A 100,290-nucleotide genomic window follows, 5' to 3' on the forward strand; every position below is an offset into this window, starting at 1 on the left:
GCCCACGGCGGAGGCCCGCGGGGCGCTGCTGAGCACGCTCTCGCGCCCGATCGGCGCGCGGCTCGTCGGGCACACCGCGCCCGTCGAGCGGGTGGTCTACCGCCCCGACGGCCGGGTGGCCGCGACCGCGTCCAGCGACCAGACCGCCCGGCTCTGGAACGTCGCCGACCCCCTCCGCCCGAAGGCTCTGGGCGTTGTGCAGGGCCACACGGGCGGCGTGGAGGCGGTGGCGTTCAGCACGGACGGGAAGATCCTCGCCACCGGGTCCGCCGACAAGACCGCCCGGCTGTGGGACGTCTCCGACACCGCCAGGCCCGGAGCCATGGCCACGCTCAAGGGGCACAAGGAGCGCGTGCTCTCCGTGGCGTTCAGCCCCAAGGGCAGCATCATGGCCACCGCGTCCGCCGACCGGACCGTCCTGCTGTGGGATCTCGCCGACCCGCGCAAGCCCAAGCGGGTCGCCGTGCTGCAGCAGAGCTCCGACATCTCCGAGGTGGCCTTCAGCCCCGACGGCAGCCTGATCGCCGTGACGTCGTCCACCGGCGGCGTCGCGCTGCTCGACGTGCGCACCCCCGCCAAGCCGACCAGCCTGGCGACCCTGCCCGCGCAGGACGGCGCGGTCAGGAGCGTGGCGTTCTCCTCCGACGGCGTCTACCTCGCCACCGGCTCCGACACCGGCAAGGTGCACGTGTGGAACGTCACCGCCACCAAGCTCGTCGGCACGGCGAGCGGGCACGGCTCGGCGGTCGGTGACGTGGCGTTCAGCCCCGACGGCAAGATCCTGGCCAGCTCCTCCACCGACGGCACCGCCCGCGTGTGGGATCTGTCCAGCCCGAGCTCGCCGCAGGCCGTCGCCACGCTGGCGGGCGCCGGCGGCACGGTCACCGGCGTGGCGTTCAGCCCGAACGGCCAGAACCTCGCCACCTCCGGCGTGGACGGCACGACCCGCCTGTGGAACGTCGCCAACGCCGCCCGTGTCTCGCCGCGCGCCAGGCTCACCGGCCACACGTCCACCGTGGGCGGGCTGGCCATGTCGAAGGACGGCGACACCCTCGCCACCGTCTCCGACGACGAGAGCGTGAAGTTGTGGAACGTCTCCGACCCCGCGGTGTCCACGCCGCTGTCGACGCTGTCGGGTCACACCGCCGCCGTCGTCGCGGCCTCGTTCGCCCCTGACGGCAAGCACCTGCTCACGGCCTCGCTCGACAGGACCGCGCGGTTGTGGGACGTCTCCGAGCCCGCCACGCCCAAGCTCGTGGCCACGCTCAAGGGGCACACGGACGGCGTGCGGTCGGCGGCGTACAGCCCTGACGGCAAGAAGGTCGTGACGGCGGGCAAGGACGGCAAGCTCTACCTGTGGGACGTGTCCACGCCCGCCGCCCCCAAGCGGGTGGCGGCGCCGGGCGTGGCCGACGAGATGCTCGACACGGTGGCGTTCCGGCCGGACAGCCGCGTCATCGCGACCGGCTCGCGCTCCTCCCACCTGCGGCTGTGGGACGTGTCCACGCCCGCCGAGCCGCGCCGGCTGGCCGACATCCCCGCCCACACCGGCGGCGTGCTCGACGTGCGGTTCAGCCCGGACGGCAAGACGCTCGCGACGACGGCCACCGACGGCACGACCCGTCTCTGGGACGTCGCCCAGCCTGAACGGCCGCGACGGTTGTCGATCCTGCCCGGGCACTCCGCCGACGTGACCGCCGCCGCGTTCGCCGCGAACGGCAAGACGCTCGCCACGGCGTCACGCGACGACACCATCCGGGTGTGGAACGTCGCCGACCGCGCCCGGCCGGTGTTGTGGGCGGTGCTCACGGGGTCGGGCTCGGTCAACGACGTCGAGTTCGGCCCGGAGGGCACGGTTCTGGCGGGCACCTCCGGCGTCGCGGCCCAGCTGTGGGGGCTGGACGTGGAGCAGGCGCGGGCGAACGTCTGCGAGACCTCGGGGATGACGATCACCAAGGCCGAGTGGGCCCACTACCTTCCCGGCATCCCGTACAAAGCGCCCTGCGCGGCCTGACCCGCTGCCGCTCACCCCTGAAGGGATCGTGGGAGTAGCCCACCCACCCTCCGGGCTCCTGCTCGGGCGGCTCCTGTCCTAGCCTCGAAGGTATGAACAGGGACAACCTGCTCGGCCAGTTCCTGCGAGCCCGCCGCGAGCTGCTCCAGCCGGAGGATCTGGGCCTGCCGCCGGGCACGCGCCGCCGGGTGGCGGGGCTGCGCCGCGACGAGGTGGCCCAGCTGGCGGGCGTGAGCACCGACTATTACGTACGGCTGGAGCAGGGCCGCGAGCGCCACCCGTCCGCGCAGGTGGTCGACGCGCTGGCCCGCGCCCTCGCCCTGGAGGAGGACGCGGCCGCCCACCTGCTCCGGCTGGCCGGTGCGTCCACCGGGCGGCGGCGGGCGGCTCCCGGACGCGAGCAGGTCAGCCCGTACCTGCTGCGCATGATGCGGGCCTGGCCGCACACGCCGGCGGTCGTGCTGGGCCCCCGCCTGACCGTGCTGGCGGGCAACGCCCTGGGCAAGGCCCTGTTCGCCGGCCACGCCCACAGCGACGACCTGGTGCGGCTGGTGTTCCTCGACGAGGACGCGCGGGACTTCTATCCCGACTGGGACCGGGTGGCCGTCAACACCGTCGCCGGGCTGCGCGCGGCGGCCGGCACCGACCCCGACGACCCGCGGCTGATCGAGGTGGTGGGCGAGCTGTCGCTCAGGAGCGAGGCCTTCCGCACGTTGTGGGCCCGCCACGACATCCGCCAGAAGACCCATGAGACCAAGCGGTTCCGGCACCCGCTGGTGGGCGAGCTGACGCTCCACTACGAGTCGCTGACCGTGAACAGCGCCCCCGGCCAGCAACTGGTCGTCTACCAGGCCGACCCGGGCAGCCCTTCCGAGGAGGCGCTGGCCCTGCTGGGCAGCCTGACGGCCGAGCAGGAGGTACGGCGCCCGGCGCACGCCGCCGAACGACCGCCCGCCACCGAGGACTGATCCCCCACACCAGCCACGCGCCCGCCCCGATGGCCGACGCGCTGATTTGTCATGCCAGAAAGCGCCCGACAACACCCACACCGACCACGCCCGCACACGACCGACAAGCACCGGCCACCGGCCAACGGTTACGACCACTCCCACTGACACGCCCGCTCACACGCACGACGACCACGCACGACGACCACCACGTGAACACGTGGAACACCACTCTGGAGTGACTCCTCGTATGACCACCAATGACACGCCCGTCTGGTTCATCACCGGCTGCTCCACCGGTCTCGGCCGGGCGCTGGCCGACGCCGTCCTGGCGGGCGGCGGGCGCGCGGCCGTCACCGCCCGCGACCCGGCGCAGGTCGCGGACCTGGCCGCGCGCCACGGAGACCGGGCCCTGGCCCTGCCGCTCGACGTCACCGACCAGGACCAGATCAAGGAGGCCGTCACCCGGGCGGAGTCCGTCTTCGGCCGCATCGACGTCCTGGTCAACAACGCCGGGTACGGCTATCTGGCCGCCGTCGAGGAGGGCGAGGACGACGAGGTCCGCGCGCTGTTCGACACGAACGTCTTCGGCCTGCTCGACGTCACCAAGGCCGTGCTCCCCGGCATGCGCGCCCGCCGCGCCGGCCACGTCGTGAACGTCTCCTCGCTCGGCGGTCTGGCGGCCTTCGGCGCGACCGGCTACTACCACGCCACCAAGTTCGCCGTGGAGGGAGTGTCGGAGTCGCTGGCCGCGGAGGTGGCTCCCCTGGGCATCAAGGTCACGATCGTGGAGCCCGGCGCCTTCCGTACCAACTGGTCCGGCCCTTCCATGCGCCAGTCCCCCGTGCGGATCGACGACTACGCGCAGACGGCGGGCGCGCGCCGCGCCACCACGCTGGCGACCTACGGCAAACAGCCCGGCGACCCCGAGCGGGCGGCTCAGGCGATCATCGCCGCGGTCGGAGCCGATGCGCCGCCGCTCCGCCTGTTGCTGGGCAGGGCGGCGTACGACGTCGCCTCGGCCCGGCTGGACACCCTCAGAACCGGCTTCGACACCTGGCGTGACCTCACGCTCAGCGCCGACTTCCCGGCGTAGGGCGGCAGCCCGGAACCAGCCGGCGTACCGAAACGAAGGAAACGATGAGATGACCACCACTGAGAAGATCGTCCTGATCACCGGTGCCAGCAGCGGCATCGGCCAGGCCACCGCGCTGCGGCTGGCAGCCGACGGGAACCACGTCGTCATCGGCGCCCGCCGCACGGACCGTCTCGATGAGCTCGCCGGCCGGATCGAGGAGGCCGGCGGCACGGTCGACGTGCGGCGCCTCGACGTGACCGACCGCGAGGACGTCGCCGCGTTCACCGACGCCGCCGCCGAACGGCACGGCCGGATCGACGTGATCGTGAACAACGCGGGCGTGATGCCGCTGTCCCGGCTCGACTCCCTGCTGGTGGAGGAGTGGAACCGGATGATCGACGTGAACGTGCGCGGCCTGCTGCACGGCATCGCCGCCGCGCTCCCGCACTTCCAGCGCCAGGGCGGCGGCCATTTCGTCACCGTCGCCTCCATCGGCGCCCACCAGGTGGTGCCGACGGGCGCGGTCTACTGCGCCACGAAGTACGCCGCCTGGGCGATCACCGAGGGCCTGCGCCTGGAGCTCGACCCGAGCATCCGCGTCACCACCGTCTCGCCGGGCGTGGTGGAGTCCGAGCTCGCGGACACCATCACCGAGGCCGGCGCCCGGGAGGCGATGCGCACCTACCGTGCGGACTCCATCCCGCCCTCCGCGATCGCCGACGCCATCGCGTACGCGGTCGGCCAGCCGCCGGAGGTGGACGTCAACGAGCTGATCATCCGCCCGGCACGGCAGCGCTGACCGGCAGGGGGGCGCGGCCCGCGTGGGAGGCTGGTGGATCGTGTTCACTTCCGAGGCGTCTGCGCACCAGCCCGCCGCCCGCCGCCTGGTCCTCGTCGCGGGGCAGGAGGGCGCGGGCAAGACCACGATCATCCGCGCGCTGCTGCCGCACACGCCGTACGGGGCTCGGGTCGACGGCGAGGACCTGGGCCAGGTCAATCCATGCCACTACGACGAGGCGTTCTGGCACCTGCTCCGGTCCAACGTCGCGGTCCTCGTCCGCAACTACTGGGCCGCCGGCTACGTGAACGTCATCGCGGGCAGCTTCTTCCGCACCCGCGATGACTACCTGCGCTTCCGCGACCTCGTCCCCGAGGCGGACGAGGTGTACATGGTCCAGTTGCTGGTCGAGCGGGACGAGCAGCAGCGCCGCAGGCTCACCCGCGCCAAGCAGACCACGCAGGAGTGGCGTGACCGGGTGGACCTGGCCGACACCGGAGACGCGACCATCGCCGCCGATCAGGACGGCTACCGTTACCTCGGAGTCGACAACACGGGGTTGACGCCCGAGCAGACGGTGGCGGTGATCAAGCGGGCGATCCCGGCGATCTACGGCTCGCCGCCGCCGGGGCTCTGATCGTTCCGGGCGGGCGGGCCGCCGTTGTGCGGTTGGGGGCGCGTACGCGATGCGGCGCCGTAAAGAAGACGCCGTAAGGAGACGCCGTAAAGGATCGGTCGGCGTGCAGGCGAGAACGCCTGGTCACCGCCGCGCCTTCGGGGGATTTCCGTCGTTCCGTGAGAAGTTCGTGCCAGGGGACGGAACGCCCAGAAGGAACTCAAATGCGACACGATCATGAGGGCCGGCGGGTCAGCCGGCGGCGGCTGATCGCCGGTGTCAGCTCGCTCGGGCTCGGCGGCCTGCTGTCGGCCTCCGGTGCCAGGGCCGGCACGGTCAACACGGATCTCTCCTCGCTGCTCGCCGACGCCGGCACGTGCACGCTGACGCCCAGCGCGACGCAGGGACCCTTCTACTTCGACGCCGGAAAGATCCGCAGCGACATCCGCGAGGGCAAGCCGGGCGTGCGGCTGCGGCTGGGCATCAGGATCCAGGACAGCGCGACGTGCCGGCCGGTGCGCGACGCCGTGGTGGAGATCTGGCACTGCGACGCCGCCGGTCTGTACTCGGGGGCCGAGCACGAGTCGAAGAGCGGCAGCCTCGGCATGCCGCTCATGACCGATATGACGCCCACGGACGACAAGCGTTACCTGCGGGGCGCCCAGGTCACCAACTCCGACGGCATCGTGCAGTTCACCACGATCTGGCCGGGCTGGTACCCCGGCCGCACCGTGCACATCCACGTCATGGTCCACGTCAGCGACCGGCGCGTTCTGTGCACGCAGCTGATGTTCGACGAGTCGCTCAACGCCGCGGTCCTGGCGAGGCCCCCGTACTCCGCGAACCCCGGGCGCGACACGGTCAACGAGAAGGACGAGGACTACCGCGACGGCATGCTCATGACGGTCGTGGAGGACGGCGACGGCTACCTGGGCGCGATCGCCCTGTCGGCCGACCCCGGCCGGGACGGCCGCTAGACCCGCCGGACGACGCGCAGCAGGTATTCCCTCCTGTTGAGCGGGTTGTGATCGGTGCGCGGGCGCTCGGGAACCGGCCCGCGTACGGGCTGGTAGCGGTCGAAGTCGCACTCCAGCACGCCCTCGCCCCGCGTCAGCCCCGGCAGCTGCTGCTCCAGGGCGTGCACCCCGGCCACCGGGATGTCGCCCGCCAGCATGCCGGGGAACTGGGCGCGCGGCACGGCGCCCAGCCGGGCCAGCACGGGCAGCACCTGACCGGCGGTGTCCGCGGGCAGGTCGATGCGGAAGCTCTGCATCGGCTCCTCCACCATGGTGCCGGCCTGCGCCAGCGCGCTCATCAGGACCAGCGGCGTCAGGTTGCGGAAGTCTCCCGCGGTGCTCGACATGCTCTTGTCGAACCCTCCTCCCATGTGGCTCTGCCTGGCCCAGTAGCCGGTGTGGGTCAGCGTGACCACGCAGTCGACGACCTGCCAGCCGTGCAGGCCCTCCCGGAGCGTCTCGTGCACGGTCTCCTCGATCGTCTTCATGAACGCGTACGGCAGCGAGCCCAGCTCCACCTCCAGCCGGAACTCCACCCCGCCGCCGCGCGGGCCCCGCTCGACGCGCAGCCCGACGGTGGCGAGGAACGGGTTGGGATCCTTGGCGATCACCTCGACCGCGGCTCCCGTGCCGATCGGCCGCTCGACGCAGATCGTGGTCGTCTCACGGAAGGCGACGTCGATGCCGTAGTCGTCGCGCAGCGTGGCCTCGATGACCTCCTTCTGCACCTCGCCGTAGAGGGAGACCGACACCTCCTGGCGCACGTCGTCCTGGCGCAGGGAGATCAGCGGGTCCTGCTCGGCGAGCTGGGCGAGGGCCACGTGGAGCGCGCCACGGTCGCCGGGCCGGACCGGCGTCACCACCGACTCCAGCGCCGGCGGCGGGAAATGGCCCTGCGCCTCGGCCTTGCGCGGCAGGCCGATCGTGTCGCCGATGCGGACGTCGGCCAGGCCCCACAACCGGGCGATGCGGCCCGCGCCCACCCCGGGGCCCGGCGCCGCGCCGCCCCGGTCGAAGACGCTGATCGCGGTGACCTTCCCCTCGCGGGGCGCGCCAGGCTCCCCCTCACGGGCGAAGCTCAGCCGGTCGCGGGTGCGGATCGTGCCGGAGAACATGCGCACGTAGGCGATCTTCTCCCCCGCCGGGCCGCGTTCGACCTTGAAGACCGTACCGGACAGCGGGCCCCCGGGATCGCCCTCGGCGGCCGGGAGCAGCTCCTCGATGCCGGCGATCAGCGCGTCGACGCCGGCGCCGGTGATCGCCGAGCCCGAGAACACCGGGTGCGCCAGCGCCTCCCCCGTCTGGGCGGCGAGCTCGGCGCGGAGCCTTGCGTACGAGACGGAGCTCTCGTCGTGCACGTACGCGGCCAGCAGCGCCTCGCTCTGGTCCGCGAGCACGTCGAGCAGACGGCCGGCGAAGGCGGGCTCGTCGCCGAACGGCGTGAAGGACGCGCGGGCCGTGCCGTGACCGGCGGCCGAACCCATGGAGACGACGGCCGGGCAGAGCTTCTCGGCGAGCTCGCCCAGCACCCGGCCGGAGTCCGCGCCCCGGCGGTCGATCTTGTTGATGAAGATCAGCGTGGGGATGCCCAGCCGGCGCAGCGTGCGCATGAGCACGCGGGTCTGCGGCTGCACGCCCTCCACGGCCGAGACGACCAGGACCGCGCCGTCGAGCACGCTCAGCACGCGCTCCACCTCGGCGATGAAGTCGGGGTGGCCGGGCGTGTCGATGAGGTTGACCGTGGTGTCTCCGACGACGAACGAGACCACCGCGGACTTGATCGTGATGCCGCGCTGCCGCTCCAGGGCCAGGGAGTCGGTCTGGGTGTTTCCGTCATCGACGCGGCCGGGCTCGTCGATGACGCCGGCGGCGTGCAGCAGCCGCTCGGTCAGGCTGGTCTTACCGGCGTCTACGTGCGCGAGGATCCCGAGATTGAGGATGGGCACCGAACGTCATGTCCTTCACTGAGATGGGGCTTCCTTCCTGGGTGGACATGACAGGTGCTCGCATGGTGGTGCTCCTTCTGATCGTTGGGCTGAGGTCAGCACACCAGAGCCGCGACCGGCTGGCAAACGAATTTTTCGTACGCTATGATTTGGGCACATGCCCAAGTCAAACGTCCAGAAAGCACGGAAGATGCCCCCAACCTCCGCGGTACGCGGCAGAGCCACCCGGCAGCGGCTGCTCGACGCGGCCGTCAGCCTCGTGCCCGAGGTGGGGTGGGGCGGCGTCACCACCCGGCTGGTCGCCGAGCGGGCCGGGGTGGCGCCCGGCGTCGTCCACTACCACTTCGCCTCCGTGACCGACCTGCTCGTCGAGGCCGGGATCGCCTTCACCGGAGGGCTGCTCGACAGCCTCGCCGACGAGCTCTGCGCCCGCCCCCGCATCGGCGAGGGCGTCGACTGGCTGCTGGGTGAGCTGTCGCGCTACGGCGGCACGGATCCCGCCTCCCTGCTGGTCGTGGAGATGTTCCTGGCCTCGACACGGCTGCCCGAGCTGCGCGGGCGGCTGGGCGGGCAGATAGCCGCGTTCCGCTCCCACGTCGCGGCGTGGCTGGCGGAGTCGGGCTACCAGGGCGACGCGACGACCGCGGCCGCGATGCTGGCCGCGGCGCTCGACGGCGTCGTCCTCCACCGTTCGCTCGACCCGGACCTCGACGTGGCGGCGATGGCAGTGCCGCTGCGGACCATGCTGGGCATCCCGCCCGGGGAGGAGACGACGTGAAAGCCCTCATCTGCGGGGCCGGCATCGCCGGGGTGACGCTGGCCTGGCACCTCGAACGCGTCGGCTGGGAGGTGGAGCTGGTCGAGCGCGCGGCGGCGTTCCGCGACGGCGGCTACATGATCGACTTCTACGGTCCCGGCCAGCAGGTCGCCCGGCGGATGGGGCTGATGCCCCGGCTGCTCGACGTCCGCCACCCGGTGCGCGAGATCCGCTACGTCGACCGGCACGGCCGCCGGACCAGCGGCCTGACGTTGCCCTCCGGCCTGGACGACGTGCTGAGCCTGCTCCGCGGCGACCTGGCGCGGGCGATCTCCGCCGAGGTGCGCGCACCCATCACGTACGGCACCAGCGTCGAGTCGTTCGACCAGCACGCCGACGGCGTGTCGGTGCGGCTGACGGACGGCACGTCACGTGCGGCCGACCTGCTCGTGGGGGCCGACGGCGCCCGTTCACGGGTGCGCGAGCTCGCCTTCGGCGACGTGGCGCCGCGTTTCCTCGGTCACCACGTGGCCGCCTTCACCCTCCGGGACGCGCGGCTCAGCGCGCAGATCGGCACGCGCTACCAGATGCTCACCGAGCCCGGTGTGATGGCCGGCGCGTACGCGCTGGGCGACGACCGGCTGTCCCTGCTGTTCCTGCGCCGCGACCCCGACCCGGCGCTGCCGGAGGACCCCGCGGCGGCGCTGCGCCGCGGTTTCGGTGAACGCGGCTGGATCCTGCCGGACGTGCTGGCCCGCTGTCCCGGCCCGCCCGAGCTCTACTACGACCTGGTGACGCAGGTCGAGATGGAGCGCTGGCACGAGGGGCGGGTCGTGCTCGTGGGCGACGCCTGCCAGGCGGTGTCGCTGTTCGCCGGGCAGGGGGCGTCGATGGCCATGGCCGGGGCGTGGGTCCTGGCCGACGAGCTCACCGCGGGCGGCGACCTGCCCGGCGCGCTCGGCCGCTACCAGGAGCGCATGGCGCCGGGCATCGCCGAGGTCCAGGACTCAGGGCGGCGGTTCATCGCGTGGATGGCCCCGTCGCACCGGTGGCGGATCGCCGTACGCGACCTGATGCTCCGGCTGGCCGCCCTGCCGGGAGCCGGTCGCCTGTTCGTCAACTCGCTCAGCCCGGGCGGCCACCGCCTGATCAGCGGCCGCTCGCACGTCCTCGAAAGCGTGCGTGAGGACTGACCCGTCCTCACGCACGACGTGCTTCTGCCGAGCGCGACGCCGGCCGCCGCGCTCGGGACACCTTCACGCCGCGGAGCCGGCCTCGTCCTCCTCGCCCCTGTCGCCGTGCCGCCGCCCGGCCCGGTCGAGTTCCTGCTTGGCGATCCTGAAGCGGGCGCAGCGCGCTTCCAGCTCGCGTTCGTCGTCTGCGTTCGGTTGGTCGATCATGTCGAACGACGTGATCACACCTCACCCGCGGAAGCGCCCGCCTTGGCGGAGTCTTGCGACTCCAGCGACTCGACCGTGCCCCGCTCGCCGTCGACCCTGATGCGGTCGCCGTCACGCAGCCGCATGGTGGCGTTGCCGGTGCCGACCACGGCCGGGATGCCGAGCTCGCGGGCGACGATCGAGGCGTGCGACAGCGGCGCCCCCAGGTCGGTCACCACGGCGGCGGCCCGCGGGAACATCGGCGTCCAGCCGACGTTCGTCAGCGTCGTGACGAGGATCTCGCCCGGCTTGAGCCGCTCGCCCTCCTCGGGACCCGAGAGCACGCGGGCGACGCCCTCGACCACGCCGGGCGCGCCGGGGAAGCCGGTCACGGTGTCGCTCACCGTGACGGAGGACCCGCGCGCGTCGTGGAGGTCGGCCCGGCGGCCGGGGTCGGCGGCCCAGCGCACCGGGTCGAAGTGGCCGACGATCAGCGCCGGGTAGGGCGGCAGCGCGGCGTACCGCTCGTAGGTGGCCCGCCGCACGGGCACCCGCTCCAGCGCCGCCGGGTCGCCGCGCAGCAGGGCGAGCAGCTCCTCCAGGTACAGGAAGAACACGTCGTCGCCGTGTCCGGTCAGCTCCCCCGCGCGTACGGCGAAGGCCCGCAGCACCCAGAAGGCCCTGATGTTCTCGGAACGGGTCGACTCGCGGTCGCGCACCACGGCGCTCCACTGCTGGACCCGGGCGCGCATCCCGGCCTCCTTGCGGGGATAACGCTCGGCGAACCGCGCCCACGCCTCCTCCCTGGCCCTGGCCTGCCGGGTGAGCAGCGCCTCCGTGTCGTGCCGCAGGTCGCCCAGTCCCGCGAGCTGGGCGTCGATCCAGCCGGGGTCCTCGCCGGGGCGCGGAATCGACACCTCGAACTCGTGGGCTCCGCGGTGGCCGTACGTGCGGGCGAACTCGGCTCTGGTGATCTCTCCTCTGGCCAGTCTGGACAGCCCCATCACCGGGCCCAGGCTGGCCAGCTCGCCGTCGCTGTTGACCCCGGTCAGCATGGCTTCCGCGTCGAGCTCGCCCATCAGCCGGCGCAGGCGGTCGCGGGTGAAGACCAGGGTCGTGCCGCCCTGGCGGCCGGCCGCCTCCAGCATGCTGCAGGCGGTGACCGTGTGCTCGCGGATCTCCGCCTCCCACAGGGCGGCCAGCTCGGCGGCGGAGCCGGTGGCGGCGATCCTCTCCCGCAGGTCCTCGCAGCGCTGCTGGGAGGTGGCCAGGAACGCGTGCATGCCCTTGAGGTTCTTCCGCACGCGGCGGCGGATGCGCACGGCCATGGGCAGCACGCGCTTGAGGATCTCCCACCGGGAGACCTTCACCAGCGGCACGTCGAGGCCGGGCGGGACCTTGCCGAAGACCTGCTCGACCGCGCTGAGCCGGCTCTTCATGCCGAGGGCCGTGGCGATGGAGTGGACGACGCTCAGGTTCATGTAGAAGCGGCCGCCGATGTTGCCGACCAGGTCGAAGCCGGGCAGGGTCGAGGCGGACATCGCCTCGGCGATGAACAGCCGCACGAACGACCACGTCAGCGGCGTCATCACGTCGGGGATGGCCTCGCCCAGGTTGCCGCCGGTCCACAGGTAGTCGCCCTTGAGGCTGTCGTTCCACTCCTCGACCTCGGGGGCGATGCCGGTGATCGGGCGGGCCTGCACGATGGCGAACGCGCCGTCGCGCGAGGCCCACTCGACGTCCATCGGCGTGCCGTAGAGCGCCTGGATCCGCACGCCGATCCCGGCCAGCTCCACGGCCCGCGCGTCGTCGAGCACGGCAGCGCCGCGCAGGTCTCCGGGCACGGGCCGCTCCTCGGTGCCCGTGGTGGTGCGGACGGTCATCACCGTCTTGTCGGCGGTGCGCGACTGGACGACCGCTCCGCCGGACACCACCACCGTGTCGGGGGTGACCTGCCCGCCGACGACCGCCTCGCCCAGCCCCCACGAGGCGTTGATCACGATCTCGTCGCGGGCGCCGGTGACCGGGTTGGCGGTGAACATGACGCCGGCCGCGTCCGCGTCGACCAGCTCCTGCACCACCACGGCCAGTGCCACGTCGTCGTGGGGGACGCCGTTCTGGTCGCGGTAGGCGATGGCTCGCGGGTTCCACAGCGAGGCCCAGCAGCGCTTGACCGCGTCGAGCAGGGCGTCGCCCCTGATGTTGAGGTAGGTGTCCTGCTGCCCGGCGAACGACATGCCGGGCAGGTCCTCGGCCGTGGCCGAGGAGCGTACGGCGACGGGCACGTCGCCGCCGAGCGCCGCGTACGCGTGGCGGATCTCCTCGGCGATCCCGGCGGGCATGTCGTGCTCGGCGAACATGCGGGCGATCACGGCGGGGTCGGCCGAGGACGCCCTGAGGATCTCGTCGCGGAAGTCCGCCACGAACGCGCGGTAGGCGTCGGTCGTGACGTGGAACCCGCCGGGGACGGGCAGCCCCGCCCTGGCCAGCCGGGCGAGTGAGGCGCCCTTGCCGCCCGCGGTCGCCAGGTCGGCGGCGGCGTCGTCGAGGGGGATCACGGCCTTCATCGCGCGCTCCCCGCGGTGCTGCCGTTCATCGAGACCGCCAGCTTCGCCTGCGCGATCTCCGTGACGGCGTCGAGGTAGTCGAGCGTGGCCCGGGCCACGGCGTCCGCGTCGCTTCCGGCAAGCGGGCGGCCGGTGCTCATCGTGCGCTCGATGGTGTCGGCCACGAGGTCGGCGACCTGGTCGTCGGAGGGCCGGGTGACCCCTCGCATGCCTTCCGGCATGAACAGGAACCCGTAAAGGATCGCGCCGGCCACCATGGCGTGGTCTCCCGGTTCCTCGCGTACGGCGCCGCGCTTGATCAGCTCGGCCAGGTAGGAGTCCAGGGCCGGGAACAGCTCCGGAGCGCTCGTGCCGCGCAGCTTACGGCGGGTCAGCTTGCCGAGCATCTCGGAGCCGTCGCCCAGCAGCGCGTGGAGCAGGGGCCGGCGCAGCAGCTCGCGGGCGAACGCGCCGTAGAGCGCGCTGAGCGTGGCGGGCCCGCCGCGGCGCACGCCGTCCAGCATGAGCACCCGCTCGCGGCGCAGCAGCGCCGTGAACAGCTCGTCGCGGGTCTTCCAGTGCAGGTAGATGGTGCCCTTGGCGACGCCGGCGTGCTTGGCCACGTCGTCGATCGTGGTCTTGTCGTAGCCCCACCGCAAAACCAGCTCGGTTGCGGCGTCGAGGATCCGGTGCGCCCGCTCGCGCTGGCGCGCCGGATCCTGTGGCGGTCGTCCTGGCTTGACCATGCATCTCACCCCGTTTGTTTGACTAGATGAGATTAAACGGTCATTAAATTATGCGCAAGCTCGTGCCGCAGTCAGCCGATCTTCGCGAGCAGCGCCTCGGCCTCGGTGGCGAACGACGCGTCGCCGGTGTCCACCGCCCTGCGCAACATCCGCCTGGCCTGCTCCAGGTCGCCCCGCTCGTACCGGATCTCGCCCAGCCGGCAGGCCGCCTCGGCCACCAGGTCCGGCTGCTCGGTCAGGCCCAGGGTCTGCTCGTAGTACCGCAGCGCCCCGTCGCGGTCCCCCAGCCAGTAGCAGAGCTCGCCGAGATGCGCGGCGGCCAGCCCCGACTCGGAGTCGCCCGCGTCGATGACCCGCTGGTACCAGGTGAGCGCCTCGCCGAAGTCCCGCTCGCGCTTGGCCAGCGCGCCCAGGTACATGGCCGCCACGGCGCCGTGGTGCCCGTCTCCGGCGTCGACGGCCCTGCGGTACCACTCGCGCGCCCGCGTCCCGTCCTCGTCGTGGTAGGTCCGCCCGATCCCGATCATGGCTCGCACGGCCCGGTCGGCGTCGCCGGCGTCGACCACCCGGCGGTAGACCTCGCGGCCCTCGTCGACCTCGCCCGCCTCGACCAGCGCCTGGGCGAACGTGGTGAGCACGGTCGGGTCTCCGCCCTCCGCCGCCTCCCGCAGCGTGTGCAGCGACTGCTCGGTGTCGCCCTGGTCGCTCTGCAGCATGCCGAGCAGGCTGGCGAACACGCCTCTCGCCGGGCTGTCGGCGTCGCCCGCCTGGCGCTCGGTCAGGTCGTAGAGGGCCTCGGAGTCGCCCTCCGCGTCGAGCAGCTCGAGCAGCCTGCCGCCGGCCACGAAGCGCACGTCGGGGTTGTCGTGCTCGTGCAACCGCTCGTAGATCGCGCGGGCCTCGTCCGTACACCCGAGCTCGGCCAGCCGCTCGGCCACCCGCAGGTCGGTGAAGGGCCCGGCGCCGTCCAGCTCGTAGTACCCGCGTACGGCCTCCGGGTCCTCGCAGCGGTCGCCCAGCCCGCGGGCCGCCTCGGCGGCGCTCTCCCCCATGAGCGCGAGCACCTGCATGGCCAGCGGGTGATCGCCGCTCCCGCAGGCCTGATGGGCGAGGGTTTCGAGGTTGTTCATGGCGGTCCCGGCCAGGTCGGTGCCGGTGCCCGCGGCCACCTCGAACGCCCGCGCGGCGGCGAGATCGTCGCCCTCCTCGTGCAGCCAGACGCCGAGCTGCACGCCGCCCCTGGCCATCGCGTCCGGGTCGCCGGACTCGACGGCCAGCCGGACCTCGCGGGCCGCCCCTTCCGCGTCGCCCAGCTCGCGCAGCGCCCTGGCCAGGTCCACCCGCATGCTCGACGTGGTGGCGGGGAAGCCGGCGTCGACGCCCATGCCGTAGGCGCGCGCCGCGGCCTCCATGTCGCCCCTGGCCTTGCAGGCGTCTCCGCGCGTCCAGTAGGCCATGGCGACGGTCTCCGGGTCGCCGGTGGCCACGGCCTGCTCGGCCTCCCGCTCCAGGGCGTCGTGGTCCTGCTCCTGGAGCAGATGGACGAGCAGGTGGCGGCGGCATTCGAGATCGCCTGCCGCCGCCCCCTCGGCCAGCGCCGCGCGCACGCCGCCGGCGTCGCCCTGCTCGCCCAGCAGGTCGGCCAGGACCAGGGCGGTGGCGGGCAGCGCGGCCCTGGCCGCCTCCACGGCTCCATCGAGGTCGCCGCGGCGCCGGCGTACGACCGCGATGTCGCGCCAGGCCGTCGCGGCCGTCTCCGCCCGCTCGGTGGCCGGCAGTAAGCTCAGCTCGGCCCGGCAGTGATGGCCCTCGTTCGCGAGGACGGCGCCGAGGTCGATCCTGGCCTCCGCCGCGAGCGCCGGCTCGCCCAGCTCGGCCACCAGCTCGTAGAACGGGCCCGCCACGCCGTCGTCCATGCCCCGCGCGCTGGACATGACCTCCCGCAGGGCCTCCTGCAGGCCGGCCGGGTCCGTGCCGGCCAGCAGGTCGCGGACGCCGGGCAGGTCCTCGGCGTCGAGCGCGAGCAGCAACCCGGCCGCCGGCTCCGAGCCGGTCTGCTCCGCCAGCGCCGCCAGCGCGCCCTGCCGGTCGCCCTCCGCCGCCAGCACCCAGGGCAGCTCCTCGGGGGTGGCCCGGCCGAGGAGGTGGCGGGAGACGGCGGCGGCGTACGCGTCGTCCTCCTGTGCGGCGGCCCGCTCCAGGGCGAAGCGCGCGGACTCGCTGTCACCGGCCGCCATGAGGCAGCGGCCCGCCTCCAGCATGGTCCGCGGCTCCGAGGCCGGGTCCATGGCCGCCGCCCGCTCGAACGCCGCCCGCGCGGACTCCAGGTCGCCGGTTTTGGCCAGCAGCGTGCCGCGCAGCCGTTCCGACTCCCCGGTCACCTCGGGCGGCGCGGCCGTCATGGCCGCGAGCGCGCCCTCCGCGTCGCCGTGGTCGAGCAGGAACCGGGCGAGGCGCAGCGACGCGTCCCCGCCCAGCGCCGCGGCCAGCCGCTCGCCGGCCTCGTCCACGCGCCCGCAGGCCACCAGCGCCTCGCCGAGCCCCAGGGCCACCGGGGCCCGCAGGCCCTCGTCGCCGGTCTCCGGCACCCCGGCGAAGGCCTCGGCGGCCTCGGCGTGCTCGCCGAGCTCCATCAGCGTCCGTCCCGCGGAGTGCAGCGCCACCGCGGTCAGGTGGTCGTCGCCGCCGGCGGCGGCCTGCCGCCACGCGTCGACGGCGCCGCGCTTGTCACCGGAGTCGCCACGCAGGGCGCCCAGGTAGCAGCCGGCCCGCTGCCGCAGGTCCGGATCCCCCGCCGCGACCAGCAGGGAGAGCGCCCGGTCGGCGGCGCCGGCCTGGCGGGTGCGCTGCCAGGCGTGCGCGCACTCCATCGCGAGCGCGCCGGCCATCCCCTGCGCGTCTCCCGAGGGGAACGCCGCCGCGGCGGCCTCGAAGTCCTGGCCGAGCAGCGCGTGCCCGAACCTGCTGACCTCGTCGGAGCCCAGCGCGAAGGCCGCGCGGGCGGCGTCGAGGTCGTCGAGCCTGATCCTGGTGTACCCCAGCAGCAGCGCGCTGCGCTCCCCCTCCCCCTGGGCGATCAACCGCTCGTGCAGGCGGCAGGCGGCCAGCAGGTCGCCCTGCTTCTCGTACAGGCCCGCCAGGTCGGCGGCGGCCTCCAGGCGCAGGCCCCGGTGCTCCGCCGCCGTGGCCCGCTCGTACGCGGCCCGCGCCAGGAGCGGGTCGTCCCCGGCGACGAGCCCGCCCAGCGCGTACGCCACCCAGGCCGCCAGCGCGGGATGGCCGTCCGACCAGGCCCGGCGCAGCAGCGCGGCCGCCTCGTCCGTGTCCGGCAGCACGTCCTTGCTGATCAGGGCGGTGTACGACAACGCCAGCGGGTCGCCGGAGCCCACCGCCCGCTCGAACAGCTCGGCCGCGCGGGACAGGTCGAACCCGATGGAGACCAGCACCTGGGCGAACACGGCGGTCCCGATCGCGGCCACGGCGGGGTCCGGGTGGTCCATGGTCGCGCGGTAGCGGGCCAGCCCCTCCTCCCTGCCCAGCCGCTGGTGGTCGAGCATCGCCGCGAGCACGGGGTGCGGCTCCTCGCCCGGCTCCCTCAGCAGGTGCAGCAGGAACGTCGCGCTGAACCCCTGGAGCAGGTCATAGCTCTCGGCCACGTACGCCAGCAGCTCGTCGGCCTGCTCCCGGTCGCCCTCGCCCAGCTCCAGCTCGGCCAGCGCCACCATGGCCCGCAGCGACTGCGCCGGCGCCTCCGAGTCGGCGGCCCTGCGCAGCAGCCGTCTGGCCTCGGCCAGGTCGCCGTCGCGCAGCCGGGCGAGACCGTTGTCGGTGTCCTGCAGCGCCTGCTCCTCGACGGGGTCGGGCAGCGGCTGCTGCATGGCGTCGTGGTCGAGCAGCAGCCCGGCCTTGTACGCGGCGTCGGCGTCGGCGTGCCCGGCCGCGAACGCCGTCAGCTCCATGATCTCGTCGTGGGCGCCGGGGTGCTGTTCGAGCAGGATGCCGAGCAGGGTGACGCTGACCGATGCCCACTCGCTCTCGCCGGCCTCCAGCACCGCCCGCAGCGCGGCCAGCGCCTCGGGCACCTCACCCGCCTCGGTGTGCATCTGGGCCAGGCACGCCTGGGCCTCGACGGCGTGCTCGCGCTGGCCGCTGGCGATCACCCTGTGGAAGATCGCCTTGGTCTCGTCCTCGTCGCCGAGCTGCGCGGTCACCTTGGCCAGCTCGATCAGCGACGGCAACCGGATGTCGGGCCTGGGGTCCTCGGCGGCCACCCGGTAGGCGTCCGCGGAGTCGGCGTACTCGCCGAGGTCCACCAGGACGGCTCCGAGCAGCTTGTGCGCCATGGCCAGGTGGTCGGGGTGCCCGACGGCGATGGCGTGCTCGCACACCTCGCGGGCCGCGTCGAACTCCTCCGCCTCGGCGTACAGCTGGTAGAGCCGGAACGCCGACAGCGACACGATCTCGGGGTCGCCGCAGGTCAGCAGCGCCTGGTAGTCGTCCTCGCCGTCGGCCGCCTCGTACAGGTCGTGGGCCGAGGCGGGATCCTGCTCGAACTCCGGCAGTTCGAGCCGCGCGGCCAGCTCGGCCACGGCGGGGCTGTCACACCTGCGGGCACGTTCGAGCGCCTCCTGGGCGCCCTGGGCGTCGCCCAGCTGGGTGCACACCAGGACCATGGCCGTCTCGGCGAGCGCGGCCACCTCGAAGTCGGCGCCGTCGGAGGCGATCGTCAGCACGCGGTGGGCCGCCGGCCACTCCTTGGCGTTGACCAGCATCATGCCCATGGCCATGGCCGAGCGCTGCCCGAACACCGGATCCCCCGACTGGATCACCGATCGGTGCGCCGCCTCGGCGCCGTCCAGGTCTCCCTGCTCCTGCAGCACCCCCGCCAGCAGGTGGGACGCCTCCGGGTCACCCGTGGCCGCGACCTGCCTGAACAGCGCGGCGGCCTCGTCGAGATCTCCCGCCTCCCAGTGCTTCATGGCCGCGTCGAGCTGTTCTGACGCCATCGTCTCTCCAAGGTCATCCAATAATGTGAAAAAGCTACACATACGCCACGCTTGGTCACAGCCATTCCGGGATCTCGGAGCCGACGCACCGAGATGTGGAGCCGCACCGTAGCGTGGTGCCCATGGGCAACGCGTTCTGGATCGACCAGGAGTTCGACAGGGACCGTGACGGGCGCTATGCCGTACACGTGCGCAAGAACCTCGAGGAGTTCGAATGGGGTGACATCGCGCCCGTCAGGTTCGCGTGCGCGGCCTGGCGGCTGGCCACGCCGCCGTCGCTGACCCCCGGCTACGTACGGTGGGACCGCCGCGTCCTCGAGGCGACCTGCCACCGCAACACCTGGGACGGCACCCTCTACGCCCGCGTCAGGGTCGTCTCGCCGCTGCCGGAGGAGCTGACCCGGTCGCGGGCCTGGTGGCGCGACCGGGGATGGCTGGGCTGGCAGGAGACCTTCGGCCAGTACGTCGAGCCGACCCAGCAGGATCTCGCCAGGATCCCGTTCCTGCGGGCCACGCTGCTGGTCGAGGCGCCGGTGCCGCTCGACGACCTGCCGCCGGAGCCCGAGGGCCCGCACGACGAGGTCGAGCAGAGCGCCCACCGGGCGGTGGTGGTGCTGGTCCGCGAGCTCAACGCTCTGGTGTCGCCGGTGCTCGACCAGCTGGGCTGACGGGCGACCAGCCGCTCCGGCATGCCCGGCGTACGGACGGGTAGCAGGAGGCGCATGAGGTTCCCGTTCGCCGTGCCTGCGCTGGCCGCCCTCGCCGTCGCCGGCTGCTCCGTGGACACCGCCTCCCCCGCGCGGGCCGCGGAGCGTTTCCACGCCGCGATCGCCGGGCGGCAGGAGGCGAGCGCGTGCTCCATGCTCGCCCGCAGGACGGCCGAGAAGCTGCCCGGCCCCGGCCAGACCTGCGCCGACGCGCTGCGCGAGGTGCGGCTGGACCCCGGCGGCCGGCCCACCGCGGTGAGCGTGTGGGGCGAGGAGGCCCAGGTGCGCCTGACCGGCGACACGGTCTTCCTGCACCAGTTCAGCGACGGCTGGCGGGTGAGGGCCGCGGGCTGCCGGCCGGTTCGCGACCTTCCCTACGAGTGCGAGGTGGAGGACTGATGCGAGTGATGTTCGCGCTCACCACGCTCGTCATCGTCGCGGGGCTGGCGTGGTTCTTCGCGATCGGATGGTCGCGGCTGTGAGGCGGTTCAGGGACAACGCCCTCTCCGTGACCTTCCTCGTCCTGTTCGTGCTGGCGGTGTGCGGGCAGGCCGTGGCGGGGCTGCTCGACTACAACGACCGGCAGATGGCCGCGGGCGCGGAGCCGGTCTCGCTGCCGGACTACGTGGCCTCGTCGTCCTTCGCGGTCGACGTGGCCGAGAACTGGCAGTCGGAGTACCTGCAGTTCTTCCTGTTCATCGTGGTGACCGTCTGGCTCGTCCAGCGCGGCTCGCCCGAGTCGAAGGAGCCGGGCGAGGAGGGGGCGGAGTCCGACGAGCAGCAGCGGATCGGCCGCTACGCCGAGGCCGGCTCGCCCGCCTGGGCGCGGGCCAGAGGGCTGCGGTTGTGGCTGTTCAGCAACTCGCTGGGGCTGGTGATGGGCGCCGTCTTCCTGCTGTCGTGGCTGGCCCAGTCGGTGGCCGGGCAGGCGGCCTACAACGCCGACCGGCTGACCGACCTGCGCGATCCGGTCTCGTGGAGCGCGTACGTCACCTCGCCGGAGTTCTGGAACCGGAGCCTGCAGAACTGGCAGTCGGAACTGCTCGCCGTGCTGTCGATGGTGGTGCTCTCGATCTATCTGCGGCAGCGCGGCTCGCCCGAGTCGAAGCCGGTCGGGGCGCCGCACGCCTCGACCGGGGTGGAGGGCTGACCGGTGACCACGGCGACGACGCGGGTGCCGGGCTCGAAGGCGCCCTGGCGGGCGAGGTCGAAGATGCCGTAGAGCATTTTCGCCACGTAGATCCGTTCGACTCGATATTTCGTGATGAATCGCTCTAGGGCCGGGGTCGACTTGGCGTATCCGCCGAAGTGGTAGTCCAGGTTGATCTCCCAGTTCGGCCACGTACGGCCGTACGCCTCCCGCTGCAACCTGGCCACCTCGCCGGCGAGGAACCCCGCCCCCTTGAGCACCGCGAACCCGATCGCCCGCTTCCCCTCGGGCAGCCCCGCCGAGATCCCGGCCAGGGTGCCCCCGGTGCCGACCGGGCAGCAGATGACGTCGTAGTCGCCGGCGATCTCCCCCGGCAGCTCCGCGCACCCGCGCACGGCCGCGGCGTTGCTCCCGCCCTCCGGCAGGATCACCACGCCGTCACCCCACCGCTCCCGCAGCCGGGCCTGCACCTCGTCGGTGTGCTTGAGCCGGTAGGAGGCCCGGTCGAGGTAGGCGAGCGTCATGCCGCAGGCGGCGGCGTGCGCGAGTGCCGGGTTGAGCGGCCGGTGCTCCTCGCCCCTGATGACGCCGATCGTCTCGATCCCGTGCCGCCGGCCGGCCTCGGCGACGGCCCTGATGTGGTTGGAGTAGGGGCCGCCGAACGTCAGCAGCCGGGAGTGCCCCAGGTTGTACTTCAGCTTGCGCGGTTTGTTGTCGTCGTGCGCCAGGAACACCCGGACCTGGCCGAGCCCTGGGTCCAGGAGTTCCTCCATGGCGCTAGTCTACGGTCGGGCCTATGTTGAGGAGTGTTCGATAATGCGCGTTGTTGAAGCTTTTCGTGCCGCCTACGGCGCGTCCCCCGAAACCGTCTGGCACGCGCCCGGGCGGGTCAACCTGATCGGCGAGCACACCGACTACAACGACGGCTTCGTCCTGCCCTTCGCGGTGCCGTGGGGCGTCACCGCGGCGATCACACCGCGCGCCGACGCGACCATCCGCCTGCTGTCACTCCAGGCCGACGGCGGCCCCCTCACCCTGGCCGGCCACGAGGAGTCGACGGGCTGGACCCGCTACGTCGTGGGCGTCCTCGCCATGCTCGGCGACCGCGTCTCCGGCGCGGACATCGCGATCGACGGCGACGTCCCCCAGGGCGCGGGGCTGAGCTCCAGCGCCGCCCTCGAGGTGGCCGTCGCCTCCGCGCTCAACGACCTGCACGGCCTCGGCCTGACCCCCATGGAGATCGCCCTGCTCGGGCAGAAGGCCGAGAACGACTTCGTCGGCATGCCGTGCGGCATCATGGACCAGGCGGCCTCGGCGCTGTGCGAGGAGGGGCACGCGCTGTTCCTCGACTGCCGCTCCCTCGCCTCCAGGACCATCCCGCTCGACCTGGCCTCCCACGGCCTCGCCATGCTCATCATCGACACCCAGGTGCACCACGAGCACGCGGGCGGCGAATACGCCAAGCGCCGCGCCGAGTGCGAGTCGGCGGCCCGCAAGCTCGGCGTCCCCGCGCTGCGCGACGTCACCGACCTGCCCGCGGCGCTCGGGCTCCTCCAGGGTGACGAGCGCAGGCGCACGATGCACGTCGTCACGGAGAACCACCGCGTGGAGGCGCTGATCGGGCTGCTGCGCGCGGGCGCGGTCACGGAGATCGGCGCGCTGCTGAACGCCTCGCACCTCTCGCTCAGGGACCAGTACGAAGTGTCGTCACCCGAGCTGGACGTCGCCGTGGAGGCGGCGGTCAGGGGCGGGGCCAGGGGCGCGCGCATGACGGGCGGAGGCTTCGGCGGCTCGGCCATCGCCCTGGTGCCGGTCGATCGGCTCGACCGCGTCCAGGAGTCGGTGGCCGCCGCGTACGCCGAGCGCGGCTTCCAGGCCCCCCGGTTCCTGCCCGCCACCCCGGCCCGCGGCGCCCACCGCATCTGAGGGCCGCTGACCCGCGCGTGCCGTTCCGCCCGCTGGACCTGCCCCTGCGGTCCGCCCCCTGACCTGCCCGCGCCGGCAGCGGTCAGAGGGCGGGGAAGTCCGGCGCGCGGCGTTCGAGGAAACTGGCGACGCCCTCCGCGAAGTCCGGCCGCTCGAAGGAGGCCAGCATCTCCCGGACGGCCGTTTGCGCGGACTCCTCCAGCGTCGCCTCCCAGTCGTGCCAGAGCTGCCGTTTGATCACCGCCATCGACGCGGGCGAGCTGTGCGCCGCCAGCTCGAGCGCGTACGCCCGTGCCCGCGCCACCAGTTCCTCTCCCGGCACCGCCCGGTTGACCAGCCCCAGCTCGTACGCCTCCCGCCCCGTGAACACCCGGCCCGACAGCAGCAGGTCCATGGCCCGCTGCTGTCCCACGAGGCGCGGCAGCACCCAGGACAGCCCGTACTCGGCGATGAGCCCGCGCCGCGCGAAGGCCGTCGTCCACTTGGCCTCCTCGGCCGTCATGACGAGGTCGCAGACGAGCGCGTGGACCATGCCCAGCCCCGCGCACGCCCCGTTGACCGCGGCGATGATCGGCTTGCCGATGGTCGTGGGAAAGGTGTGGGGCCGGGGGTCGGGCCGCTCGTCGTAGGTGCCGGTCCTGAGCGCGTCGAGCGTCTTGAAGTCGGCGCCCGAGCAGAACCCCTTGCCCGCGCCGGTGACCACGACGGCCCGGACCGCGGGGTCCTTCTCCGCCTCCGCCAGCAGGTCGAAGTAGCGCCGCCCCATGGCGTCCGTCCACGCGTTGAGGGTGTCGGGACGGTTGAAGGTCAGGGTGAGCACGCCCTGGTCGACCGTTGAGAGCACGAGTTCCGCCATGACTCCAACCGAACCATGTTCTAGCCCCGGGTGGCAAGGCTAGCGGTGGTGGACGAAGGCCGGGGTGAGGACACGGGTGTCGTAGTAGCGGTGGAAGACGGGGGTGGCGGCGCCCGAGAGCGGTGGCACGATCCACGACCAGTCGGCCGGGCAGGCGCGCCCCGCCTTCTCCTCCTTCGACAGGTGCGTCAGGAAGCGGCGCGACTCCGTGTGGTGGTCGGTCATCGTGACTCCGGCCCGCTCGAACGAGTGCAGCACCGCCACGTTCAGCTCCACCAGCGCGTGGTCGCGCCACAGCGTCCGCTCGGTGGAGGTGTCCAGGCCGAGCCGCTCGGCGGTCATCCCGAGCAGGTCGTACCTGTCCTCGTCGGCCAGGTTTCGGGCGCCGATCTCGGTGCCCATGTACCAGCCGTTGAAGGGCGCGCACGGGTAGCAGATGCCGCCGATCTCCAGGCACATATCCGAAATAGCCGGAACGGCGTGCCAGCGCAGACCGAGGTCGGCGAACCACGGATATTCGGGGTGCGTCAGCGGCACCTCCAGAACGGCGTCCCCGGGCAGGTGGCACAGCAGCGCCTCGCCCAGGCCCGGCTGGACGATCAGCGGGAGCACGTCGAACCGGCCGGAGCCGCCACGCCACCCCATGGCCTGGGCCCGCTCGGTCAGGCCGGCGTTGCGCGGATCGCCGACGACGCCGCCGGGCGTGCGGTAGCCGGCGTACCGGATGAGCTGGTCGTTGAGCACGCGCGGCCCGCGCATCGCCGGGGTGTCGGGGGGCAGCACGGTGATCGTGGGCCTGATCTTGCCGTTGCCGGTCGCCTCGCGCAGGTGGGCGACGCATTCGAGGGCCACCCCCTCGGCCGTGGTCACCTGCCGGCGGTCGCGTACCCGCAGGGACCGCCAGTAGAGGCGGCCGATGCACCGGTTGCTGTTGCGCCAGGCCACCCGGGCGCCGAACTCGAGCTCCTCGTACGTGTGCGTGTAGGTCCCGGTGCGGGCCACCTCCCTGGTGACGTCCCGCAGCCGTGCGTTGAGTCCGCCCGCGGCGGGATTCTCAGCGTGGAAGAGCCTGAGGAAACGCTCCGCCGCGCGCAGGTCGGCGGTTCGCGCGAGCACGGCGTTCATGGCCTGCACGGCGGGCGTGTCGAAGGTGCGCAATGACTTGATCCAGGTGGGCACGCGGCAACCCGTTCCTCCGTCGTCGGATCGCCCCGCCGATTCCGGGTCGGCGGCACGTCCTGGTGGCGGGCGCCCTCTCCTCGCCCCCGGCATGATGTCCCGCGGCTCCGGTCCACCGGACCGGATGCACCATCTTTCCCCGCCGGGCCCCGCTTTGTCCGGCCAACCTGAAAATACGTAATGATCTCGCTACAAAGCGTGAAACAACACCGCAGCGAGCGGCTCGGGCCACATGAGGTGTGCCCGGCGGCAAGCGCTTCACGAACTGGATCTTGCGGGTAGTACAGTGTCCACCTGATGTGGGAGGTGATGGGTGACTCCCCGACGCGCCCCGGACGCCCTGCGAGGTCTCGGAGCAGCGGCAGCAGGGCCGGTCAGCGCTGCTGCCGGCCGGCTCTGCCGCTCACGCCCATACCGCGGCGAGTGGAGCAGACGTGACCGCACCCGACTTTGATGTCCTGGCCATCGACGCCGACGGCCGGCGCACCTCCGGACGAGAGTTCCAGGCACTGGCCGATCAGCACGAGCAACTGACGGCCGCACTGCGCGGCAGCCTGCGGGCCGGCAGCGGCCTGCCCTTCGAGGAGATCGAGGGCCCGTTCAACCAACTGGCCGAACACCTGCTGCACCACCACGTCGCGGCCGGCGACGGCCTGCGCGTCGCCGGGGACGGACAGATCGTCATGGCCGACCGGAATCTCGCCGTCGAGCAGCTCAACACCGCCAACGTCCAGGCCAGGCTGTGACCACCGTCACCGACGACCCCGCGGTCGCCGCCGACTTCGGCATCCTGGGCCTCCCTTCCATTCCCGACCCCTCCCCGGCCTACTGGCGAGCCGACACCCTGCGGGCCTTCGCGGACCACCACACCCGGCTCGCCGGCGACGGCGCCCTGGCCTCCCGCCGCGCCGCCCACAACCAGGGCCCCGCCGCGAACGCCGCGGACCAGCACATCAGCGGCCCCGGTGGCACCCTGCCCCAGACCAGCAGCCTCGCCGGTCACTTCAGCCTCGCCGCCGGCATCCACAACAGCGCCGCGCGGTTCGTCCAGCACGGGAAGGCCAGGATCGCGGCATACGCGGCCGCCGCCGCCGCGCTCGCCCTGGCCGTCCCCCAAGTCCGCGCCTGGGTCAGAGCCAGAGCCCAGCGCCTGTATCGACAGTTCCGCAGCATCCTGGCCAAGTTCGGAGAGATCTACCGCAAGCTCCTCACCAGGATCGCGTCGAGAACGAGCCGGGTCCCCAGTGGCGCCAACCCCGGGGTGGTTCGCGCCGGAACCGGGCGTACGACCGCGATCTCCGCTCGAGAGCGTCAGGCCGTCCACCGCCCGCAGCCGTCCGGGCCGCTCGAACGTGACATGCCGCTGCCCAGGCCCGCGGACCTGCGCTTCGAACGCAACGACGAAGGCCTCATCACCGCCGTGAACGGCAAACCGGCACGGGAATTCGTGGAGGACATGACGTCGGTCAGGTCATCGGAATATCTGGCCCGTCGCGAGCAGGCGACCGACCTCGCCTACTCCCGCGCCAAGGCCGGTCCGGTGTACACGCTGCTCATGGATCGGCGCACGGGCAAGTTGTACGAAGGCCTGAACGACATGTTGCGGCACGTGCCCGACGACCTGCACCCTCTCCTTCGCGAGCGTTACGAGAACTTCGCCCGCTGGGCCCGCGCCAACGGCCCTTTCAAGCATGACGAGGGCTGGCCGGCGGGCGGATTTCCGCACTGGAGCGAGCCGGGCACGCATTCGGAGGTCACCGCGACCAGCCGGGCCCTCTGGGATCGCACGCGCAACGGCGAGACGGTGACGCCCGAGACGCTGCGCGAACTCTATTTCGACAACCGGTTACTGTCCGACCATTATCAGGGCATCGCCGCCCGGCAACGCATACCGTGCTGCGCCAACTGCACGAACTTCTTGTACGACACGCCGAACTCCGCCGGTTACTTCACCCGATATCCCTCCCTGGGCGACAGCCCGCTGGCCGAGTTCACACCACCCTGGGCAATATGACGGTCGGGAACACCATGCGCATCACGATGAACGATCTGGAATACGACCTGGACCAGCGGGTCCGCCATCAAGGCACGCTCTACAGCGGCACCGCGTGCGAGTTCTACGCCGACGGCACGGTCATGACCGAGCAGACCTTCGAGCAGGGCATCCCGCACGGCATCTCGCGCGCCTTCTACCCGGACGGCAGCATCGAGTCGGAGTGGCGACTCGACCACGGCCGCCGGCACGGCTCGCATCTGCGGTGGCACCAGAACGGACAGCTGGCCGAGGATCAGAACTACGATCATGGCAAGCTCATCTCGAGCCAGGCCTGGCACCCGGACGGGACCCCGGACACCCTGTAGGGCCGGGCGATGAGCTCGCGCGCTGGATGCGGGCTCCGGTGGCACGCGGGTGGTGCCGCCTCCAGGGACGGCTCAAGTCCTCTGTCCTGATCCAGGAAGGGGGCCTGACGTGACTACCGAAGCTCCCGCGATTGGACTCGAACCAGACTCTCCCGGTGTCGATCAGTTCACGCTGATTCGGATGCTGGGTCCGGCCAGTGAACTGAGTTCGGACCCGTTCATACTGGTCCGCCGCGTGTGGCTCCCGACTTGGCTCCCCTTTAGACGCCCAGCCAATCACGCTCCTGGAAACGCCCCTCCTCAACCTTGCCCGGATTGTCCCCAGCGGTCACTGAAGGCTTGTGGACTTGTTGTCGCGGGCGCGTGCGGCATCCATTGACCGCGCGGGTGGCTGCAGGAACAATCTTGCTCGGACAGCTACCCGAGTCGACCGCATCGGGCGATCACGCTGAGGGACGGTATGTGGACGAGCAGCGGAAAACCAGGCAGGAACTTGTCCTGAGGGTGCTCGGCTGGGGCACTGTCGTCTACTTCTTGATCACCGGCTTCGCGCTGGATCAGCATGCGTTGTTCGAGTTGAACCCTCCGCCGTTAGCGGCCCGGCTGTATGAGAAGAAGATCGCCTATGCGGACGCTCTTGAAGGCAAGAGCCGTCAACTGGGTAAGACCGATACGGTCGAGGCCGCGAACCTCGCCATGCAGGCTGCCCAGGTCAGGGCCGAGGTCGACTCTGCCATCCGGGAAGAATCAGACAGCCGTGGCCGGGCTATCGCCCTGATCGCCGGCGGCGTGGCGTTCTCTGTCCTGTATCCCTTATTGATCGTGGTCACATACCGCCGAACTGACCCTGACGGCACCTTGGCGGCCGACGACCTTGTTCCGTTGAGGGTGGCTCTGCTATACGGCATTGTGATGAGCGTCGTGACGGCGGCAGCGGCGATTATGACAGCTTACGAGTGAACAGGCCGAATTCGCAGGGTGGCGCATGGGTAGGCATAGGCCGCGCCACTCGGTGTTGCACGCTCAGAACGCACTCTGAGCGCGCGTCGCGTCGGGTAATGACCTCTGTGGTGTGAAGCAGACATACCGATTTTGGCAGAGGGCGTTTGCCTGGTGGAGCCCATGTTCGTCACTCGCTTCGTGATAGGGCACGAACCAGACGAGATGGCCGTCCATACCAGCCACCTCCACTGGCACGGACATGCGACGCCATCCCGGAGCCGAAGCGCCCCCGCCGGAGGCACGCAGTAAGGCAGCCCCGTGACTGCCTCTGTGTGCGCTGACCAGCTCGACCCGTGAGCAGAACCGTGCGCCCTGCGAAAGCGGCCCTGTCCTCGTCCGCGCCAGCCGACCGGCGTTTTGCGGGTCGGGCACCGAAGCCCGACAGGTGCGAACTCGTCGGACGTAACGTCTCGGCCCTGTGCGAGACACCACCTGGGCAGGAGGGACGCCCAAGCAGGTCCCTCACGCTGGACCAGGCCGTCACGCTCCTCAAGGCATGCGAGGGGGAGACGTTCGGCTCATACGTCATCACCTCGCTCCTCACCGGCATCCGGCCCGAGGAAGCACATCTCGTCGGGCACTCGACACCCAGCACCGCGCAGACCGTCTGCCGGCACCAGATCAGGCCGGTCATCGTCCATGGCGCCGAGGCCATGGAGCCGTCTTCGGGAACGGTGACCAACCTGGGTAGCACTCCCTTGTTGGCTCCCGGAACGACTCAGGCCCCCAGTCCTTGATCAAGGATGGGGGCCTGAGCTTTGCGTCTTCGACGCTACCGAAGCTCCCGCGATTGGACTCGAACCAATAACCTGCCGGTTAACAGCCGGCTGCTCTGCCGTTGAGCTACGCGGGATCGGGCTTTGCCCACGTCATCGGGGCTTTCGGGCCCCTCCGCCGTGCGCACGACTAGATTAGCGCACTCTGGGAGTGCGTGTCGCATCATAAGCAGGGTAGGCCCGGAGGCAGCGGAGGTGCGAAATGCGTTATCGAATGACATTCGCTGTTGGACTGGCGGTCGGCTACGTGCTGGGCAGCCGGGCAGGACGCGAGCGGTACGAGCAGATCAAGCGGACGGCGCAGCGTGTCGCGGACAACCCCAGGTTCCAGGAGGCGGCCGGAGTGGTCGGCGCGCAGGCGTCGAAGTTCGCCGGGATGGCCAGGACGAGGGTGGGTGACACGCTGCAGCAGCGGATCCCGTTCCTGCACGACGACCACAGGCCCGACACGGACACCGGCTGGCCGGACGACGGCGTCGAGGGCAGGAACGCGAAGGAGACCGGCATCCCCTATTGAGCGGCGCGTGGGCGTGGGGGCCACGGCTCACACGCCCATGCTGCGCCGCACCCCCTCCAGGGCCTGCTCGGCCTGCGCGCGCAGGCCGGGGTCCTCGGGGTCGAGGCCGTCGTCGAAGACGAAGGTCCAGCCCAGCACCTCACCTCCCGGCCGGCGCCGGGCCACCAGCCGCACGCCGCCCTTGCCCGGCAGGTTGACGTGCTTGTTCACCACGATCGTCGCGTTGACGCGCTCGCGCAGCGTCTCGGGCACCATGCGCGGCTCGGCGATCCGCCCGGCGTGCCATCGGCCGTCGGTGGTGAGCACCCGCACCCCTTCGTCGTCCCACGACGCCCTGTCGATCTCCTCGTACGGCAGGCGCGTGCCGTCGGCCAGGTGCAGGGCGAGGTTCGTGGCCACCACGTGGCCGTCCTCGGAGGGGGTGAAGGTCAGCACCCGCTCTCCCGGCTCCATCGTCAGGGACCTGCGCACGTCGGCGGGCAACCGGCGGAAAATGCTCATTCCATAACGGTATCGGCGAGCAGATCCAGGGTGAGCGCCGCGCTCCAGGAGAAGTCCCGGCACCCGCGCCCGCTGCCGTCGAAGGGGTCGAAGCACTCGCGGAAGCCGGCCTGCCGCACCAGGCGCAGGGTGCCGTGGGTGAGCTGCCGGGCGAGCGGGTCGAGCGAGTGCACGGCGGCCGCCCTGCGCAGCAGCCAGTTGGTGTTCACCCAGGAGGGGCCGCGCCAGTAGCGGGTGCGGTCGAACTGGGCGGCGCGGATCTCGCAACTCGGCACCGGGTAGCCGGTGGCGCCCATGAACCTGGCCGACTCCAGCACCTCGACGGTGGCGCGCACGTGCTCGCCGGGCAGCCACGGGTCGAGCAGCGGCCCGAACCCGCCCACCGTGCACACCTTGATCAGCCGGTCGGTACGCAGGTCCCTGGCGTAGAAGCAGCCGTCCCAGAGGCGCTCGATCATGGCCTGCCGGATGCGCTCGGCCTGCTCGGCGTGGGGCGCGGGATCGGCTCGGGCCAGCGGCGCCAGCTCCGCCAGCGCCTGGCAGGAGGCCAGCCAGATCCCGTTGAACATCGGGTCCTCGATCGCGAACGGATGCTCGTCGCGCAGGTAGCCGGCGCTGTATCCGGCGTCGCGGTAGCGCATGGCCAGCCAGACGTAGCGGTCGTGGGCGCTGTCGGGGTGGCGCTCCTCCATGTCGACGTTGCGGTAGCCGTACCTGATCACGGGGAGGGCGGCGAGCGCGTCGTCCCAGGCCGGGCTGTCGTCCATGCCCGACTCCCACGGATGCACGATCGCGGCCAGCCCGGCCCCGCCCAGGTCGCGGGCCGAGGCGAGGTAGTCGTGCTGGGCCACCAGCGCGGGGAACGCCTTCCTGACGAAGGCGACGTCGCCGGTGTGCCGGTAGAGCCACCACAGGGCGAGTCCCTGCAGCGGCGGCGAGGTGAGCCCGGAGGTGAGCACGCGCGGCGCGGCGTCGTGCTCCTGGGAGCGCCAGACGGAGGGTCCTGGGAAGTACGCCTCCCGCGTGTGGAAGACGATGTGCGGCACCATCCCGGTCGCCCACTGCCCGCGCAGCAGGCTGAGCAGCTCTTCGCGGGCCCGGTCGGGCCGGTGCCTGGCCAGGCCGATGACGACGAACGCGGAGTCCCAGCTCCATTGGTGCGGGTAGAGGCCAGGCGCGGGCACGGTGCCCGTGCCTGTCCAGTTCGCCTCGAGCACGGCCATTGCCTCGCGCCCGAGCGCGGCGTCGTCGACCGCCGGCCGCGCCTCCATCACCCAACTATGCCTGGGGATCCCGCGGGAAGCTACTGCGCGAGAACCCGCCGCTCGTCAGGCCCTCTTCGCCCACTTCGCCAGGAACATGACGCCCAGCGCCACGCCACCGATGATCAGGCCCCACTTGAGCAGCGTGAGGGCGAAGCCCACGAGGGGGCCGAGGAGCACGAGCGCGGCGACGACCGCCGCGATGATCAGAAGAATACGTCCCATGTTCGAAACGGTACGAGATCTTTTAAGTCGTTTGCAGGCGACACAGGGTTGAATCAGGGGCAAGTCAGGGGTTCCCCCCACCCCGGAACCAACCGGCACGACCTTCGCGTTGAGTCGGTAAGGAGCACCGGGGCATCGGGGGCCCGCTTCACGGGGAGCGTGATGAGCCTGGGACCGCCCATGAGCAGGGAAGCCGCGGAATACGCGCTGCGTGCCCGCGCGCACGAACGCGACCGGATCTCCGGCGACCTGCTCGATCTCGAATCCCACACCACCTACCAGGTGCTCAGAGGCGCCTCCTTACGTGGGACCACCGAACAACGATGGACGGCGACGCAGGACTCCCTGACCACCCTGTGGCGGCTCAACGACGCCTACCGCGCCGTGCTGCGCCGCGCCGAGCAGATCAGGGCCTCGCGCGCCCGGCCCGGCGCCGAGCAGCTTGCCGCGCTCACCGAGCTGCTCGCGGGCTCCTCCGTCGTGCTGCGGGCCGCCGCCAGGCCGGTCGAGCAGCGTTCCCTCATCCCCCAGGCGGACCTGCGGCTCACCCTCGACGAGGCCGTGACCCGGATGGACGCCGCCTTCCGCGAGGTCACCTCCGCGCTCAACGACGTCGACGCCGTGTGGAACGGCGTGCTGCCTCGGCTCGACGGCGCCGACGCGGACCTGCGCGAGATCCACGATCTCGAGAACGAGCTGGGCGAGAGCGCCGGCCTGACCGTCGAGGCGGGCGAGCTGGCGCGGTTGAGGACCGCGGTGCTGGAGGACCCGCTCGGCGCGACCGTCGAGCCGCACCTCGACCGGCTGGCGCGCCTGCTCGCCTCCTCCCGCGCGGAGCTCGACCTGGCGATCACCGTGAAACGGGAGTTCGCCGCGCGGCGCGAGAACCTGGTGGCCGCCCTCGACCTGGTACGCGCGGCCGAGAGCGAGGCCCGGCTGGCCCACGGCGCGGTCGTCGTCAAGATCGCCCTGCCGCCGCAGGCCCAGCCGCGCAGCCGCGTCGGCGCGCTGGCCGGCGAGCTCGACGCGCTCGACGTCTCGGCCGACCCCTGGGTGGTGAGGGCCAAGCGCCTCGCCCGTCTCGAAGACGACACCCGTGAGGCCGCCGAGCAGGCGCGGACCACGGCGAAGGCGCTCTACGGCCTGATCAGCAGGCGCGACGAGTTGCGCGGGCGCCTCGGCGCCTGCGAGGCGATGGCCGCCCGCAAGGGCCTGGCGGAGGACCAGGCGGTGTTCGAGTCGTTCGCGCGCGCCCACAGGTTGTTGTGGAACGCCCCCTGCGACCTGACGAAGGCGGCTGCGGCCGTCGAGAACTACCAGCGCGCGATCCACGGAGGCAAATGATGACCCGCTGCGCGCAGCCCGGCTGCACGGGAACGATCGAGGAGGGCTACTGCGACCTGTGCGGCACCGCCGAGAGCCCGCCGCGGGCCGCGCCGGCGCCGGCTTCGGCGTCCCCTGCCGGGCCGGCGCCGGGATCGGCTTCCGGGCCCGCGTCCGCTCCGGTGGTGACCCAGCCGGTGAGCAGGTCGATGAGCGGGCCGACGGGCAGCAGCGGCAGGTCGCGGGCCGGCGTGCTGGCCACCATCGCGGACCTGCCGTCGGTGCCCTACCGCGACCCGGCCACGGCCGTGATGGCCGACCCCGAGGTGCCGGAGAACAAGAGGCGCTGCGCCAACACGGCGTGCGGGAAACCCGTGGGCCGCTCCAGGAACGGCCGGCCGGGCCTGACGGACGGGTTCTGCCCGCACTGCCGCACGGCGTTCTCGTTCACCCCCAAGCTGGGCAAGGACGACCTGGTGGCCGGCCAGTACCGCGTGCTCGGCTGCCTGGCGCACGGCGGGCTCGGCTGGATCTACCTCGCCTCCGACGAGAACCTCGACGGCCGGTGGGTCGTGCTCAAGGGCCTGCTCAACAGCAACGACGCCGAGGCGCTGGCGGCGGCCGAGGCCGAGCGGAAGTTCCTCACCACGGTCGACCACCCCAACATCGTCAAGATCTTCAACTTCCAGCGCTCGGCCGGCCTCGGCTACATCGTCATGGAGTACGTGGGCGGCCAGTCCCTGCACGAGCTGCGCCGCCAGGGCCCCCTGCCGCTGCGCGAGACCCTCATGTACGGCAGGGAGATCCTGCACGCGTTCGGCTACCTGCACGAGCACGGCCTGGCCTACTGCGATCTCAAGCCGGCCAACGTGATCAGGGTCGGCAAGCGGCTCAAGCTCATCGACCTGGGCGCGGTGCAGCCCATCGGCTCGCCGCCCGGCTCGTCGTGGGCCACGGTCGGCTACCACGCCCCCGAGCTGGAGACCCGGCCGACGTCGGTCGCCTCCGACCTCTACACCGTGGCCAGGACCCTGGCCGTCCTGGCGATTCCCGGGTTCAGCCCGGCCAGGGACGACATGGAGGTCCCGCTGCCGGTGGACTGCGGGCATCCGTCGTTCACCCGGCTGCTGCGCAAGGCGACCGCCGCCGATCCCGCCGACCGGTTCCGGAGCGCGTGGGAGATGGAGGAGCAGCTCGTCGGGGTGCTGCGGGAGATCAGCGCCATGGAGGAGGGGACGCCGTACCCGGCGCTCTCGACGTTGTTCGGGCCGGAGCGTACGGCGGTGGGGACGGCGCTGTCGGACACGTACGACGAGGTGTTCGAGCCGCTCGATCCCGCGGCGGTCGCGACGGCCTTACCCGTGCCGCTGGTCGATCCGGCCGACCCGGCCGCCGGAGCGCTGGCCGGGCTGCTCGGCCGCGACGGCGGGACGCTGATCGACCAGCTCGCCGCGATGCCGCAGACGCCCGAGACGAAGCTGATGCGCGCCAGGCTGCTGGCCGAGCGCGGGGCGGACGAGGCGCGCGACGTGCTCGACGAGCTGGCCGCGGAGCTGCCAGGCGACTGGCGGCCCACCTGGTACCGCGGAGTGCTGGCGCTGGCCCTGCGCCAGGAGCAGGTGGCCGTGTCCATGTTCGACGCCTGCCTGTCGGCGCTCCCGGGAGAGCCGGCGCCGAAGCTGGCGCTGGCCTTCGCGCTGGAATACGCGGGCAAGCCGGCCTCCACCTGGTACGAGTGCGTCTGGCGGACCGACCACGCCTACGTGAGCGCGGCGTTCGGGCTGGCCAGGACGGGCCGGATGGGCGTGCTGGACGAGGTGCCCGCCACGTCGTTCTACCGGGTCCCCGCGCAGGTGGCGCTGGCCGCGTCGGTGGTGCGGCGGGCCGACCTGAGCGGGCTCACGGCCGCCGACCTGACGGGCGCGGTCGAGCGGGTGGCCGCCCAGGCCGACCTCGATCCGCGCCGCCGCGACCTGCTCACCGCCGAGCTGCTCGGCGCGGCGCTGACCTGGCTGGAGACGAACAAGCCGCCGGCGAACGGGCAGCTCGCGGGCGCGCCGTTCACCGCGCCGGGGTTGCGCAGGCGCATCGAGTCCATCTTCCGCAGGCTCGCCGCGGCCGCCGACTCCCGCCAGGAGCGCCACGCGCTCATCGACCAGGCCAACGCCGTACGACCGAGGACGTGGGTGTGACGGATCCCCAGGCCAACCAGCACGACACGCCGGGCGCCGCCTGCCCGGTGTGCCAGGCCTCCGTGGTCGAAGGCGACGTCTACTGCGAGGCGTGCGGCCACGCGCTCGGCTCCCCGGCGTGCGCGTTCTGCGACGCCGCGGCGGTCGACTCCGACGGATACTGCGAGCGGTGCGGCCTGCGCCAGCCCACCGAGCGGGACCACGCCGAGATCGTGCTCGTCGGCGGCGCCGCGGGCGTCACCGACAGGGGACTGCGCCGCAGCCGCAACGAGGACGCGATGGCCCTGCTGACCGCCGGCCGCTCGACCGTGACCGTGGTCTGCGACGGCGTGGGCAGCTCGCCCAGGGCCGACGAGGCGTCCGCGGTCGCCGTCGAGACCGCGGCGGCCGCGCTGGCCAGGGGCTTGTCGTCGGAGGAGGCGTTCGACCTGGCCGGGCGGGCGGTGAGCAAGCTCGCCACCTCCGTGCACGACGCCCCCGCCTGCACGTACGTCTCCGCCGTGGTCGAGCCGGGCCGCGTGACGCTCGGCTGGGCGGGCGACAGCCGCGCGTACTGGATCCCCGACGGGACCCCGCTGACCACGGACGACGCCGTGCCGACCGGCGAGATCACCGCCTGGCTGGGCGCCGACGCCGTCGGCGTCCGGCTCAACGTGCGAACGCTCGCCTCGCGCCGGCCAGGACACCTGCTCGTCTGCAGCGACGGCCTCTGGCGTTATCTGGACGGCTACGCCTTCCCCCGCGCGGGCACCCCGCGTGACCTGGCACGCGAGATGTTGCGCCACGCGCTGGACTCCGGCGGCCAGGACAACGTGACCATTGTCGTGATCCCCTTAGGAGAAGCACATGAGTGATCAGGCCGCTTTCACGTTGACCATCGACCAGAACAAGTACCTTCCGCTTGACGGGCGCGAGGTGCACGCCATCCTCACGGTGAGCTCGACCGGCGGCCTGACCACGCAGGCCGTCCCCGCGGAGGCAGCCGAAGTGATCATCGTGGACACGTCGGGCTCGATGAGCGGCTCCAAGATCCGCGAGGCCAGGCAGGCCGCCGCCACGGCCGTGCAGACCCTGCGCGACGGCGTCCACTTCGCGGTGGTCTCCGGCACGGGGAGCGCCAAGGTCGTCTATCCGAGTGGCGGAACGCCGAGCCTGGTCCAGGCGAACCCGGCCACCAGGGCCGAGGCGGCCAAGGCCGTCGACAGGTTGCTCTCGTACGGCGGCACCGCCATGGGCGAGTGGCTGAAGCTGGCCGGGCACCTGCTGTCCACCCGCCCCCAGGCGATCAAACACGCGCTGCTCATGACCGACGGCCAGAACAACGAGCGCGCCGACGTGTTCGCCTCGGTGTTGTCGGCGTGGAGCGGCAGTTTCGTGTGCGACTGCCTCGGGATCGGCGCCGACTGGGCGCCCGCCGAGCTGCGCAAGGTGGCCGAGGCGATGCTCGGCACGTTCGACTACGTGCGCGACCAGGCGGACCTGCCGGAGTATTTCCGCCGGCTCACGCAGGCGTCGATGAGCAAGACCGTGGCCGACCTGTCGCTGCGCGTGTGGGTGCCGCAGGCCGCCCGGCTGATGTTCGTCAAGCAGGTCGACCCGGTGCTGCTCGACCTCACCGGCAAGCGCGCCGACGTCAACCCGCTGACCGGCGACTACCCGACGGGCTCCTGGGGCGCTGAGGAGCGCAAATACCATATCTGCGTCGAGGTGCCCCCCGGGCGGATCGGCCAGGAGATCAGGGCGGGCTGGGTCAAGCTCGTGCACCCCGACACCCAGGACGTCCTGGCCAGCGGCAACGTGCTCGCCCAGTGGACCGACGACCTGGCCCTGTCCACCCAGATCAACGGCAACGTCGCCCACTACACCGGCCAGGCCGAGCTGCACGACCTCATCCAGGACGGGCTCAGCGCCCGTGCGATGGGCGACATCGAAACCGCGACGGCCCGCCTGGCCAAGGCCAGAGACCTGGCCGGCGCGTCCGGACGCGAGGACACCGCCAAGCTGCTCGACCGGGTGGTCGAGGTCGATCCGGCCACCGGTACGGCCCGGCTGCGTAAGAACGTGGACAAGGAGGACACGATCGAGCTGGACACCGGCTCCGTCCGCACCAGCCGCCTGCGCAGGGAAGGAAGCTGATGGCGACCTGTCCGCAAGGGCACCCGTCGGGCGCCGACGACTACTGCGACGTGTGCGGCACGCAGATGGCGGGAGCCTCCTCGGCTTCCCCCGCCCCCGCCGCGCCCCAGCCGTCCGCACAGCCGTCCGCACAGCCGCCGGCCCAGGGGAGCGCAGGCGCCGAGACCTGCCCGATCTGCCGGACGCCGCGGGCCGGACAGTTCTGCGAGGTGTGCGGCCACGACTACAGCGGCGCCTCCGGCGCCCTCCCGCTCCCCGTGACCGGGACCCGCTGGGAGGCCGTCACCGCGGCCGACCGCACCTACTACGAGAAGGTCATCGCCGAGGGCGGCCCCGACGCCGACGCGGTTGCGTTCCCGCCGTACTGTCCTGAACGCTCGTTCGGGCTGCACGGCGAGCAGGTCCGCATCGGGCGGCGCAGCAAGGCCAGGAACCTGGCGCCCGAGATCGACCTCACCGGCCCGCCGGAGGACCCGGGCGTCTCGCACCTGCACGCCGTGCTGCTGGCCCAGCCGGACGGCTCCTGGATGCTGGTCGATCCTGGCTCGTCCAACGGCACGCAGGTGAACGGCAGGCCGCTCCAGGTCAACGTGCCGGTCAGGATCGGCCCGGGCGACCGCGTCCACCTGGGCGCCTGGACCGTGATCACCCTCAGGGAGGGCACGCCGTGACCCTGGTGCAGGCCCGGCCGGGCACCCCGTTACCCGTGGAGCGCGGCGTACCCGGCCGCATCCGGGTCATCTCCGGCATCACCGTCGCCTCACTGGCGCTGCTGTTCGCGGCGCTCGCCGTCGGCAGCTCGGCGGCCCGCGACGGGCTGCAGGTCATCGGCCGCGACGCCGGCCCGCAGGTCGTCGCCACCGCCGGGCTCTACCTGGCGCTGAGCGACATGGACGCGCAGGTGGCCAACGTCCTGGTGATGGGCGACGGCTATCCCCGGGAGCGCGAGGCCGCGGTCACCCGCTACGAGCAGCAACGTTCCGTCGCCAACCAGGCGCTGCTGAAGGCGTTCGAGCTGTCCGGCGACAACCCGGCGGAGCGGCGGACCGTGCAGTCGGTGCTCGACGCGCTCGGCCGCTACGAGCGGCTCGCCGGGCAGGCGCTGCTGCTCGACGAGCGGTCCGGGCACGCGCCAGGACCGCCGCCGGCCGAGGTGGTGCGGGCCTACCGCGACGCCACCGACCTGATGCGCCAGGTGCTGCTGCCGCAGGCCTACAACCTGACCCTGGAGAACGGCACGATCGTCCGGCGCACCTATGACGAGAAGGCGTTCACGGTGCCTCTGGTGCGCGACGCGGTGGTGGTCGCGGGGGTGATCGCGATCGGCTGCCTGATCTGGCTGCAGATCTTCCTGGCCCGGCGGTTCCGCCGGATCCTCGGGCCCGCGCTGATGGCCGCCACGGTCATCACGGCTGTCGCGCTGGTGTCCGGGGTGAGCGTGCTCGGCCAGGACCTGCGGGCGCTGCGCACCGCCAAGTCGGACGGCTTCGACTCGGTGCTGACCCTGGCCAAGGCGCGCGCGATCAGCAACAGCATGCAGGGCGACCAGAGCCGCTACCTGCTCGACAAGGAGCGGGCCGACACCTACGAGCACACCTACCTCGACAAGTCGATGTCGGTCATCTACTTCGAGGCGGGCAACCTGGACACCTACCACCGCAAGGTGACCGCCGGCGCGAAGGACTTCCTCGGGCTGCTCGGCCCCGAACTCGTCGGCAAGCAGGGCAATGACGCGCTGGAGGCCTACCGCGACTTCCAGGCCGCCGACGTGAAGTTCCGCCGGCTGGTGCTGGGCGGCCAGGCCAACGAGGCGGTCGCCGAACGGCTCGGGCCGGTCACCACCACGTTCACCGCCTACGACGAGGCGCTGCTCGAACTCGCCGAGACGCACCAGAGCGTCTTCAAACGCGCGATCGACAGGGGCGAGGGCGCGCTGAACACCCTGTGGTTGCTGCTTCCCTTCGCCATCGGCGCGATCGGCCTGCTGGTGATCGCCGGAGTGTGGCCCCGACTCAAGGAGTACCGGTGAAACGGGCGCTGGCAGTGGTGCTCGCCGTGGCCGCGGTCCTCGTGACCGGCTGCGGCATGAGCGACCAGGAGTCGATCCTGGACAAGGACGAGATCGTCATCGGGGTACGCCCCGACCTGCCGCTGGTCGGGTTCCGCGGGCCCGACGGCCGGTTCGACGGCTTCGACGTCGACGTGGCCCGCTACGTCGCCGGCAAGCTGGACAAGGAGTTCACCTTCCTGCCCACGCTGGCGGCCGCCCGCGACGACGTGCTGGTCGACGGGCGGGCCGACATGGTGGTGGCGACGTACACGATCAGCCAGGACCGCAAGGCGAAGGTGTCGTTCGCCGGGCCGTACCACATCTCGTACCAGGACATCCTGACCCGGGCCGACGAGACGATCAAGAACGTGCGCGACCTGGAGGGCCGCCGGATCTGCGAGGTCACGGGCGCGAACGCGGCCCAGCGCGTCGTGGAGGAGCGGAAGGTGGCGGCGCGGGTCGTGCCGTTCCCCGACTACCGGCAGTGCCTGGCGGCGCTGAAGAGCAACCAGGTGGACGCGGTCACCACCAACGACGTCATCCTGGCGGGGCTGGCCGCGCAGGACGGCTCGGGGCTGCGGCTGGCCAACGCGCAGTTCAACGAGCAGCGCTCGGGCATCGGCCTGCCCAAGGGCGACGTGCCCGCCTGCGAGGCGGTCAACCGGGCGATCACCGACATGTACCAGGACGGCACCGCCGCGAAGCTGCTGAAGAAGTGGTTCGGCACGTCGGGGCTGGACCTCGACACGATCGCCGTGCCGCAGTTCGAGGGCTGCTCCTGACCAGAGGGCTGCTCCTGGACATGGGACGGGCCCGGGCGCGCTCGCCCGGGCCCGTTCCCTTGGATCAGTCCAGGTAGTCGCGCAACATCTGGGCCCGCGTCGGATGGCGGAGCTTGGCCAGGGTCTTCGACTCGATCTGCCGGATGCGCTCCCGCGTGACGCCGAACTCCCTGCCCACCTCCTCCAGCGTGCGCGGATGCCCGTCGGCCAGGCCGAACCGGAGCTGGATGATGCGCTGCTCGCGGTCGGACAACGTGGCCAGGATGTCGTCGAGCTGGTCCTGCAGCATGATGAAGGCCGCGGCCTCCATCGGCACGACCGCGTCGGCGTCCTCGATGAAGTCACCGAGGTCGGAATCCTCCTCGCCGATCGGCGACTGCAGCGACACGGGCTCCTGGGCGATGCGCTGGATCTCCACCACACGATCGACAGGGAGGTCCATCTCCTTGGCGATCTCCTCGGGGATCGGCTCGCGGCCGAGGTCCTGGTGGAGCTGGCGCTGCACGCGGACGAGCTTGTTGATCGTCTCCACCATGTGCACCGGAATGCGGATGGTGCGTGCCTGGTCGGCGATGGCCCGCGTGATCGCCTGCCGGATCCACCAGGTCGCGTAGGTGGAGAACTTGTAACCCTTCGTGTAGTCGAACTTCTCGACCGCTCGAATGAGCCCGAGGTTGCCCTCCTGGATCAGGTCCAGGAACAACATGCCGCGGCCCACGTACCGCTTGGCGATCGACACCACGAGCCTGAGGTTGGCTTCGATGAGCCGCTGTTTGGCCCGGGTGCCCTGCCAGACGAGCTCCCTGAGCTCCGGGAAGGCCAGACGCGAGACCCCGTTGGCCAGCCTGTCCTCGGCGAACAGACCGGCTTCGATCGACTTGGCGAGCTCCACCTCCTCCTCGGCGGTCAGCAACGGGACGCGGCCGATCTCCCGCAGATAGATACGGACGAGATCGCTGGTCGGCGCCCGCTTGCCTACGTCTTCCTCATCGGCGCGGGCAGGCTCCTCGTCGCCCTGGGGCTCGAGGACCTCCACGCCATTCTCGGCGAGCATCCGCACGACGCGTTCCAGCGCGTCGGACGGCAACTCGGATCGGTCAAGCGCGGCTGCGACGTCATCGACGGTTACGCTCCCGCGCTCCCTTCCTTTCGCGACGAGGTCCGCCACCTGATCTACCGATGGCGGTCCGCTTGGCAGCACCGATGCACCCACGGGAGACAGTCTGCAGTATTGGTTCCATCAAATGGCAGACCCATTTTTGTCACCGAAGGTAAGGCCGCCGTCCTTACCGAATTGAGATCGCCTAAAGGTTTAGGCCGAGTTTGATCAGGAAAGTAAAGTCAATTACGCGCTCTGGATTCACGCGCCCGGCGACGCCGCCAGCCGGACGCACCTCTTCCGCTGCCCCGAAACGCCGCCCGCCGCGCCCCGCCGCGGATTGGACCGCGCCACATTCCCCTGTCAACCGCCCGGTATTCCAGCCGGCGATCGCAGCCGAACCGTTATCTACCCCAACCGTCCCGTGACGGGAGCGAGGCGATCCCCGCTCTCCCGCGCGCTCAACAGGCCGCCGCCGTTCAGGTGGCCTGGTCAGCTGCCCGCGAGCCGGTCGCGCAGGACCCTGCGCTGCTGCTCCAGCGCCACCAGCTCCCCGAACAGCTTGTTGTACTCCTGCTGCTCCTCCACCGGGTTGAGCCGCTGGATCCGGGACTTCACCTGCGCGATGGCCCGATCGACCGGCATGGCCTCGACCGCCGCCATGATGTCGCCGGCATAGCGCTCCTCGGTGTGCGCGTCCGTCTGGATCGCCTCCACCGCGAACCGGGTCACGAGCGCCCTGGCGCCCTCCTCGTGAGCGTGCTCGAGCAGCAGGTCGACCCACTCCCGCCCGCCGTGCCCCGCCGCGGCGACGCCTCCGGCGGCGGCGATCACCTTGTGCACCATCGCGTGGTCGGGAGTGGTGAACGCCCGCGCGTCGAGCGCGTCGAAGCGCGGCCCCAGCAACGCCGGCCGCTGCACGGCCAGCTTGAGCAGCTCGCCCTCGACCCGCACGCTGGGATCGGCGGGCGCCGCCCTGGGCACCCGCCGGCCGCGGCCCTGCTGCGCGCCCGACACCTCGGAGATGCGCTGCATGACGAACCGCTCGTCCATGAAACCCAGCCACCGGTCGAGGTCGATGGCGTAGCGCTTGCGCAGCCCCACGTCCTTGATGCCGGCCACGATCGGGGCGGCCGCGTCGAGAGCGGCGATCTTGCCCTCGTTGCTGCGCAGGTCATAGCGCGAGATCGTGCTCCTGATCGCGAACTGGAACAGCGGCTCCCTGCTCGCGATCAGATCGCGCACGGCCGCGTCGCCCTGCTTGACCCGCAGGTCGCACGGGTCGAGCCCGTCGGCCTGCACCGCCACGTAGGTCTGGGTGACGAACTTCTGCTCGTCGGCGAACGCCCGCAGCGCCGCCTTCTGCCCCGCCGCGTCACCGTCGAAGGTGAAGATGACCTCACCCCGGAACTCGGCCTGGTCGAGCAGGAACCGGCGCAGGATCTTGATGTGCTCCTCGCCGAACGAGGTGCCGCAGGTGGCCACGGCGGTCGGCACGCCGGCCAGATGGCAGGCCATCACGTCGGTGTAGCCCTCGACGATCACCGCTTGGGACCGCTTGGAGATCTCCCGTTTCGCGAGATCGATACCGTAAAGCACCTGGCTCTTCTTGTAAAGCGGCGAGTCAGGCGTATTCAGATATTTCGGGCCATCGTCGGAATCGAGCAGCTTCCGCGCGCCGAAACCGATCACGTCGCCCGTGGCGTCCCTGATGGGCCAGATCAGCCGCCCGCGGAACCGGTCGATCGGCCCCCGCCGCCCCTCCTTGGCCAGCCCGCCCTTGACCAGCTCGTCGGCCGAGAACCCGCGCCCCATGAGATGGCGGACGAGCGCCTCCCACTCGGCCGGCGCGTATCCCACCCCGAAGGTCTCGGCGTCGGCCCGCTCGAACCCCCGCTCCGACAGGAACCGTCGCCCGGCCGCCGCGTCGGGGCTCAGCAGCTTGTCGGCGTAGAACTCGGCCGCCGCCCGGTGCGCCTCGACCAGCCTGGCCCGCTCGCCGTGGTCGCGCCTCGGGACGTAGCCGCCCTGCTCGTACTGCAGCTGGATGCCGGCCCGCTGCGCCAGCCGCTCGACCGCCTCGCCGAAGGGCAGGTGCTCGATCTTCTCGACGAACGTGATCACGTCGCCGCCCTCGCTGCAGCCGAAGCAGTTCCCGGTCAGAATATTGTCTTCCAGGACAAACGCATGCTCATGGTCGACAGTGGCGCAGAAGACTTCCTCGACCCGATCGGTCTCCTCGACGGCCTGCACCACCCAACCGCGCCGCGCAAACGCCTTCGTTGTGCCGGTGAACCGCAACCGGTGCTCGTCGATCAGGAAAAAGTCTTCGGTGAGATCATCATTGATGAAGTGCACACGGAAGATCGAACTGGGCTCCCTTCCCGGGAAGCCCTCTCTGACCTGCTCGGTGACGCCGTACGTGCCGATCCCGAGCTTGGTGCACGCAGCTCGGACGAACTCCAGGGTCGCCTTGTCCGCGCAGTGCAACATGACCGTGCCGTCTTTGGCGACATGTCCGTCAGCGGCCACGTAGCCCGCGAGCCAGCCGTACAGATAGGGTACGGACTCGTCGAGCGAGGGAAGCTCCTTGAAGAACGTCGGCAGGTGATGAACCAGGAGCTGCCTGCTCTTTCCCGACGACCCTCCCACGCTTTCCGTCACGTAGCTGAGGGGGAACCACTTGAGCAGCTGGGCATCCTTGACGGCGTCGAGCGTTGCTCTGCTCCCCGTGGCCGCTCGTGTACCGTCACCGAAGGTGATCCCGTGCGCTATGCCGAAGGGCGACGGCGTCGTGCGCTTGATGCGGGTGCCCGGGAACACCGAGACCAGCCGATGACGCCGCTTCAAGTCTTTGGTGATGACCTCGGCGCGTTTGTCCTGATGCCGTCCAGATCGTACGAACCAACGGTGCTCGGGGGTGGCGAAGATCTCCTTTCGCTGCCCGTTGCGGCTCAAGACGATCTTCATGAGCGGCTGGACGCCGAATGACATGAAGGGCGCGTCCACCCACGTGCCGTCGGACGCGAGCACCCGATGCGTCCCGCCCGCGAGCTCAGCGATCGGACGCACACCCTCCCAGGTCATGACCCTGGTCTCCGCCGCCAGACAGTAGAACATCCCCCGCTCGGGGGTGACGTTGAACGACGGGCTCTTCTCGTCGTGGAACGGGCACAGCCCCTTGAGGTTGCCGCCTCCGGCGTTGCGCAACTGGATGTGCTCGCCGATCACGTCGGCGATGGGGGAGCGCTCGCGAACGAGCGCGATGTCGACATCACGGATCCGGCCAGCCACGCCCGTGAGTCTATTCCGCCCCGCCGACGGTTCCCGCCCCCGCGGTGCGAACCCTGGCGCGTGCGGCTGGGGGAAGAGGGGCATTACCTGTGGGTTGCTAAAGCAGGAAAGCCGCTGTACGCGGACCCCTGGTCGGCTACAAAGGTAAAGGTCGTAGGGAAACGGTGACACGGGTGGAGACCATGCAATCGGGTCATATCGCGCGATGGGCGGCCGTCATGGGCGCCGTGCTGCTGACCGGCGCCTGCAGCCAGGCGACCGGGCTGGCCGGCGTCGGCGCCACCCTGCGCTCCGCCGTACCCTCCGGCCCGGCGACCGGAGCGGGCACGGCCGCCTCACCGGCGGACCCGACGCCGACCCCGACCGCCGGGAAGCAGGGCGGCAAGCAGGCCGGCGTGGAGCCGCCCGAGGGCGACGACCCGGTCAGGGTGCCGCCGCCGAAATTGTCGAAATACACCTACACGTTCCCTGTCAAGGGCTGCGAGGTCACCTACTCGCGCAAGCTGCTCGTGCTGCCCAAGACGACGATCTGGGCGCAGGAGGGGTGCGCGTTCGTGGCGCCCGTCGCCGGCGTCGTGGACGAGGTCAACACCAGGAACCGGTGGCGCCCGTCCACGGACGCGGGCGCCGACCGCGAGGGCAGGTTCGTCACGATCATCGGCGACGACGGCGTGCGCTACCTCGGCGGGCACCTCGACACGGTGGCCGACGGCATCAGGCCGGGCGTCCGCGTCAAGGCCGGCCGGCTGCTCGGCCGGGTGGGCCGGTCGGGCAACGCCCGGGACACCGCCACCAACCTCTATTTCGCGATCTCGTGGAAGACCGGCTCGACGTTCTGGTGGGTGCGCAGGGGCATGGTCAAGCCGTGGGACTACCTCGACGCCTGGCGTACGGGCAACCGCACGCTCTCCCCCAGGGAGGAGACGCTGAAACTGCGCGCGAAGCTCGGGGAGACGCCGCGCTGCACCGTGTTGTGCGCGTCGAAGCAGCCGAAGAAGCCGAAGACGACGCCGCAGGCGGCCAGGAGCGAGCCGCCGTCCGCCGACGACGACGGTGACGGCGGCGTGGTCAGCGTCACCCCGTAGGCAGCTCCTTCTGGTCGACGACGGCGCCCGACCTGATGAGGGCCTGGATGTCGTCCACGACGTCCCAGACGTTGACGTTCATCCCGGCGATCACGCGTCCGCCGCGCAACCAGTAGGCGATGAACTCCAGCTTGTCCGGGTCGCCGCGGTAGACGATCTCGTCGTAGCCCTCGATGTCGCCGGAGAACTCCATGCCGAGCTCGTACTGGTCGGTGTAGAAGTACGGGATCGGGTCGTAGGTGACGTCCTGGCCGAGCATCGACCGCGCGGCGGCGGGGCCGCCGTGCAGGGCGTTGGCCCAGTGTTCGACGCGCACGCGGCGGCCGTACACGGGATGGAAGTGCTCGGCCACGTCGCCGGCGGCGAACACGTCCGGGTGCGAGGTGCGCAGGGCGGCGTCCGTGAGGATGCCCTGCCCGACCTCGAGACCGGCGTCGCGGGCGAGCCAGACCTCGGGGGCGGCGCCGATGCCGACGACGACGAGGTCGGCCGCGAGCCGCTCGCCCGAGCTGAGCCGCACGCCGGTGTCGGTGATCTCCGCGGCGGCGGTGCCGAAGCGCAGATGCACCCCCTTGCGGGCGTGCAGGCGGGCGAACAGGTCACCCAGCTCGGGGCCGAGCGCCCGGTTGAGAGCGGTGGGCTCGGGCTCGACGACGGTGACCTCGCAGCCGGCCGTGCGGGCCGCCGCCGCGGTCTCGAGCCCGATCCAGGACGCGCCGACGACGAGCACCTTGGCGCCGGCGGCGAAACGTTCCCTGAGCGCGTCGCTGTCCTGGACGGTGCGCAGGTAGTAGCCGGGTCCCGGCAGGCGCCTGGGCACGGAGCCGGTCGCGAGGAGCAGCTTGTCGTACGGCTGCCGCGACCCGTCACTGAGCCTGACCAGGTGGTGGCCGGGCTCGATGCGGGTGACCCGCCGGCCCAGCCGCAGGTCGACGTCGTTGTCGGCGTACCACTCCGGCGGGTGGACGTAGATCTGGTCTCGTTCGCTCCTGCCGCTCAGGTAGTCCTTGGACAGGGGCGGTCTCTCGTAGGGCCGCTCGGCCTCCGCGCCGATCAGCACGATCTCGCCGTCGAAGCCCTCCTCGCGCAGGGCCTGCGCGGCCTTGGCTCCTGCCAGCCCGGCGCCGGCGATCACAAATGTGGCCATGAGCGCAGTATCCGCCCGCCGGGGTCACCGGGGGAAGCGGGTCGGGTCAGGTGGCCCGGCTCATCGGCGAAGCCCGATCACCGGGCGAGCCTCCTGTGCCAGGCCACCGCCGAGGTGTCGGTGAGCGAGGCGATCTGGTCGATCACGACCCTGACGCGGGCCGCGCCGTCCGGGGCCTCCTGGTACGCGGGCCGGAAGGCGGGCTCCAGCGTGCCGGGCGCGCCGCTGGTGATCAGCGCGGCCAGTTCGGTGATGAGGTCGCGCTGCCTGGCCTGGTTGGCGTGGTGGTCCTTCGTGGTCATGACGTAGTGGGCGACGACGCCCTTGAGCAGCGCGCACTCCAGTCGCGTGGCGGGCGGCACGACGAGGTCGGCGCGGTGGCGGCTGCCGTACACCTCCTTGGTGGCGGCCTGCGCGGAGCGGCAGAAGCGGCCGATGAGACCGCTGGTGAGGGCTTTGAGGCCGGCCAGGTCGGCGAGCGTGCCCGTGAAGCTGCGGGGCCAGAGCGGATCCGTGATCAGCCTGGCGAAGACGGCCTCCAGCTCGTTCAGGTCGGCGCCGGGGGCGTACCAGGTGCGGGTGATCTCGCACACCTGCCTGCGCTCCTCGGCGGACAGGAGCGCTTCTGGCGTGACATGGCCGAGGTGCAGGGCGTCCTCGAGGTCGTGGACGGAGTAGGCGACGTCGTCGGCCCAGTCCATGATCTGCGCCTCGAAGCTCACCCGCCCGTCCGGCGCGCCCTCCCTGATCCACTCGAACACGGGAAGGTCGTCGTCGTAGACGCCGAATTTGGGAGACTTGTCACACGTCCATGGGTACTTGATCGAGGCGTCCAGTGCCGCCCGGGTCAGGTTGAGACCGGCGCTCCTGCCGTCCTCGGTGAGCACCTTGGCCTCGAGCCTGGTGAGCAGGCGCAGGCTCTGCGCGTTGCCCTCGAAGCCGCCGCACGACTCCGCCAGCGCGTTGAGCGCCACCTCCCCGTTGTGCCCGAACGGCGGATGCCCCAGGTCGTGCGCCAGGCAGGCGGTCTCCACGAGGTCGGGGTCGACGCCGAGGGTGGCGCCCATCTCCCTGCCCACCTGGGCGCATTCGAGCGAGTGGGTCAGCCGGGTGCGCGGGATGTGCTGGCCGCCGCCGAACGTCTCGCCGGGCCCGACGACCTGCGTCTTCGCGGCGAGCCTGCGCAGCGCCGCGCTGTGCAGCACACGGGCCCTGTCACGCTCGAACGCGGAGCGATCCGGATTGCCGGGAGGTTCCGGAACCCATCGGTCCTGGTCGTGTTGGTCGTAGTACGACATCGGTGCAGCGATTTTATCCAGTTTCCCGTCTCCGCTAGTGTCGAGCCTCGCGAGTACCCCTTCCCCGGGAGCCCTCCCCCATGACGACAGCGTTCCGAGCGGTGCTGGCTTTCACCCTGCTCGCCGGCTTCTACGTTCTGGTCGGTCTGATCCTCGCCGCGGCGGTCTTCTTCGACGTCCTCTTAGTGGTCGACTTCCACGTCAACCTCATCAAGTTCGCGGCCGTGCTGACCCTGGCCGCGCTCGCGCTGGTCCGGGCCCTGATCATGGTGAGCCGCCGCCGGAGCGGCGAGCAGCCCGGCGTCCCGGTCACGCGCGAGGACGAGCCGGTGTTGTGGCAGACGGTCGAGGAGCTCGCCCAGCGCGTACGCACCGCGCCCCCCGACGAGATCCGGCTGGTGGCCGAGGTGAACGCGGCAGTCTCGGAGGACACGCGGTTCCTGGGCATGAAGGCGACGCGGCGGCGCATGTTCGTCGGGCTGCCGCTGCTGCAGACGCTCACCGTGGACGAGCTGCGCGCGGTGCTCGGGCACGAGCTCGGCCACTACAGCGGCGCCCACACGCGGCTGGGCGCGCCCGTCTACCGCGGGCGCGTCTCGCTGATCGCCACCGTGCAGGGCCTGCGCAACCACCCGTTCGTCCAGCGCCTGTTCACCTGGTACGCCAAGCTCTACCTGCGGGTGTCGCAGGCCGTCTCGCGCAGGCAGGAGCTGGAGGCCGACCAGTTCGCCGTCGCGATCGGCGGCCGGCAGTCCATGGCGGGCGCCCTGCACAAGATCCACACCACCGCGATCGGCTGGGACCTGTACGTCAACGCGTACCTGTCGATGACGGGCGCGGGCGGCACCAGGCCCGCGTCGGTGTTCGGCGGCTTCCACGCCTTCATGAGCGACGCCGAGCGGCAGGCCGAGCTGGCCAGGCTGAGCGATCAGCCCGAGGAGGTCTCCCCGTACGACTCCCACCCGAGCCTGGCCGACCGCCTGGCCGCCATCGAGCGCCTGCCGGAGCCGCAGCAGGTGCCCGACCCCCGCTCGGCCCTGACCCTGCTGCGCGACCCGAACGTGGCCGTGCAGGCGGTCGAGCAGTCCATGTGGTCGTCCGAGGCGCTGCTGACGCTGCGGGCGGTCTCGTGGGAGGAGCTCGTCGCGCACGGCATGTACGCCACCCGCAACGCCGACGCCCTGCGCGACCTGGCCCTGGCCGGGCAGCAGGTGATGGGGGCGTCACGGCCGTACCTGGACGCCGCCTTCGAGGCGATCGCGCGGGGGCGGCAGGCGGAGCTCGAGTACAAGCTGCGCGAGCTGGGCTGGAACCCGTCGGACACCCTGCTGGCCGGGGTGCTCGGGCAGGCGCTGGAAGCCGTCATGATCCAGCTCGGCGAGGCCAAGTGGACGCTGTCCTGGTCGGGGCCCGCGCGGCTGCTCTTCGACGACGGGGAGGAGGTGGCGTTGGCGGAGTACGCGGCCCGGGTGGCGGCCGATCCGGCGGCGGTGGGCGGGCTGCGGCAATGGCTGGGCGACCACGGCATGCGCCACGACTACGTCCCCGTCGAGCAACCGCCCCCGCCGGGCGCCCTGCCCGCCCCGGGACCCCCCTCCGGCCCCACCGCGGGATCCGCCCCCGGCGCCACCGCGGGACCCATTCCGGGACCTGTCGCGGGACCCCCTCCCGGCCCCACCGTGGGACCCACCCCCGGCCCCACCGTGGGACCCACCCCCGGCCCGACGGCGGGACCTCCCTCCGGTGCGGGGCCCGCCGCGGGACCCGGTGCGGGACCCGCTCCTGGGATCCCGGGCCCGCACGCTCCGGGGCCGCTCGCGCCGCCCTTCCCGGGACCATCGGCTCCCCCCGCCCCGGAGGACCAGTCCCCTCACTTCTCAGGACCCGTCCCCCCGCCCGCCTCGGACCCCGCCGTCCCCCACCCCCCGGAACCCGCGACCCCGAGCGCCTGGGGACCGGCCGCCCCGCACACCTCGGAACCCGCGACCCCGGACGCCTGGGGACCTGCCACCCCGGAACCCGCGGCTCACAAGCCCGGCCCCGCAGTCACGGACACCTCCGGAGACTCCTGGTTGTTCTCGGAGGAAGAGCCGGTGCCGCACACGTTGGGCGACCCGAACCCGGACGCCCCCCGTTAAGGTCTTGGCCGTTTCCCGTACGGGCGATCGGCCTTGGCCACGCCAGAGGTAGCGTGACTGGAGACGGGCCGGCGATGAACCATGGACGGCAGATGGCAGGGACCCCGGCGGAGCGGCACGGCGAGGCGGTGGCGCTGCTGGCTGCGGCCCGGGCGGGCGACCACGAAGCGTTCGGCGTCCTGGTCGGGCCGTTCCAGGACGAGCTGCGCGCGCACTGCTACCGGATGCTGGGATCGCTGCACGACGCCGAGGACGCGGTTCAGGACACTTTGGACCGGGCCTGGCGGAGTTTGGGCCGGTTCGAGGACCGGGGATCGTTCAGGGCGTGGCTGTACAAGATCGCAACGAATCGGGCGCTGACGCTGATCGAGCGGCGGGGGCGGCGCGAGCTGCCCGCCGACCTGACCCCCGGGGGCGCGCCGGTGGCCGAGGTGGCATGGCTGGAACCGTATCCTGACCGGCTGATGGGCTGGACGGAGGAGCTGGGCCCCGAGGCGCGCGCGGTGGCGCGGGAAAGCGTGGAGCTGGCCTTCGTCGCGGTCCTGCAGCACCTGTCGCCCCGGCAGCGGGCTGTTCTGCTGCTGCGCGACGTCCTCGGGTACGCCGCCGCCGAGGCCGCCGGCCAGCTGGACACCACGGTCGCCGCGGTCAACAGCGCCCTGCAGCGGGCCCGCAAGATGCTCGCCGAGCTGCTTCCTGAGGCCGGTCGGCGAGGGACGTTCGACGCGCTCGGCGAGCCCGGGCAGCGTGAGCTGGCCCGCCGTTACGCCGACGCGTGGGAGGCCGGCGACGCCGACGTCATCGTGGCTCTGCTGACCGAGGACGCGAAATACTCGATGCCGCCGCTCCCGCACTGGTACCAGGGCCGCGACGAGATCCGCCGCTTCCTGACGGAGGGTCCGCTGACCGGCCGCTGGCGCTTCCTGCCGGCGCGGGCGAACGGGCAGCTCGCGTTCGGCACGTACATGTGGGACGACGAGCGGGCCGCGTACGTCCCGGCCGGCCTGGATCTGCTGGCCGTCCGGGGCACGCGGATCGCCGAGGTCGTCTCGTTCCTCCAGGCCGATTTCGCGGCCTTCGGCCTGCCCGCGGAGCTGCCGCGATGATTTCCGGGCCCGGCGCGGGTTGTAGTTCCGAAGGGACCATCGACCTGGAAGGACCACGACCATGGCCACCGACGAGGAGCAGATCCGCGCGCTGATCCGGCACTGGGCCGAGGCCGTGCATGCCGGCGACATGGACGCCGTGCTCGCGGATCACGCCGATGACGTCGTGATGTTCGACGTGCCCCCGCCGTACGAGGGCGTCCGCGGCATCGCGGCCTACCGTGAGACGTGGCCGGGCTTCTTCGCCTGGCAGGAGCAGGGGGCCGTGTTCGAGATCGAGAGCCTGGAGGTCACCGCCGGCTCCGGCGTCGCCTTCGCCTTCGCGCTGCTGCGCTGCGGCACTCCCGGGGCGCTGGCGGCCGACCCCGGACACCGGCTGCGGCTGACGCTCGGCCTGCGCAAGGAGCGCGGCCGCTGGGTCGTCGCCCACGAGCACCACTCGTTCCCGATCGCGGATCGCGGTGCGAGGGAGGAGGAGGTGCGCCGGGTGCACGAACGCTGGTACGCGAGCACCGCCGCCAAGGACTTGGACGGCATGATGGCCTTCGTCGCCGACGACGTGGTCTCCTACGAGCACGAGGCGCCTTTCGAGTACGCCGGCGCCGAAGCGGTGCGCGAGGTGTGCGCGCGGGGCCTGGACGCCGCCGGCGAGGCGGACGTCACCCTCGACGTGCCCGGTCTGAGGATTCTGGTGAACGAGGATCTCGCCGTGGCCTGGGGCTTCAACCACGTCCGCGTCACCGGCAGGGACGGGCAGGCGTCCGACATGTGGTCGCGCGGCACCCGCGTGTTCGAGCGGCGTGACGGCGCGTGGCTGATGGTGCACCAGCACCTGTCGTTCCCGCTGGATGACGACACCGGCGAACGCCGTACGTGATCGTCTGACGCCGGTGACGGTGCCGGCGGGCGCCCGGCCCCGCGCCCCGCCCTCCGGAGCAGGTCGGGGCGATCGACGTCATCACCGAGCCCTGGTTGCGACAGCCCAGGAACGGCCGGGCGCCGCCGTCAGCGCAGCGGGCGTTCCAGCTCGGCCCGGTGCGCGGCGACCCAGTCGTGGCAGGCGCGAATCCGGGCCACCACCCCGTCGTCACGCAGTCTGATCGCGTGCGGCATCCCGGCGGCCGCGTCCGTCTCGATGCCGCGCGCGCAGCGGTCCTGCCACCACAGGATCGCCGCCACCAGGCCACCCCGCTCACGCAGCCCGTACGCGTCGCAGATGAGCCGGATCCGCCTGCCGGCGTCGACGGCTCCCGGACCGAGGCCGAGGTACTGCCAGCAGACGTGCGCCACGTCGTGGATCCGCCGTCCCGGCGCCGCGATGTCCCAGTCGATGAACGCCACCGGCCGCAGGCCCGCGCCCTCGTCGCGGTAGACGGTGTTCTTCGGGGACAGGTCGTTGTGGCACACGACCTCGTCGTCGCCGGCCAGGGGTGTCCCCGCGGTCAGGTCGTGGAACGCGCGTACGAGCTCCGCCACCCGCGCCAGGCTCTCGTCGGAGGTGACGCCGTCGGGCTGGACGTCCTCCCAGGCCACGTGGCCGTCCACGAAGCTGAGGATCTCGCGGCCGCGCTCGTCCGTCCCCAGGAATCTCGGCGCGCCCGGCCATCCGCCGCGTTCAAGCAGGAGCAGCAGGTCGTGCACGTACGCGGCCCGGTGCGCGGGCGGGCGGCGGACGGTGTCGCCGACCCGGACGACGGCGTTCACGTACCCGCCGGGCAGGTGTGTTTCGGACATGCGTCCCAGCCTGCCCGATCAGGCCGGGGGACGCCGCTCCATCGGCCGGGCCACGGCTTCGAGGACCGGTATCCGGGTCCTGCCGGCGTGCGGGGTCACCGAGGCGGGCCCCGCACCGGCGCCGCGTGGGCAGCGCCGGCACCTTGTTACCAAGGAGACCCTGATTATCTGGCGAGCGTCACGCCAGAAAGCCACATTGAAGACCTCTTGATAGTTTCAGGCTTGACGTTATTTTCATGGATTCCACAATTAATAAGGAGACTGCGACAAGCAGGACTTCTCCGCGGCCACCCTGCGGAGTCACCGCACCGGCGACCACATCTCGCTGGTGATGTGCGTGTTCTACCTGGCCGAGTTCCGCACGGGCCCGATCAGCCAGGCCGCGCTGGCCCACCTCGACCGGCTCGCCCCCTACCTGCGCGCGAACGAGGACGTCATCTACCTCATGCAGGCCGGGTTCATCGGCGCGTGGAGCGAGCAGAACCTCGGCGACCAGGGCGTGGTGAGCGCCGCCGACCGGGCCGGCAGGAAGGCCGTGGTCGACAAGATCCTCGCCGTCCTGCCCTCGTCGCGGATGGCGCAGCTGCGCACACCCGCGTGCAAGCGCACGCTGTACGGCGGTAGCGCGCTGCCGCCGCTTCCGTGGTGATCGGCGGTGAGACCTGCAACCCCAACCCGCCGCGCTCCGAATCTCCCGCCGCCTCGGCTACCGCTTCGCCCTGCGGACCGGCGCGTACCCGGACAGGACCGCCCGGGGCGGGGCGCTTCCGGTCACCTTCACCGTCAGGAACGACGGCTACGCCGCCCCCGTCAATCCCTCCGCGACCGGCAGCGAGCTCGCGGCCGGATCCAGGGCACCACGGGCTGCCCTTCGGATGGCCAGCTGAACCGCCAGTCGATGTGCTCGGCGAACATCGCGGCCGCGCCGTCGTGGTCGCCCCCGGCGATGCGCCGCAGCAGTTCCTGCACGATGTCACGGGTGTTCTTCATCTCGTGCGTCATGCCGCGCAGCCTGCCCGGCCCGGGGTCAGCCCGTCGGTTACCCGCGAGGTAACCGTCAGCCATGGGCGGCGCCGGGACGCCGCGCCGATCGCCCGCTGGCCGGCTCGCCGCCGCCGTCCCTGAGAATGCGCTGTGAACCTGCGCCAACGCCTTCCTGACCCCGCACCCTTACGTTACTTTTGTCCGACTACGGCGGCCGTTACCCCTGGTTTCGGCTGCCCATTCCCGGGGGGAATGAGGTAACGCGCGGTAACGAAAGGGCTGCAGGCGCGCATGGGCGTTGTGAGAACCGGCATCAAGCGAAGAATTCGGCTGCTGAACGAGGCGCTGCGCCCGCCGCGCCAGCTGTCGGCACCAGAGCCGGCACCGCTGCTCAAGGCCTCCCGCCCGCGTCCCCCGAAGCGCACGCACGTCGTCGACTACTCCATCCCGATCCTGCCGCGGCAGGTGGACTCCCCGGTCTTCGTGATCGCCTCGGTGCGCTCCGGCTCCACGCTGCTGCGCATGTTGCTCAACAGTCACTCCCGCATCCGCGCCCCGCACGAGCTGCACCTGCGCACCGTCGAGGTCCACCTGACCCCCGACTTCTCCGAGCAGTCCATGCAGGAACTCGGGCTGGACAAGGTGGAGCTCGAACACGCCTTGTGGGACCGCATCCTGCGCCTGGAACTGGAGCGCAGCGGCAAGGAGATCATCGTCGACAAGACGCCGGGCAACGTCTTCCTCTGGGAGCGGCTGCACTACGCCTGGCCGAAGGCGAAGTTCCTCTTCCTGCTGCGCCATCCGGAGGGCGTGGTGTCCTCCCTGGAGAACCGCAAGACGAACACCTCCACCCGCGAAGCGCTCGAGGCGAACGCGCTGAAATACTTCAAGCCCCTGGAACAGGCCCGCCGCACCCTCGACGGTCTCACGCTGCGCTACGAAGAGCTGACCGCCGAGCCGGAACGGGTCACCCGCGAGGTCTGCGAATATCTGGGCGTGGCGTGGGAGCCGGAGATGCTCGAATACAGCAAGCACGACCAGGGCCGGTTCGTCCCCAACCTTGGCGACCGCAGCGACACCATCAAGTCCGGACGGATCCAGCCCGCCCGCACCTTCGACAACACCGCGCTCCCACCCGAGCTCGCCGAGTACGCCGAGGCCTGGGGCTACCGCTGACCTGGCGGAAAACCGGTGTGACCGGCGGGCTGCCGTGTGGGAAGATCCGGCAATGCACATCGAGTTCTCCCCGTTCTCGTCCGACGACATCGACCTGTTGGCGGACTTCCTGACGGGAAACGGCTGGCCCTTCCACGCGGGCACGCAGGACGCGGAGACGGTCAGGCGGCGGGCCGCCGACGGGCTCTACTGGAACGACGAGAGCCGCACGTTCTGGGTGCTGGCCGACGGCGAGCGCGCGGGCCTGGTGCGGCTGCAGGATCTCGCCGACGACACCGCCATGTTCGACCTGCGGATCCGTGAGACCCGGCGCGGTCAGGGGCTCGGCACGGCCGCGGTCGCCTGGCTGACACCGTACGTCTTCACCGAGTTCCCCCACATCATGCGGATCGAGGCCACGACCCGCCAGGACAACCACGCCATGCGCGCGATCCTGCGCGGCAGCGGGTACGCCAAGGAGGCGCACTACCGGGAGGCCTGGCCGAGCCCGGACGGCGGCGCCCTCCACGACTCGGTCGGCTACGCCGTGCTCCGGCGCGACTGGCTCTCCGGCACGGTGACGCTCCCCGACTGGCACGACGAGCCCGCGACCCGGTCGAGCGGGGAACGTCCGAGCTGAGCGCGACCCCGGTCGGCCGGAGATCGTCCGAGCCGACCGCGGTCCGGCACGGAAGGAGAGCGCTGTTGCGCTGGTTCTGGTGGCTGGGGGCGCCGGTCCTCGCCGGGATGTTGCTGGTCCTGGCGGCGCGCGACATCGTGCCCGCGTACACCGCCCAGTTCGGTTCCGGCGTCCCAGGCGTCTTCACCGCCACCAAGCGAGATTGCGGCGGCCGGACGTGTACGTGGGTGGGCTACTTCGTCGCCGACGACTCGCCGGTCCGGCGACGCGTCACACTGGCGACGGGCGACGGCCTGAAGCGGGTGGGCGACAGCGTTCCGGCCGAGGACACCGGCAACCCGTACACCGTCTATCCAGCGACCGGCTCCTCGGACTGGCTGCTGATCACCATCCTCGGCACGGCGAGCGTCGTGGTGCTCGGCTTCTGGATCAGGGGCGTGATCCGCGCGCTCCGCCGGACGTGACGGCGCCGCCCGTCACATTCCGCGGCGGTGCTTCGTCGGACCGGTGGAGTACAGTCCAGTCGCCACCGGCGGCCCGTCGATCCGAGGAAAGCCCATGTCCAGCAACAGAGCGACGTTCCAGCGCTTCCACGAGGCCGTCAACAGCGGCGACGCGGAGCTCATCGCGACGACCATCGACGAGGTCGTCGCCCCTGACCTGATCTTCCATGCGCCGGTGCCGACGGAGCTGCCGGGGCCGCAGGCGCTCAAGCGGGTGTGGGCGGTGCTTCTTCGCGGATTCCCCGACATTCGCGTCGAGGTCGAGGACGTGATCGCCGAAGGCGACAGGATCGTCTCCAGGAACACGGTCACCGGCACCCACCAGGGCGAGTTCAGGGGCCTTCCGCCGACGGGCCGGTCCGTCACGTACAACGAGATCTTCATCTTCCGTTTCGCCGGCGGCCGGATCGCCGAGATCTGGGGCGTCGTCGACCTCCTGACGCAGCTGAGGCAGCTCGGCGCCGTTCCGTCCTAGCCCGGCCGCAGGGGATCGGAATCCCGCTCGGCCTCATCCACCAGAGTCGCCTCGATGAGCCGGGCGGTGGCCTCTATCTGCTCGGGCGGAAAGTAGCAGGTGTCGCCGATCACCTGGTACGAGACGCCGCGGAACACGCTCAGGAACAGCCTGATCCGTTCGTTGTCGAATTTGCGGCGCCAGGTGAAAGAGCTGTCCTGGAGTAGGTCTCGCGGCTTTGCTCCATCGGGCCGTTCCGGCCGTCCCCGGTCGCCGGCGATGGCCGCACCGTGGGAGACCAGGTTCAAGGTGACCAGATCGGGGATGATGTCCGGCTGGTGGATCTCGTCCAACACGCTTCTGACGTCGTCCGGGTCGTACTGACTGCATTGGTAGGCCCTCAACGCCGCCTGGTGCGCCGAGCGGACCAGGCGAGGGAACGGCGCTCCCCCGTTCTCCAGCAGCACCGGGGTGTTCTGGCACAGGTACACGAGCGACCGTTTGACTTCGGGGGCGAACCGGTTGGTCACCCGGAGCAAGACCGGAAGCGTGTCACGACCCGCGTACACGGTCAGGACGCGCGCCGCCGCGGCCAGGAACACCGACGATTGGCTCACCCCGTGCCGGGCCGCCAGCATCCGCGACGCGCACGAGGACGCCTCGGACAGGTAGGAGCCCTGCCAGAACCGTGGCGTCGCCGGCTCACCGCGCAGGGTGAACGTTTCATCCCCCAGCTGGCATGTGCTCAGCACCTTGCGCCAGTGGGCCGGCACACGCTTGCCCAGGCGAGGTGCGAGCACTTCCCGCTCGTAACGGGCTTGCTCGATGGGCTGCCTGGTCACCGGCGGCAACGCACGCGTGCCGGCCAGCAGCGCCGCGAGCTCTTCCAGCAGCAGCTGTGTGGCCCAGCCGTCCACGACCAGATGCGACAGGCAGAGGACGACGCTCTGCACCCTGCCGCCTGCCATGGCCAGACCCAAGCGCCAGGGCAGATCCACTTCCAGGTCGAAACGCCTGGCGGCAAGACCGGACTGCGCGTCGGACAACCGGCGCACCGCATCGGGCCCCGTGGCCAGGGCGACCGGTACGGCGCCCTGGCCCGCCACGGTCTGGACTGGCTGGTCATCGTCGCCGCGGCGGAATGTGGTGCGCAGGGCGTCGTGCCTGGCGACCAGGGTGCGGAGCGCGGCCAGCACCCGGTCGACGGAAGACCCGCCGTCAGGCGCCTCCAAGGTCAGCATCACGTTGAGATGCTGGTCATCGGGGGCGAGGGCACGGATGTTGTTCCACATGCCCTTCTGTGCCCAGGCGAGCGGGCCGCTGCCGGCCCGGCACTCCGAGAATTCCAGTGGCGGCGCGTCCATGTGCTCCGATACGTCCACCGACATCAGCCATATCTCCGTTCTGTCGTGCTGTCGCAGCGTGAGGTCGCCGTGCTCGGGCGGGTGCAGGGCTCCTACGGGGCCGGGTGCCGGCCCCGTGAAGGCGTCGTTCACCCGGGCGATCGGTCATCGCCTTCGACGGGGAGGGGACGCTCGGGATGGATGCCGGCGTGAGACCCGCGCCAGAGCACCTGCTGGGGAAGGCGGCCAGCCGACCAGGGCGGCGTCAAGGGTGCCGCTGACCTTCCAGGCCAGTGTAGAGGTGGCGTATATCGGGCGGAAGGCACAAGTTACGGATGAATCAGTTTCCGCTGGACGAATAGTAGCGAGTTTGTGATTGCCAGAAGAGGTATGCCAAACCAGCTAATATAACCCCTACGGCAGGCGCGGCCGCCGCGATCCACGGAAGGACCCACAGCTCACCGGTCCGGCCGAGGAGAACGGCCGCTGGAAAGTAGGCGGCGAAAGCCAGCGGAAACACGGTGGTCAGGCTCCACCGCGCCACCGGTCCGAAAATCTTGATCGGGTAATTGCCGAAGCTGTTGAAGACGCTGTCGAGTGTGAGCATCATCTCGGTGGCGCCGTGCAGCCGGAACGCCAGGCTCGCCAGCACCAGTTGGAACGACATCTCGGTGAGCGCTCCGCCGACGAGCGCGGCGATCAGCAGGAGGACGTTCGCCGGAGTCCAGTCGACCCCCGAGCTCACCATGCCGGCCGCCAGGATCGCCACACCGCCGACGAGATGGCCGATCGTCACGATGGTCATGCGACGCGTCATGAGTTGAATCAGCGGATTGAGCGGCCGGATAAGATATCGGTCGAATTCCGCCGAGCGCACCACGTGGGTGATCTGGAACAGCGAGGCGAACGGAATCACCCACAGGGCATGGGCCGTCAGGCGCATGCCATAGAGCAGCAGGATCTCGCGAAAGGTCCAGCCGCCGAGATCCCCGAACCGGCTGAGAATCGTCGCGATGAACACGAGACCCAGACCCTGCACCGCGAGCCCACCGAGCATTCCGAAAAAGAAGTGCACGCGATGCTGCATCTCCGCCCGTAACGCGGCACGGGCCAGAATCGCCCACATGCGCAGCGCCCGTATCAACGTGGTCACCCTCCCTGCACGACCATCCGGCGGATCGCCCGAGACCACACCAGGCGCGCGGCGAACCACAGGACCACGACCCACAACGCCTGCACGACCATCGCGACCACCACGTCGCCGCCGTGCGTCCTGCCGAGATAGATCGCCGTCGGCGTGTGCATCACCGCTTGGAGCGGCAGGATCTCCACCACGATGCGCAGGGCGTCCGGCATGAACCACAGAGGCACCAGCGCGCCGGACAGGAACTGCACCGCCATGCGGTAGATCAAGAAGAGCCCGTCGAGCTCCAGCGTCCAGAAGGTGATCAGTCCGACCAGGACGGAGAGAATGGTGATGACACAGTAGCCGAGCGCCAGGCTGACAACGTAGGCGATGATCGCCCCCGGCGACGGAGCCGGCCGCGCTCCACCGACGAAACCAGCGAAGGGCAGCGCCACCACCGCGAACGGCACCATCGCCGCAGTGCGGCCGAGCTGGCTTGCGACCACGTGGCCGAGAAAGTTCACCGGCCGCGTCATATCGATCGCGACGAGCCCGTCCCTGACCCGTTCGGGAATCAGCGAGAAGATCCATGGGCTGAACAACCAGTTCTGCAGGTTGCCCAGTGTCAGATACGTGATGGTCACCGAGAACGGCACCCCGTCGACCATGGCCCGTCCGGAGTAGATCGCTTCCCAGACAACCCGCAGGAGCAGGATCTGGAACAGCAGCCGCACGAGTCCCGCCACGTAATCGACGCGATACCGCATGACGGTGCGCGCCTGCATCCTGCCGATGGCCGCATAGCCCGCGAGACTCGTCCGCATCTAGGAGGACCGTTCGCCGTAGATGTCGGCGACCACGTCTTCGAGCTTCGGTCTGACGATGGACAGGTCTGTCACCTGGTGGACGGCGAGCACGTTGCCGATGAGGTCAGCGGCCGCGATGCGGGACGGGTCGAACGTCAGGGTGACGAAACCGTCCTCCCATCGTGTTCGCCGCACGCCGGGGATTTCGACGTCGAACCTCGGCTCCGCCACATGCACGATCAGTTCGTGACAGGGCGCATGCTGCCTCTTCAGCTCGGCGACGTCACCGTCATAGAGCACCTTTCCGCGGTCGATCAGGATGACGCGCGTGCACAGCTCCTCGACATCGTCAAGGTCATGAGTGGTGAGGATGACGGTCGTCCCGGCATCACGATTGAGCTCACCCAGGAATGCACGGATGCGCCTCTTGGCGACGATGTCCAAACCGACGGTCGGCTCGTCGAGATAGAGAATCCGCGGCTCATAGAGCATCGCCGCCGCAAGGTCTCCGCGCATGCGCTGGCCCAGGGAGAGCTGCCGCACCGGAACGTCGATGAACTCGTCGAGGCCGAGCATGCCGGCAAAGGTCTCGAGATTCGCCAGATATCTCTGACGAGGGACGTCGTAGAGCGTACGAACGAGTTCCAGGGAGTCGCGCAGCGGGAGGTCCCACCACAGCCCGGTGCGCTGCCCGAACACCACCCCGATCTGACGAGCATTACGCTCGCGCTCGCGCCACGGCACCACACCGGCGACTTCGACGGTTCCGGAGGTGGGCACCAGAATGCCGGTCAGCATCTTTATCGTCGTCGATTTGCCGGCGCCATTGGGCCCAATGTAGCCGATGAGTTCCCCGGGTTCTATGCTGAAGTCGACGCCATCAACCGCCCTGGTCGGCACATAATCGGCGCTGAACAGCGTGCGGAGTGCGGTGAAGCGCCCAGATTTCCGCTCGGACCGGCGAAACTCCTTCACCAACTCCCGCACTTTGATCGTCATGGCGCGCCATCATACAGGTGAGATCACCGGCAAAGGAGCCCGCACCCGAAGCCCACGGATATCGTGGACCCCGTCCCGCGATTGACGGACGCAGCGGAATCGTCACGCCATGTCCCTGTGCACGCTGTGTCGAAGAAGCCGGACGCAGGAGACCGATTCCCGGGCCTACCGGAACAGCGTGCAAGTGAGGACAATCATCAGTTGCACGCTCGCCCGGAGCGGCCGGTGCCGGCCGCGGAAAACCACGAGAGTCCCTTCCCGACGATGGAACCCATTGGCTCGGTCCAAAAGTCGGGCCGGTCATCACTAGTATATTCTCGTTCGAAGTCTCGACACCCTCCGTCACATGTGCTCCGGCCGGCAGGGGCATTTCTCGGGCCATCACAAGAACAGGCCGACTGCACGCTTCAGACAACATCCGGAGTTCTTGAGGTGCTCCAATGACTCGTTCCCCATGCGACGGCACCGCAGGCCAGGCATTCTGCGACCTCCACCTGCACACCACCAACTCCGACGGCCTGATGTCACCAGAGGAGGTCATCGAACGGGCAGGGCGAGCAGCGCTGCGGGTGATGAGCATCAGCGACCATTCGCGCACGACCTACGATGCCGGACTGGAGGCCCTGGCGGCGGCGCACGGCACCATCCTGCTTCCCGGGCTCGAGATCAGCACGATGCACCACGACCGCAAATATCACGTGCTGGGCTACGGCCACGGCGTGCGCGACGCCAAGGTGCAGGAGTTCGCCTTCCGGCCGACCGCGATCAAGAACGACGTCTACGGCCGGGTACTGGCCGGCCTGCGCGCCGCCGGCACGCCCCTCCCTGCCACCGAAGACATCCTCGCCGGCGTCCAGGAGGACGGACCTCCGCTGCACCCGCGCAAATGGATGCTCAGTGCGACGCTCATCGGCCGATATCTGGCACGCCCGCTCGACGTGGATCCGGTTCGGGCGGCGGCCGTCGTCAGGGAACGGTACAACGCCATGAAGAGCTCCGAACGGGATCGGTACGTGCCCACCGAACGCGCCATCGCGATGGTCCGCGACGCCGGCGGGATCCCGGTGATAGCGCACCCCTTCTGGGAGTGCCATTCGGGCAGGAACTCATGGGGCGGCGTGGTCGGCGACCTTGGCAGGTTCACGGCCGCAGGGCTCGCGGGCGTAGAGGTGAGCTCGCGACACGACTCGCCCGCGGATGAGAACCGCCGAAGGGAGGCAGCACATCGGCTGCGCCTGGTTCCTTTCCGCAGCTCGGACTTCCACGGGAACGGCAAGACCGCGGTCGGACAGTTCCCGATGCCCGTTGAGCACCTGATCGAGGCGGCGGACCGCTGCGGTGTGGACATTCCCCTGCACTGGTCAGGAAAGGCGGATGACGGCGAATGAGGTTGTGCGGCATCAAGATCACCCACGACGGGGCCGTGGCGGTCATCGAGGACGGCCGTCTCGTGATGTCCTGCGAGAGCGAGAAGATCGCCAACCGGCCTCGCTATTCGCGTATCGACGAACTCGGCGACGTGGAGGTTCTGCTCGACGAATTCGGTTACTCGCTGGACGACATGGATCTCGTCGCCTTCGACGGCTGGCATGAGCCCTACAAGACCCGGCGGTGGCGCGGGATAGACGTCGAGGTCCGGCTGGGGCCGTACGTGGAAGGCATCAGGTCGAAGACCCTCATCAACCCCGTCCGGGAAAGGACCCTCGACCTCGAGTACGTGACGTTCCCTCACTACGCGGGCCATGTCGCCGCCGCGTACTGTACGAGCCCGTTCGCGGTTGCGGCTGAGCCTGCGCTCATCCTGAGCTGGGACGGCCTGATGTATCCGTACCTGTACGACTGCCGCGGCGATCTCACGAAGCTGCGGACGGTCGGAGCTCTGTTCCCGCTCGTGGGCAACGCGTATGCGGTGCTTGCCGGGTCGTTCCCGCCGTTCGATCAACGGGCCTCGGGGTTCGAGAATCTCGGGCTGGCGGGCAAGATCATGGCGTACGCGGCGCTGGGCACGCCGGACCGTGCCGCGATGGCCGCGCTGGACTCCGCTCTCAAGGAACGTCATGCCGCGTGTCGCCGCGAGTCGCCGTTCGGAACGGACGACGCCTTCCGGTTCGAGGCGGGGGTGGCGCAGCTGGAGGCGCTGGCACCGGCCATGCACCTCGCCGACGTCTCACCGGTCGACATGATCGCCTCCATCAGCCGCTATCTGGGCGACCGGCTGGTGGAGAGCCTCGACCGAGCGCTCCGGACGATTCCCGACCCGCCGCGCAACCTGTGCCTGACGGGCGGCACCGCGTTGAACATCAATTGGAACAGTCAGATTCGTGAAAGCGGGTTGTTCGACAACGTCTGGGTCCCGCCCTTCCCCAATGACTCAGGTGTCGCGCTCGGCGTGGCCTGCTGTGCCATGGCCGTGGCCGAGGGACGCTCCCAGGTGGAGTGGGACGTCTACAGCGGGCAGCGGCTGGGTGCGTCGCCGGTCGATCCGGCGTGGAGACAATCTCCGTGTTCCCTGCCGGAGCTCGCCCGGCTTCTGCACGAGACCGGCGAACCTGTCGTCTTTCTCACCGGAAGGGCGGAGCTCGGGCCGCGCGCTCTCGGCCACCGGAGCATCCTCGCGCCGGCCACGGACAGAGCCATGCACGATCGTCTGAATGAGATGAAGGATCGCGAGGCTTACCGTCCCGTCGCACCCGTCTGCCTGGAGAACGCCGCACCTGAGATCTTCGATCCGGGAACCCCTGATCCTTACATGCTCTTCAGCCACCACGTCCGGGATGTGTGGCGCGACCGTCTGCCTGCCATCTGCCACGTCGATGGAACCGCACGGCTGCAGACCGTCAACGAGGAGCAGTGCCCAGAGCTGGTTGAGCTTCTCACGGCATATCGCGAAATCAGCGGCATGCCGGCACTGTGCAACACCAGCGCGAATTTCAAGAACTGTGGCTTCTTCCCGGACGTTGCAAGCGCGATGAACTGGGGGAAGGCGCCTTATATCTGGTCAGACGGGACGATCTATGAACACCCAGAAGTATCAGCGTGAATCCCTGGAATCTACCTCACGCGCCGCTGTCAACCCGTCGACCGGTCAGGAGCCTGGCATGTCACCTGGGAAGGTAAGGTGGCCCCTCGACCTGGGGCTGCCCGACGCGACGACCTTTCCGCGCTCGGAGTTTCTGGAGCTCACCGAGCACACGCTGGCGGAGGCCGAGCCGTCCCTGTTCTACGGCGGACCCGGCCGTGCCGGAATCGCACGGGGACACGCCGGGCTGCGGGCCGCCCTGGCCGAGCGCATCGGCGCGGCTTCATCGAGTGCCTCCGGTATCGACGGCATCATGCTGACGTCGGGAGCCGCGCACGCCATCGAGCTCGTGTGGCGGGCGTTACTCCGCGACGGTGACGTGTTCGTGGTGGAGGCTCCCACGTGGGGCGCCTCGATCCGGATCGGCCGTGCCCTCGGCGCCGAACCTCTCGCCATCCCGATGGACCGCGACGGAATGCGCGTCGACGTCCTCGAACGCAGGCTCGGCGAACTGAAGGCCGCGGGCCGCCGGTGCAAGCTGGTGTACGTCATCGCGGACTACAACACCCCTACGGGATGGTCGCTCTCGCTCTCCCGCCGCCGGCAGTTGTTGCGGCTCGCGGTCGAGTACGACTTCCTCGTCATCGAGGACCGCGTCTATGCCGAACTGCGCTACGACGGACCGCAGCTGCCGCCGATGTCGACGCTGGAAGGCGGCGACCGGCTGATCACCGTCGGAAGTTTCAGCAAGACGCTGGCCCCCGGGCTGCGCTGCGGATGGCTCAGCGCGAGCCCCGATCTCGTCGATGTCGTGGCGGCCCCGCGAGAAGATCTCGGCTCAAGCCAGCTCACCGCCCGCATCCTTGAACACTTCGTGCGCAGCGGTCGGTATGACGAGCACCTGTCTCGAGTCACGCGAATGTATCGAAGCAAGCGCGACACCGTCGTCGCGAGCCTGCGCGAGCACTGCGGCGACACCGTTCGCTTCGACGTGCCACACGGCGGCATGTTTGTCTGGATCGAGCTCGCCGGCCACGTCAAGGGAGACCTGGTCATGCACCACAGCGCTCAGGAAGGTGTGCTCTGCAGACCGGGCGATTCGTTCTTCGGTGACGGTGGAAACTACCAGCAGTGGTTCCGCATGGCCTTCACGATGGTGTCCGAGCCTGAACTGGTGCGCGGAGTGCGCGTGCTCGGCGAAGCCATCCAGCGAAGCACGTAGCGGCCGCCCGCGCTCCCGGCAGGGGGGCCGCGCCCGCGTGGACGCCGGCGGCGACTCGTCTCGCGAGACGGCGGTAGGCGCCTGCACGCGACGGACACGGTGCCGGCACCCTGAAGGAGCCGGTCCGCCGCTTCTCCCATTGGGCCGGACGTCGAGCGGAATGCCGCCCCGCAAATGTATCTGAATATCATCACACACATTCCTGGGAATTATCCCGCGCGCGCCGCGGCGCCACCTTGCCTTGCTGATCGGACACCGTTGTCACCATACTGGCCCATGGATAGAGTCGAATTGACCACCCATTGAGGAGGGCCGGATCGGAATGACCGAAAGCGGGGCCCGGGCGGACGAAGCTGTTGCCACCGGCGCAGCGAACCGAGATGAAAGCTGTCCACACAACGGCGAGGTGATCCGCACCATCGGCGAGCGGCCCGAGCTGTTCGAGGGGGAGGAATTCTGGAACAGCAATATCGTGAGGTTCGACGCCGAGACGTATGTGGTCAGCCACCGCGCCATTCTGACGCTGGTGGTCGTGGCGAAATGCAATGCCGCATGCAAGTTCTGCTCCAACGAGATCACATTCACCCCCGCCGGACCATACCTGAGCTGGGGACCTCAGCTGCGGCGCGTGAAAAGCTTCGCGTTGACCGCCGGCGTGCGGAAGGTCGCCTACACCGGCGGCGAGCCCACGCTCAGCCCGCAGAGACTCCTTGACCTGACCCGGTCCGTGAATCCCGGCTTCGACAAGTCGCGGCTGCACACCAACGGCATCGGCCTGGGCAAGAGCGTCCAGACGCCCACCGGCCAGGCCACCCTTCTCGATGGCCTCATCAGCGCGGGTTTGTCCGGTGCGTCGGTCAGCGTGGCACATTTCGATCCAGACCTGAATGCCGCGATCATGAGGTTCGGGCCATCGTGGAACGGCATGACCGACGCCGATCACCGGAATGTCACCCAACGCAGCTCAACGCATTTCACCCCACGGCTCAGTTGCGTCATGACGCCCGAGGGCGTCTCCACCGTTCCGGACATGTTCAGCTACATGGAGTGGGGCCGCGAGCTCGGATACCGCCGCTTCATCTTTCGGTCCTGCTCGGAGATTCCCGAAGCGTTCCGCAAGTCCACCGATTACTCGGTCTACAACGCGGAGGGCCATATTCCGATCGACTCGCTCGTGGCCGAGCTCGATCAGATGCCCGAGCTCGAGAAGACTTTCGTGCAGCGCAAAAGCGACTCAAAGGTGGACTGCTACCGCTGGGGCGATATCGACTTCGACGTCGACGAATCAAGCGAAGAGCCCAATCCTGACCGCAAGGTAAGACGCCTCAACGTCATGCCCAACGGTGTCTCGTACGTGTGCTGGATAGACCCGCTGGCGGTCCTGTTCGAGGACGAGAGGCCCATCGCCGCCGAATCGATGAAGCGCGAGTTCGGCGGTCTCAAGATCCTTGATCAATCGTGAGCCGCCGGGTGCGCGTGGGCGTGATCGGCCTCGGGAGGGTCGCCCAGCTCCACCATCTTCCCAACCTCGCCCAGTCCCGGCGGGCGGAGATCTCCGCCGTCTGCGACCTGTCCCCCGGCCTCGCTGCCGCCGTCGCGCACGAGTACGGTCTGCCCACCCGAGCCGTCGCGCCGTCCGCCGACGACCTGATGTCCCGCGACCTCGATGCGGTGCTGATCGCCAACCGGCATCACGCTCCCTTGGTCCAGCGTGCTCTCGAGGCGCAGTTGCACGTCATGGTCGAGAAGCCGGTGTGCTGGGGGATCGACGAGGCGACCGCGCTGGAGAAGCTGGAGCGATCCTCCCCGTCGTCGGTGGTGGTCGGATACATGAAGCGGTACGACCCGTCATTCGCGCGCCTCCTGGGCAGCGAGGCGCCACCCATGTTCGTGCGCCTCCACGTCTTCGCCGGAGCGCGGCACAAACAGGAGAGACTCCATCCGCGTGTCAAGGGTCACGACCTCACGGTCCAGGACGCCGAAGCCGAAAGTGCGGCGGTCGACCTACAGATCGCCACGACGCTCGGCGGCGGTGCCGCCGTTCGTGTAAAGGACGTGCGGACCCTGACGGAGCTGGCCGTACACGACCTCAACCTCGGGCGCACGCTGATCGGGCCGATCGGGGTCCGCGAGGCCTTCCGGTTCGGCACGCCCTTCGGTCCCGGTTTCCTCGCCGTCATGAACGGGAGCGGCGTACCGGTGCACCTGGAAGTCGTCCCCGACTTCCAGACCGCGAGCGCCTGGGACGAAACCCTCACCGCCTTCTACCCCGGGGCGTCAACGGAGCTGCGGTTCGGCTCCCCGTTCCTCCGTTCCGCGCCCACCGTCACCCACGAGCGGTGCACGGTCGGAACCGATGTGGTGAGGCGTGAGGTGATCACCTCGTACGACAGCGCTTACCGGCTTGAAGTCGAGCATTTCCTCGACTGCGCGCTGGAGCTCGCGGCGTCACGCACCCCGATCTCCGACGCCGTGGCCGACCTGGCCCTCATCTATGAGATCGCGGCTATGCTGCGCGATCTCTGAGCGTTCGACTCGTTCCTTGGCGAGCATGAAGTGGTACGGCGGCGGGCTGCGCGGAAACGCGGCGCGACCTGACACGCCGCACCATCGCCTGGCCGCAGCACGTGAGGATGAGCACCCGATGACGCCTGCACCACCGGAGACGACGACCTCCGCGGGAGAAGACGCCCCATGGCTCGTCCTCGACGTCGACGACACCTTGGTCGACACGTACACGACAGGGTGGGCGAAGTGCCAGGAGGTCGCGCGGGTTCTCGGGCTGGAGCCGCCCGACGAGACGGTGTTCGCCGACCACTACGGGCACGTGGGCTTCGCGGAGTGCGTGCGGCGTCTCCACGCGGGAGTGGATCTCGCTCGCTACTCGTCAGCATACGACGCTCTCTCCGCCCGGTTTCCGCCCGTGCCCTTGTGCGACGCGCGCCGGCTCGTACGAGCCGCGACCTCAGCCGGAATGCGCCGCGGCATCCTCACCAACGGCCCGGGCGTCAAGACCTGGCGCAAGCTCCGCGCGTGCGGGCTCGACGTGACCGCATTCGATTTTGTGGTGCACGGCGACAACGCGGCCGAGCCGAAACCCAGCGTGCGCTCCTTCAGCGCGTTGCGCGCCAGGGGGGTCGACCCGCGCAGGGCATGGTACGTGAGCGATTCGGCGGCGGAGTGGCGGGCGGCCGAAGCCGCCGGATTCCGGACCGTGGGCGTGTTCACCGGCCGGTCCGTCAGCCACGGACATCTGCCCACGCTGCTCCTGCCGAGCAGCGCCGCTCTGCCGGACCTCGCCCCTCTCCTCGCCACGGTGACGGGATCCCCCCGCCCCGGACCGCCGGCCGCCGTCACGTTCGATGCGGGATTCACGCTGATCGAGCACGTCCGCGACCCCGCCCGCGTGATACGTGACCATCTTGCTCGCTCGGGCGCCGCCCTCCCGATGTCCGAGGTGCGTACGGCCATGGCGAACGCGACCGGCGTTCTCAGGTCTCCGGACTCGTGGTGGGCGGATCCGTTCACCGCCGAGACGACGCTACGGCGCTTCTATGGGGAGGTCCTGGCCGGGCTCGGCCACGCCTCGCCATCCGGAGCGGCGACCGTGCTCGACGCGTACACCGCCCCCGGCAACTGGCGCCCCGCGCCGGGGGCGCGAGAACTGCTCGCCGCGGTGCGAGCAGCCGGGCAGCGCATCGGAATTCTGTCCAACTGGCAGCCCACTCTCGTGGACGTCCTGGCCTCGGCAGGGCTCGACCGGTATGCGGACGTCGTCATCCCCTCGACGACCGCCGGCGTCGCCAAACCCTCTCCCGCGGCGTTCGTCAAGGCGGCGAACGCTCTCGGCGTGGGCGTGGAACGCCTGCTCCACGTCGGTGACCAGCTCGTTGACGACGTCTCGGGTGCACTGCGCGCCGGCTGCCGGGCCGCCCTCGCACCACAGCCGCTGCCCGCGCTCTCCGCGGCGTTCCGCGTCACGGCCGGATGACCTGCCGCCGTGCGCCCTCGCCGGCCGGCGACCCCTCCGCCGACGCCTGTTCCGGCGTCAGCGGAGCGGCTCCAGCACTGTCGCCAGCCGCTCAAGTCTCGCCGCCTCGTGAGGTGGCCGAATCCGGAGAATGACCAGGTCAGCACCTGCCTCCGTAAGCTGGGCGACTTCCTTGACCATGCTTTCCGGCGCGGAGTCCTCTCCGTGAACGGTCGCCGAGGTGATGATCTCCGAGGGGTCGCGGCCGAGCTGCGCGCAGCACCGGAGCAGGAGCAGGCGCTTGCGGGAGAAGTCCTCGGCACGTCCGCCCGGATGGTTCCAGTGCTGCGCCCACCGAGCGGCGGTCGGCAGAGTCCGCCGCTCGCCGCCGCCGCCGATGCAGAGAGGCGGGTGCGGTCGCTGTACGGGAGGAATGTCGCATCGCGCCTCCGCCAGCGTGAAGAAGCCTCCGTGCGCGGAGACCGTGTGGCCCGAAAGAAGACGAACCAGCGCCTCGCATCCTTCGTCGAGCCGGTCCGCGCGGGACGCGGGCGTGCCGAAGGGAATGCCCTGCGGAAGGTGATCCAGCTCGCGCCATCCCGCGCCGATGCCGAGTTCGAGCCGGCCCTCGGAAATCGTGTCCAACGTCAGGGCCATCTGTGCGAGCAGCGCCGGGTGCCGGCGCGCGACCGCGAGGACCATGGTTCCCAGGCGGAGACGGCTCGTCGCATGGGCCAGGGCCGTCATGACCGTCCATGTTTCGTAGCACGGGCCTGACGTGTTGACAGCGGCTGACGACGAATGATCGAACAGCCAGCCGGATTCAAAGAATTCCATCTCGTCAGCGGCCTGGAACATTGCCAGCAGCCGCGGCCAGGACGACGGTTCATCAGAAAGGACGGGCATGAATGCGAATCGCATCGGCACATTGTATCCGGAGCTCGACCACCGCCGGGCGCCACGTGTTTTCATTTACATATCCCGGCCCGTCTTGCAGAATCACGAGCATGTCCATACCAGGCGGGCCCGCGGTGGCCGAGGATTTGCGCATATCATTCAACCAGCTGACCGCGCGGGACCTTCCCCTGGCGACGGCCGCTCGTGCCGCGCGCGAATCCGGGTTCGACGGCTTCGGGGTTCTCCCGTCGGCGATCGCCGAGCACGGCGTGAATGGCGTACGGTCCGTGCTGGACGGAGAAGGGCTGCAGCCGACCAGTGTCTGCGCGTTCATAGGCCTCATAGATCCGAGCCCTGCCGTCCGTGCGGAGCGGATGGCGAAAGCCGAACGGTGCCTGGCCCATGCCGCCGAACTCGGCGTGCCACTCGTCGTGGTGGTCGGCGGCCCATGCGCGGCTCTTGGGCGAAGGGACGCGTGGAACCAGGCCGCCACCGCGGTCGGCATGCTGCTGCAGCGGGCCGCACGAGAGGGAGCCGACCTGCTCGTCGAGCCGCTGCATCCCGTTCTGGTCAACGAGTCGGTCGCGACATCCGTGGCGGACGCCCTCACGCTGATCGAGCAGGGACAGACCGGCGGCATCGTCGTCGACACCTGGCACGTCTGGTGGGATTCGGGGCTCCGCGAACGTCTGCTGGAGGCAGGCAGCAGAACCCGGATCGTGCACCTGTCGGATTGGGCGGCCGGCCCTGCGGGAAACCTGGACCGCGCGCTTCCGGGCGAAGGATGCGCCGACGTGCCGGCGATCTGCGCGGATCTGCTCACCGCCGGTTTCGATGGGTGGTGGGAGCTCGAGATCCTGTCCGAAAGGTTGTGGGCAGGGGATCAGATCTCTCTGGTTCGCGCATCGTACGCATCGGCGCTCAGAACCCTGGAGAAAGCGTTTTCAATGGCGGCGAGAACGAGCGACCATGTGGAGTCCATGCAGTGAATTCGCAACAGGCGATAGACGAGGCGGACAACATCCTGCAAGGCGCGGAGTTCACCCAGAAATCATTCGCGCAGACGATGCGGCGCGAACTCATCGAACGGTTGGCCGAGTCCCATCGCACCGGGGTGCCGCTGCGCGTTTTCGCCGGGTACGACGCAAGCCGGCCAAACCTCCATCTGGGACACACCATCACGATGCGAAAGCTCCGCTTCTTCCAGGAGCTCGGGCACGAGGTGATATTCCTGGTGGGCACGGTCACCGCTCAGATCGGAGATCCTTCGGACCGGCTGTACGAGCGGCCCCGGATCCCTCTCGACAAGGTCGTGAGCGCCGCCTCGACCTTCGTCGAGCAGATGTCGCTCGTTCTCGACCCGGATCGCACGACGGTCATGTACAACGGCGACTGGCTGAGCGACCTGCCCCTCTCCGACGTCCTGGCCGTCGCGTCGGCGTTCACCGTCCAGCAGGTGACCAGCCCGGCGGCCGTCAGAGACCGGATGAAGTCCAGCAAGCCGGTCGGCCTGCATGAGCTGCTCTACCCGCTCATGCAGGGCTACGACGCGCTGCACCTGCGGGCGGACGTCCAGCTCGGCACGGTCGGCCCGATCTTCAACATCCTGGCAGGCCGCCGGCTGCAGCGACTGTACGGGCAGCGGCCCTGCGTCGGCGTCACCTACCCGACCCTCTGGGGGACGAAGGGCCACCGGCGGATGTCCAAGCGTGAAGGCACCCACATCGCCCTGGCCGAGAAGCCGAGCGAACAGTTCGCGAAGGTGATGAGCATCGACGACGAGACGATGCGGCAATGGATCACTCTTGTCTCGTCGTGGCCACCGGAGGAAGTGCGCGCGCGGCTCGAAGGCTGGAGGTCGGGAGAGCTGCATCCCATGGCGTTGAAGCAGGACCTCGCCTTCGACATCGTACGCGTTTACCACGGCGAGGAGGCGGCGGCCAAGGCGAAGGAGAGCTTCCTTCCCGGGCATCGCGGCGATCCCGACCCGTCGATGGCCGTACCCCTGATCGCGGACCCCGGCGGAATACTGGACGTTCTCCACGCCACAGGCACGGTCCCGTCCAGGCAGCAGGCGCGTCGCCTCCTCCTGTCCGGAGCCGTCCGGGTCAACGGCGGCAAGGTGTTCGAGGAGGATCACCAGGTCTCCAGCGGAGACCTGATCAGTGTCGGACCCCGCCGTCTGTACGTTCTGCAGCCGGGTGAGACCCGGCCCTGAACGGGGCGTCGGCGAGTAGGCGCATCCCGATGGTTCGAGCCGCGTGGCGCGCGCCGGCGCCGGAGACGCCGGCGAAACACACGCGGACACTGGGCGACGGTGCGAGGAAGTCATCGCCCGGGCCCACCCGGACGCCGTCCGCGGCGAGGCGGCCGACGAAATCTTCCGTGGTCGTATGCGGGACGGGCAGGAGGAAGAACGGGGATCCGGCGACCGCGCCGGGACAACGCTCCGCGCCGGCAACGCGTACCAGTTCGTCGAGGAAGGCGCGGGAAGCCTCGGCCGTGGGCCGGACCGTGTGGTCGATGAGCAGTTCCAGGCCGCCATGTGCCAGGAAGTAGGCCCAGCACCGTTGCCAGAACAGGCTGGGCCTGGCGTGCTGCCGCCGTGCCAGGTCGTCCATGCCCGTGCCGCGGATCCAGCCCAGCCCTGCCCCGCTACCGGCCAGCTTGGACAGTGAACCGGTCATCCAGACCCGGGCGGGCCGGCTCCTCACCTTCCCGAACCAGCGGTATACCTCGTTGACCACGACCTGACGCGTCCGGGCGACCGCTTCGACGCGGCGCCAGCCGTCGGGGGTCAGGGTGGCGCCGTCCGGGTTCCGCCACGGATCGGTCAGCCAGACGACGCCGGCGGCCCCCGTCCGGCCCGCATGCCGGTGCTCCAGGAGTTCGGCCCAGGGATGGAGATTCACGTCCCGGCGACAAGCACGGAGCACCGTGACCGTGCCGGTGAATGAGGGCTGCTCATGCGAGAAGCTCTCGCCGAACTGCGCGATGACCGACGCGCCGGCGCGTACGCCGCTGGTGATCAGCACGTCGTCCGGGTCCTCGCGCAGTAGGGCGCCGAGCACCTCACGAAGGCCGCGATCTCCCTGTGGCGGCGGCGGGTGCCACGCGTCAGGCAGGCCGAGTACATGGTCGGTGGCCGCACGCCAGAGTCGCAGCCCGGCGGACGGCCACGTCGCCTGCGGCCCTGTGAGGTCGACAGGGTGCCCCATCCCGCTCATTTCGTGCCCTCGTTCAAGCGCTGCCAGGGATCGTCGACGTGATAGACGGCAGGCACGAAATCGCCCAGGCGCGTACGGATGATGTCGCCGACCGGGGAACGGATCGCGGTGAGCTCCTCCGACAGTGACCGCTGGGGCCCGCGCACCGGAAGGAAGGAGGCACCGGCCGCCGTGCCGTCGTCCCCGCTGCGCAGGCGTTTCACCAGCGCCGCGGGAATCAGGCGCACACACGTCCAGTTGACCAGTCTCGGCAGCCGCGGCCCTGGGCGGATCGCCCGTGATCTGACCTTGACCACGCGATGGCCCCAGTAATAGCGAGCTGCCGAAAGCGTGGTCACCGTGGCACGGGCGTAGGAGTGGCGCGCGCCGAGAGCGTAGGCGTGCCTGACGGTCGCCGCCCACCGCCGTTGCCACATCAGGGAAACCCGCGGCGCCGGCGTCTCCGCCCGTACGCGCTTCAGCCGCGGCGGCAGGACACTGTCACGGTAGAGGGGCCGTAGCGGGGTCGCGTCGAGTTCCTCGGCCAGACGCTTGAAGAAGCCAAGGAGCTTGATGGCCTCCAGCTCGCGCAGCAGTTGATCCCAGTCCATCGATGGATCCTGAAGCGCCAGGCCGAAATCGTTGAGGTCCTTGGTCGTGATGTCGTGGTCACCGGCCGCGTTCGCGACGAGGAGCGGCATGTTCTGCTGAATTTCGTAGTAGCTGAGCCCGGGTTTCCGTTCCCCCGTTCCCAGCGGATGAAAACCGCAGTGCCGGACCGAATAGCCACCGAAATGCAGATCGATGGTCGGACGGTTTTCGAGGGCGCCGTCATTGAGGTTGAACTGTCCGTAGATCACGCCGGACTCCAAGGACCTCTTCACCCACGGCCATTCAAGGTTGTCGAAGTCGTAGCCGGCCTCCCGCAGGCGTGCGGTGAGCCTGACGGCGTCGTCCACGGTCGCGACCATCAGATCCAGATCTCCGAGGTCCCGCACCGCGCGCTCGGGATACGCGCCCTCGGCCGCCAGTCCCTTGATGGCCCAGACGCTGATCCCCAGTTCTCTGGCCTGCCGGTCCACCATCGGCAGAACGTCGTCCTTATGACGTGCGACCGCCTCGATCCGCGCTCGGGCCTCGGCGAAGCGCGCCTGGCCATGGAGTCCGCCGGCGAGCTCGGCTCCGCCTCCCTTCAGGCGTTCCAGCACCAGCGAGGAGACCTTCTCGTCGATGAGCGCGTCCGCCAGGAGCGCGACCGGCACTGCGCCGAGGCGGGCCAATGCCTCGTCTTCCACGATCGAATCACCATAGACACCGGCGCTGCGAACGGCTGCTCTCGCGGCATGCATGGAATGCTTGCGCATGGAGGTCTCCAATTGACGCGTGCTAATATGCCGACGTGGCGCAGTCATCGCCGGAAACGGCGGAAGCAGATCTGCCGTTCGTTATTGTGCTAGGTCCACCGGCTTCCGGCAAGAGCACCCTGGTCAGGGAAATACTGGCCGATCACGCTTCCTTCCGGCGCTTTGTGGTCCGCCACCAGCTCGCTCGAGAAAAAAGCAACGGAACACCCCTCTGGGAGTCGATAAGAAAGTCCGTGGAGAAGGGCAGATGGATTCCCGACTCCCTTGTCGTCGAATTATTCGCCCGGCAACTCCGGGCATATCCGTCGGCGAGAATGGTGTTGCAGGGCCTTCCCGCCAACGGCGCTCAGGCGGTGATGGTCCGGGACCTGATCCACGCCCATGGCGTCCGGACCAAGCTGGTGCTCTATCTCGACGCCTCCGACGACGTCTGCGCCATGCGGATGCGCCATCGGGTGGTCTGCACGACCTGCGACGACGGCAGGGCGCCGGCCGGCGCCGCTCCGAAGGCTCCGGATCGCTGCATCACTTGTGGCGGGTTGCTCGAGCGCCGTCCGGACGACAACGAGTCGGTCTTCGCACAGCGGCTGCGCACCCACCGTCGCAACATCCCGGCCATCTTCGCCGCTTTCCGGCCGGAGGAGATCACGGTCCTCGACGCGAAAGCCACCCCGGAGGCTGTCGCGGCCTCCGCGCGCGTGGCGCTGTGGACCTCGCGGGGCGGCTAGAAAGCTCGTCGCTCACGTGTGACCAGGTCCTTCGCCCTCCCGCGCGGTCGCCCTACCTGGCCAGGTGAGCGCCGCTCGCCCCGGCGCGCTGGATCTGCCGCAGCAGTCGCTGCGCGATCGCTCGGGCGGACGAAGCCGGTATGTGATCCACACGGTAGTTGACCGACAACTCGTGCCGGTTCGAGAAGTCGCAGGTGAGCCTGAGATCGGGCTGGCCGGGCCACGACGGCGGCGTGAGGGTGACGATGGCGTCCTCGTCCGGACGCTCGATGTCCTCCTCGCCCGCGTCCTCGAAGAGCTCGATCCGCCCCGTGCGGGGGACCGGCCCGCCGCGTCGGGGCCTGATCTGGACGTCAGCCGCCAGCCGGGGCACGCTCTGCAGCACTTCGCGTGCTCCCGGCAGGGCCTGGATGAGCGCGGCCGGCGGTGGCGTGCCGGTGAGAGTCTCCTTGAGGCTCGTCGAGACCTCGCGGACCGCGGCCGCGAAACCCGCCTCGACCGACGCGAAGATGTACTGTGCGTCGGCGAACAGGCCGACGGACCCCCGTGCCTTCAACGAGCGGTTCGCGTGCGGCGTGAGCAGCGCGAGCCGGCGCCAGCCGAACTCTGCCGCCACGGCATGGGCGAACAACGCGATGGCCACCCCCAGCCGGCTGCTTCCGGCCTGTGCGTTGAGGGCCTCGAAACGACGCGTCGATTCTGAGCTCAAGGCGACGACGAAGGACTCGACGGAAGCCGGTTTGCACAGACTCCCGGAAATCTCGGATAAGGGACTCATATCGAGTGCCGTGATCTTCTCGCCGAGAGCCTTGGTCTTGTCCTTCAACACGCCGGAGGTCCACATCGAATAGAGCTCACGCGCGAACGTGCTGAACGGATAGGTCTCCCCCGTGCTTGCCGGCGCCCCTGCCACGATCCGCCGGTATGAACGCTCGATGTCGCGTTGCAGCACGAACAGTGACCATCGGTCGCAGAGGGCGTGATCGGTGAGGATTCTGAGTTTCCGCCGCACAGGCCCTTCGATGAGTTGGAAGCGGAAGACCGGGAGGCGCCCGGGATCCGCCCGTAGTCCAGGAAGCCATCCTGGCTCCCCGTGGTCGGACTGCAAGGTGTGCCCTGGAGCGATCACGTCCAGCGCTTCCACCGGCCGTTCGGCGACGACGTTCCGGTAGCCGAGCCATAGGGACTCAAGCGGCGAGGAAGGCGATCCGGGCTCCCCGTCGACGATCACCGTCCGCAGGACCTCATGCCTCTGATACACCTCGGCAACCGCCTGGCGCAGCAGCTCGGGGCTCGCCTGGGAGGCGATCGGCCGCTCGTACACGATGGTCGTCAGTCCCGGATCGGCGCGGTCGATGGCCCTGAACGCCGACTGCGATGGGATGGCCGGATATGTAAAGGATGACGACACCCTGACCTCTTCCAGATCGTCCCCGGTCAGCAGTCACGAGGCAGGCGTTTCGGCCTCCCGGCCACCGGCGGTGAGTCCCCGGGCCTTGTGAACGCAGTCCTCGACGATGCGGATGATGTCGAGGGCGCTCGGCGCCTCCCATACGGACTCCAGCGGCACTTCGATCTCGAATCCCTCTTCAATCTGCGTGCATATTTCCAGCAAGGTCAGGGAGTCTGCACCGACATCGAAGAGATTGTCCTTCATATCCACGGACTCCACGAGCAGGGTGGCTTTGATGATCTTCAGTACGTCGTCGGCGATGTTTTGTTCTTCGTGCACCATAAGACGATTCTCCCTTGCTGAGCAAAATATGCTTCGCGCGATCATATGACAAGTCGGATCAGGCCCGGAGAAAGGCATCGTACGAGAGCCCTGGGATAGGAAAGCACCCTTTGGCGCGGCGAAAGACAAGCGTGACGACCGACGGGCGGTGAAAGTTATCGATCCAGCGTGACGGACGAATCGTCTATCGTCCATACGTGCTACGTCGCACGCCTTGTGCGGTATCCGCGTGCGTGCCAACCTGAAGAAAATGGCCGCCGGCAGCCCTCCGGCAGAGGCGGGTCACCGCTCGGTGGCGGATCAGGCCCCCGTATCCGCCCGTCGCCCGGCTTGTCCCGTTCGCGAGAGTCTCCGCCAGAGGCACGGCACCACCGGGCGCGATCCGCCGGCGCGTGCGGCTGGAACCGCGCACCTGGACGCGAGGAGCGGAAGTGCCTGTGATCGATGGCTCGACGTCCTGCCTCCTTGAGTTTCGCGGGACGCGATCATGTTCATCCGCGATGACCTGGGGCCAGCAATGGATGTGGCGAGAGGCCGTCTGGTTCGACGGTGATCACGCCCACCTCAATGTGCCGTTCACGGTGGAGCTACCGCACGGCACGACCCTGCCCACCGCCCTGACAGCGGTACGCGTGCTCGTCGAGCAACACGAGTCCCTGCGGACGACGTTCGCGGAGACGGCGGGCGATCAGCCGCGACAGGCCGTCGCCTCGACCGGATCGTTGCGGGTGAGTGTCTGCGAGGCGTCACCCCATCCGGCGGATCACTGGCGCGACCAGGTCGAGGACGCGCTCATGCGTACGGCGTTCCGGCTGGACGAGTGGCCGATACGCGTCGCGATCGTCACCCAGGACGGCGAGCCGCGGCATGTCGTGGTCGTCCTGTTCCATCTGGCGGTTGACGGCTGGGCCGTCGCACAGCTGCGCGACCATCTCGTCCACCTGCTGCGCGCTGAGCGATCTCCGGGAGTGGAGACCGGCCTTCAGCCCCATGACCAGGCGACGTACGAGGCGAGTGAGCGTGGGAGGCGGGTCGCGGCGTCATCGCTCGCCTACTGGAAGCAGCAGGTGGCGGGTCTGCGTGCCGAGTGTCCTCCCCCGGCCTCCGGTGGTGGCGGGCCGGCCACCTATCGCGAGATGTACATGGAGTCACGCGCCCTTGCCGAAGCCATTTGCGGGCTGAGCGAGGTGTACCGGGTGGGTGCGCCGACGCTGATGTTGACAATCTGGTCGGCGCTGCTCGGCCTGCGGTCGCCGGCCCGGAAGTGCGAGTCGATGATCTACTGCAGCAACCGCGTCGGTCCCAGGCGCAGGGCAGCCGCCGGGACCTTCGTCCAGGACACCCCGTTCAGCGTCGACGTGCGTGGCCTGAGTTTCCCCGAGCTCCTCAGCGCGACGGTGAGGTCCGCGCTGCTGGCGTACCGGCACGGGCAGTACGACCCGCGTGCGGTGGCCCGGCTCGTGTACGGCCACTCCGGCGAAGCCCGCCATTGCGTGGGCCTGCCCTTCTCGATCAATCTGAACCTCTCGGGCGAGGTGCCCTGCAGGGCTGCGGCCGGGGGCACACCCGCCAGTTCGCCGGGCGACACCATCCTGCGGTGGACCCGCGACCTGTCTCAGGATCGTATGGGGCGGCGGGTCTACCTCGTGACCTTCGCCCGCCCGCCGGCCCTTGGTTGTCTCCTGCGGGCCGACACGTCGTTCCTGACACCGGCGGAGATCGACGTCTTTCTCCGCGCGATGGAGTCCCTCGCTCTGGCGGCCGCGAAAAGGCCGCGTCTCACCGCCCAGGACATGTCCGGTGTGGTGCGGGACCTCACAGCTTGACCGCCGACGCGGGCCACGACGGAGCTGCTCCAGCCTTCCTCCGGCGGTCCGCGGGCCGGCCTGGACGAGCATGAGGCGCATCCCCGTCGTCGCGCAGCCTCACGCCCCGGTCAAGCGCGCGAGCGCGGCGTCGAGACGTCGCACCGTCCGGTCGCGGCCGAGGACTTCCAGTGATTCGAACAGTGGCAGACCGACCGTCCGCCCCGACACCGCCACCCGGACCGGGGCCTGCGCCTTGCCCAGCTTCAGCCCGTGGCGCTCGCCCACCTCGGTCAGCACGTTCTTCAGCGTCTCCGCCCGCCATGCCGCGGCGGCGTACGCCGTCCGCGCATCGCGCAGCAGCCGAGCGGCGCCCGGCTTCATGGCTTTGGTCCACGACGCCTCGTCGAAGACGGGCTCGTCGAGGAACAGGAAATCCACATAACCCGTGATCTCCGACAACAACGTCAGCCGGGTCTGCGCCAGCGGCGCCACCGCCGCGAACACGCCCGGGTCGAACGCGTCCGCTCGCCACGGCACATGGGGCCCGGTGAGCCACGGCGCGCATGCGGCGGCGAACGCCTCTTCGGACAGCGCCCGGATGTATTCGCCGTTGAACGCGCTCAGCTTCTTCACGTCGAAGAACGCCGGCGAGGTGTTGACGTCCTCGATTCTGAACAGCCGCTCCATCTCCGGGTATGGCATGATCTCCCGATCGCCGCCCGGCCCCCAGCCCAGCAACATCAGGTAGTTGACCAGGGCGTCCGGCAGGAACCCATCTGCCAGATATTCCTCCAGCGCCAGCTTGTCCCGCCGCTTGGACAGTTTCTGCCGCTTTTCGTTGACGAGGACGGGCAGATGGGCCCACATCGGCGGCGCCGAGCCCAGGGCCTCCCACAGGAGTTGCTGCTTGGGCGTGTTGGAGAGATGCTCCTCGCCCCGGATCACGTGCGTGATGCCCTGGTCCAGGTCGTCGACGACATTGGCCAGGAGGAAGACCGGCGACCCATCGCCCCTGGCGATGACGAAATCCTCGATCGCGCTGTTGGGGAAGGCGGGCTTGCCGCGGATCAGATCCACGATCAGGGTTTCGCCGTCATCCGGCGTCCGAAAGCGCAACGCGCGTCCCTGCGCGGGCTCCAGCCCGCGCTCGCGGCAGAATCCGTCATATCCCAGGTGCTCGGACTCTCGCCGCTCCGTGAGCTGCTCACGCGTGCAGTCGCAGAAGTATGCCCGGCCCTTCGTATACAGCTGGAGCGCCGCCTGCCGGTGCCGATCGGCACTCTGCGACTGCATGTAGGGACCCTCGAAAGCGGGATCCGAGGAATCGATGCCGATCGCGGCCAGAGCTTGGATAATGCCTTCCGTCCACTCTGGGCGATTTCGCGCAGTGTCGGTGTCTTCCACCCGCAGCACGAACTTTCCCCCTGATTGTCGCGCTACCGCCCAATTATAGAGAGCCGAGCGCGCGCCTCCAACGTGGAACATTCCTGTGGGGGAAGGCGCGAAACGTGCGCGAACCGGGACTACTGACACGCCGAGCAGTCTACCCGCGGAAACCACAGGCCGTTCACAGGCTCAGCTGCATGCAGGAAATCGACGGTGAAGGCCGGATTTGAGGGTGCGCTCAGGATGGTGACGTGCACGAACCGGCTGTTCATCTCGTGCCGGCCGCCGGTGTGGAAAGACGTCGAGTGGCCCTGCGCAGACGAGGATGCTTAGCATGTGCGGCGCGGGACAGGCGATGAAGTCACCCGGTCCAACGGAGGAGATGTGGAAAGACCTGTAGTCGGTCTGAGCGTGTCCATGCACCCTATCGGCGACGTGCACCCCGTAGACGAAGCAATCGAGGCGGAAAGGCTGGGGTTCGATTTCGTTTCGGTCGCGGACCATCCTTTCGGGGGCAGCCCCACCAACGAGCCATTGGTGACACTGGCCTCCATCGGCGCCGCGACGCGGCAGATCGGGCTCGTCACCCGCGTTCTCGGAGCGCCGTTCCGCAATCCGGCGCTCGTGGCGAAGATGGCCGAGACCATCAACCGTCTCGCCGACGGCCGTCTCGTGCTCGGGATCGGCGGTGGCGGCGCGGACAACAAGATGCGTTCCGTGGGCGTGAACCCGCCGTCCGCCCGAGGGAAGATCGATGCCCTCGCCGAGGCGACGGCGATCATCAAAGGCCTGTGGTGCGACGGCAAGTTCGCCTTCTCCGGCCGGCACCACGGCGTCGTCGACGCGGAGATCAGCCCACGGCCGGCGAGCCGGATACCTGTCTGGCTGGGCGTCCTCGGCCCGCGCGGAGCCGAAGTGGCCGGCAGCATGGCGGACGGCTGGATCCCGTACCTGCGTTACACCTCGGTGGAGCGGCTGACCGCGTGCAGGTCCCGCCTCATCGCCGCGGCGGACGGCGCGGGGCGCGATCCCTCGACGATCACCTGCGTCCTCAGTCTCGAGGCTCATGTCGGTCCGCTGGCCGAAGCGCCGCCGAATGCCATCACCGGTCCGCCGGAAGCCGTCGCCGACCAGCTTGCGAAGCTGCGAGACCTCGGCTTCGACGGCTTCAACGTCAGCGTCCCCGGCCCTGACCGCGCCGAGCAGCCCGCGCGTTTCGCGGAAGAGGTGCTTCCGCTGCTCGGGGAGGCCCTTCCGCCGGCCGGCGCCACGGTTTCCGGAGGCGCACGATGAGCGCGGGAACGCTCTCCAAGACGTCCTTGCTGGTATTGCTCGGGCCTCCGGGGTCCGGCAAGAGCACCCTGGTCACGAGCATTCTGGACGCGACCCCCGGCCTCGGGCACTTCGCCGTCCGGCGTCAGTTCGTCGAGGAGAAGAGCAAGCAGACAGATCTGTGGCTCGCGGCCGCCGAGTCGCAGGAGAAGGGGCAATGGCTCCCGGACGAGGTCGTCATCGAGGCGTTCTCCCGCCGGCTGGACGCGCAGTTGCCGGGAGGAATGCTCATCGAGGGCCTGCCCGCCAACGCCGAACAGGCACGGCTCATGATCGAGGTCGTGGCCGGCCGCGGCCGGCAGGTCGACCGCGTTCTCTATCTGGACGCCCCGGACGAGGTATGCATGGCACGCATGCGCAAGCGGTCGGTGTGCGTCACCTGTGACGGCGGAATATCGCAGGCAGCCGTCTCGGAGGCGGATCCCGGCCGGTGTGCGCGGTGCGGGTCCGCGCTCGGCCGAAGGCGGGATGACCACGACGGGCCGTTCGCGGAACGCCTTCGCCTGCACCGGCACCACATCCGCGGAATCCTCGACGAACTCTGTCACGAGGTGACCGTTCTGGACGGAACAGCAGATCGAGGCGAGATAGTACGGGCCGCGTTCCGGCAGCTTTCCTAGCCGGGACCAGCCGGAATTTCGCAGGCATCGGTACGAACAACGCGGCCACGGCGTGCCCGTGTGCAAGTGCGGATGGTCCTCACTTGCACGCCGCCCGCCTCCAGGCATCACGGCCGTCATCCACAGCCGAACGCGCCACGACCGAAAGTCCGCGGGCGAAGTGCCACCGGTGCGCACGTTTTTATGTGTTCATTCGTGTTGTTGCGATCCTGGTGAATCCCGGCCAACATCGGTGAGGAACTCGAACGACTTTTCCGGACACACAGATATGGCAGCCATATCGAAATAATTGCGTCGCCAGCTCCCGAGGAGGTGCTCGAATGACAATCGACATGCGCACACGCACCAACAGCGGCGTCCGGACGATAGATCCTCGCTCGTTCTTCGAGGAACTGCCGGATCTGCTCAGGACGACCGGACCGCAGGCCGCTCGGGCCGCGGCGCGGCTCGGGCTTGGCCGCCTTTCGCTTCGGGTCGGCGACACCATGCGGACTCTGGTCCCGGAAGCGGACACCGTCACCGTCGTCGACGACGCCACGAGCGGAGAGCTGGTCGTCGACATCGGCGAAGCCGCGTTCTCCGAGTGGGTCCAGGAAGTGCGCACCATGCTGGCCCTGCTGGTCTCAGGCGACGCCCAGGTGAGCAGTGGCGATTCCAACGCGGCACTTGCGTGGGACGTGGTGCTCCGGGCGATGGTCGACGGCCGCCCGATGTACGAGCCGGGATCCATATCGCTGACGAATCTGGACGGCTCGCCGCTCGACGTGGACCGGTCGTTCACGCCCGATGACGATGACGCCGAAATGGGAAGGTTTCTCGAGCAGGCCGGCTTCCTCGTGCTGCGCGGCTGGATCGGCGCCGATGCCGTCGCCGCCATCTCGGCCGACATCGACCGCGGTCTCACATCCGCCCGAAGGGACGACCCCCACCGATGGTGGGCGAAACTCGAGAACGGGCAGGAGGCGTGTGTGCGCCTCAAGCACTTCGACCGGATATCGGAAGCCGGCAAGCGCGTGGCGGAAAGTGATCCGCTCCGGCGCCTGTGCAACCTGACCGGAGACTCCTTCGCGTTTCCTCCGTCCTGGGTGGAGTCCCTCGTCAAACCCACCGGTGTGGTGGAAGGGCCGTCGGAGATTCGCTGGCACAAGGACTGCTGGCAGGGGAAGCACTCGTACTTCTGCAATGGCGTGACGATCGGGGTCCTGCTGGCGCCTTCCAACGAGGTGACCGGGGGCATCCGGGTCATGGCGGGCTCTCATCGTACGAACTTCCCGGCAGTCGATCACAATATCGACGAGGTGGACCTGCCGGTCCGGGCTCTCTACGGCGAAGCGGGAGATCTCACGGTTCACCTGTCGTGCGCGATGCACGAGACCGTCGCCCCCCAGCGTGGTGAGCGACGCCTGATGTACGCCGGCTTCTCGCTCGTCGACCCCGTGTCCGGCACCGGTGTCGACAATCGGTACAGCATCAAACACGCGGACTGGTCGAATGCCGTCTCGTCGGCCTGGGACGTCTACGCGTAGCGCGCGAACGTCGCCGACCCCGACCGCCGCCATCGATTCCGACCGCCGACAGCGCAAGCCTGGGATGGGACCGGTTCCTTGGATGATCGCACTGCGATAGAGCTGATCTGCCGCAAAGCAGGATACGACGCGTGGGCACGGTTGTCCGACTCGATCGCCGAGGAAGAGGTCCTCGTGGTCTCGGGCTCCCTGTTCGAGGGCATCGGCAACGTACGGTCCGACCTCGACTTCTTCGTGGTGAGCGACAACCGCCCGCGCGACGTGCCCGTGCGCATGGCGTTCGCCGGAGCAAGCTGGTTGGACATCGAATATGTCCGGGCACGGGAGCTGGAGGACCTCACCAGGAAGCTGGCGACGACCGATCCGAAGGCCATTGCCCAGGTTCTGCGGCTGTCGCGGCCGGAGCTCGATCGTTATTACCGGCTTGCCATCGGCGCGACCGTCAAGGGCGCGTACCCCGCGAGCATGGTCTTCTCGCTGGAGGCGTATCGTCCCGTGCTCAGGTCGTGGGCGATTCTGCACGCCGGCGCCTTCTCCGCGCGGGCGACGATCGCTCTGAACAGCGGTGACGTCACCGCCGCCACCCTTTACGCCTGTTATGCCGCCCACCTCTGCACGATGGGGACCCTGACCGACGTGGGGGAGCTCTATCCGTCGCCGAAGTACACCCTCGAGAAGGCGATCCGGGCCTTCGGCCCGGACTCCGCCGAGGTCGCCGCGATCGCGGCGCTGCTTCATCCTTCGGATGACCCGGTGCGTCATGTCCGCGCGGCGGTCGAGCACATCGACACCGTGCTGGCCGAATCCCTGTCCGGAATGAACGCCGATGACCTCGTGACCGAGGCGGCGGCGCCGATCGAGCACGATCGCCGTCACTACGTCTCGACCCTCATGACCCGCAAGGCGGCGTACGACGTGCTGCCGGAGGACACGGCGGCGATCACCGCGCTCCTGCCGGCTCTGGGTCCGCAGGAAGCGGACGACGGCCGGAAGCAGGCGCCCAGCGTCTGGCAAGCCCAGGCACACCGCCTCGTCCTGCGGGAGGCACTGATCGATGCCGGACTGCTGAGGGAGGTGAAGGGCCATGCGCGGTGAGATCGCGAAGGCGGTGCCCATGCCGGTCGCGCTCCGGCGATCCCACGACGAGTCCTCCGGCCGCCTCGAGATCATGGCGCTGATGTACGACCTCGACGGCGCCCTCCAGGCCGGCCAGCTGGGGTTGGCGCGGTATACCGCCGCCAGCCTGATCGACGCGTCGGTCGCCGTGTGGCTCCGTGAGCGCTGCACCGTGTTTCCGCCCTTCGAGCACGCCACGGCGAGAGCCAGAGTCGCGCTGTCGGTGCTCAGGGCCGTCAATCCCGATCTGGCGGACAGAGTCTCCGCCCTCTACTGTGCGGCCCTCCCGCTGGGCGTGGACGCGGTCACCGCACATTGCCGGGCGGTTCTCGCGCTGGTGGGTGACTTGACGGGCCATGGAGACGACGGGCTGGCCTCGGCGGTGCGCGCCTGGGCGGAGAGCGCGCGGGCGACCCGTGACCTGTGTGAGCGGCTTGGCGTGCCGGTGGGTGACTTCTATTGGGCGCCTCCGGACGCCGACACGTGGCACAGCGATGTTCTGAAGCACGCCGCCAGGGAGGCCTCCTCCTGACCGTACCGGCCGATCGAACGAGGATGCGGCGCCGGTGGCACTCGACGACGCGGAGCGGAGACCGATGATGTTGTGGGCAACGCCGGCCGAAGCAAGGGCCAGGAGAAGGCCGGCATCGAGCATCTCGTACCGGTATGCGTCATGAAGGTGGCGGAGCGGCGGGCGAGCGGCTGGAACGGCGAACTCCTGCGACGCGTGTTCCTCCATCAGAACGGCCTGGCGGCCATCACCGCGCTGGCGACCCTGGAGGCCTCAGGAAGCCTCGATCGGCTCAGCAGGGAACGCCTCAGCTGCACGGACGTGGTGAACGATTCGCCTTCCCCTGGCGCGGTGGCGGCCTCGATCGTGGCGGCGTGCGATGCCGGCTGGCTGACCGTGCATGACGACCGCGGCGGCGGCTCCGTGGTGTCGCTGTCCGCGTCGGATGACGTGGCCTTCGCACTCGACATCCTCCTCGACGCTCACCGCGCGATCCGCGAGCGCGATCGTGGCCGTCCGTGGTCCGTGGAGAGCACCGTGGCGCGTCTCCTCGGCTGCGTCGACATCCTGACCTCGGCCAAGGCATCGGTCAGCAGGCGCACCTCCCTGCCGGACGCGGCGGCGGACCTTCTCCTCCGCCTGCTGGAAGGCCTGCTCGCCGTGCCGCTGCTGCCTCGGATCGAGCGCGACCATGATCGGGCGGACCTCGCGCCGCTGTTCGCCGCGCTCGATCTGGGAACGTCGGAAGCCGGCATCAAGCGGGTGCTGTCCTTCTTCGCCCCCATGTACGGACTGGCTGGTTCCTACGCGCAAACGCTGATCCGGCTCCCGGATCGAGTGGCGGCCGGAGAGACGATCGCACCCTTGGACGTCACGCGGCAGATCGACCGCAGTATCAACGTGAGGGCGAGCGCGACCGCGCATCGTGGCTACTTCCACGCGGCGACCAGGCTCGTCGCCAGGCACTTCGACCAGGCGCCGCTCGCGGAGCAACCTCGCGCCATCCTCGACATCGGCTGCGGCGACGGCTCGTGGCTGCGCGAGCTGTACGCGTTCATCCGCGGCTCGACGTCACGCGGCCGGTCCCTCGCGGAGCACCCCCTGGTCGTCCTCGGTGTCGACATGGACCCGGTGGCGCTGGAGATCAGTGAGCGCAACCTGTCGAACCTGCCGGCGATCTGTCTGCTCGGAGACGTCGGGCAGCCGTCGGAGGTCGCGCAGGCGGTGGCGTCGGCCAGTGGCATCGGCATGGACGACATCATGTCCGTCCGGGCTTTCGTCGACCACAACCGGTCGCTGGGGCACATGGAGGGCGAGAACGGAAACGTGCGCCTCACCGACGGCGTGTACGCCACGCCGTCGGGATCGATCATCTCCGCTGAGGCGGTGCGGGAGGACTGGGCGGAGCACTACGCACAGTGGCGACAGGTATGCGGACGTCACGGCCTGGTGGTCATCGAGGCCCACACTCCCGGCATCGCGACGGTGCGAGACCGGCTCGAAAGCAGCCACACGCTCGCTCTGCGCTTCTACCACGCGCTGTCCGGGCAGTCCCCCATCCCGTACGAGGCCTTCCGCGGAGCGGTGTCCTTCGCGGGATTCTCCTCGCGGCGCTCGGTTCTTTATCCGGAAACGTCGCCGACCACCAGCATCAGCTGGCTCGCTTGAACGCCGGCGGGGAGGGGTGCGCGGCCCACCGGTGTTCGCGGCACGGAACGTGAGACCACCCGGCTGCGAGCGCGTCGCGCCGGTCAGGCGTACCGGGCGAACAGCAGGTCCAGCGCCTCGCGTACCAGGGGCTCGATCTCCCGGTCCCGGTTCTCGGAGATCCGCGCGAGCCGAGCCCGCTCGCCTTCGGACGACGCGAATGCCCTGGGCGTCAAGGTGAGTCCGTCCTGTGCCCCTGCGCCGCCGTGGCCGGACAAGCCGGTCCTGGCGGCGGCCAGCCGGAGCAGATCGACGGGATCGCCGGTTTCGCTGCCATGGGCCGCGCCATGGCGGAGCGGAATGTCACGCACATGGCTGGGCGCGGCGATCGTCCCGGCGGCACGGCGCACCGATGCCGGCGTGGGGGCGTCCATCACCCAGACGAAATTAGCCAGCCCGTGCCAGTGGGGGGCGGCTCCTTCCGCGCGGAGCAGTTCATCGATCTGCGCCATCCGGCGCAGTGGCGCGGCGAGATCGTCTCCCGCGCCCGCGAACCCCTGCGGGTCGGCACCGAACCAGGCGACCCCGAGGCGATCGCGGGCCGTGCGGAATCGCTCGGAGACATAAGCGATCGAGGCGACGACCGTGTGCTCGAGCACCTCGTGCACGGCAGCGCTGGAATCAATGTCCAAGGCGCCCCATCGAGTCATGTCCCATGCTCCTCACGGGTACGGCCGGCCCGCGGATCGAATTGCGGAAAAGAGGAATGACGATCAGCGGGAAAGCAGCCTCAATATTGACGACAATATACCGGCTTTTCTGGCTGTACATGGTCATGACCGCGGAGTGAAATAAGACGGGATAACGCGCTTCAACTTCCTGACGGGCACGACAGAGGAGCTTGCCGGCATGTCGTTCAACGGAGAGCCCCGGGCCGCATTCCCGGCCGGGAAAAGCCGCCGTCCGGCGATCCACGGGATGAAGCGGCGCTGGGCGGCGGCCACCGTCGAGCGCGGCCTGGTCCGTGACAGCGCCGCGTGGTTCGTCCTTCCGGAGCAGGCCGATCGCGCCGAGCTCGAAAGGACGTTCGCGGCGGCGGTCTTCCTCGCGCTGGCTCCGGCCACTCGTGCCACGCTGGCCGCCATGACCGGCCCGGGCGCCTACAGTTCCTTCTTCGCATCGGCGGCGGAACTCATGCCGGCGTTGCTCTTCTTCTGGGACGAACCGACAGGGCGTGAGAAGTGGCACCGATACCTCTGGCCCGGCCCTCCGGCGCCTGGCCTCACGTGTCCGTACACGAAGGTGGCCCGGGCCGCGCGCTCCATACCGTGCCACCGGGAGTTCTCCCTGCTCGAACCCGCCCACGCCGCCGTCCAGCGAGCCGAGAGCAGCGTCGATGCCCACCCGTCCAGCGCCACCCCTCCTGCTCATCTCCCAAGATTCGCCGCGAACACCCCCTCCCACACAGGTGCCCCCATCGCGAACGGCGACAAGCTGACGCGCTTCTGCGCGCGACTCGCCACTGACCTTCTCGTCACCGCCGGGGAACGGATCGACGCTGTCGCCGATCACGGGAGCGGCATGACCGGCCGATGCTGACGGCGCGCCGCACCGGCCGGTCCGGCGATCACGACGTGCGACCGGCGGATGAGACGTCATCCCTGCCCATCGCATGCGCCGCCGCCGATGGAGGTGATGACATGGCGGTAGAAATCAACCTGAAGGCCCAGGTCTGACAGGGGCATCCGCTCGTCCGGCCCGTGGACGGTCCTGGCCGCCTCGGAGGTCGTCATCTCGCGCATGGGAAAGAATCCGTACGCGACCGTACCGTACCGCTCGCGCAGCCAGTGGGAGTCGGTGAAGCCGGCGTCGCACAGCGGCAGCAGCAGCGATCCGGCATCGACGCGCCGGACGAAACTCTCGATCGCCCCCCAGAGCGGAGTGGCCGTCGGCGACCGGCTGCCCCCTCGGATCGGCCGCCAGGCTACGCGGCAAGGCAGCTCCACCGCCGCCGCTTCGAGAACGGTTTCGATCTCTTCACGGCCGCAGCCGGGCAGCAGCCAGCAGGAGAAGTGGATCTCGCAGACCGACGGGCGTCCGGCGAGGGAGGTCGAAACGATCTTCAACGGGACGAGCGTGGTTCCCGTCAAGGGCGTCAGCAGGGTGCGCAGAGCAGGGTGGATGCTTCCCGCCGCAGCGGCGACCTCCCCCGGAGGTCGTCCGGTCCCGGCGAGCGCATCCATCACGACCGTGGCCTCTTCGGCCGGCGTGTCGCCGATGTGCTGGCCGGCGACCTTGCTCACGAACCGGCCGGCCTCAGCGATGGCGTTCGGCTGCTCTGCCAGCATGGGCAGCCCAGCGGGTGCGGTGATGGTGACGGTGAGCTCGGCGGTGACCCGCTCAGCGGTCGCGCAGAAGTAGACGGCGCGGTCGTCCAGGACCATGCGATCCCCGGCACCGTGGGTGAGGGCGTAGTCGGTGCGCAGTGCCTCAGGGTGCCGGTCCAGCAGCCATCGGGTGCCGAGCTCCGAGCCGAGCTCCTCATCGGCGGTGGCGGCGAGGACGACGTCGCCGCGGAAAGGGACACCGGAGCGCAGCAGCGAGGCGACCGCGACGGCCTGAGCCGCGGCCTGTCCCTTGAGATCCAGCGCGCCACGCCCCCAGACGCTGCCGTCGCGCACGATCCCACCCCACGGATCCGACGACCACTCGGCGGGGTCGGCGTCGACCGTGTCCAGGTGCGAGAGCAGGAGCAACGATGGACCGTCGCCGGCTCCGCGGATGCGGGTGACCAGGCTCGCGCGTCCGGGCTCGGCTTCGTACACGGTCGGGTCGATGCCCGAACGGCGCAGATAAGCGGCCAGGACCGCCGCAGCGGCAGCCGTGTCACCCGGCGGGTTGCACGAGCGGGCACGGATGAGCTCGGACAGGAGGCGCTGCGCCTCCGTTACCAGCTCGTTCACTCGAACTCGGCTCCGCGACGCGCCGGCCCACCGGGTGTCGGGCCGCGTTTGTCGACGATCCAATGCCACCGTGGCGCGTGGTTCTCGAGCAGGAGTTGCAACGCCTCGTGGAACAGCGAGTCGTCCGGGCGGCCCGTCCGCCGGCTCAGTGCGGCGAGCTGACGCTGCTGCTCGACGGTTATCCGGAATGTCTGCGGCTCCACCGCAACGGGCGCGTCGGCCACGTACACCGCATCGCGGGTCAGCTTGGCCTGCCACAGGGCCTCGCCCACCGCCCAGAGAAGGTCCTGCCCGGTGCTGCCGTGGAGGGGGGAGCGGGCGACGCCGAAGCTTGCCGTCAGCCGCACCTCCTCGCCGTCGATCAGGCGGAAGACGTGGCCGCCGATCAGCTGGTGCAGCCGCTCGGCCAGCCGGGTGGGCTCATGGGGATCGTCAGGGGTGAGGACGATCCATCCCTCGTCGCGTGACCCGGAATCCAGGAACGTCGCCTGCTCCGGGAGCGCGGAACGCAGCAGATCATGAAGTTGCACGACAAGGTGACGCTTCTCTTTCACGCCGCGGCGGCGTACGACCGCGGACCGGTCGAGGTCGACGGCGATGATGAAGACGTCGGTTCCCTTCCGCAGGACGTCATCGACGAAATGCCGGGCGAGCTCCACCCGCTTCATGTCGGCGAACATCCGCTGCAGATTGTGCTGGGGCTCGTCCCCCATCGGATAGGCGCTGAGGCCAGCGTCAATGGTCATCCTGATCACCTGCCGTTGCGAGTAGGGTGCGAACGCCATGGACGGTCGCGGGCCGGGACAGTGTCGCGATCTTCGCTGCGGCTACGGCCTGAGCGAAGAGGCATGCCTCCCGCAGGGGGCGCCCATCGCTCAGGGCCGCCAGCAAACCTGCGACCAGCGAGTCGCCGGCGCCCAGGGTGTTGACGGGATGGGTGGCGAATCCGGCCTGATGCGTGCTGCTGTCCGCGTCGCTCACCAGGCATCCCCGCGACCCGAGTGACGTGACGACCCCTGCGGCGCCCCCGGCGATGCAGGCCTGCGCCAACGCCCGGTTGTCGCCTTCCGAGAAGGAGGCGCCGCTGCATATCGCGATCGCGACGCCATCGACGCGGGGCACGATGTTGTCGCGCGCCGTCGCGGCGTCGGTCAACCATGGACGGAACCCGAAGTCGCACACCACGCGTGCGCCTTGCTCGACCAGGGCCACGCGCAGTGGGTCATAGCTGGGAAAGCCGGGCACATAACACAGGGCGTCGCCCCGCACGCGGAGCTCGCGAAGCAGCGGGGTCAGCGCCTCGCCGGGCCGGGTCACGCCCTCCTGGTTCACGATGACGCGATGGTCACCGCCTGATTCGACGAGGATGGCGACCCTCGCGGTGCCGCCCGCCACGGACGCCCACCGCGAACAGTCGACGCCGGACGCGATCAGGCTCTCGCGCAGATGCTCGGCCAGATCGTCCTGCCCCGCCACACCCACCATCGCGACCCGCCGTTCCAGCGCGGCCAGTTGCAGCGCCACCATCGCGGCGCTACCGCCAGGGTCCAGCTTCACATCGCCGGCGCAGAAATCACCCGTGCCGGACGATCGGACGGTGACGTGCAGGCACACGTCTCCGAAGACGACTATGGGCACGCCGGCGACGCCCGTCACAACGTCACCCGGACGCCGTTCGTGGCGGCCCGCTGGAGCGCGTCCGCGAACGCCACGGTGCGCAGGTTGTCGGCACCGGTCGGGCCCCTTGGATCCTGGCCGTCGAGCCAGCCGAGATACCACCGTACGAGCCGGGTGTTCAGGTCGGCCAGCGGCGTCGGCTGGGCGGACGGCTCGAACACCACTTCGCCGTTGACCGTGACGCTCTCGTCGACGACGCGCACGACCCCGTGGTCGAACTCGAGCTCCCAGCCGGAGTTGAGCGGCACCACAGCGCTTCCACGCGGCGCCCAGTTCGCCAGGTAGCGTACGACCGTCCCGCCGCGCAACTCGGCGCACATCGTCAGGCCGGCCGGGCCGCGAAACTCACTCCATGGCGGGCTGAAGGCATGCGCGACGACGGCCGCCGGCTCATCGTCGATGACCCAGCGCACGAGGTCCAGCACGTGCACGCTGCCCTCCCACAGGACGGGCTGGTCCATCGCCAGCCGCCAGGCGAGGCCAGGTCGCCAGAAGGTGCCCTCGACGTTGAACGTGATGGTCACGACTCCCAGCCGGCCCAGGGAACCCTCGCCGATGAGGTCACGCACTTTGAGAAACGCCGGCAGATAGCGCATCTGCTGGATGATGGCCAGGCGCCGGCCGGCCGCGGTGGCGAGATCCATGATCCGTGACGCGTCCCCCAGGTTGAGGGCCATCGGTTTGGCGACCAGAAGATCCTTGCCAGTCCGGAACGCCGCCTCCGCGTGGCGAAGATGATGGCCGGGTGGTGTGCAATCGACCACGAGGTGCGCGTCGGTGTCCCACCACTGGCTCTCGTCGTTGTCAAAGACCGCCGACGGCGTCACCTTGTAGGTGTGCGCGGCGTCGGCCAGGGCGCCGGTGTCGTGATCGACCACGGCGGCGATCTCGATCCCGTTGGCCGCCAGGGCAGGGAGCACTTCGCGCCCGAATCCGCCGACGCCGAGCACGATGCTACGCATGGCTGTGGACGCCATGCGGGCGACGAGCGATGTGGATCGGGGAAATGATCATGTTCTACTCCTCGTCGGGTGGACCTGCGTGTCCAGGAGTTGATCCGTCGAACTCGCCATCCGGGTGACCGCTCCGTACGGCCCCTCCTGGCTCCACGGCGCGAGCGCGCTGGATCCGGCGCGGTCGCGGAGCTTCGCAGCAGACAAGAGACCCGGGTCGAGCGGGGATAGGCCTCCGCACCCATCGCATGCCGTTACGGGGGATGCCGATGGTGATGTTCAATCCGCCGAGCCGGAATTGGCTATAACCGTAATAAGGATCAGTGAACCGTTCTGTCAAGGCACCCGACCGGGCCGCCGCCGATCTCGCACGCGGTGCGTGCCGCCGCTCCGGCGCCGGCCACGAGGCGGAGGCGGCACCTCTCCCGGCGGCCGGCGCGCCGGATGAGCCCGGCCAGGACAACACCGTTGACCTGGGCAACGTCCGTGCCCACCGGGCCGGGCGCGACCCTTCCGGCCATCGCGGAGATCAGAAGTTTGTTCATCGTCTCAACGAACCTCCGACTGAAGATGCTTCCAACTTTTGGCCGCACGGGAGTTGACAGTCGCAGTTCTTGCAGCCCTCCGACAAAGAAACGAAGCTTTTTCCGGCAGGAGGCCCTCAGAAAAAGATAACTCCCAGGTTGCCGCACGGCGGTTCTAACGGTTGACCGGGATGACTTCCTATGTTTGCATCATTTCGTGCCTGCAGTCATAAGCACTTGGTCAAGTCGGACCGCACACATCTCTCACGAAGATCCCAGGGGCCCTCCATCTGACAAGTAAGGCCGAGCAGGCCACCGCTATTATCACGTCGTCGTTGCTTCATCGAAGTATGCGCTGCGTTTCTGCTGTGCGCCAGGCCCACACGTCGGTACGTGATCGTGGGCTACCGCTGGCGCAGGAACGGCAGCGGCGCCCGGACGAGGCGGCGAAGCCGCAAAGGCCAACTCCCGCACGATTCATTGAGGTTCAGCCGATCTTCGCCTCACTTGAGTGCGCACTGAACCGACTGTCAGGCGTTCGCCTGACACGTTCTTATTCTCTCATATATATGCTGCACACAGCGGCGCCGCAGGCCGGACATCCTCGAAGTAGCCGGCGCCCTCCGACCGGGACCCGTATCGAGACCACTCACGCGTCGCCCCCCGAGAGGTCTCCGGAGGCCTCGGGCAGCATTGCCGTCATGCGACGAGAGGGCGAGATCACCATACCGCGGAGACCACGCCCAGCCGGCGGTCCTTGAGCAGCGGCCACCGATCACGGGCGGGCGACGTCACCACAGCGCTCACAGGAAAGGGTGGTGCAATGTCTCAACGACTTCGCTCAGTAACATCTGGCCGAGCTCATGAGACGATGGCACGCGACTTCTCCCCCACTTCCGGCGACAACGAACCCGGAATCTCCCAAGAGATCGTAAGAATAAGCACGAGCAAGCTCTGCATTTCCGACTCACCGCGTCTCAACGGCATTGACCGTGACCACGTGCGCACCTTGGCGGAAGTCGATGATCCACTTCCTGCTATTATAGTTCACTACCCGACCATGCAAGTCATCGACGGCATGCACCGGCTTGAGGCAGCACTTCTCAAGGGCTTGACAGAAATCGATGCGCACTATTTCCACGGCAATGATGCTGAGGCTTTCCGGCTTGCGGTCGCCGCCAACATCAGGCATGGTCTGCCGCTCACGCAAGCAGAACGCCAGAGCGCGGCAACGCGCATCATACGTTCCCATCCGCAACTCTCCGACCGGTCGATCGCGCACACCACGGGACTGTCCGCGAAGACCGTTGCCCGCATTCGTCACGGATCTCACAGCGGAATAACCGGCCAGCGGATCGGTCGTGACGGAAAGGTGCGGCCGTTGAACACCGCGGAGGGCCGGCGAATCGCTTCCCGCACGATCATCGACCGGCCGGGCGCCTCTTTACGTGAGATCGCGCGGGAAGCGGGTGTCTCGGTCGGGACCGTGCGGGATGTGCGCGCGCGCCTGGCGTCGGGCAAGGATCCGGTGCCCTCCCGGCATCGCACACCGTACGAACGGAGCTCGCCGATCGCCGGCGGGCCAGACGCGCAGCAAGCCGTGCGCACCCTGGACCCGGGGGTGATGTTGGATGGCCTGCGCCGTGATCCCGCGCTGCGTTACAGCGAGTCCGGCCGGCACCTGTTGCGCTGGCTGGGGACGCACGTCATCAGCATCGCACAGGCTCGGACGGCCCTTTGCAACGTACCGCCGCACTGCGCCGTCGTCGTCGCCAGGATCGCTCGCGGGTACGCGGATGTCTGGAGTTCCCTCGCCATCGAGCTGGAGCGACAGGACGACAACGACAGGTGACGTCAGCGGGCACCTCTTTCGTGGCACCCGTTTCGTGTTCAGCGGGTGTCGGAGTCGGTGTCCTTCAGCGCGGCGCGGCCGGCTTCCAGGCGGGCCACCGGGATGCGGAACGGGCTGCACGAGACGTAGTCCAGGCCCACGTCGTGGCAGAAGTGCACGGAGTCCGGGTCGCCTCCGTGCTCGCCGCAGATTCCCAGGTGCAGGCCGGGCCGGGTGGCCCTGCCCTCCTCGACCGCGATCTCGATCAGGCGGCCGACGCCCTCCCTGTCGAGGGTCTCGAAGGGAGAGACGCCGAAGATGCCGAGGTCGAGATAGCGCGAGAAGAACGACGCCTCCACGTCGTCCCTGGAGAAGCCCCAGGACATCTGGGTGAGGTCGTTGGTGCCGAAGGAGAAGAACTCCGCGGCCTCGGCGATCCTGCCCGCCGTCAGCGCCGCTCTGGGCACTTCGATCATGGTGCCGATCAGGGCCTCGACGCCGGCCTCCGCGAGGATCCTGACGGCCTCCTCACGTACGGACTCCAGCTCCTGTACGGCGGCCACCAGCGGGATCATGATCTCCGGCCGGGCGCCCGGCACCTCCTTCGCCGCGTGGGCGATGGCGCGCACCTGCATGGCGAACAGGCCGGGGATGACCAGGCCGAGGCGCACGCCGCGCAGCCCGAGCATCGGGTTCTGCTCGTGCAGGCGCTTGACGGCGGCCAGGAGCTCGCGGTCCTTGCCGGTGACGTCCGATGAGGTGGCGACCCTGACGGACAGGTCCACGATGTCGGGAAGGAACTCGTGCAGGGGCGGGTCGATGAGGCGGATGGTGACGGGATCGCCGTCCATAGCCTGAAATATCGCTACAAAGTCTGCTTTCTGGAGCGGTTCCAGGGCGTCCAGCGCGGCCTGGCGTTCGTCGTCCGTCGACGCCAGGACCAGGTCCTCCACCAGCCGCCTGCGCTCCCCCAGGAACATGTGCTCGGTGCGGCACAGCCCGATCCCCTGCGCGCCGAACCGGCGGGCCCGCGCCGCGTCGTCCGGGCTGTCCGCGTTGGCCCGCACGCCGAGCCGGCGGGCGGCGTCCGCGCGGCGCATGATCCGGTCGACGGCCCTGACCAGCTCGTCGTCCGGCTCCGCGCCCTCGAAGTATTCGACGACCGCCGAGTCCACCACCGGCACCTCCCCGAGGAACACCTCCCCCGTGGTCCCGTCGATGGAGATGAGGTCACCCTCGGAGACGACCACGCCGCCCGGCGCGGTGAACCTGCGCTCCTCCGTGGACACCTCCAGCTCCTCGGCCCCGCACACGCACGTCTTGCCCATGCCGCGGGCGACCACGGCCGCGTGGGAGGTCTTGCCGCCGCGGCTGGTCAGGATGCCCCTGGCGGCGATCATGCCGGCCAGGTCGTCGGGGTTGGTCTCGCGCCGGACCAGGATGACCTCCTCACCCTGCTCCGACAGCTCGGCGGCCCGCTCCGAGCAGAAGACGGCCCTGCCGACGGCGGCCCCGGGAGAGGCGTTCATGCCCTTGCCGATCCTCCTCCGGTCGGCGTCCGCGTCGAAACGCGGGAACATGAGCTGGGCCAGCTGGTCGCCGGTGACACGGGTGACGGCCTCGTCGAGCGTGATCAGGCCCTGGTCGACGAGCTGGGTGGCGATGCAGAACGCGGCCGCCGCCGTGCGCTTGCCGACGCGCGTCTGCAACATCCAGAGCTTGCCGCGCTCGATCGTGAACTCGATGTCACACAGGTCCCTGTAGTGGTTCTCCAGGGTCTCCATGATCCCGAGCAGCTCGTCGTACGAGTGCTTGTCGATGCGCTCGAGCTCCTGGAGCGGGATCGTGTTGCGGATGCCGGCCACCACGTCCTCGCCCTGGGCGTTCTGCAGGTAGTCGCCGTAGATGCCCTGCCGGCCCGAGCCGGGATCGCGGGTGAAGGCGACGCCGGTGCCGGAGTCGTCACCGTAGTTGCCGAAGACCATGGCCATGATGTTCACGGCGGTGCCGAGGTCGGCGGGGATGCGCTCCTGGCGGCGGTAGAGGATGGCGCGTGGTGCGTTCCACGAGTCGAAGACGGCCCGGACGGCCAGGCGCATCTGCTCGCGCGGGTCGGCGGGGAAGTCGTCGCCCGTCTGCTCGCGGACGATGCCCTTGTACGTCTCCACGAGCCGCTGCAGCTCGCCCGCGTCGAGGTCGGTGTCGTTGCGCCTGCCCTTGACGGCGTCGAGCGCCCGCTCGAACAGGTCCCCGTCGATCCCGAGCACCGTCTTGCCGAACATCTGGACGAGCCGGCGGTAAGAGTCCCAGGCGAAACGTTCGTTGCCGCCCGCCTGCTTGGCCAGGCCGTGCACCGACTCGTCGTTGAGCCCGATGTTGAGCACCGTCTCCATCATGCCCGGCATGGAGAATTTCGCCCCGGAGCGTACGCTGACGAGCAGCGGGTCGTCGGCTTGGCCGAGTTTCCTGCCCATCCGGCCCTCGAGCGCGTCCAGATGCTCCGCGACCTCCTGCTCCAGGCCTCCCGGTGTCGAGCCTTCCGCCAGGTAGTGGCGGCAGGCCTCGCTCGTGATCGTGAATCCGGGAGGAACGGGCAGCCCGAGGTTGGTCATTTCGGCGAGGTTGGCTCCCTTACCGCCGAGAAGATCTTTGAGATTCCTGTTGCCCTCGGTGAAATCGTAAACGTACTTCCCCACCACAACTCCAATCCGACGCCTCTGAACCGGACTCTACCGGCGAAATTGATGACGAAACTTCACCCCTTCCCTAAGGCAACATTTATGCAGGTGAACACCTGTGGACAGGTCTAATCCAATTATACGACCGCACGTCAGGAAATTGGATTAGACCAATTGGTTTAAACCAACTCTTGGGAAAGGAGAACGGCCAGGCGGGCCCGGATCTCGGTCCGCGATCACGCGATCCTGGGCCCCATCCCACGCATGCCTGAGGCGCCCCCGCCCACCGGCGGAGGCGCCTCCGTACGACGCTAGGCGAGCGGATTGTCCTCCGGCGGCGAGCCTGGCGCCCCGTCACGCGGCGGCAACCAGAGCACGAACGTCGCACCCTCCCCCAGCTGCGAGTACACCGCCACCCGCCCTCCGTGCGACTCCACGATCTGGCGCACGATGGCCAGGCCGAGCCCTGTGTGGCGGTCGCGGCGGCTGGCCTCGCCCCGCCAGAAGCGGTCGAAGACCCGCTGCTGGTCCGCCTCCCCCAGCCCGGGCCCGTCGTCGCGGACCGCCACCCACAGCCAGCCCTCGGCGCGGCCCGCCACCACGCGGATCGTGCCGCCGGGCGGCGAGAGGCGCACGGCGTTGGACAGCAGGTTGGCCACGGCCCGCCGCAGCGCGTCGGAGTCGCCGGTCATGTCCAGGCCGGAGCCCAGGTCGCGGGTGATCCGCACGTGCCGGGCGGCGGCCGGGGTGGCGTGTTCCTCGCACGCCTCGGCCGCCACCCTGGCCAGGTCGAGATCGGCGTCGGCGAACGCGGTGCCCTGGCGCCTGGCGCTGGCGAGCAGGTCCTCGACGAGCCGCGTCATGCGGGTGGTCGCGCGGTCCACGATGGCCACGGCCCTGGCGCGCTCCTCGTCGCTGGCGTCGGGGGCGGACAACACGGCGTCCACGTTGGCCCGGATGATCGTCAGCGGGCTGCGCAGCTCGTGCGAGGCGTCGTCGATGAGCTGGCGCTGCGCGCTGAACGCCTCCTCCAGCCGGTCGAGCATGGTGTCGATGGTGTCGGCCAGGTCCTTGAGCTCGTCGCGCGGCCCGTCCAGCCTGATGCGCCGGGCCAGGTCGGTGGCCTGGATCTCCTCCGTGGTGCGGGTGATCGACCTGACGGGACGCAGCACGCGCCCGGCCAGCACCCAGCCGATGCCCAGGCTGGCGACATAGAGGCCGACCAGCGTGACGAGCGAATAGTCGCGCAGCGTGGCCAGCGTCTTGACGTTGACCGCGTTCTCGACCTCCTGGACGAAGACGACCTCCCGCTTGCCCAGGTACTGGTCGCCCGAGTAGGCCTTGGCGTACTCGGTGGTGTAGGGGCGCTGGTCGGTGGACTTCGAGACGGCGAAATAGATGCCGCCGAGCACGAGCGCGGCCAGCACGAACAGCAGGCCCGAGTAGAGCACGGTGAGCCGGAAGCGGATGGTGTGGATCATGTCGGCTCCTTGAGCCGGTAGCCCCGGCTGATCACCGTCTCGATCAGGCCGTCCTCCTGGAGCTTGCGCCGCAGGTTGCCGACCGTGACGCGCACGGTGTTGGTGAACGGGTCGGCGTGCTCGTCCCAGACGTGCTCCAGCAGCTCCTCGCTGGACACCACGTGACCCGGCCTGGTCATCAGGTAGTGCAGCACGCCGTATTCCTTGGGGGTGAGCGCCAGCGACCTGCCGTCCAGCGACACCTCCAGCCTGGCCGTGTCGATGCGCAGCCCGCCCACCTCCAGCACGGAGGTGCCGCCGCTCTCCCTGCGCAGCAGCGCCCGCACCCGGGCCAGCAGCTCGGGGAACGCGAACGGCTTGACGAGGTAGTCGTCCGCCCCCTCGTCGAGCCCGCGGACGCGGTCGTCGAGCCGGTCGCGCGCGGTCACCATGATGATCCGCACGCCCTGGCCGGCCGCGCGCACGGTGCGGCAGAGCTGGAAGCCGTCGCCGCCGGGCAGGTTCAGGTCGAGCAGGACCAGGTCGTACGCGTTGACCTGCAGCTTCTCGTGCGCGGACGGCGCGTCGTAGGCCACGTCCACCGCGTAGCCCGCGCGGGCGAGGCCCACCCGCAACGCGTCGACCAGGTCCTCCTCGTCCTCCACCACCAGCAGTCGCATGCTTGTGACCCTAATTTCGCATGATGCGTTCCGCGACGGGCGCGGCACGGTCGATGGGGATGGCGAAGCCGATGCCGATGTTCCCGCCCCCTCGGCCGGCGGCGATGGCGGTGTTCACCCCCACGACCTCGCCCCTGTCGTTCACCAGCGGCCCACCCGAGTTGCCCGGGTTGATGGACGCGTCCGTCTGCACGGCCGTGCGCCGCGCCCCGCCCAGCCGCACCTCCCGGTCCAGGGCGCTGACGATGCCCGCGGTGACCGTGCCGGAAAGACCCAGCGGCGAGCCGATGGCCAGCACCTGGTCGCCGACGGACAGGTCGGACGACCGGCCGAGGGTGGCGGGGGGCAGGTCGCCGGGGTGGTCGACCGCCAGCACGGCCAGATCCTCGTCGTCGTCCGCGCCGAGCACGCGGGCGCTCAGCCTGCGGCCGTCGTTCAGCACCACGGTCGCCAGGCCTCCGTCACTGACCACGTGCGCGTTGGTGAGGATGTGGCCGCGCCCGTCCACCACGAAGCCGGACCCGCCCCGGCTGCCGGCCTCCACGGAGACCACGCTGGGCAGCACCCGCGCCGCCGTCGCGCTCAGCCCGGTCAGGCCGGACGACGGCGCGGGCGCGACCCTCGGCAGGGCCGGGGGGGGGGGGGGGGGGGGGGGGGGAGGGGAGGGGGGGGGGGGGGGGGGGGGAGGCCCCCCCCCCCCCCAGGCCCGAACAAAAACGGAAACCAAAAAAAGGACACTAATCCACCCAGAC

At 69.9% G+C, this 100,290-nt stretch carries 90 protein-coding genes and 1 tRNA gene (1 of these 91 running past the window's edge); 52 read left to right on the forward strand and 39 right to left on the reverse strand.

Going from position 1 to position 100,290, the window contains the following annotated elements; all coding sequences use genetic code 11:
* The 6 genes from ACZ6SA_RS02070 to ACZ6SA_RS02095 form a co-directional block, all read left to right on the forward strand.
* Positions 1–2,014: the end of a caspase, EACC1-associated type gene (locus ACZ6SA_RS02070; protein ID WP_465826120.1), read on the forward strand. 2,498 nt of this gene lie to the left of the window's left edge; only the last 2,014 of its 4,512 coding nucleotides appear in the window; its start codon lies off the left edge, out of view; the stop codon is at positions 2,012–2,014.
* A gap of 92 nt (positions 2,015–2,106) precedes the next feature.
* Entirely contained in the window at positions 2,107–2,982 is an 876-nt protein-coding gene (locus ACZ6SA_RS02075) for a helix-turn-helix domain-containing protein (RefSeq protein WP_465826122.1), read from the forward strand.
* Positions 2,983–3,211: 229 nt separating this feature from the next.
* Positions 3,212–4,057 (forward strand): oxidoreductase, encoded by an 846-nt coding sequence (locus tag ACZ6SA_RS02080; RefSeq protein ID WP_465826123.1) that lies wholly within the window; start codon positions 3,212–3,214, stop codon positions 4,055–4,057.
* 49 nt (positions 4,058–4,106) lie between these two features.
* Positions 4,107–4,838: an SDR family oxidoreductase gene (locus ACZ6SA_RS02085; RefSeq protein WP_347641875.1), complete on the forward strand. Its 732-nt coding sequence runs from the start codon at positions 4,107–4,109 to the stop codon at positions 4,836–4,838.
* Between the two features lie 40 nt (positions 4,839–4,878).
* Positions 4,879–5,454, forward strand: a complete 576-nt coding sequence (locus ACZ6SA_RS02090) for a P-loop nucleotide/nucleoside kinase family protein (RefSeq protein WP_465826125.1) — start codon at positions 4,879–4,881, stop codon at positions 5,452–5,454.
* 203 nt (positions 5,455–5,657) lie between these two features.
* Positions 5,658–6,410 carry an intradiol ring-cleavage dioxygenase gene (locus ACZ6SA_RS02095; protein WP_347641873.1) on the forward strand — a complete coding sequence of 251 codons (753 nt, stop codon included), beginning with the start codon at positions 5,658–5,660 and terminating at the stop codon, positions 6,408–6,410.
* On the opposite strand, the gene ACZ6SA_RS02100 is transcribed toward ACZ6SA_RS02095, so the two are convergent.
* Positions 6,407–8,395: a GTP-binding protein gene (locus ACZ6SA_RS02100; protein WP_465826127.1), complete on the reverse strand. Its 1,989-nt coding sequence runs from the start codon at positions 8,393–8,395 to the stop codon at positions 6,407–6,409. The two genes, ACZ6SA_RS02095 and ACZ6SA_RS02100, sit on opposite strands and share 4 nt — an antisense overlap.
* Positions 8,396–8,585: 190 nt before the next feature.
* Between ACZ6SA_RS02100 and ACZ6SA_RS02105 the strand changes: the two genes are divergently transcribed.
* Positions 8,586–9,173 carry a TetR/AcrR family transcriptional regulator gene (locus ACZ6SA_RS02105; RefSeq protein ID WP_347641871.1) on the forward strand — a complete coding sequence of 196 codons (588 nt, stop codon included), beginning with the start codon at positions 8,586–8,588 and terminating at the stop codon, positions 9,171–9,173.
* The gene (locus tag ACZ6SA_RS02110; protein WP_465826130.1) at positions 9,170–10,345 is read left to right on the forward strand and encodes an FAD-dependent monooxygenase; all 1,176 of its coding nucleotides are present in this window, start codon (positions 9,170–9,172) and stop codon (positions 10,343–10,345) included. Before ACZ6SA_RS02105 ends, ACZ6SA_RS02110 begins: the two co-directional genes overlap by 4 nt.
* 63 nt (positions 10,346–10,408) lie before the next feature.
* Here the strand turns inward: ACZ6SA_RS02110 and ACZ6SA_RS02115 are convergent, their stop codons facing one another.
* The 4 genes from ACZ6SA_RS02115 to ACZ6SA_RS02130 form a co-directional block, all read right to left on the reverse strand.
* Entirely contained in the window at positions 10,409–10,552 is a 144-nt protein-coding gene (locus tag ACZ6SA_RS02115; RefSeq protein ID WP_347641869.1) for a hypothetical protein, read from the reverse strand.
* A gap of 14 nt (positions 10,553–10,566) precedes the next feature.
* Positions 10,567–13,098 (reverse strand): PEP/pyruvate-binding domain-containing protein, encoded by a 2,532-nt coding sequence (locus ACZ6SA_RS02120; protein ID WP_465826132.1) that lies wholly within the window; start codon positions 13,096–13,098, stop codon positions 10,567–10,569.
* A complete protein-coding gene (locus ACZ6SA_RS02125) occupies positions 13,095–13,823 on the reverse strand; it encodes a TetR/AcrR family transcriptional regulator (protein WP_465826134.1) in 729 nt (242 codons plus the stop codon). The genes ACZ6SA_RS02120 and ACZ6SA_RS02125 overlap by 4 nt, the downstream gene beginning before the upstream one ends.
* A 71-nt stretch (positions 13,824–13,894) precedes the next feature.
* Positions 13,895–18,829, reverse strand: a complete 4,935-nt coding sequence (locus ACZ6SA_RS02130; RefSeq protein WP_465826136.1) for a tetratricopeptide repeat protein — start codon at positions 18,827–18,829, stop codon at positions 13,895–13,897.
* A gap of 122 nt (positions 18,830–18,951) precedes the next feature.
* Between ACZ6SA_RS02130 and ACZ6SA_RS02135 the strand changes: the two genes are divergently transcribed.
* The 3 genes from ACZ6SA_RS02135 to ACZ6SA_RS02145 all read left to right on the forward strand — a co-directional run bounded on the left by ACZ6SA_RS02135 (position 18,952) and on the right by ACZ6SA_RS02145 (position 20,686).
* Positions 18,952–19,497, forward strand: a complete 546-nt coding sequence (locus ACZ6SA_RS02135; protein WP_465826138.1) for a hypothetical protein — start codon at positions 18,952–18,954, stop codon at positions 19,495–19,497.
* 54 nt (positions 19,498–19,551) lie between these two features.
* Complete coding sequence (locus ACZ6SA_RS02140) at positions 19,552–19,935, forward strand: hypothetical protein (RefSeq protein ID WP_465826140.1); 384 nt, start codon at positions 19,552–19,554, stop codon at positions 19,933–19,935.
* A 79-nt stretch (positions 19,936–20,014) separates the two neighbouring features.
* Positions 20,015–20,686 (forward strand): DUF6766 family protein, encoded by a 672-nt coding sequence (locus tag ACZ6SA_RS02145; protein WP_347641863.1) that lies wholly within the window; start codon positions 20,015–20,017, stop codon positions 20,684–20,686.
* Here the strand turns inward: ACZ6SA_RS02145 and ACZ6SA_RS02150 are convergent.
* Complete coding sequence (locus tag ACZ6SA_RS02150) at positions 20,611–21,459, reverse strand: 1-aminocyclopropane-1-carboxylate deaminase/D-cysteine desulfhydrase (protein WP_465826142.1); 849 nt, start codon at positions 21,457–21,459, stop codon at positions 20,611–20,613. The two genes, ACZ6SA_RS02145 and ACZ6SA_RS02150, sit on opposite strands and share 76 nt — an antisense overlap.
* A 43-nt stretch (positions 21,460–21,502) precedes the next feature.
* Here ACZ6SA_RS02150 and galK point away from each other — a divergent pair, with 43 nt between their 5' ends.
* Positions 21,503–22,612, forward strand: coding sequence for a galactokinase (gene galK / locus ACZ6SA_RS02155; RefSeq protein ID WP_347641861.1), 1,110 nt, complete (start codon positions 21,503–21,505; stop codon positions 22,610–22,612).
* An 82-nt stretch (positions 22,613–22,694) separates the two neighbouring features.
* On the opposite strand, the gene ACZ6SA_RS02160 is transcribed toward galK, so the two are convergent.
* Positions 22,695–23,468 carry an enoyl-CoA hydratase-related protein gene (locus tag ACZ6SA_RS02160; protein WP_465826143.1) on the reverse strand — a complete coding sequence of 258 codons (774 nt, stop codon included), beginning with the start codon at positions 23,466–23,468 and terminating at the stop codon, positions 22,695–22,697.
* A 39-nt stretch (positions 23,469–23,507) separates the two neighbouring features.
* Positions 23,508–24,647, reverse strand: a complete 1,140-nt coding sequence (locus ACZ6SA_RS02165; protein WP_347641859.1) for a nitric oxide synthase oxygenase — start codon at positions 24,645–24,647, stop codon at positions 23,508–23,510.
* Positions 24,648–25,081: 434 nt separating this feature from the next.
* On the opposite strand from ACZ6SA_RS02165, the gene ACZ6SA_RS02170 reads away from it, so the two are divergent.
* The 4 genes from ACZ6SA_RS02170 (at position 25,082) to ACZ6SA_RS02185 (ending at position 27,968) form a co-directional block, all read left to right on the forward strand.
* Positions 25,082–25,393 (forward strand): hypothetical protein, encoded by a 312-nt coding sequence (locus tag ACZ6SA_RS02170; protein WP_347641858.1) that lies wholly within the window; start codon positions 25,082–25,084, stop codon positions 25,391–25,393.
* Complete coding sequence (locus ACZ6SA_RS02175; RefSeq protein ID WP_347641857.1) at positions 25,390–26,661, forward strand: hypothetical protein; 1,272 nt, start codon at positions 25,390–25,392, stop codon at positions 26,659–26,661. The genes ACZ6SA_RS02170 and ACZ6SA_RS02175 overlap by 4 nt, the downstream gene beginning before the upstream one ends.
* Entirely contained in the window at positions 26,658–27,008 is a 351-nt protein-coding gene (locus ACZ6SA_RS02180; RefSeq protein ID WP_347641856.1) for a toxin-antitoxin system YwqK family antitoxin, read from the forward strand. The genes ACZ6SA_RS02175 and ACZ6SA_RS02180 overlap by 4 nt, the downstream gene beginning before the upstream one ends.
* Positions 27,009–27,470: 462 nt before the next feature.
* On the forward strand, positions 27,471–27,968 hold the full coding sequence (locus tag ACZ6SA_RS02185) for a hypothetical protein (protein WP_465826146.1): 498 nt from the start codon (positions 27,471–27,473) through the stop codon (positions 27,966–27,968).
* Between the two features lie 823 nt (positions 27,969–28,791).
* Here the strand turns inward: ACZ6SA_RS02185 and ACZ6SA_RS02190 are convergent.
* A tRNA-Asn gene (locus ACZ6SA_RS02190) sits at positions 28,792–28,863 on the reverse strand.
* Between the two features lie 125 nt (positions 28,864–28,988).
* Between ACZ6SA_RS02190 and ACZ6SA_RS02195 the strand changes: the two genes are divergently transcribed.
* On the forward strand, positions 28,989–29,303 hold the full coding sequence (locus ACZ6SA_RS02195; protein WP_465826148.1) for a YtxH domain-containing protein: 315 nt from the start codon (positions 28,989–28,991) through the stop codon (positions 29,301–29,303).
* Between the two features lie 27 nt (positions 29,304–29,330).
* Here the strand turns inward: ACZ6SA_RS02195 and ACZ6SA_RS02200 are convergent, their stop codons facing one another.
* The 3 genes from ACZ6SA_RS02200 to ACZ6SA_RS02210 are packed head-to-tail and all read right to left on the reverse strand — an operon-like array spanning position 29,331 to position 31,291.
* Positions 29,331–29,804, reverse strand: a complete 474-nt coding sequence (locus ACZ6SA_RS02200) for a hypothetical protein (RefSeq protein WP_347641853.1) — start codon at positions 29,802–29,804, stop codon at positions 29,331–29,333.
* Positions 29,801–31,075 carry an amylo-alpha-1,6-glucosidase gene (locus ACZ6SA_RS02205; RefSeq protein WP_347641852.1) on the reverse strand — a complete coding sequence of 425 codons (1,275 nt, stop codon included), beginning with the start codon at positions 31,073–31,075 and terminating at the stop codon, positions 29,801–29,803. Before ACZ6SA_RS02205 ends, ACZ6SA_RS02200 begins: the two co-directional genes overlap by 4 nt.
* Positions 31,076–31,132: 57 nt before the next feature.
* On the reverse strand, positions 31,133–31,291 hold the full coding sequence (locus ACZ6SA_RS02210) for a hypothetical protein (protein ID WP_165974723.1): 159 nt from the start codon (positions 31,289–31,291) through the stop codon (positions 31,133–31,135).
* Positions 31,292–31,471: 180 nt separating this feature from the next.
* On the opposite strand from ACZ6SA_RS02210, the gene ACZ6SA_RS02215 reads away from it, so the two are divergent.
* Entirely contained in the window at positions 31,472–32,635 is a 1,164-nt protein-coding gene (locus ACZ6SA_RS02215) for a hypothetical protein (RefSeq protein ID WP_465826151.1), read from the forward strand.
* 46 nt (positions 32,636–32,681) lie between these two features.
* Here ACZ6SA_RS02215 and ACZ6SA_RS02220 read toward each other — a convergent pair whose 3' ends face one another.
* Positions 32,682–32,879, reverse strand: coding sequence for a hypothetical protein (locus ACZ6SA_RS02220; RefSeq protein ID WP_347641850.1), 198 nt, complete (start codon positions 32,877–32,879; stop codon positions 32,682–32,684).
* Between ACZ6SA_RS02220 and ACZ6SA_RS02225 the strand changes: the two genes are divergently transcribed.
* Genes ACZ6SA_RS02225 through ACZ6SA_RS02250 form a run of 6 tightly spaced genes read left to right on the forward strand, consistent with a single transcriptional unit; the run spans position 32,866 to position 39,774 of the window.
* Complete coding sequence (locus ACZ6SA_RS02225) at positions 32,866–34,806, forward strand: serine/threonine-protein kinase (RefSeq protein ID WP_465826153.1); 1,941 nt, start codon at positions 32,866–32,868, stop codon at positions 34,804–34,806. The two genes, ACZ6SA_RS02220 and ACZ6SA_RS02225, sit on opposite strands and share 14 nt — an antisense overlap.
* Positions 34,803–35,660, forward strand: a complete 858-nt coding sequence (locus tag ACZ6SA_RS02230; RefSeq protein ID WP_347641848.1) for a PP2C family protein-serine/threonine phosphatase — start codon at positions 34,803–34,805, stop codon at positions 35,658–35,660. Before ACZ6SA_RS02225 ends, ACZ6SA_RS02230 begins: the two co-directional genes overlap by 4 nt.
* Positions 35,653–36,942 carry a vWA domain-containing protein gene (locus ACZ6SA_RS02235; protein ID WP_465826155.1) on the forward strand — a complete coding sequence of 430 codons (1,290 nt, stop codon included), beginning with the start codon at positions 35,653–35,655 and terminating at the stop codon, positions 36,940–36,942. The genes ACZ6SA_RS02230 and ACZ6SA_RS02235 overlap by 8 nt, the downstream gene beginning before the upstream one ends.
* Positions 36,942–37,613 carry an FHA domain-containing protein gene (locus ACZ6SA_RS02240; protein WP_465826157.1) on the forward strand — a complete coding sequence of 224 codons (672 nt, stop codon included), beginning with the start codon at positions 36,942–36,944 and terminating at the stop codon, positions 37,611–37,613. The genes ACZ6SA_RS02235 and ACZ6SA_RS02240 overlap by 1 nt, the downstream gene beginning before the upstream one ends.
* Positions 37,610–38,971, forward strand: a complete 1,362-nt coding sequence (locus ACZ6SA_RS02245; protein ID WP_465826158.1) for a hypothetical protein — start codon at positions 37,610–37,612, stop codon at positions 38,969–38,971. The genes ACZ6SA_RS02240 and ACZ6SA_RS02245 overlap by 4 nt, the downstream gene beginning before the upstream one ends.
* On the forward strand, positions 38,968–39,774 hold the full coding sequence (locus ACZ6SA_RS02250; protein WP_347641844.1) for a transporter substrate-binding domain-containing protein: 807 nt from the start codon (positions 38,968–38,970) through the stop codon (positions 39,772–39,774). The genes ACZ6SA_RS02245 and ACZ6SA_RS02250 overlap by 4 nt, the downstream gene beginning before the upstream one ends.
* Before the next feature lie 64 nt (positions 39,775–39,838).
* On the opposite strand, the gene rpoD is transcribed toward ACZ6SA_RS02250, so the two are convergent.
* Both rpoD and dnaG read right to left on the reverse strand, forming a co-directional pair.
* Positions 39,839–40,942, reverse strand: coding sequence for an RNA polymerase sigma factor RpoD (gene rpoD, locus ACZ6SA_RS02255; protein WP_425465103.1), 1,104 nt, complete (start codon positions 40,940–40,942; stop codon positions 39,839–39,841).
* A gap of 423 nt (positions 40,943–41,365) precedes the next feature.
* On the reverse strand, positions 41,366–44,167 hold the full coding sequence (gene dnaG / locus ACZ6SA_RS02260; RefSeq protein ID WP_465826159.1) for a DNA primase: 2,802 nt from the start codon (positions 44,165–44,167) through the stop codon (positions 41,366–41,368).
* 182 nt (positions 44,168–44,349) lie between these two features.
* Here dnaG and ACZ6SA_RS02265 point away from each other — a divergent pair, with 182 nt between their 5' ends.
* Positions 44,350–45,252 (forward strand): M23 family metallopeptidase, encoded by a 903-nt coding sequence (locus ACZ6SA_RS02265; protein ID WP_347641842.1) that lies wholly within the window; start codon positions 44,350–44,352, stop codon positions 45,250–45,252.
* On the opposite strand, the gene ACZ6SA_RS02270 is transcribed toward ACZ6SA_RS02265, so the two are convergent.
* Positions 45,242–46,399, reverse strand: a complete 1,158-nt coding sequence (locus tag ACZ6SA_RS02270) for an NAD(P)/FAD-dependent oxidoreductase (RefSeq protein WP_347641841.1) — start codon at positions 46,397–46,399, stop codon at positions 45,242–45,244. The two genes, ACZ6SA_RS02265 and ACZ6SA_RS02270, sit on opposite strands and share 11 nt — an antisense overlap.
* Before the next feature lie 77 nt (positions 46,400–46,476).
* On the reverse strand, positions 46,477–47,697 hold the full coding sequence (locus ACZ6SA_RS02275) for a deoxyguanosinetriphosphate triphosphohydrolase (RefSeq protein ID WP_465826161.1): 1,221 nt from the start codon (positions 47,695–47,697) through the stop codon (positions 46,477–46,479).
* 80 nt (positions 47,698–47,777) lie between these two features.
* Between ACZ6SA_RS02275 and ACZ6SA_RS02280 the strand changes: the two genes are divergently transcribed.
* From ACZ6SA_RS02280 to ACZ6SA_RS02290, 3 genes are all read left to right on the forward strand, one after another.
* On the forward strand, positions 47,778–49,835 hold the full coding sequence (locus ACZ6SA_RS02280) for a M48 family metallopeptidase (RefSeq protein WP_465826163.1): 2,058 nt from the start codon (positions 47,778–47,780) through the stop codon (positions 49,833–49,835).
* Between the two features lie 92 nt (positions 49,836–49,927).
* Positions 49,928–50,941 carry a sigma-70 family RNA polymerase sigma factor gene (locus tag ACZ6SA_RS02285; RefSeq protein WP_465826164.1) on the forward strand — a complete coding sequence of 338 codons (1,014 nt, stop codon included), beginning with the start codon at positions 49,928–49,930 and terminating at the stop codon, positions 50,939–50,941.
* Between the two features lie 61 nt (positions 50,942–51,002).
* On the forward strand, positions 51,003–51,818 hold the full coding sequence (locus ACZ6SA_RS02290; protein WP_443150394.1) for an SgcJ/EcaC family oxidoreductase: 816 nt from the start codon (positions 51,003–51,005) through the stop codon (positions 51,816–51,818).
* Positions 51,819–51,946: 128 nt separating this feature from the next.
* Here ACZ6SA_RS02290 and ACZ6SA_RS02295 read toward each other — a convergent pair whose 3' ends face one another.
* The gene (locus tag ACZ6SA_RS02295; RefSeq protein WP_347641836.1) at positions 51,947–52,675 is read right to left on the reverse strand and encodes a phosphotransferase; all 729 of its coding nucleotides are present in this window, start codon (positions 52,673–52,675) and stop codon (positions 51,947–51,949) included.
* 331 nt (positions 52,676–53,006) lie between these two features.
* Here ACZ6SA_RS02295 and ACZ6SA_RS02300 point away from each other — a divergent pair, with 331 nt between their 5' ends.
* Together ACZ6SA_RS02300 and ACZ6SA_RS02305 are read left to right on the forward strand one after the other, a co-directional pair.
* On the forward strand, positions 53,007–53,324 hold the full coding sequence (locus ACZ6SA_RS02300) for a DUF4874 domain-containing protein (RefSeq protein WP_465826166.1): 318 nt from the start codon (positions 53,007–53,009) through the stop codon (positions 53,322–53,324).
* A gap of 70 nt (positions 53,325–53,394) precedes the next feature.
* Entirely contained in the window at positions 53,395–53,562 is a 168-nt protein-coding gene (locus ACZ6SA_RS02305) for a hypothetical protein (RefSeq protein ID WP_465826633.1), read from the forward strand.
* Here the strand turns inward: ACZ6SA_RS02305 and ACZ6SA_RS02310 are convergent.
* The gene (locus tag ACZ6SA_RS02310; RefSeq protein WP_465826168.1) at positions 53,486–53,677 is read right to left on the reverse strand and encodes a hypothetical protein; all 192 of its coding nucleotides are present in this window, start codon (positions 53,675–53,677) and stop codon (positions 53,486–53,488) included. The genes ACZ6SA_RS02305 and ACZ6SA_RS02310 overlap by 77 nt on opposite strands.
* Positions 53,678–53,950: 273 nt before the next feature.
* On the opposite strand from ACZ6SA_RS02310, the gene ACZ6SA_RS02315 reads away from it, so the two are divergent.
* The 4 genes from ACZ6SA_RS02315 (at position 53,951) to ACZ6SA_RS02330 (ending at position 56,432) form a co-directional block, all read left to right on the forward strand.
* Entirely contained in the window at positions 53,951–54,835 is an 885-nt protein-coding gene (locus tag ACZ6SA_RS02315; RefSeq protein ID WP_347641833.1) for a sulfotransferase family protein, read from the forward strand.
* Positions 54,836–54,887: 52 nt separating this feature from the next.
* The gene (locus ACZ6SA_RS02320; protein ID WP_465826170.1) at positions 54,888–55,454 is read left to right on the forward strand and encodes a GNAT family N-acetyltransferase; all 567 of its coding nucleotides are present in this window, start codon (positions 54,888–54,890) and stop codon (positions 55,452–55,454) included.
* Positions 55,455–55,519: 65 nt separating this feature from the next.
* Positions 55,520–55,918: a hypothetical protein gene (locus ACZ6SA_RS02325; protein ID WP_347641831.1), complete on the forward strand. Its 399-nt coding sequence runs from the start codon at positions 55,520–55,522 to the stop codon at positions 55,916–55,918.
* 94 nt (positions 55,919–56,012) lie between these two features.
* The gene (locus tag ACZ6SA_RS02330) at positions 56,013–56,432 is read left to right on the forward strand and encodes an ester cyclase (RefSeq protein WP_465826172.1); all 420 of its coding nucleotides are present in this window, start codon (positions 56,013–56,015) and stop codon (positions 56,430–56,432) included.
* Here the strand turns inward: ACZ6SA_RS02330 and ACZ6SA_RS02335 are convergent.
* The 4 genes from ACZ6SA_RS02335 to ACZ6SA_RS02350 form a co-directional block, all read right to left on the reverse strand.
* Positions 56,429–57,775, reverse strand: a complete 1,347-nt coding sequence (locus tag ACZ6SA_RS02335; protein WP_465826174.1) for a condensation domain-containing protein — start codon at positions 57,773–57,775, stop codon at positions 56,429–56,431. The two genes, ACZ6SA_RS02330 and ACZ6SA_RS02335, sit on opposite strands and share 4 nt — an antisense overlap.
* 319 nt (positions 57,776–58,094) lie before the next feature.
* On the reverse strand, positions 58,095–58,907 hold the full coding sequence (locus ACZ6SA_RS02340) for an ABC transporter permease (RefSeq protein WP_347641828.1): 813 nt from the start codon (positions 58,905–58,907) through the stop codon (positions 58,095–58,097).
* On the reverse strand, positions 58,904–59,665 hold the full coding sequence (locus ACZ6SA_RS02345) for an ABC transporter permease (protein ID WP_347641827.1): 762 nt from the start codon (positions 59,663–59,665) through the stop codon (positions 58,904–58,906). Before ACZ6SA_RS02345 ends, ACZ6SA_RS02340 begins: the two co-directional genes overlap by 4 nt.
* A gap of 39 nt (positions 59,666–59,704) precedes the next feature.
* The gene (locus ACZ6SA_RS02350; protein ID WP_465826177.1) at positions 59,705–60,685 is read right to left on the reverse strand and encodes an ABC transporter ATP-binding protein; all 981 of its coding nucleotides are present in this window, start codon (positions 60,683–60,685) and stop codon (positions 59,705–59,707) included.
* Positions 60,686–61,125: 440 nt separating this feature from the next.
* Between ACZ6SA_RS02350 and ACZ6SA_RS02355 the strand changes: the two genes are divergently transcribed.
* The 6 genes from ACZ6SA_RS02355 (at position 61,126) to ACZ6SA_RS02380 (ending at position 68,917) form a co-directional block, all read left to right on the forward strand.
* Entirely contained in the window at positions 61,126–62,073 is a 948-nt protein-coding gene (locus ACZ6SA_RS02355; protein WP_465826178.1) for a PHP domain-containing protein, read from the forward strand.
* Positions 62,070–63,725 carry a carbamoyltransferase N-terminal domain-containing protein gene (locus ACZ6SA_RS02360; protein WP_347641824.1) on the forward strand — a complete coding sequence of 552 codons (1,656 nt, stop codon included), beginning with the start codon at positions 62,070–62,072 and terminating at the stop codon, positions 63,723–63,725. The genes ACZ6SA_RS02355 and ACZ6SA_RS02360 overlap by 4 nt, the downstream gene beginning before the upstream one ends.
* Entirely contained in the window at positions 63,700–64,926 is a 1,227-nt protein-coding gene (locus ACZ6SA_RS02365; RefSeq protein ID WP_465826180.1) for an aminotransferase-like domain-containing protein, read from the forward strand. The genes ACZ6SA_RS02360 and ACZ6SA_RS02365 overlap by 26 nt, the downstream gene beginning before the upstream one ends.
* A 322-nt stretch (positions 64,927–65,248) precedes the next feature.
* Complete coding sequence (locus ACZ6SA_RS02370) at positions 65,249–66,388, forward strand: radical SAM protein (protein WP_465826181.1); 1,140 nt, start codon at positions 65,249–65,251, stop codon at positions 66,386–66,388.
* Positions 66,385–67,452, forward strand: a complete 1,068-nt coding sequence (locus ACZ6SA_RS02375) for a Gfo/Idh/MocA family protein (RefSeq protein ID WP_465826183.1) — start codon at positions 66,385–66,387, stop codon at positions 67,450–67,452. The genes ACZ6SA_RS02370 and ACZ6SA_RS02375 overlap by 4 nt, the downstream gene beginning before the upstream one ends.
* Positions 67,453–67,570: 118 nt before the next feature.
* Positions 67,571–68,917 (forward strand): HAD family hydrolase, encoded by a 1,347-nt coding sequence (locus tag ACZ6SA_RS02380; protein WP_465826184.1) that lies wholly within the window; start codon positions 67,571–67,573, stop codon positions 68,915–68,917.
* Between the two features lie 57 nt (positions 68,918–68,974).
* Here ACZ6SA_RS02380 and ACZ6SA_RS02385 read toward each other — a convergent pair whose 3' ends face one another.
* On the reverse strand, positions 68,975–69,817 hold the full coding sequence (locus ACZ6SA_RS02385; protein ID WP_465826186.1) for an LLM class flavin-dependent oxidoreductase: 843 nt from the start codon (positions 69,815–69,817) through the stop codon (positions 68,975–68,977).
* A gap of 110 nt (positions 69,818–69,927) precedes the next feature.
* On the opposite strand from ACZ6SA_RS02385, the gene ACZ6SA_RS02390 reads away from it, so the two are divergent.
* Together ACZ6SA_RS02390 and tyrS are read left to right on the forward strand one after the other, a co-directional pair.
* Positions 69,928–70,782, forward strand: coding sequence for a sugar phosphate isomerase/epimerase family protein (locus ACZ6SA_RS02390; RefSeq protein WP_465826188.1), 855 nt, complete (start codon positions 69,928–69,930; stop codon positions 70,780–70,782).
* The gene (gene tyrS / locus ACZ6SA_RS02395; protein ID WP_465826190.1) at positions 70,779–72,011 is read left to right on the forward strand and encodes a tyrosine--tRNA ligase; all 1,233 of its coding nucleotides are present in this window, start codon (positions 70,779–70,781) and stop codon (positions 72,009–72,011) included. The genes ACZ6SA_RS02390 and tyrS overlap by 4 nt, the downstream gene beginning before the upstream one ends.
* Here tyrS and ACZ6SA_RS02400 read toward each other — a convergent pair.
* Positions 71,956–73,011 (reverse strand): aminotransferase class I/II-fold pyridoxal phosphate-dependent enzyme, encoded by a 1,056-nt coding sequence (locus ACZ6SA_RS02400; RefSeq protein WP_465826192.1) that lies wholly within the window; start codon positions 73,009–73,011, stop codon positions 71,956–71,958. The two genes, tyrS and ACZ6SA_RS02400, sit on opposite strands and share 56 nt — an antisense overlap.
* 5 nt (positions 73,012–73,016) lie before the next feature.
* The gene (locus tag ACZ6SA_RS02405; RefSeq protein WP_347641815.1) at positions 73,017–74,363 is read right to left on the reverse strand and encodes a nucleotidyltransferase family protein; all 1,347 of its coding nucleotides are present in this window, start codon (positions 74,361–74,363) and stop codon (positions 73,017–73,019) included.
* Positions 74,364–74,398: 35 nt separating this feature from the next.
* Between ACZ6SA_RS02405 and ACZ6SA_RS02410 the strand changes: the two genes are divergently transcribed.
* Positions 74,399–75,091 carry a nucleoside monophosphate kinase gene (locus ACZ6SA_RS02410; RefSeq protein WP_465826194.1) on the forward strand — a complete coding sequence of 231 codons (693 nt, stop codon included), beginning with the start codon at positions 74,399–74,401 and terminating at the stop codon, positions 75,089–75,091.
* A gap of 52 nt (positions 75,092–75,143) precedes the next feature.
* Here the strand turns inward: ACZ6SA_RS02410 and ACZ6SA_RS02415 are convergent, their stop codons facing one another.
* Positions 75,144–76,415 (reverse strand): hypothetical protein, encoded by a 1,272-nt coding sequence (locus tag ACZ6SA_RS02415; protein ID WP_465826196.1) that lies wholly within the window; start codon positions 76,413–76,415, stop codon positions 75,144–75,146.
* Positions 76,416–76,535: 120 nt separating this feature from the next.
* The gene (locus ACZ6SA_RS02420) at positions 76,536–76,826 is read right to left on the reverse strand and encodes an acyl carrier protein (RefSeq protein ID WP_465826198.1); all 291 of its coding nucleotides are present in this window, start codon (positions 76,824–76,826) and stop codon (positions 76,536–76,538) included.
* A 500-nt stretch (positions 76,827–77,326) separates the two neighbouring features.
* On the opposite strand from ACZ6SA_RS02420, the gene ACZ6SA_RS02425 reads away from it, so the two are divergent.
* Entirely contained in the window at positions 77,327–78,652 is a 1,326-nt protein-coding gene (locus tag ACZ6SA_RS02425; protein ID WP_465826199.1) for a condensation domain-containing protein, read from the forward strand.
* Between the two features lie 99 nt (positions 78,653–78,751).
* On the opposite strand, the gene gltX is transcribed toward ACZ6SA_RS02425, so the two are convergent.
* Complete coding sequence (gene gltX / locus ACZ6SA_RS02430; RefSeq protein WP_347641810.1) at positions 78,752–80,167, reverse strand: glutamate--tRNA ligase; 1,416 nt, start codon at positions 80,165–80,167, stop codon at positions 78,752–78,754.
* A gap of 270 nt (positions 80,168–80,437) precedes the next feature.
* Here gltX and ACZ6SA_RS02435 point away from each other — a divergent pair, with 270 nt between their 5' ends.
* The 6 genes from ACZ6SA_RS02435 to ACZ6SA_RS02460 all read left to right on the forward strand — a co-directional run bounded on the left by ACZ6SA_RS02435 (position 80,438) and on the right by ACZ6SA_RS02460 (position 86,793).
* Complete coding sequence (locus ACZ6SA_RS02435; protein WP_465826201.1) at positions 80,438–81,313, forward strand: LLM class flavin-dependent oxidoreductase; 876 nt, start codon at positions 80,438–80,440, stop codon at positions 81,311–81,313.
* Positions 81,310–81,972 carry an adenylate kinase family protein gene (locus ACZ6SA_RS02440; protein WP_465826203.1) on the forward strand — a complete coding sequence of 221 codons (663 nt, stop codon included), beginning with the start codon at positions 81,310–81,312 and terminating at the stop codon, positions 81,970–81,972. The genes ACZ6SA_RS02435 and ACZ6SA_RS02440 overlap by 4 nt, the downstream gene beginning before the upstream one ends.
* A gap of 320 nt (positions 81,973–82,292) precedes the next feature.
* Positions 82,293–83,498 carry a phytanoyl-CoA dioxygenase family protein gene (locus ACZ6SA_RS02445; RefSeq protein WP_347641807.1) on the forward strand — a complete coding sequence of 402 codons (1,206 nt, stop codon included), beginning with the start codon at positions 82,293–82,295 and terminating at the stop codon, positions 83,496–83,498.
* A 78-nt stretch (positions 83,499–83,576) separates the two neighbouring features.
* Positions 83,577–84,593 carry a hypothetical protein gene (locus tag ACZ6SA_RS02450; protein WP_465826206.1) on the forward strand — a complete coding sequence of 339 codons (1,017 nt, stop codon included), beginning with the start codon at positions 83,577–83,579 and terminating at the stop codon, positions 84,591–84,593.
* Complete coding sequence (locus ACZ6SA_RS02455; protein ID WP_465826208.1) at positions 84,583–85,146, forward strand: hypothetical protein; 564 nt, start codon at positions 84,583–84,585, stop codon at positions 85,144–85,146. Before ACZ6SA_RS02450 ends, ACZ6SA_RS02455 begins: the two co-directional genes overlap by 11 nt.
* Before the next feature lie 72 nt (positions 85,147–85,218).
* Positions 85,219–86,793 carry an AprA-related methyltransferase gene (locus tag ACZ6SA_RS02460; protein WP_465826209.1) on the forward strand — a complete coding sequence of 525 codons (1,575 nt, stop codon included), beginning with the start codon at positions 85,219–85,221 and terminating at the stop codon, positions 86,791–86,793.
* A gap of 83 nt (positions 86,794–86,876) precedes the next feature.
* On the opposite strand, the gene ACZ6SA_RS02465 is transcribed toward ACZ6SA_RS02460, so the two are convergent.
* Positions 86,877–87,482 (reverse strand): hypothetical protein, encoded by a 606-nt coding sequence (locus ACZ6SA_RS02465; RefSeq protein ID WP_465826211.1) that lies wholly within the window; start codon positions 87,480–87,482, stop codon positions 86,877–86,879.
* 199 nt (positions 87,483–87,681) lie between these two features.
* Between ACZ6SA_RS02465 and ACZ6SA_RS02470 the strand changes: the two genes are divergently transcribed.
* Positions 87,682–88,371 (forward strand): hypothetical protein, encoded by a 690-nt coding sequence (locus ACZ6SA_RS02470; RefSeq protein ID WP_465826212.1) that lies wholly within the window; start codon positions 87,682–87,684, stop codon positions 88,369–88,371.
* A gap of 56 nt (positions 88,372–88,427) precedes the next feature.
* Here ACZ6SA_RS02470 and ACZ6SA_RS02475 read toward each other — a convergent pair whose 3' ends face one another.
* From ACZ6SA_RS02475 to ACZ6SA_RS02495, 5 genes are all read right to left on the reverse strand, one after another.
* Positions 88,428–89,735: a M20/M25/M40 family metallo-hydrolase gene (locus ACZ6SA_RS02475; RefSeq protein ID WP_465826214.1), complete on the reverse strand. Its 1,308-nt coding sequence runs from the start codon at positions 89,733–89,735 to the stop codon at positions 88,428–88,430.
* Positions 89,732–90,490, reverse strand: coding sequence for a hypothetical protein (locus ACZ6SA_RS02480; RefSeq protein ID WP_465826216.1), 759 nt, complete (start codon positions 90,488–90,490; stop codon positions 89,732–89,734). Before ACZ6SA_RS02480 ends, ACZ6SA_RS02475 begins: the two co-directional genes overlap by 4 nt.
* Complete coding sequence (locus ACZ6SA_RS02485) at positions 90,471–91,391, reverse strand: carbohydrate kinase family protein (RefSeq protein ID WP_465826218.1); 921 nt, start codon at positions 91,389–91,391, stop codon at positions 90,471–90,473. Before ACZ6SA_RS02485 ends, ACZ6SA_RS02480 begins: the two co-directional genes overlap by 20 nt.
* Positions 91,388–92,374: a Gfo/Idh/MocA family protein gene (locus tag ACZ6SA_RS02490; RefSeq protein ID WP_465826220.1), complete on the reverse strand. Its 987-nt coding sequence runs from the start codon at positions 92,372–92,374 to the stop codon at positions 91,388–91,390. The genes ACZ6SA_RS02485 and ACZ6SA_RS02490 overlap by 4 nt, the downstream gene beginning before the upstream one ends.
* A gap of 311 nt (positions 92,375–92,685) precedes the next feature.
* On the reverse strand, positions 92,686–92,910 hold the full coding sequence (locus ACZ6SA_RS02495; RefSeq protein WP_465826222.1) for a hypothetical protein: 225 nt from the start codon (positions 92,908–92,910) through the stop codon (positions 92,686–92,688).
* Positions 92,911–93,760: 850 nt separating this feature from the next.
* Between ACZ6SA_RS02495 and ACZ6SA_RS02500 the strand changes: the two genes are divergently transcribed.
* Positions 93,761–94,741, forward strand: coding sequence for a ParB/RepB/Spo0J family partition protein (locus ACZ6SA_RS02500; RefSeq protein ID WP_465826224.1), 981 nt, complete (start codon positions 93,761–93,763; stop codon positions 94,739–94,741).
* Between the two features lie 38 nt (positions 94,742–94,779).
* Here ACZ6SA_RS02500 and ppdK read toward each other — a convergent pair whose 3' ends face one another.
* The 4 genes from ppdK to ACZ6SA_RS02520 all read right to left on the reverse strand — a co-directional run bounded on the left by ppdK (position 94,780) and on the right by ACZ6SA_RS02520 (position 100,103).
* Positions 94,780–97,416 (reverse strand): pyruvate, phosphate dikinase, encoded by a 2,637-nt coding sequence (gene ppdK, locus ACZ6SA_RS02505; protein WP_465826226.1) that lies wholly within the window; start codon positions 97,414–97,416, stop codon positions 94,780–94,782.
* Positions 97,417–97,709: 293 nt separating this feature from the next.
* Entirely contained in the window at positions 97,710–98,879 is a 1,170-nt protein-coding gene (locus tag ACZ6SA_RS02510) for a HAMP domain-containing sensor histidine kinase (protein WP_465826228.1), read from the reverse strand.
* Positions 98,876–99,538, reverse strand: a complete 663-nt coding sequence (locus ACZ6SA_RS02515) for a response regulator transcription factor (protein WP_347641794.1) — start codon at positions 99,536–99,538, stop codon at positions 98,876–98,878. The genes ACZ6SA_RS02510 and ACZ6SA_RS02515 overlap by 4 nt, the downstream gene beginning before the upstream one ends.
* 10 nt (positions 99,539–99,548) lie before the next feature.
* Positions 99,549–100,103 (reverse strand): S1C family serine protease, encoded by a 555-nt coding sequence (locus tag ACZ6SA_RS02520; protein ID WP_465826231.1) that lies wholly within the window; start codon positions 100,101–100,103, stop codon positions 99,549–99,551.
* Between the last annotated feature and the right edge of the window lie 187 nt (positions 100,104–100,290).

The organism is Nonomuraea sp. NPDC049378, from assembly GCF_055586745.1.

Bases quoted from the DNA above. Each gene is read 5' to 3' on its own strand.
- ACZ6SA_RS02075 (WP_465826122.1), top strand. From the start codon at position 2,107: ATGAACAGGGACAACCTGCTCGGCCAGTTCCTGCGAGCCCGCCGCGAG.
- ACZ6SA_RS02080 (WP_465826123.1), top strand. From the start codon at position 3,212: ATGACCACCAATGACACGCCCGTCTGGTTCATCACCGGCTGCTCCACC.
- ACZ6SA_RS02085 (WP_347641875.1), top strand. From the start codon at position 4,107: ATGACCACCACTGAGAAGATCGTCCTGATCACCGGTGCCAGCAGCGGC.
- ACZ6SA_RS02095 (WP_347641873.1), top strand. From the start codon at position 5,658: ATGCGACACGATCATGAGGGCCGGCGGGTCAGCCGGCGGCGGCTGATC.
- ACZ6SA_RS02105 (WP_347641871.1), top strand. From the start codon at position 8,586: ATGCCCCCAACCTCCGCGGTACGCGGCAGAGCCACCCGGCAGCGGCTG.
- ACZ6SA_RS02115 (WP_347641869.1), bottom strand. From the start codon at position 10,552: ATGATCGACCAACCGAACGCAGACGACGAACGCGAGCTGGAAGCGCGC.
- ACZ6SA_RS02120 (WP_465826132.1), bottom strand. From the start codon at position 13,098: ATGAAGGCCGTGATCCCCCTCGACGACGCCGCCGCCGACCTGGCGACC.
- ACZ6SA_RS02125 (WP_465826134.1), bottom strand. From the start codon at position 13,823: ATGGTCAAGCCAGGACGACCGCCACAGGATCCGGCGCGCCAGCGCGAG.
- ACZ6SA_RS02130 (WP_465826136.1), bottom strand. From the start codon at position 18,829: ATGGCGTCAGAACAGCTCGACGCGGCCATGAAGCACTGGGAGGCGGGA.
- ACZ6SA_RS02135 (WP_465826138.1), top strand. From the start codon at position 18,952: ATGGGCAACGCGTTCTGGATCGACCAGGAGTTCGACAGGGACCGTGAC.
- ACZ6SA_RS02140 (WP_465826140.1), top strand. From the start codon at position 19,552: ATGAGGTTCCCGTTCGCCGTGCCTGCGCTGGCCGCCCTCGCCGTCGCC.
- ACZ6SA_RS02150 (WP_465826142.1), bottom strand. From the start codon at position 21,459: ATGGAGGAACTCCTGGACCCAGGGCTCGGCCAGGTCCGGGTGTTCCTG.
- galK (WP_347641861.1), top strand. From the start codon at position 21,503: ATGCGCGTTGTTGAAGCTTTTCGTGCCGCCTACGGCGCGTCCCCCGAA.
- ACZ6SA_RS02160 (WP_465826143.1), bottom strand. From the start codon at position 23,468: ATGGCGGAACTCGTGCTCTCAACGGTCGACCAGGGCGTGCTCACCCTG.
- ACZ6SA_RS02180 (WP_347641856.1), top strand. From the start codon at position 26,658: ATGACGGTCGGGAACACCATGCGCATCACGATGAACGATCTGGAATAC.
- ACZ6SA_RS02195 (WP_465826148.1), top strand. From the start codon at position 28,989: ATGCGTTATCGAATGACATTCGCTGTTGGACTGGCGGTCGGCTACGTG.
- ACZ6SA_RS02200 (WP_347641853.1), bottom strand. From the start codon at position 29,804: ATGAGCATTTTCCGCCGGTTGCCCGCCGACGTGCGCAGGTCCCTGACG.
- ACZ6SA_RS02205 (WP_347641852.1), bottom strand. From the start codon at position 31,075: ATGGAGGCGCGGCCGGCGGTCGACGACGCCGCGCTCGGGCGCGAGGCA.
- ACZ6SA_RS02210 (WP_165974723.1), bottom strand. From the start codon at position 31,291: ATGGGACGTATTCTTCTGATCATCGCGGCGGTCGTCGCCGCGCTCGTG.
- ACZ6SA_RS02215 (WP_465826151.1), top strand. From the start codon at position 31,472: ATGAGCAGGGAAGCCGCGGAATACGCGCTGCGTGCCCGCGCGCACGAA.
- ACZ6SA_RS02220 (WP_347641850.1), bottom strand. From the start codon at position 32,879: ATGGTGGCCAGCACGCCGGCCCGCGACCTGCCGCTGCTGCCCGTCGGC.
- ACZ6SA_RS02235 (WP_465826155.1), top strand. From the start codon at position 35,653: ATGAGTGATCAGGCCGCTTTCACGTTGACCATCGACCAGAACAAGTAC.
- ACZ6SA_RS02240 (WP_465826157.1), top strand. From the start codon at position 36,942: ATGGCGACCTGTCCGCAAGGGCACCCGTCGGGCGCCGACGACTACTGC.
- ACZ6SA_RS02265 (WP_347641842.1), top strand. From the start codon at position 44,350: ATGCAATCGGGTCATATCGCGCGATGGGCGGCCGTCATGGGCGCCGTG.
- ACZ6SA_RS02270 (WP_347641841.1), bottom strand. From the start codon at position 46,399: ATGGCCACATTTGTGATCGCCGGCGCCGGGCTGGCAGGAGCCAAGGCC.
- ACZ6SA_RS02275 (WP_465826161.1), bottom strand. From the start codon at position 47,697: ATGTCGTACTACGACCAACACGACCAGGACCGATGGGTTCCGGAACCT.
- ACZ6SA_RS02280 (WP_465826163.1), top strand. From the start codon at position 47,778: ATGACGACAGCGTTCCGAGCGGTGCTGGCTTTCACCCTGCTCGCCGGC.
- ACZ6SA_RS02285 (WP_465826164.1), top strand. From the start codon at position 49,928: ATGGCAGGGACCCCGGCGGAGCGGCACGGCGAGGCGGTGGCGCTGCTG.
- ACZ6SA_RS02290 (WP_443150394.1), top strand. From the start codon at position 51,003: ATGGCCACCGACGAGGAGCAGATCCGCGCGCTGATCCGGCACTGGGCC.
- ACZ6SA_RS02295 (WP_347641836.1), bottom strand. From the start codon at position 52,675: ATGTCCGAAACACACCTGCCCGGCGGGTACGTGAACGCCGTCGTCCGG.
- ACZ6SA_RS02300 (WP_465826166.1), top strand. From the start codon at position 53,007: ATGTGCGTGTTCTACCTGGCCGAGTTCCGCACGGGCCCGATCAGCCAG.
- ACZ6SA_RS02310 (WP_465826168.1), bottom strand. From the start codon at position 53,677: ATGACGCACGAGATGAAGAACACCCGTGACATCGTGCAGGAACTGCTG.
- ACZ6SA_RS02315 (WP_347641833.1), top strand. From the start codon at position 53,951: ATGGGCGTTGTGAGAACCGGCATCAAGCGAAGAATTCGGCTGCTGAAC.
- ACZ6SA_RS02320 (WP_465826170.1), top strand. From the start codon at position 54,888: ATGCACATCGAGTTCTCCCCGTTCTCGTCCGACGACATCGACCTGTTG.
- ACZ6SA_RS02330 (WP_465826172.1), top strand. From the start codon at position 56,013: ATGTCCAGCAACAGAGCGACGTTCCAGCGCTTCCACGAGGCCGTCAAC.
- ACZ6SA_RS02335 (WP_465826174.1), bottom strand. From the start codon at position 57,775: ATGGACGCGCCGCCACTGGAATTCTCGGAGTGCCGGGCCGGCAGCGGC.
- ACZ6SA_RS02345 (WP_347641827.1), bottom strand. From the start codon at position 59,665: ATGCAGGCGCGCACCGTCATGCGGTATCGCGTCGATTACGTGGCGGGA.
- ACZ6SA_RS02350 (WP_465826177.1), bottom strand. From the start codon at position 60,685: ATGACGATCAAAGTGCGGGAGTTGGTGAAGGAGTTTCGCCGGTCCGAG.
- ACZ6SA_RS02355 (WP_465826178.1), top strand. From the start codon at position 61,126: ATGACTCGTTCCCCATGCGACGGCACCGCAGGCCAGGCATTCTGCGAC.
- ACZ6SA_RS02360 (WP_347641824.1), top strand. From the start codon at position 62,070: ATGAGGTTGTGCGGCATCAAGATCACCCACGACGGGGCCGTGGCGGTC.
- ACZ6SA_RS02365 (WP_465826180.1), top strand. From the start codon at position 63,700: ATGAACACCCAGAAGTATCAGCGTGAATCCCTGGAATCTACCTCACGC.
- ACZ6SA_RS02370 (WP_465826181.1), top strand. From the start codon at position 65,249: ATGACCGAAAGCGGGGCCCGGGCGGACGAAGCTGTTGCCACCGGCGCA.
- ACZ6SA_RS02380 (WP_465826184.1), top strand. From the start codon at position 67,571: ATGACGCCTGCACCACCGGAGACGACGACCTCCGCGGGAGAAGACGCC.
- ACZ6SA_RS02385 (WP_465826186.1), bottom strand. From the start codon at position 69,817: ATGCGATTCGCATTCATGCCCGTCCTTTCTGATGAACCGTCGTCCTGG.
- ACZ6SA_RS02400 (WP_465826192.1), bottom strand. From the start codon at position 73,011: ATGGGGCACCCTGTCGACCTCACAGGGCCGCAGGCGACGTGGCCGTCC.
- ACZ6SA_RS02405 (WP_347641815.1), bottom strand. From the start codon at position 74,363: ATGCGCAAGCATTCCATGCATGCCGCGAGAGCAGCCGTTCGCAGCGCC.
- ACZ6SA_RS02420 (WP_465826198.1), bottom strand. From the start codon at position 76,826: ATGGTGCACGAAGAACAAAACATCGCCGACGACGTACTGAAGATCATC.
- ACZ6SA_RS02425 (WP_465826199.1), top strand. From the start codon at position 77,327: ATGACCTGGGGCCAGCAATGGATGTGGCGAGAGGCCGTCTGGTTCGAC.
- ACZ6SA_RS02435 (WP_465826201.1), top strand. From the start codon at position 80,438: ATGCACCCTATCGGCGACGTGCACCCCGTAGACGAAGCAATCGAGGCG.
- ACZ6SA_RS02440 (WP_465826203.1), top strand. From the start codon at position 81,310: ATGAGCGCGGGAACGCTCTCCAAGACGTCCTTGCTGGTATTGCTCGGG.
- ACZ6SA_RS02445 (WP_347641807.1), top strand. From the start codon at position 82,293: ATGACAATCGACATGCGCACACGCACCAACAGCGGCGTCCGGACGATA.
- ACZ6SA_RS02455 (WP_465826208.1), top strand. From the start codon at position 84,583: ATGCGCGGTGAGATCGCGAAGGCGGTGCCCATGCCGGTCGCGCTCCGG.
- ACZ6SA_RS02465 (WP_465826211.1), bottom strand. From the start codon at position 87,482: ATGACTCGATGGGGCGCCTTGGACATTGATTCCAGCGCTGCCGTGCAC.
- ACZ6SA_RS02470 (WP_465826212.1), top strand. From the start codon at position 87,682: ATGTCGTTCAACGGAGAGCCCCGGGCCGCATTCCCGGCCGGGAAAAGC.
- ACZ6SA_RS02490 (WP_465826220.1), bottom strand. From the start codon at position 92,374: ATGCGTAGCATCGTGCTCGGCGTCGGCGGATTCGGGCGCGAAGTGCTC.
- ACZ6SA_RS02495 (WP_465826222.1), bottom strand. From the start codon at position 92,910: ATGAACAAACTTCTGATCTCCGCGATGGCCGGAAGGGTCGCGCCCGGC.
- ACZ6SA_RS02500 (WP_465826224.1), top strand. From the start codon at position 93,761: ATGGCACGCGACTTCTCCCCCACTTCCGGCGACAACGAACCCGGAATC.
- ACZ6SA_RS02510 (WP_465826228.1), bottom strand. From the start codon at position 98,879: ATGATCCACACCATCCGCTTCCGGCTCACCGTGCTCTACTCGGGCCTG.
- ACZ6SA_RS02515 (WP_347641794.1), bottom strand. From the start codon at position 99,538: ATGCGACTGCTGGTGGTGGAGGACGAGGAGGACCTGGTCGACGCGTTG.